Annotated in this window: 104 protein-coding genes and 3 pseudogenes (2 of these 107 cut by a window edge); 46 read left to right on the top strand and 61 right to left on the bottom strand. The window is 60.6% G+C overall.

Annotated features, from left to right (window positions below; all coding sequences use genetic code 11):
• Positions 1-915, bottom strand: the 5' portion of a protein-coding gene (ettA, locus tag ACYZTK_RS19155) for an energy-dependent translational throttle protein EttA (protein WP_150710932.1). 750 nt of this gene lie to the left of the window's left edge; the window shows 915 of its 1,665 coding nt (coding positions 1-915); its start codon is at positions 913-915; the stop codon falls past the left edge of the window.
• 288 nt (positions 916-1,203) lie between these two features.
• Between ettA and ACYZTK_RS19150 the strand changes: the two genes are divergently transcribed.
• The 6 genes from ACYZTK_RS19150 (at position 1,204) to ACYZTK_RS19125 (ending at position 10,470) form a co-directional block, all read left to right on the top strand.
• Complete coding sequence (locus ACYZTK_RS19150) at positions 1,204-5,052, top strand: sensor domain-containing protein (RefSeq protein WP_462011278.1); 3,849 nt, start codon at positions 1,204-1,206, stop codon at positions 5,050-5,052.
• 244 nt (positions 5,053-5,296) lie between these two features.
• Complete coding sequence (glyA, locus tag ACYZTK_RS19145; RefSeq protein ID WP_462011277.1) at positions 5,297-6,550, top strand: serine hydroxymethyltransferase; 1,254 nt, start codon at positions 5,297-5,299, stop codon at positions 6,548-6,550.
• 251 nt (positions 6,551-6,801) lie between these two features.
• Positions 6,802-7,368, top strand: coding sequence for a hypothetical protein (locus ACYZTK_RS19140; RefSeq protein ID WP_462011276.1), 567 nt, complete (start codon positions 6,802-6,804; stop codon positions 7,366-7,368).
• 301 nt (positions 7,369-7,669) lie between these two features.
• Positions 7,670-8,983 carry a C4-dicarboxylate transporter DctA gene (locus tag ACYZTK_RS19135; RefSeq protein ID WP_462011275.1) on the top strand — a complete coding sequence of 438 codons (1,314 nt, stop codon included), beginning with the start codon at positions 7,670-7,672 and terminating at the stop codon, positions 8,981-8,983.
• Positions 8,984-9,051: 68 nt separating this feature from the next.
• Complete coding sequence (locus tag ACYZTK_RS19130; protein WP_462011274.1) at positions 9,052-9,756, top strand: FadR/GntR family transcriptional regulator; 705 nt, start codon at positions 9,052-9,054, stop codon at positions 9,754-9,756.
• A gap of 24 nt (positions 9,757-9,780) precedes the next feature.
• Complete coding sequence (locus tag ACYZTK_RS19125) at positions 9,781-10,470, top strand: GntR family transcriptional regulator (protein ID WP_462011273.1); 690 nt, start codon at positions 9,781-9,783, stop codon at positions 10,468-10,470.
• Positions 10,471-10,603: 133 nt separating this feature from the next.
• On the opposite strand, the gene yjiA is transcribed toward ACYZTK_RS19125, so the two are convergent.
• The 3 genes from yjiA to ACYZTK_RS19110 all read right to left on the bottom strand — a co-directional run bounded on the left by yjiA (position 10,604) and on the right by ACYZTK_RS19110 (position 13,972).
• Positions 10,604-11,575 (bottom strand): GTPase, encoded by a 972-nt coding sequence (yjiA, locus tag ACYZTK_RS19120; protein ID WP_462011272.1) that lies wholly within the window; start codon positions 11,573-11,575, stop codon positions 10,604-10,606.
• A gap of 117 nt (positions 11,576-11,692) precedes the next feature.
• The gene (locus ACYZTK_RS19115; RefSeq protein WP_007895266.1) at positions 11,693-11,890 is read right to left on the bottom strand and encodes a YbdD/YjiX family protein; all 198 of its coding nucleotides are present in this window, start codon (positions 11,888-11,890) and stop codon (positions 11,693-11,695) included.
• 15 nt (positions 11,891-11,905) lie between these two features.
• Positions 11,906-13,972, bottom strand: coding sequence for a carbon starvation CstA family protein (locus ACYZTK_RS19110; RefSeq protein WP_462011271.1), 2,067 nt, complete (start codon positions 13,970-13,972; stop codon positions 11,906-11,908).
• 159 nt (positions 13,973-14,131) lie between these two features.
• Between ACYZTK_RS19110 and ACYZTK_RS19105 the strand changes: the two genes are divergently transcribed.
• On the top strand, positions 14,132-14,500 hold the full coding sequence (locus ACYZTK_RS19105) for a PilZ domain-containing protein (protein WP_462011270.1): 369 nt from the start codon (positions 14,132-14,134) through the stop codon (positions 14,498-14,500).
• Between the two features lie 483 nt (positions 14,501-14,983).
• Here the strand turns inward: ACYZTK_RS19105 and radA are convergent, their stop codons facing one another.
• Positions 14,984-16,351, bottom strand: a complete 1,368-nt coding sequence (gene radA, locus ACYZTK_RS19100; protein WP_462011269.1) for a DNA repair protein RadA — start codon at positions 16,349-16,351, stop codon at positions 14,984-14,986.
• Positions 16,352-16,773: 422 nt separating this feature from the next.
• Between radA and mscL the strand changes: the two genes are divergently transcribed.
• Positions 16,774-17,199 (top strand): large-conductance mechanosensitive channel protein MscL, encoded by a 426-nt coding sequence (mscL, locus tag ACYZTK_RS19095; RefSeq protein WP_462011268.1) that lies wholly within the window; start codon positions 16,774-16,776, stop codon positions 17,197-17,199.
• 33 nt (positions 17,200-17,232) lie between these two features.
• On the opposite strand, the gene ACYZTK_RS19090 is transcribed toward mscL, so the two are convergent.
• Positions 17,233-18,009 (bottom strand): ferredoxin--NADP reductase, encoded by a 777-nt coding sequence (locus ACYZTK_RS19090; RefSeq protein ID WP_462011267.1) that lies wholly within the window; start codon positions 18,007-18,009, stop codon positions 17,233-17,235.
• Between the two features lie 321 nt (positions 18,010-18,330).
• On the opposite strand from ACYZTK_RS19090, the gene ACYZTK_RS19085 reads away from it, so the two are divergent.
• Together ACYZTK_RS19085 and ACYZTK_RS19080 are read left to right on the top strand one after the other, a co-directional pair.
• A complete protein-coding gene (locus tag ACYZTK_RS19085) occupies positions 18,331-19,068 on the top strand; it encodes an autoinducer binding domain-containing protein (protein ID WP_462011266.1) in 738 nt (245 codons plus the stop codon).
• A gap of 157 nt (positions 19,069-19,225) precedes the next feature.
• Positions 19,226-20,350 (top strand): methyltransferase, encoded by a 1,125-nt coding sequence (locus ACYZTK_RS19080; RefSeq protein ID WP_462011265.1) that lies wholly within the window; start codon positions 19,226-19,228, stop codon positions 20,348-20,350.
• Positions 20,351-20,400: 50 nt separating this feature from the next.
• On the opposite strand, the gene ACYZTK_RS19075 is transcribed toward ACYZTK_RS19080, so the two are convergent.
• The 3 genes from ACYZTK_RS19075 to ACYZTK_RS19065 form a co-directional block, all read right to left on the bottom strand.
• The gene (locus tag ACYZTK_RS19075) at positions 20,401-20,568 is read right to left on the bottom strand and encodes a DUF2474 domain-containing protein (protein ID WP_247292717.1); all 168 of its coding nucleotides are present in this window, start codon (positions 20,566-20,568) and stop codon (positions 20,401-20,403) included.
• Between the two features lie 112 nt (positions 20,569-20,680).
• Positions 20,681-21,688, bottom strand: coding sequence for a cytochrome d ubiquinol oxidase subunit II (gene cydB / locus ACYZTK_RS19070; RefSeq protein WP_462011264.1), 1,008 nt, complete (start codon positions 21,686-21,688; stop codon positions 20,681-20,683).
• A gap of 3 nt (positions 21,689-21,691) precedes the next feature.
• Entirely contained in the window at positions 21,692-23,125 is a 1,434-nt protein-coding gene (locus ACYZTK_RS19065) for a cytochrome ubiquinol oxidase subunit I (protein ID WP_462011263.1), read from the bottom strand.
• A gap of 484 nt (positions 23,126-23,609) precedes the next feature.
• Here ACYZTK_RS19065 and ACYZTK_RS19060 point away from each other — a divergent pair.
• Positions 23,610-24,847, top strand: a pseudogene (locus tag ACYZTK_RS19060) (MFS transporter).
• Here ACYZTK_RS19060 and ACYZTK_RS19055 read toward each other — a convergent pair.
• The 5 genes from ACYZTK_RS19055 to ACYZTK_RS19035 all read right to left on the bottom strand — a co-directional run bounded on the left by ACYZTK_RS19055 (position 24,844) and on the right by ACYZTK_RS19035 (position 29,725).
• On the bottom strand, positions 24,844-27,045 hold the full coding sequence (locus tag ACYZTK_RS19055) for a xanthine dehydrogenase family protein molybdopterin-binding subunit (RefSeq protein WP_462011262.1): 2,202 nt from the start codon (positions 27,043-27,045) through the stop codon (positions 24,844-24,846). The pseudogene ACYZTK_RS19060 and the gene ACYZTK_RS19055 overlap by 4 nt on opposite strands.
• Positions 27,045-28,031 (bottom strand): FAD binding domain-containing protein, encoded by a 987-nt coding sequence (locus ACYZTK_RS19050; RefSeq protein WP_462011261.1) that lies wholly within the window; start codon positions 28,029-28,031, stop codon positions 27,045-27,047. Before ACYZTK_RS19050 ends, ACYZTK_RS19055 begins: the two co-directional genes overlap by 1 nt.
• Positions 28,028-28,561 (bottom strand): (2Fe-2S)-binding protein, encoded by a 534-nt coding sequence (locus ACYZTK_RS19045; RefSeq protein ID WP_462011260.1) that lies wholly within the window; start codon positions 28,559-28,561, stop codon positions 28,028-28,030. The genes ACYZTK_RS19050 and ACYZTK_RS19045 overlap by 4 nt, the downstream gene beginning before the upstream one ends.
• A 105-nt stretch (positions 28,562-28,666) precedes the next feature.
• Positions 28,667-29,218 (bottom strand): DJ-1 family glyoxalase III, encoded by a 552-nt coding sequence (locus ACYZTK_RS19040; protein ID WP_462011259.1) that lies wholly within the window; start codon positions 29,216-29,218, stop codon positions 28,667-28,669.
• Between the two features lie 66 nt (positions 29,219-29,284).
• Positions 29,285-29,725, bottom strand: coding sequence for a DUF4879 domain-containing protein (locus tag ACYZTK_RS19035; protein ID WP_462011258.1), 441 nt, complete (start codon positions 29,723-29,725; stop codon positions 29,285-29,287).
• A gap of 224 nt (positions 29,726-29,949) precedes the next feature.
• Here ACYZTK_RS19035 and ACYZTK_RS19030 point away from each other — a divergent pair, with 224 nt between their 5' ends.
• Positions 29,950-31,245: an NCS2 family permease gene (locus ACYZTK_RS19030; RefSeq protein ID WP_462011257.1), complete on the top strand. Its 1,296-nt coding sequence runs from the start codon at positions 29,950-29,952 to the stop codon at positions 31,243-31,245.
• Complete coding sequence (trmA, locus tag ACYZTK_RS19025) at positions 31,242-32,321, top strand: tRNA (uridine(54)-C5)-methyltransferase TrmA (protein ID WP_462011256.1); 1,080 nt, start codon at positions 31,242-31,244, stop codon at positions 32,319-32,321. The genes ACYZTK_RS19030 and trmA overlap by 4 nt, the downstream gene beginning before the upstream one ends.
• A 55-nt stretch (positions 32,322-32,376) precedes the next feature.
• Here trmA and ACYZTK_RS19020 read toward each other — a convergent pair whose 3' ends face one another.
• Both ACYZTK_RS19020 and ACYZTK_RS19015 read right to left on the bottom strand, forming a co-directional pair.
• Positions 32,377-32,823 (bottom strand): DUF2442 domain-containing protein, encoded by a 447-nt coding sequence (locus tag ACYZTK_RS19020; RefSeq protein WP_462011255.1) that lies wholly within the window; start codon positions 32,821-32,823, stop codon positions 32,377-32,379.
• A complete protein-coding gene (locus ACYZTK_RS19015; RefSeq protein ID WP_462011254.1) occupies positions 32,820-33,248 on the bottom strand; it encodes a DUF4160 domain-containing protein in 429 nt (142 codons plus the stop codon). Before ACYZTK_RS19015 ends, ACYZTK_RS19020 begins: the two co-directional genes overlap by 4 nt.
• A 217-nt stretch (positions 33,249-33,465) precedes the next feature.
• Between ACYZTK_RS19015 and ACYZTK_RS19010 the strand changes: the two are divergent.
• Positions 33,466-34,377: pseudogene (locus ACYZTK_RS19010) on the top strand (LysR family transcriptional regulator).
• A gap of 135 nt (positions 34,378-34,512) precedes the next feature.
• Here ACYZTK_RS19010 and ACYZTK_RS19005 read toward each other — a convergent pair.
• Positions 34,513-35,190: a TetR/AcrR family transcriptional regulator gene (locus ACYZTK_RS19005; protein WP_462011253.1), complete on the bottom strand. Its 678-nt coding sequence runs from the start codon at positions 35,188-35,190 to the stop codon at positions 34,513-34,515.
• A gap of 223 nt (positions 35,191-35,413) precedes the next feature.
• Between ACYZTK_RS19005 and ACYZTK_RS19000 the strand changes: the two are divergent.
• Positions 35,414-35,548, top strand: a pseudogene (locus ACYZTK_RS19000) (MFS transporter); the annotation flags it as partial.
• On the opposite strand, the gene ACYZTK_RS18995 reads toward ACYZTK_RS19000, so the two are convergent.
• Both ACYZTK_RS18995 and ACYZTK_RS18990 read right to left on the bottom strand, forming a co-directional pair.
• Positions 35,529-36,431, bottom strand: a complete 903-nt coding sequence (locus ACYZTK_RS18995) for a DMT family transporter (RefSeq protein ID WP_462011252.1) — start codon at positions 36,429-36,431, stop codon at positions 35,529-35,531. The pseudogene ACYZTK_RS19000 and the gene ACYZTK_RS18995 overlap by 20 nt on opposite strands.
• Before the next feature lie 170 nt (positions 36,432-36,601).
• Positions 36,602-37,381 carry an IclR family transcriptional regulator gene (locus ACYZTK_RS18990; RefSeq protein ID WP_462011251.1) on the bottom strand — a complete coding sequence of 260 codons (780 nt, stop codon included), beginning with the start codon at positions 37,379-37,381 and terminating at the stop codon, positions 36,602-36,604.
• 176 nt (positions 37,382-37,557) lie between these two features.
• Here ACYZTK_RS18990 and ypfJ (ACYZTK_RS18985) point away from each other — a divergent pair, with 176 nt between their 5' ends.
• From ypfJ (ACYZTK_RS18985) to ACYZTK_RS18975, 3 genes are all read left to right on the top strand, one after another.
• Positions 37,558-38,400: a KPN_02809 family neutral zinc metallopeptidase gene (gene ypfJ, locus ACYZTK_RS18985; RefSeq protein WP_462011250.1), complete on the top strand. Its 843-nt coding sequence runs from the start codon at positions 37,558-37,560 to the stop codon at positions 38,398-38,400.
• A gap of 150 nt (positions 38,401-38,550) precedes the next feature.
• Positions 38,551-39,444 carry a KPN_02809 family neutral zinc metallopeptidase gene (gene ypfJ, locus ACYZTK_RS18980; RefSeq protein ID WP_462011249.1) on the top strand — a complete coding sequence of 298 codons (894 nt, stop codon included), beginning with the start codon at positions 38,551-38,553 and terminating at the stop codon, positions 39,442-39,444.
• A complete protein-coding gene (locus ACYZTK_RS18975) occupies positions 39,445-40,404 on the top strand; it encodes an alpha/beta hydrolase (RefSeq protein WP_462011248.1) in 960 nt (319 codons plus the stop codon).
• Positions 40,405-40,527: 123 nt separating this feature from the next.
• On the opposite strand, the gene ACYZTK_RS18970 is transcribed toward ACYZTK_RS18975, so the two are convergent.
• The 3 genes from ACYZTK_RS18970 to ACYZTK_RS18960 all read right to left on the bottom strand — a co-directional run bounded on the left by ACYZTK_RS18970 (position 40,528) and on the right by ACYZTK_RS18960 (position 42,663).
• The gene (locus tag ACYZTK_RS18970) at positions 40,528-41,121 is read right to left on the bottom strand and encodes an HAD family hydrolase (RefSeq protein ID WP_462011247.1); all 594 of its coding nucleotides are present in this window, start codon (positions 41,119-41,121) and stop codon (positions 40,528-40,530) included.
• Entirely contained in the window at positions 41,118-41,987 is an 870-nt protein-coding gene (gene tesB / locus ACYZTK_RS18965) for an acyl-CoA thioesterase II (RefSeq protein WP_462011246.1), read from the bottom strand. The genes ACYZTK_RS18970 and tesB overlap by 4 nt, the downstream gene beginning before the upstream one ends.
• Before the next feature lie 106 nt (positions 41,988-42,093).
• Positions 42,094-42,663: a GNAT family N-acetyltransferase gene (locus ACYZTK_RS18960; RefSeq protein WP_462011245.1), complete on the bottom strand. Its 570-nt coding sequence runs from the start codon at positions 42,661-42,663 to the stop codon at positions 42,094-42,096.
• Between the two features lie 85 nt (positions 42,664-42,748).
• On the opposite strand from ACYZTK_RS18960, the gene ACYZTK_RS18955 reads away from it, so the two are divergent.
• Positions 42,749-43,669, top strand: coding sequence for a histone deacetylase family protein (locus ACYZTK_RS18955; RefSeq protein ID WP_462011244.1), 921 nt, complete (start codon positions 42,749-42,751; stop codon positions 43,667-43,669).
• A gap of 280 nt (positions 43,670-43,949) precedes the next feature.
• Positions 43,950-45,191, top strand: a complete 1,242-nt coding sequence (locus tag ACYZTK_RS18950) for a TIGR03862 family flavoprotein (protein WP_462011243.1) — start codon at positions 43,950-43,952, stop codon at positions 45,189-45,191.
• 108 nt (positions 45,192-45,299) lie between these two features.
• Here the strand turns inward: ACYZTK_RS18950 and ACYZTK_RS18945 are convergent, their stop codons facing one another.
• The 5 genes from ACYZTK_RS18945 to ACYZTK_RS18925 form a co-directional block, all read right to left on the bottom strand.
• A complete protein-coding gene (locus tag ACYZTK_RS18945) occupies positions 45,300-46,634 on the bottom strand; it encodes a DEAD/DEAH box helicase (RefSeq protein ID WP_462011242.1) in 1,335 nt (444 codons plus the stop codon).
• A 76-nt stretch (positions 46,635-46,710) separates the two neighbouring features.
• Entirely contained in the window at positions 46,711-47,637 is a 927-nt protein-coding gene (gene yedA, locus ACYZTK_RS18940) for a drug/metabolite exporter YedA (protein ID WP_462011241.1), read from the bottom strand.
• Between the two features lie 236 nt (positions 47,638-47,873).
• The gene (locus ACYZTK_RS18935) at positions 47,874-48,485 is read right to left on the bottom strand and encodes a 3'-5' exonuclease (RefSeq protein WP_462011240.1); all 612 of its coding nucleotides are present in this window, start codon (positions 48,483-48,485) and stop codon (positions 47,874-47,876) included.
• A gap of 22 nt (positions 48,486-48,507) precedes the next feature.
• Positions 48,508-48,987, bottom strand: a complete 480-nt coding sequence (locus ACYZTK_RS18930) for a LabA-like NYN domain-containing protein (protein WP_007946629.1) — start codon at positions 48,985-48,987, stop codon at positions 48,508-48,510.
• Positions 48,988-49,162: 175 nt separating this feature from the next.
• Positions 49,163-49,909 carry a DUF2076 domain-containing protein gene (locus ACYZTK_RS18925; RefSeq protein ID WP_462011239.1) on the bottom strand — a complete coding sequence of 249 codons (747 nt, stop codon included), beginning with the start codon at positions 49,907-49,909 and terminating at the stop codon, positions 49,163-49,165.
• A gap of 178 nt (positions 49,910-50,087) precedes the next feature.
• Between ACYZTK_RS18925 and ACYZTK_RS18920 the strand changes: the two genes are divergently transcribed.
• Together ACYZTK_RS18920 and ACYZTK_RS18915 are read left to right on the top strand one after the other, a co-directional pair.
• Positions 50,088-50,762, top strand: a complete 675-nt coding sequence (locus ACYZTK_RS18920) for a YciC family protein (protein ID WP_462011238.1) — start codon at positions 50,088-50,090, stop codon at positions 50,760-50,762.
• Positions 50,763-50,840: 78 nt separating this feature from the next.
• Positions 50,841-51,917, top strand: a complete 1,077-nt coding sequence (locus ACYZTK_RS18915; RefSeq protein ID WP_462011237.1) for an endonuclease/exonuclease/phosphatase family protein — start codon at positions 50,841-50,843, stop codon at positions 51,915-51,917.
• Between the two features lie 101 nt (positions 51,918-52,018).
• On the opposite strand, the gene ACYZTK_RS18910 is transcribed toward ACYZTK_RS18915, so the two are convergent.
• From ACYZTK_RS18910 to ACYZTK_RS18890, 5 genes are all read right to left on the bottom strand, one after another.
• The gene (locus ACYZTK_RS18910) at positions 52,019-52,855 is read right to left on the bottom strand and encodes an ABC transporter ATP-binding protein (RefSeq protein ID WP_462011236.1); all 837 of its coding nucleotides are present in this window, start codon (positions 52,853-52,855) and stop codon (positions 52,019-52,021) included.
• Positions 52,843-53,646 (bottom strand): ABC transporter permease, encoded by an 804-nt coding sequence (locus ACYZTK_RS18905; protein WP_462011235.1) that lies wholly within the window; start codon positions 53,644-53,646, stop codon positions 52,843-52,845. The genes ACYZTK_RS18910 and ACYZTK_RS18905 overlap by 13 nt, the downstream gene beginning before the upstream one ends.
• Positions 53,647-53,655: 9 nt before the next feature.
• Positions 53,656-54,642 (bottom strand): ABC transporter substrate-binding protein, encoded by a 987-nt coding sequence (locus ACYZTK_RS18900; protein ID WP_462011234.1) that lies wholly within the window; start codon positions 54,640-54,642, stop codon positions 53,656-53,658.
• Between the two features lie 441 nt (positions 54,643-55,083).
• Positions 55,084-56,454, bottom strand: a complete 1,371-nt coding sequence (locus tag ACYZTK_RS18895) for an aspartate aminotransferase family protein (RefSeq protein WP_462011233.1) — start codon at positions 56,452-56,454, stop codon at positions 55,084-55,086.
• 34 nt (positions 56,455-56,488) lie between these two features.
• Positions 56,489-57,979, bottom strand: a complete 1,491-nt coding sequence (locus tag ACYZTK_RS18890; protein ID WP_462014932.1) for an aldehyde dehydrogenase — start codon at positions 57,977-57,979, stop codon at positions 56,489-56,491.
• A gap of 226 nt (positions 57,980-58,205) precedes the next feature.
• Here ACYZTK_RS18890 and ACYZTK_RS18885 point away from each other — a divergent pair, with 226 nt between their 5' ends.
• Positions 58,206-59,120, top strand: coding sequence for a LysR substrate-binding domain-containing protein (locus tag ACYZTK_RS18885; protein WP_462011232.1), 915 nt, complete (start codon positions 58,206-58,208; stop codon positions 59,118-59,120).
• Between the two features lie 87 nt (positions 59,121-59,207).
• On the opposite strand, the gene hrpB is transcribed toward ACYZTK_RS18885, so the two are convergent.
• Entirely contained in the window at positions 59,208-61,727 is a 2,520-nt protein-coding gene (gene hrpB / locus ACYZTK_RS18880) for an ATP-dependent helicase HrpB (protein ID WP_462011231.1), read from the bottom strand.
• 110 nt (positions 61,728-61,837) lie between these two features.
• Between hrpB and ACYZTK_RS18875 the strand changes: the two genes are divergently transcribed.
• Complete coding sequence (locus tag ACYZTK_RS18875; protein WP_462011230.1) at positions 61,838-62,257, top strand: polyribonucleotide nucleotidyltransferase; 420 nt, start codon at positions 61,838-61,840, stop codon at positions 62,255-62,257.
• Between the two features lie 26 nt (positions 62,258-62,283).
• A complete protein-coding gene (locus ACYZTK_RS18870; RefSeq protein ID WP_462011229.1) occupies positions 62,284-63,189 on the top strand; it encodes a cation diffusion facilitator family transporter in 906 nt (301 codons plus the stop codon).
• Here ACYZTK_RS18870 and ACYZTK_RS18865 read toward each other — a convergent pair.
• Entirely contained in the window at positions 63,174-64,280 is a 1,107-nt protein-coding gene (locus ACYZTK_RS18865; RefSeq protein WP_462011228.1) for a DUF6515 family protein, read from the bottom strand. The genes ACYZTK_RS18870 and ACYZTK_RS18865 overlap by 16 nt on opposite strands.
• A 417-nt stretch (positions 64,281-64,697) precedes the next feature.
• Between ACYZTK_RS18865 and ACYZTK_RS18860 the strand changes: the two genes are divergently transcribed.
• Complete coding sequence (locus ACYZTK_RS18860; RefSeq protein WP_045062103.1) at positions 64,698-65,177, top strand: Lrp/AsnC family transcriptional regulator; 480 nt, start codon at positions 64,698-64,700, stop codon at positions 65,175-65,177.
• 236 nt (positions 65,178-65,413) lie between these two features.
• Entirely contained in the window at positions 65,414-65,623 is a 210-nt protein-coding gene (locus tag ACYZTK_RS18855; protein WP_026077819.1) for a DUF2788 domain-containing protein, read from the top strand.
• Here the strand turns inward: ACYZTK_RS18855 and ACYZTK_RS18850 are convergent.
• From ACYZTK_RS18850 to ACYZTK_RS18835, 4 genes are all read right to left on the bottom strand, one after another.
• Complete coding sequence (locus ACYZTK_RS18850) at positions 65,618-66,184, bottom strand: pseudouridine synthase (protein WP_462014931.1); 567 nt, start codon at positions 66,182-66,184, stop codon at positions 65,618-65,620. The two genes, ACYZTK_RS18855 and ACYZTK_RS18850, sit on opposite strands and share 6 nt — an antisense overlap.
• 146 nt (positions 66,185-66,330) lie before the next feature.
• Positions 66,331-67,830, bottom strand: coding sequence for an AMP nucleosidase (amn, locus tag ACYZTK_RS18845; protein WP_462011227.1), 1,500 nt, complete (start codon positions 67,828-67,830; stop codon positions 66,331-66,333).
• Between the two features lie 189 nt (positions 67,831-68,019).
• On the bottom strand, positions 68,020-69,666 hold the full coding sequence (locus tag ACYZTK_RS18840; RefSeq protein ID WP_462011226.1) for an acyl-CoA dehydrogenase family protein: 1,647 nt from the start codon (positions 69,664-69,666) through the stop codon (positions 68,020-68,022).
• Between the two features lie 74 nt (positions 69,667-69,740).
• Positions 69,741-72,119, bottom strand: coding sequence for a 7TM diverse intracellular signaling domain-containing protein (locus tag ACYZTK_RS18835; RefSeq protein WP_462011225.1), 2,379 nt, complete (start codon positions 72,117-72,119; stop codon positions 69,741-69,743).
• 385 nt (positions 72,120-72,504) lie between these two features.
• On the opposite strand from ACYZTK_RS18835, the gene ACYZTK_RS18830 reads away from it, so the two are divergent.
• The 4 genes from ACYZTK_RS18830 (at position 72,505) to ACYZTK_RS18815 (ending at position 76,047) form a co-directional block, all read left to right on the top strand.
• Positions 72,505-73,302: a hydroxymethylpyrimidine/phosphomethylpyrimidine kinase gene (locus ACYZTK_RS18830; RefSeq protein ID WP_462011224.1), complete on the top strand. Its 798-nt coding sequence runs from the start codon at positions 72,505-72,507 to the stop codon at positions 73,300-73,302.
• A gap of 32 nt (positions 73,303-73,334) precedes the next feature.
• Positions 73,335-73,967: a thiamine phosphate synthase gene (thiE, locus tag ACYZTK_RS18825; protein ID WP_462011223.1), complete on the top strand. Its 633-nt coding sequence runs from the start codon at positions 73,335-73,337 to the stop codon at positions 73,965-73,967.
• 22 nt (positions 73,968-73,989) lie between these two features.
• Positions 73,990-75,273: a glutamate-1-semialdehyde 2,1-aminomutase gene (gene hemL / locus ACYZTK_RS18820; protein WP_462011222.1), complete on the top strand. Its 1,284-nt coding sequence runs from the start codon at positions 73,990-73,992 to the stop codon at positions 75,271-75,273.
• 225 nt (positions 75,274-75,498) lie between these two features.
• Positions 75,499-76,047 (top strand): tetratricopeptide repeat protein, encoded by a 549-nt coding sequence (locus tag ACYZTK_RS18815; RefSeq protein WP_462011221.1) that lies wholly within the window; start codon positions 75,499-75,501, stop codon positions 76,045-76,047.
• Between the two features lie 138 nt (positions 76,048-76,185).
• Here ACYZTK_RS18815 and ACYZTK_RS18810 read toward each other — a convergent pair whose 3' ends face one another.
• Entirely contained in the window at positions 76,186-76,515 is a 330-nt protein-coding gene (locus ACYZTK_RS18810; RefSeq protein WP_045062075.1) for a DUF1820 family protein, read from the bottom strand.
• A 135-nt stretch (positions 76,516-76,650) separates the two neighbouring features.
• Between ACYZTK_RS18810 and miaB the strand changes: the two genes are divergently transcribed.
• The 5 genes from miaB (at position 76,651) to lnt (ending at position 82,048) form a co-directional block, all read left to right on the top strand.
• Positions 76,651-77,979, top strand: a complete 1,329-nt coding sequence (gene miaB / locus ACYZTK_RS18805; RefSeq protein ID WP_462014930.1) for a tRNA (N6-isopentenyl adenosine(37)-C2)-methylthiotransferase MiaB — start codon at positions 76,651-76,653, stop codon at positions 77,977-77,979.
• Between the two features lie 206 nt (positions 77,980-78,185).
• Positions 78,186-79,184 carry a PhoH family protein gene (locus ACYZTK_RS18800; protein WP_462011220.1) on the top strand — a complete coding sequence of 333 codons (999 nt, stop codon included), beginning with the start codon at positions 78,186-78,188 and terminating at the stop codon, positions 79,182-79,184.
• Positions 79,177-79,671 carry an rRNA maturation RNase YbeY gene (gene ybeY / locus ACYZTK_RS18795; RefSeq protein ID WP_462011219.1) on the top strand — a complete coding sequence of 165 codons (495 nt, stop codon included), beginning with the start codon at positions 79,177-79,179 and terminating at the stop codon, positions 79,669-79,671. The genes ACYZTK_RS18800 and ybeY overlap by 8 nt, the downstream gene beginning before the upstream one ends.
• Positions 79,672-79,676: 5 nt before the next feature.
• Positions 79,677-80,516: an HlyC/CorC family transporter gene (locus ACYZTK_RS18790; protein WP_045062079.1), complete on the top strand. Its 840-nt coding sequence runs from the start codon at positions 79,677-79,679 to the stop codon at positions 80,514-80,516.
• Positions 80,517-80,524: 8 nt separating this feature from the next.
• Entirely contained in the window at positions 80,525-82,048 is a 1,524-nt protein-coding gene (lnt, locus tag ACYZTK_RS18785; protein ID WP_462011218.1) for an apolipoprotein N-acyltransferase, read from the top strand.
• A 99-nt stretch (positions 82,049-82,147) separates the two neighbouring features.
• Here the strand turns inward: lnt and ACYZTK_RS18780 are convergent, their stop codons facing one another.
• Together ACYZTK_RS18780 and ACYZTK_RS18775 are read right to left on the bottom strand one after the other, a co-directional pair.
• The gene (locus tag ACYZTK_RS18780; RefSeq protein WP_462011217.1) at positions 82,148-82,927 is read right to left on the bottom strand and encodes a YdcF family protein; all 780 of its coding nucleotides are present in this window, start codon (positions 82,925-82,927) and stop codon (positions 82,148-82,150) included.
• 103 nt (positions 82,928-83,030) lie between these two features.
• Positions 83,031-83,351, bottom strand: coding sequence for a hypothetical protein (locus ACYZTK_RS18775; protein ID WP_462011216.1), 321 nt, complete (start codon positions 83,349-83,351; stop codon positions 83,031-83,033).
• A 279-nt stretch (positions 83,352-83,630) separates the two neighbouring features.
• Between ACYZTK_RS18775 and leuS the strand changes: the two genes are divergently transcribed.
• From leuS to ACYZTK_RS18755, 4 genes are all read left to right on the top strand, one after another.
• Positions 83,631-86,237, top strand: a complete 2,607-nt coding sequence (gene leuS / locus ACYZTK_RS18770; protein WP_462011215.1) for a leucine--tRNA ligase — start codon at positions 83,631-83,633, stop codon at positions 86,235-86,237.
• 87 nt (positions 86,238-86,324) lie between these two features.
• On the top strand, positions 86,325-86,930 hold the full coding sequence (locus tag ACYZTK_RS18765; protein WP_462011214.1) for an LPS-assembly lipoprotein LptE: 606 nt from the start codon (positions 86,325-86,327) through the stop codon (positions 86,928-86,930).
• 39 nt (positions 86,931-86,969) lie between these two features.
• Positions 86,970-88,007: a DNA polymerase III subunit delta gene (gene holA, locus ACYZTK_RS18760; RefSeq protein WP_462011213.1), complete on the top strand. Its 1,038-nt coding sequence runs from the start codon at positions 86,970-86,972 to the stop codon at positions 88,005-88,007.
• Between the two features lie 121 nt (positions 88,008-88,128).
• Complete coding sequence (locus ACYZTK_RS18755) at positions 88,129-89,451, top strand: lytic murein transglycosylase (RefSeq protein WP_462011212.1); 1,323 nt, start codon at positions 88,129-88,131, stop codon at positions 89,449-89,451.
• Positions 89,452-89,543: 92 nt separating this feature from the next.
• Here the strand turns inward: ACYZTK_RS18755 and ACYZTK_RS18750 are convergent, their stop codons facing one another.
• The 13 genes from ACYZTK_RS18750 to ACYZTK_RS18690 form a co-directional block, all read right to left on the bottom strand.
• A complete protein-coding gene (locus ACYZTK_RS18750) occupies positions 89,544-90,491 on the bottom strand; it encodes a S66 peptidase family protein (RefSeq protein WP_462011211.1) in 948 nt (315 codons plus the stop codon).
• A gap of 173 nt (positions 90,492-90,664) precedes the next feature.
• On the bottom strand, positions 90,665-91,687 hold the full coding sequence (lipA, locus tag ACYZTK_RS18745) for a lipoyl synthase (RefSeq protein ID WP_090179476.1): 1,023 nt from the start codon (positions 91,685-91,687) through the stop codon (positions 90,665-90,667).
• Between the two features lies 1 nt (position 91,688).
• Positions 91,689-92,336, bottom strand: a complete 648-nt coding sequence (gene lipB / locus ACYZTK_RS18740) for a lipoyl(octanoyl) transferase LipB (protein WP_462011210.1) — start codon at positions 92,334-92,336, stop codon at positions 91,689-91,691.
• Positions 92,336-92,611, bottom strand: a complete 276-nt coding sequence (locus ACYZTK_RS18735) for a DUF493 domain-containing protein (RefSeq protein WP_462011209.1) — start codon at positions 92,609-92,611, stop codon at positions 92,336-92,338. Before ACYZTK_RS18735 ends, lipB begins: the two co-directional genes overlap by 1 nt.
• An 86-nt stretch (positions 92,612-92,697) precedes the next feature.
• On the bottom strand, positions 92,698-93,855 hold the full coding sequence (locus ACYZTK_RS18730) for a D-alanyl-D-alanine carboxypeptidase family protein (protein WP_462011208.1): 1,158 nt from the start codon (positions 93,853-93,855) through the stop codon (positions 92,698-92,700).
• A 182-nt stretch (positions 93,856-94,037) separates the two neighbouring features.
• Positions 94,038-95,051 carry a septal ring lytic transglycosylase RlpA family protein gene (locus tag ACYZTK_RS18725; protein ID WP_462011207.1) on the bottom strand — a complete coding sequence of 338 codons (1,014 nt, stop codon included), beginning with the start codon at positions 95,049-95,051 and terminating at the stop codon, positions 94,038-94,040.
• Entirely contained in the window at positions 95,051-96,061 is a 1,011-nt protein-coding gene (gene mltB, locus ACYZTK_RS18720; RefSeq protein WP_462011206.1) for a lytic murein transglycosylase B, read from the bottom strand. Before mltB ends, ACYZTK_RS18725 begins: the two co-directional genes overlap by 1 nt.
• 17 nt (positions 96,062-96,078) lie before the next feature.
• On the bottom strand, positions 96,079-97,182 hold the full coding sequence (rodA, locus tag ACYZTK_RS18715) for a rod shape-determining protein RodA (RefSeq protein ID WP_462014929.1): 1,104 nt from the start codon (positions 97,180-97,182) through the stop codon (positions 96,079-96,081).
• A gap of 31 nt (positions 97,183-97,213) precedes the next feature.
• Positions 97,214-99,109 (bottom strand): penicillin-binding protein 2, encoded by a 1,896-nt coding sequence (gene mrdA, locus ACYZTK_RS18710; RefSeq protein ID WP_462011205.1) that lies wholly within the window; start codon positions 99,107-99,109, stop codon positions 97,214-97,216.
• A 10-nt stretch (positions 99,110-99,119) separates the two neighbouring features.
• On the bottom strand, positions 99,120-99,587 hold the full coding sequence (rlmH, locus tag ACYZTK_RS18705; protein WP_003185785.1) for a 23S rRNA (pseudouridine(1915)-N(3))-methyltransferase RlmH: 468 nt from the start codon (positions 99,585-99,587) through the stop codon (positions 99,120-99,122).
• Between the two features lie 9 nt (positions 99,588-99,596).
• Positions 99,597-100,091, bottom strand: a complete 495-nt coding sequence (gene rsfS / locus ACYZTK_RS18700) for a ribosome silencing factor (RefSeq protein ID WP_462011204.1) — start codon at positions 100,089-100,091, stop codon at positions 99,597-99,599.
• 72 nt (positions 100,092-100,163) lie between these two features.
• A complete protein-coding gene (gene nadD, locus ACYZTK_RS18695) occupies positions 100,164-100,850 on the bottom strand; it encodes a nicotinate-nucleotide adenylyltransferase (RefSeq protein ID WP_462011203.1) in 687 nt (228 codons plus the stop codon).
• Position 100,851: 1 nt separating this feature from the next.
• On the bottom strand, positions 100,852-102,123 hold the full coding sequence (locus ACYZTK_RS18690; protein WP_462011202.1) for a glutamate-5-semialdehyde dehydrogenase: 1,272 nt from the start codon (positions 102,121-102,123) through the stop codon (positions 100,852-100,854).
• 188 nt (positions 102,124-102,311) lie between these two features.
• Between ACYZTK_RS18690 and ACYZTK_RS18685 the strand changes: the two genes are divergently transcribed.
• A complete protein-coding gene (locus ACYZTK_RS18685) occupies positions 102,312-103,010 on the top strand; it encodes a DNA-3-methyladenine glycosylase (RefSeq protein ID WP_462011201.1) in 699 nt (232 codons plus the stop codon).
• A 182-nt stretch (positions 103,011-103,192) separates the two neighbouring features.
• Positions 103,193-104,509, top strand: coding sequence for a bifunctional DedA family/phosphatase PAP2 family protein (locus tag ACYZTK_RS18680; RefSeq protein WP_462011200.1), 1,317 nt, complete (start codon positions 103,193-103,195; stop codon positions 104,507-104,509).
• Between the two features lie 9 nt (positions 104,510-104,518).
• Here ACYZTK_RS18680 and ACYZTK_RS18675 read toward each other — a convergent pair whose 3' ends face one another.
• Genes ACYZTK_RS18675 through ACYZTK_RS18665 form a run of 3 tightly spaced genes read right to left on the bottom strand, consistent with a single transcriptional unit; the run spans position 104,519 to position 106,196 of the window.
• Positions 104,519-105,109 (bottom strand): LON peptidase substrate-binding domain-containing protein, encoded by a 591-nt coding sequence (locus ACYZTK_RS18675; protein ID WP_462011199.1) that lies wholly within the window; start codon positions 105,107-105,109, stop codon positions 104,519-104,521.
• Positions 105,110-105,120: 11 nt separating this feature from the next.
• Positions 105,121-105,837 carry an LrgB family protein gene (locus ACYZTK_RS18670; RefSeq protein ID WP_462011198.1) on the bottom strand — a complete coding sequence of 239 codons (717 nt, stop codon included), beginning with the start codon at positions 105,835-105,837 and terminating at the stop codon, positions 105,121-105,123.
• Entirely contained in the window at positions 105,834-106,196 is a 363-nt protein-coding gene (locus ACYZTK_RS18665; RefSeq protein ID WP_462011197.1) for a CidA/LrgA family protein, read from the bottom strand. Before ACYZTK_RS18665 ends, ACYZTK_RS18670 begins: the two co-directional genes overlap by 4 nt.
• Positions 106,197-106,396: 200 nt before the next feature.
• Here ACYZTK_RS18665 and ACYZTK_RS18660 point away from each other — a divergent pair, with 200 nt between their 5' ends.
• The 3 genes from ACYZTK_RS18660 (at position 106,397) to ACYZTK_RS18650 (ending at position 109,353) form a co-directional block, all read left to right on the top strand.
• Entirely contained in the window at positions 106,397-106,852 is a 456-nt protein-coding gene (locus ACYZTK_RS18660; protein ID WP_462011196.1) for a MaoC family dehydratase, read from the top strand.
• A 113-nt stretch (positions 106,853-106,965) separates the two neighbouring features.
• Positions 106,966-108,684 carry a C13 family peptidase gene (locus tag ACYZTK_RS18655; protein WP_462011195.1) on the top strand — a complete coding sequence of 573 codons (1,719 nt, stop codon included), beginning with the start codon at positions 106,966-106,968 and terminating at the stop codon, positions 108,682-108,684.
• A gap of 27 nt (positions 108,685-108,711) precedes the next feature.
• Positions 108,712-109,353: an oxidoreductase gene (locus ACYZTK_RS18650; RefSeq protein ID WP_462011194.1), complete on the top strand. Its 642-nt coding sequence runs from the start codon at positions 108,712-108,714 to the stop codon at positions 109,351-109,353.
• 87 nt (positions 109,354-109,440) lie between these two features.
• Here the strand turns inward: ACYZTK_RS18650 and ACYZTK_RS18645 are convergent, their stop codons facing one another.
• The 4 genes from ACYZTK_RS18645 to ACYZTK_RS18630 form a co-directional block, all read right to left on the bottom strand.
• Positions 109,441-109,725: a YceK/YidQ family lipoprotein gene (locus ACYZTK_RS18645; protein ID WP_462011193.1), complete on the bottom strand. Its 285-nt coding sequence runs from the start codon at positions 109,723-109,725 to the stop codon at positions 109,441-109,443.
• Positions 109,718-110,350, bottom strand: coding sequence for a flavin prenyltransferase UbiX (ubiX, locus tag ACYZTK_RS18640; RefSeq protein ID WP_462011192.1), 633 nt, complete (start codon positions 110,348-110,350; stop codon positions 109,718-109,720). Before ubiX ends, ACYZTK_RS18645 begins: the two co-directional genes overlap by 8 nt.
• Entirely contained in the window at positions 110,347-111,696 is a 1,350-nt protein-coding gene (mpl, locus tag ACYZTK_RS18635; protein ID WP_462011191.1) for a UDP-N-acetylmuramate:L-alanyl-gamma-D-glutamyl-meso-diaminopimelate ligase, read from the bottom strand. The genes ubiX and mpl overlap by 4 nt, the downstream gene beginning before the upstream one ends.
• Before the next feature lie 176 nt (positions 111,697-111,872).
• Positions 111,873-113,789 carry a sigma-54-dependent Fis family transcriptional regulator gene (locus tag ACYZTK_RS18630; protein WP_462011190.1) on the bottom strand — a complete coding sequence of 639 codons (1,917 nt, stop codon included), beginning with the start codon at positions 113,787-113,789 and terminating at the stop codon, positions 111,873-111,875.
• Positions 113,790-114,175: 386 nt separating this feature from the next.
• On the opposite strand from ACYZTK_RS18630, the gene exaC reads away from it, so the two are divergent.
• A protein-coding gene (gene exaC / locus ACYZTK_RS18625) for an acetaldehyde dehydrogenase ExaC (protein WP_462011189.1) crosses the window boundary here: on the top strand, positions 114,176-114,410 show its 5' end (the start). 1,286 nt of this gene lie beyond the right edge of the window; only the first 235 of its 1,521 coding nucleotides appear in the window; its start codon is at positions 114,176-114,178; its stop codon lies beyond the right edge, outside the window.

The following is a 114,410-nucleotide window of genomic DNA, read 5'->3' as shown; positions in this document are numbered from 1 at the left end:
GCGCTTCTGGAATTCCTGCGACTGCATTTCTTCGAAGCGTTGCAGACGAGCCTTGGATTTCGACTGGCGGGCCTTGGCGCCTTGGCGCACCCACTCCAGTTCTTCCTTCATGGCTTTTTCATGGGCCGACTGCTGCTTGGATTCGGCAGCCAGACGATTGGACTTGGCTTCAAGCCAGCCCGAATAGTTGCCTTCGTACGGGATACCGGCGCCGCGGTCGAGCTCGAGGATCCAGCCCGCTACGTTGTCCAGGAAGTACCGGTCGTGCGTGATCGCAACCACGGTGCCCGGGAAGTCGTGGAGGAAATGCTCCAGCCAGGCAACGGAATCGGCGTCCAGGTGGTTGGTTGGTTCGTCGAGCAGCAACATGTCCGGAGCGGACAGCAGCAGGCGGCACAGGGCTACACGACGCTTTTCACCACCGGACAGGAATTCGACCTTGGCATCCCAGGCTGGCAGACGCAGCGCATCAGCGGCGACCTCCAGCTGACGCTCCAGGTTGTGACCATCACTGGCCTGCAGGATCGCTTCAAGCTTGGCCTGTTCAGCGGCCAGCTTGTCGAAATCGGCATCTTCCTCGGCGTAGGCGGCGTAGACCTCGTCCAGGCGAGCCTGGGCGTTCTTGATCACGCTGACCGCTTCCTCGACCACTTCACGCACGGTCTTGGTTGGATCGAGGATCGGTTCCTGCGGCAGGTAGCCGATGTTCAGGTCCGGCATCGGACGGGCCTCGCCCTCGAACTCGGTGTCGACGCCGGCCATGATTTTCAGCAGCGTGGACTTACCCGAACCGTTGAGGCCGAGTACGCCAATCTTCGCGCCTGGGAAGAACGACAGCGAAATGTTTTTCAGGATTTCCCGCTTCGGCGGAACAACTTTGCCCAGCCGATGCATGGTGAAGACGTATTGAGCCATGGAGAACCTTGGGTCAGTGACAGATGAATGATTGGTGCGCAGGCGAGGCCCGGCCAGACTGTGTGCGCTAACCGCTTGATAGGGACCAATGCGTGCGCGCTGAAGAAAGTCTGATTTTAGGAGCTGGAACGCTCCCACGTAACCGGCAAAGCTACCTTAATGATGGGTGGCAGTCCAGCCGAGCGGGGCTGGCACTTTGCCACAACACAGGGCATGCTAGCCGCCCTTCGGGCGTCCGGCTTATAGTGCGCGTCGTACCAGTCCAGCCCTGCCGCAGGATTACCCAGCTTGCCTAACGTGCCTCCACCGTCTCCTGTGAGCGCTGCCAAATCTGCGGCCAACTCGCCCCTGCGCGGGACGTTGAAAGGCGCGCTGGCCACGCTCGTGTTGTTGTTGCTCGGCCTGCTGTTCTGGCAGTTGCTCGACCAACTGCGCGAAACCCAGACAAACCAGCGTCAATACACCATCGACTTCACTGCCGACCTGGCTTCGCAGGTCAGCCTGAACATGGCACTGAACGCGCAGATCGCACTTAACCTGCTACCGATCGTCGAGCAACCACAGACTGCCGACGAACAGCTGGCCCTGCTACGCAGAGTTCAGCAGTCATTGCCCGACGTACGCAGCCTGGCGCTGCTCAGTCCATCCGGAAAAATCCTCAGCGACAGCGCCGCAAACAGCACGGATGCCGACTATCTCAGCGAACTGGTGCGCCGCAGCCACGCCCAGGCGCACTATTTCAGCAATGCCGACGACGGCTCGGTGGTCCACCTGTTGTTGCATCAAGCCAGCGGCAGCACTCGCGGTTACTGGGCACTGCGCCTCTCACCGACATTCCTTTCGTCGCTGGCCAAGCCCAATGAAGCCGGGATCCGTCCGCAGTGGGTGGTGGAAAACCGCGTCAATCGGCAGATCATCAGCCGCGACGACGCCGTGCCACTGGCAGAACCGGGCGAGCTGACCCCCGAAGACCTGGCCAACAGCGTGCTGACAGTGCCCCTGAGCAGCAGCGACTGGCAATTGCGCGGGCTGTTCGACCACCAGCGGGTCATCGAACAACTGCTGCCGGCGTTCATCGGCAAATGCCTGCTGGGCCTGGCCTTTTCCCTGCTGCCGTTTCTCGCTTTGCTGAACATGCGCCGCCGCCAGCGCCAGGTGCACGAAGGTCGTCGACGGTATCAGGACATCTTTGAAGGGACCGGCGTCGCCCTGTGTGTTCTGGATCTGTCCGGGCTCAAGAGCGCGTTCGACAAGGCGCGCATCGGCACCATCGATCAGCTGAATAGCTGGCTGGTACTGCCTGCGCAGCGTCAACAGATGCTGCGCGAATTGCGCATCACCGAGGTCAACCTGGTGGCCTTGCAACTGCTGGAGGTCAACACCCCGGAGCAGGCCTGGGAGCGTCTTATCGACGCCGACCCGCTGGACGGCTGCGCCATTGGCGAGCCGATACTCGAAGCCGTGCTACTGCAGCACAAACAGCTGGAACTGGAAATTCGCCTGCAGGACGCCAGTGGCCGTGATCAGCACTTGTGGCTGGTGCTGCGCCTGCCGCAGGATCAGGATGACCACAAAGCGGTGATCCTGAGCATTACCGACATCACCAGCCGCAAGCTCATCGAGCTGTCACTGCTGGAGCGTGAAAGTTTCTGGTCCGACGTAGTACGCACGGTACCGGATCATCTGTACGTGCAAGATGTCATCAGCCAGCGAATGATCTTCAGCAACCACCATCTGGGCCAGACCCTCGGTTACAACCGTACCGAGCTGCACCAGATGGGCGAGTACTTCTGGGAAATCCTGCTGCACCCCGAAGATGCCGACTTCTATCACCGTTCGCGCCAGACCCAGCGCCAGGGCGGCTATAGCCAGTTGATGCAGTGCCAGTTGCGCTTCCGCCACCGGGACGGCAAATGGCGCCGGTTCGAAGTGCGCGAGCAAGCCCTGGCGCGGGACAAGCATGATCAGGTAACCCGCATCATTGGCGTCGCCAAGGACATCACCGAGCAGATCGAAGCCAGTGAATCCCTGCGCGACAGCGAGCAGCGTTACCGCATGCTCGCCGAAAGCATCAGCGACGTGATTTTCTCCACCGACAGCAAGATGTCACTTAACTACGTCAGTCCATCGGTGCAGGCGGTGCTGGGCTATGACGTCGAGTGGATCTTCCAGAACGGCTGGCAATCGACCATCGCCAACCCACAACAACTGACCGGCATCTACAGCTTGATGGACCGGGTCAGCAAGGCATTGAACAAACCTGAAACGCTCGCGTTGCTGCGTGACCAGGTGCAGACCCAGCTTTACCTGTTCGACTGCCTGCGGGCCGACGGCCGCAAGATCCCCATTGAACTGCGCCTGGTACTGGTATGGGATGAACAAGGCGCCTTCGAAGGCGTGCTGGGCGTCGGTCGCGATATCAGCCAGCAACGCCGGGCCGAGAAAGACCTGCGCATGGCCGCAACGGTCTTCGAGCACTCGACCTCGGCGATCCTGATCACTGACCCGGCCGGCTACATCGTCCAAGCCAATGAAGCCTTCAGCCGCGTCAGCGGTTACGCAGTCGAACACGTGCTCGACCAGCTGCCGAATATGCTCACCGTGGATGAGCAACAGGAGGCGCACCTGCGCTACGTGCTCAAACAACTCAACCAGCACAGCACCTGGGAAGGCGAAGTCTGGCTCAAGCGGCGCAATGGCGAACATTACCCGGCCTGGGTCGGCATCACGGCGGTGCTGGATGACGAAGGCGACCTGGCCAGCTATGTGTGTTTCTTCAGCGACATCAGCGAGCGCAAGGCCAGCGAACAGCGCATCCACCGTCTCGCTTACTATGACGCCCTGACGCACTTGCCCAACCGCACGCTGTTCCAGGATCGTCTGCACACCGCGCTGCAGTCGGCCGAGCGGCAGAAAGGCTGGGTGGTGCTGATGTTCCTCGACCTTGACCGGTTCAAGCCGATCAACGATTCCCTGGGCCACGCCGCCGGCGATCGCATGCTCAAGGAAATGGCCACGCGCCTGCTCGGTTGCGTCGACGATGACGACACCGTGGCCCGCATGGGCGGCGACGAGTTCACCTTGCTCCTGCAACCACGGGCCAACCGCGAGATGGCGTTGAACCGGGCCATTCATGTCGCCGAACAGATACTCGGCAGCCTGGTGAAACCCTTCGTGCTCGAAGGCCGGGAGTTTTTCGTCACCGCCAGTATCGGTATCGCCCTGAGCCCGCAAGACGGCAATGAACTCAGCCAGCTGATGAAAAACGCCGACACTGCGATGTATCACGCCAAGGAGCGCGGCAAGAACAATTTCCAGTTCTATCAGGCCGACATGAACGCCAGCGCGTTGGAACGCCTTGAGCTGGAAAGCGATCTGCGCCACGCCCTGGAGCAAAACGAATTCGTGCTGTATTACCAGCCGCAATTCAGCGGCGACGGCAAACGCCTGACCGGAGCGGAAGCCCTGCTGCGCTGGCGTCATCCACGTCGCGGGCTGGTGCCGCCGGGGGATTTCATCCCGGTGCTCGAAGAGCTCGGCCTGGTGGTGGATGTCGGCGACTGGGTAATCAGCGAAGCCTGCCGTCAGCTCAAGACGTGGCACCAGGCCAAGGTTCGCGTGCCGAAAGTGTCGGTAAACATCTCGGCGCGGCAGTTCTCCGATGGGCAATTGGGCACGCGCATCGCCACTATCCTGCGCGACACCGGCTTGCCTCCGGCGTGCCTGGAACTGGAGCTGACCGAAAGCATCCTGATGCGCGAGGTCAGCGAGGCGATGCAGATCCTCGACGGCTTGAAAAATCTCGGTCTGAGCATCGCGGTCGATGACTTCGGCACGGGTTACTCATCCCTCAACTACCTCAAGCAGTTCCCGATCGATGTGCTGAAAATCGATCGCACTTTCGTCGATGGCCTGCCTTCCGGCGAGCAGGATGCGCAGATTGCCCGTGCGATCATTGCGATGGCTCACAGCCTCAACCTGGCGGTGATCGCTGAAGGTGTGGAGACGCAAGAGCAGCTGAATTTCCTGCGTGAGCATGGGTGTGATGAGGTTCAGGGGTATCTGTTCGGTCGACCGATGCCGGCGAGCGGGTTTGAGGCGCAGTTCAGTCATCAGGCATTGTTTGAGTTCGAGTGAAGCTTTGTGGTGAGTATGCGGGCCCTATCGCGGGCAAGCCTTGCTCCCACAGATCTCAGAGCTAGGCCTGCCCTGAAGGAATCACATCTGTGGGAGCAAGGCTTGCCCGCGATGAGGACCGCACTATCACCGCCGATCCCGTCATGAAGCCCACTTGTCTGCGACATGATGTCCTTTCATATGCCATCTAAAACCCATTGGGTTAGAATGCCCCCCTTTTCTGCCCCGATCCCTGAGGACCGCCATGTTCAGCCGTGATTTGACTATTGCCAAGTACGACGCCGATCTCTTCGCCGCCATGGAGCAAGAAGCCGTGCGCCAGGAAGAGCACATTGAGCTGATCGCTTCGGAAAACTACACCAGCCCTGCGGTGATGGAGGCTCAAGGTTCGGTTCTGACCAACAAGTACGCCGAAGGCTACCCTGGCAAGCGCTACTACGGCGGTTGCGAGTACGTCGACGTGGTCGAGCAACTGGCAATCGATCGTGCCAAGGAACTGTTCGGCGCTGATTACGCCAACGTTCAGCCGCACGCCGGCTCGCAAGCCAACAGCGCCGTATACCTGGCTCTGCTGTCGGCTGGCGATACCATCCTGGGCATGAGCCTGGCCCACGGCGGTCACCTGACCCACGGCGCCAGCGTTTCCTCCTCCGGCAAGCTGTACAACGCCGTTCAGTACGGCATCGACGCCAATGGCCTGATCGACTACGACGAAGTCGAGCGCCTGGCGGTTGAGCACAAGCCGAAAATGATCGTGGCCGGTTTCTCTGCCTACTCGCAGATCCTCGATTTCCCGCGCTTCCGCGAAATCGCTGACAAGGTTGGCGCCTACCTGTTCGTTGACATGGCTCACGTGGCCGGTCTGGTCGCCGCTGGCGTCTACCCGAACCCGGTTCCTTACGCCGACGTCGTGACCACCACCACGCACAAGACCCTGCGCGGTCCACGTGGCGGCCTGATCCTGGCTCGCGCCAACGCCGACATCGAGAAGAAGCTGAACTCCGCCGTATTCCCGGGCGCCCAGGGTGGCCCGCTGGAGCACGTGATCGCTGCCAAGGCGATCTGCTTCAAGGAAGCGCTGCAGCCTGAGTTCAAGACTTACCAGCAACAAGTGGTGAAGAATGCCAAGGCCATGGCCGGCGTGTTCATCGAGCGCGGTTTCGACGTGGTATCGGGCGGTACTGAAAACCACCTGTTCCTGCTGTCGCTGATCAAGCAGGAAATTTCCGGTAAAGATGCCGACGCCGCTCTGGGCAAGGCTTTCATCACCGTGAACAAGAACTCCGTGCCTAACGATCCACGGTCTCCGTTCGTCACTTCCGGCCTGCGCTTCGGCACCCCGGCCGTGACCACTCGTGGTTTCAAGGAAGCCGAGTGCAAGGAACTGGCTGGCTGGATCTGCGACATTCTGGCAGACCTGAACAACGAAGCGGTGATCGATGCCGTTCGTGAGAAGGTCAAGGCCATCTGCAAGAAGCTGCCGGTGTACGGCGCTTAATCGAGGACTCACTACCTCGGTGTACCTAAGCCCGATCAGCAATGGTCGGGCTTTTTTTATATTCCAATTACGATCACCAGAGTTTCCACCGTCACGCTTCGCGCGCAATGTCTTTAGGGACATAGTTTGAAAAGCAAGAGACAGCACAATGCACGCTTAATACCCTTATATTCAAAAGCCTTTAGAACACTCATCTCAGAGCAAGAAACACCTGAGGTTGGTTTTAAACAAATGAATACGGAGATTAAGCCATGAGTACCGACCGACAAAAATCATTTACCGCAACCTTGGACACAGCTGGCATAGTTTTACACTTTCTGGAAGCACTGCATGGACAGAAGACTCTAGTGACCTCCTCAATGAGCAGTGGAGGTTTTTATACCGGACGCCCGCAGCAACGAGACCATTCACACCTTGTAGGACTGCTGTCCGGGGCCGCAGTGCAAGCCAAGTCTCGCCTGCAGCTGTACTTTAGATATACTGGCAGCGATTACCAACTGTATATCCGCACGCTAGGCCCTCAATTCGGCAAGTGTCTTAGTATCAGCGACACAGGACTTTTTGGAGCGTTTCCAACGACCGGATCAACGACCTTTAACTTGATCAGCAAACGCCACAAAGTATTAACGCTGGATGACATTCGTGAAGACGACCCTGAAATTTATATTCAGGTTAAGGATTCAGGACTTTTGCACCAACACAGACCTCATGATTCAAATTACACCTATATTGCCGACAAAGGCGAAACACCCTTGGTATTTAGCTTAATGATTGACAAGAGAAACGCTCCCTATCTGGATTCGCCCAACGAAGTTTAAAATGTGTAAAACCGACTCGCACCGGTTTTTTCCTACACCTCCCCGTAGGAGCTGCCGAAGGCTGCGATCTTTTGATCTTAAAAACAACATCAAAAGATCGCAGCCTTCGGCAGCTCCTACAGGGGATCCGGGCAACCGGTCAGACCGGTCATGCCAATTTTCATAAATCCGCTTGTAATCCTGAAAAAACCCAGCGTAGACTGCGCCTGCACTGGACATACCGGTAAGACCACAATAATTAAGTCCTGAATCTGATGCGCCTTGGCGCACGGCAGCCAGGACGCCGACCAGGATTCCTCCCATGCTCAGATGGTGCTCGCGTTCAATCTTCCTCCAAGTGGTTCTCGGACTGGTGCTCGGCATCGTCTGCGGGCTGACCCTCCCCGAATATTCTGCTCAGCTCAAACCGCTGGGTGATGGCTTCATCAAACTGATCAAGATGCTCATTGGCCTGATCGTATTCTGCGTGGTGGTCAGCGGCATCAGCGGTGCCGGCGACTTGAAGAAGGTTGGACGCATCGGTCTGAAATCGGTGATCTACTTTGAAATCCTGACCACCATCGCCTTGGTGATCGGCTTGGTATTCGCCTTCAGCACCGGCATCGGCAGCGGCGCGAACATTCACCTGGACCAGCTCTCCGCCGCCGACATGGGCGACATCGCCCAGCGCGGCCAGCACATGCACACCACCACGCAGTTCCTGATGGACCTGATCCCCACCTCAGTAATCGGTGCCTTTGCCGAGAACAACATCCTCCAGGTCCTGCTGTTCTCAGTGTTGTTTGGCAGTGCGCTCAACCTGGTGGGCGAAGCGGCGTCAGGGATCTCCCGGCTCATCAACGAGCTGAGCCATGTGATCTTTCGCATCATGGGCATGATCGTGCGCCTGGCGCCGATCGGCGTGTTCGGCGCCATCGCGTTTACTACCAGCAAATATGGCCTGGACTCGCTGCAGCATCTGGGCAGCCTGGTGGGCCTGTTCTACCTGACCTGTGTCGCTTTCGTCTCGGTGATTCTCGGCCTGGTCATGCGCCTGTCCGGCCTGCGGATGTGGCCGCTGCTCAAGTACCTGCGTGAAGAACTGCTGATCGTCATGGGCACCGCCTCGTCCGACGCCGTGCTGCCGCAGATCATGCGCAAGCTGGAGCACCTGGGCATCGGCAGTTCGACTGTCGGCCTGGTGATCCCTACCGGTTACTCGTTTAACCTCGATGGTTTTTCCATCTACCTGACACTCGCCATCGTGTTTATCGCCAATGCCACCGGCACACCGCTGGCCATGACTGATCTGCTGACCATCCTGCTGGTATCGCTGATCACCTCCAAGGGCGCGCACGGCATTCCCGGCTCCGCACTGGTAATTCTCGCGGCGACGCTGACGGCCATTCCGGCGATCCCGGTGGTCGGCCTGGTGCTGGTGCTGGCAGTGGACTGGTTCATGGGTATCGGACGCGCGCTGACCAACCTGATCGGCAACTGCGTCGCCACAGTGGCCATCGCCCGCTGGGAAAAGGACATCGACGTCCAGCGCGCGAACAAGGTGCTTTCCGGCCAGGTGGGTTATACCTTCCAGCCGAGAAAACCGGTCGCCCCGGCGCACCAGCAGGAATTCTGAATCAATGCCGTGCCTGCCTGCGGGCAGGCACGGTGATCAAATCGTCTTGAATGCTCATGGAGCGAACAGTGATTACCTCGTCGACCGTTGTGAATTCAGTCGTGGAAAAACTTCGGGCCGCTCTGGCCCGCGGCCAATGGCGCTCCGGCGAAATGTTGCCAGGGCAGCGGGAGCTGGCCGAACAAATGGGCATTAGCCGCCCGAGCTTGCGCGAAGCGGTGATCGTCCTGGAAACCCTCGGGCTGGTGCGTTCCATGCCGGGGAAGGGCGTTGTGGTGCTGGAGGCTAATCTCAGTGACAGCCAGTCCCATGACAGCGCCGTAGCAGGGGCGAGCCTCGAAGATGTGCTGCAACTGCGCTACACCCTGGAGCCGTTCATTGTCGGGCTGGTGGCGCAATCGATCAGCAGCAAGGAAGTCGGGCAACTGCGCCTGACCCTCATGGACATGCGCGAAGCCCTGGAAGCCAATGACAGCGAAGCCGGGGTGAACGCCTACATCGGGTTCCACGAAGAACTGTTCAACCTGACGTCGAATCCGATCTTCCAGAGCGTGGTGCAGCAGACCAGCAATGCGCTAAAGCAGAGCGCCGAGGTGCTACGCAATTCCCCGGAACACCTGGCTGAACGGCTTGAAGAAAACGAAGCCGTAGTACGGGCGATCCGCAGCAAGAACAGCGCCCAGGCCAGCGCCGAGATGCGTCGCCATATTCTTCGCGAAGGCCAGCGCATGGGTATTGAACTGAACATTCCAGACGACAACCTCCGTAGTTGAACCCCCTCGAACTGGAGACAGGCCATGAATAGCTTCGCTTCACCGCAGACTCTTGCTGCCCTGCCCTATTCCCTGCTAACGGATGATCTGTACGCGCGGGTCTTCGACGCTATTCTCGAACAGCGAATCGATGCCAGCAGCCGGTTTACCGAAGACAGCCTGGCGTTGATGTTCAGTGCTCGGCGCAGTGAGATTCGTGGCGTGCTGAGCCGGCTTTCACACCAGCAGATCATTGTCCTCAAGCCCAACCACCGGCCTCGGGTCGCCAGGCTCGATCGCGAGCAGACCCGACAGACGCTGCATGCACGACGGTTGACTGAAACCACGCTGGTGCAGCTCGCCTGTCAGCGAAGTGGCGGCCAGGGTTTGGAACGGCTGCGCGCCCTGATCGAGCAGGAGCGTCACTGTACCGAACAGGGGCCGGCGATTCGGCTGGCTGGGGAGTTTCATTTGCAGCTGGCGGAAATGGCGGGTAATGCACCGTTGGCGCATTTTCTGGGGAGTCTGGTGCCGCTTACATCATTGGCGATTGCGCAGATTGATGGGTATGCAGTGAGTTGTTGCGATTGGCAGACGCATCAGGGATTGCTGGATTCAGTGGAATGCGGGGATGCAGTGATGGCGTTGGCTTTGCTGAATCGGCACCTGGATCATATGGAAGGGATCTTGTTAAATGCGCCACCCTTTACCGGTAAGGAATATGCTGTCGGTTAGGACGCTTTCGCGAGCAAGCCCGCTCCCACATTTTGATTTGTGTCGGCCAAAAAAACCTGGGTAATGCACAGATCCAATGTGGGAGCGGGCTTGCTCGCGAAGGGGCCATCAGAAACACTGAGGATTTCTGCTCCTAATCAGCCGCCACCCGCGCAAACCCCTCACGAATTTTCTCTTCCGGCAGATCATCAGCGATAAATACGATCACACTTTCCCGCGGCTCACCAGCCGCCCATTCGGTGTCCCAGTCGAAACCGTACAACTTCAACACCCCCTGAAACACCATCCGCCGCGCTTCACCAGCGATGCTCAACACGCCCTTGTACCGCAGCAATTGCTTTCCATGGTCCTCCAGCAGTTCATTCATGAACTCGCTGAGCTTGTCGAGATCCAGCGGCTTGTCAGTACGCAGCACCAGGCTGGAAATACGGTCTATGGAGGGCGTGTTGCTGACCGGGCGCAGGCTCAGGCCACTGCCGAGGTCGGCGTTGAGATTAAAACCACGCACATCAAGCAATTCCGCCAGGTCGATCTTGCCGTGCTCCACCACACGGATCGGCGCGCGCCGATTAATGCGGGTCAGGCGCTCGCTCAACGCGGTGAAAGTAGCTTCGTCCACCAGGTCTCGCTTGCTCACCAGCAGACGGTCGGCAAAGCCGATCTGCGCCTGGGCAATAGTCTGGGTCAGATGAGTATCGGCATGGGCCGCATCCACCAGCGTGATGATGCCGTCGAGGATGTAGCGCTCACGCAGCTCTTCATCGATGAAGAAGGTTTGCGCGACGGGGGCCGGATCGGCGAGACCGGTGCATTCGATCACCAGGCGGTCGAAGGCGATTTCGCCACTGTCCAGGCGCTCCAGCAGTAGGTACAGGGCTTTGGTCAGATCCGTATGGATGGTGCAGCAGACGCAGCCATTGGACAGCGTCATCACTTGCACCGGCTCGTCACCCAACAACTGGGTGTCGATGCCGGCGTCGCTGAATTCGTTTTCGATCACGGCGATTTTCAAGCCGTGCTCGGCTTTGAGCAGGTGGCGCAGCAGCGTAGTCTTGCCGGCGCCGAGGAAGCCGCTGAGGATTGTTACTGGGATAGGGACTGACAAAATATGGTCTCCCGAACTCGGAAAAAACTGTGGGAGCAAGGCTTGCCCGCGATGGCGTCCAACAAATCGCCATCGCGGGCAAGCCTTGCTCCCACAATGTGTGAGTGTGTTACCTACTCAACAACACTTCGGCCCACCCTTGCCGCCGTAACGGGCTTCCTGACGCTCCCGGAAGAACATCTCATAGCTCATCACCGGCTTGTCCGGGTGTTTGGTTTGCATATGCTCGACGTAGTTGTCGTAGTCGGGCATGCCGACCATCAGGCGCGCGGCCTGCCCGAGGTATTTACCGAGGCGACTCAGGTCATTGAACATGTTGGCAATCCTCGATTACGCATCCGGCACTGCCTGGAATGGCGCTTCTTTATCCGTACGTTCTTTTTTACCCCAGGCGGCAATACCGACCTTGAGGGCATAGAACAGGATGCTGAAGACCACGAACAGGAACAGCCCCGTCAGCGTTGCGTTGGTGTAGGCGTTGTAGATCACGTGCTGCATCTGGTTGATGTCCTTGGCCGGCGCAAGGATCTGGCCGTTGGCCAGCGCATCGCTGTACTTCTTCGCCAGCGAAAGGAAACCGATCGCAGGGTTGGCGTCGAACAGCTTGATGAAACCCGCGGTCACGGTGCAGATCAGCAGCCATACCGCTGGCAGCATCGTCACCCAGATGTAGCGTTGGCGTTTCATTTTGATCAGCACGACCGTCGCCAGCATCAGCGCGATCCCGGCCAGCATCTGGTTGGAGATACCGAACAGCGGCCACAGGGTGTTGATCCCACCCAGCGGATCGATCACGCCCTGATACAGCAGATAACCCCACATCGCCACACAGCCAGCCGTAGCAATCAGGTTGGCGGTCCAGGACTCGGTGCGTTTCAGCGCCGGCACGAAAGAACCGAGCAAATCCTGCAACATGAAACGTCCGGCACGGGTACCGGCATCCACGGCGGTCAGGATGAACAGCGCTTCAAACAGGATCGCAAAGTGATACCAGAACGCCATGGTGTTTTCACCCGGCAGGACGCTGTGCAGAATCTGCGCAATACCCACCGCGAGGGTCGGCGCACCGCCGGCTCGTGCCAGGATCGTGGTCTCACCGATGTCTTTGGCGACTGCCTGCAACGCTTCAGGCGTGATTGCAAAGCCCCAGCTGCTGACGGTTTGCGCGACGGTCACGACATCACTGCCGACAATCGCCGCCGGGCTGTTCATGGCGAAGTACACACCCGGCTCGATCACCGAGGCGGCAACCATTGCCATGATGGCCACGAACGATTCCATCAACATGCCGCCGTAACCGATGTAGCGGGCGTGGCCTTCATTGGCCAGCAGCTTCGGCGTGGTGCCGGAAGAGATCAGCGCATGGAAACCCGAGACCGCGCCACAGGCGATGGTGATGAACAGGAACGGGAACAGACCGCCCTTCCACACCGGGCCAGTGCCATCGATGAACTGGGTCAGGGCGGGCATTTTCAGGTCTGGCATGGTGACCAGAATGCCGATTGCCAGGGCAATGATGGTGCCGATTTTCAGGAAGGTCGACAGGTAGTCACGGGGTGCCAGGATCAGCCACACCGGCAGTACCGCAGCCACGAAACCGTAGCCGATCAGCATCCAGGTAATCTGAATCCCGGTGAAGGTGAAAGACTTGGCCCACACCGGATCTGCGGCAATCTGCCCGCCGAGCCAGATCGAGCCCAGCAGCAGCAGCACGCCAATGATGGAAATTTCACCGATTCGCCCCGGGCGGATGTAGCGCATGTAGATGCCCATGAACATCGCGATCGGGATAGTCGCCATCACCGTGAAAATGCCCCACGGGCTCTCGGCCAGAGCCTTGACCACGATCAGTGCCAGCACCGCGAGGATGATGATCATGATCAGGAAGCAGCCGAACAGGGCGATGGTCCCCGGGATACGGCCCATTTCTTCGCGGACCATGTCGCCGAGTGAGCGGCCGTTGCGCCGGGTGGACAGGAACAGGATCATGAAGTCCTGCACCGCACCCGCGAGCACCACACCGGCGATCAGCCACAGCGTACCGGGCAGGTAGCCCATCTGGGCAGCCAACACCGGACCGACCAGAGGTCCCGCGCCGGCGATGGCCGCGAAGTGGTGACCGAACAGGATGTGTTTGTTGGTCGGGACGTAGTCCAGACCGTCATTATTGACGACGGCGGGGGTGGCCCGTCGCGGGTCGAGCTGCATCACATTGTTAGCGATAAACAGGCTGTAGTAACGGTATGCAACCAGATAAATGGCCACTGCCGCGACCACAATCCACAAGGCGTTGATCGCCTCGCCTCGGCGCAATGCCACTACGCCCAGGGCGCACGCTCCTACGATCGCCAGCAGCAGCCAGGGTATGTGGCGTAGCAGGCTATTATTATTTTTCATTTTATGATTCCAGCCAGGGTGGACAAGAAAGACAGCCACCCCGAGTTTAGCTGTCCTGACGGCAAAGACCATACCCCGACATTGGTCTAGAGGCAGGTTCTGGCTGGCGGGCGTTCACAATTGCGGTCTATAGTCAGCGAACATTTCGAGGATTGCATCATGAGCGAGCACCCAGCCGATCGCCGTCGCTTCAAACGTATCGAGTTCGATGCCAGAACCGAGTTGGGCCAAGGGCAATCCATTTGGCCGGTGAAGCTGATTGATCTGTCGCTCAAGGGGCTGTTGATCGAACAGCCGAAGCCATGGCTGGGGGATCCGGAACAGGATTTCTTCGTTGACATTCATCTGAGCGATGACGTCGATATCAGGATGGATGTGCAGCTGACTCACGCAGAACACGGTCAACTGGGTTTCGTCTGCCGGCACATCAGCCTGGAATCCATCGAGCGCCTGCGGCGGTTGATCGAGTTCAACCTGGGGGATCCGCAGGAGCTGGAGCGCGAGCTGGGTGCGTTGATCGAGGTTTGATGCCGTCCATCCCCCTACTCGCGATGGCGGTGTGACGGTCGTGTTCATATCCATTGTCTTACGAGTCACACCGTTCCCTGTAGGAGCCCTGTAGGAGCTGTCGAGAGAAACGAGGCTGCGATCTTTTGATCTTGCTGTGTACATATCCGTTGCTGCGGTAACGGCTTCTAATGGTTCCGCCCTTACGGCGGGTCACTTGGAAAGCGCAAAGTAACCAAACGCTTTTTGCCCCACCACTCGGCACCTCGCCCAGGCTCGGTGCCGAGTGGTGGGGCAGGAAGCCCTTGGTTACTTGGGGCTTTTCCAAGTGACCCGCTGTAAAAGCGGAACCATTAGAAGCCGTTGCCGCAGGAATGGATATGTACGGAGAAAACGAAGCAAGATCAAAAGATCGCAGCCTCGTTACACTCGACAGCTCCTACACAGCTTCTACACAGTGCATCGCCATCGCGCTCTGGCAGGGGCCGCGCCGAGGCTCGAAAACTACTCGAACAACGCATCCAACGCCTGCTCCAGCCGAGTCACCGCAATGATCTGCAAACCCGCAGGAGCCTCCTTGGGCGCATTGCCCTTGGGCACGATAGCGCGTTTAAAACCGTGCTTGGCGGCCTCCTTCAAACGCTCCTGACCGCTGGGCACCGGCCGCACCTCGCCAGACAGACCCACCTCACCAAACACCAGCAGATCATGCGGCAACGGCCGATTGCGCAAACTGGACATCACCGCAGCCATCAACGCCAGGTCAGAAGCTGTCTCCAGTACCTTCACCCCACCGACCACATTGAGGAACACATCCTGATCATGGGTCGGAATACCGCCATGGCGGTGCAGCACCGCGAGCAACATCGCCAGTCGATTCTGATCCAGACCGAGGGTCACCCGGCGTGGATTGGCCAGATGGCTGTCATCCACCAGCGCCTGGACTTCCACCAGCATCGGCCGGGTCCCTTCCCACGTCGCCATCACCACGCTGCCCGGTACTTCTTCCTGGGCGCGCGTGAGAAAAATCGCTGAAGGATTAGAGACTTCCTTCAGGCCCTTGTCAGTCATGCCGAACACACCCAGCTCATTGACCGCGCCAAAGCGATTCTTCACCGCCCGCAGCAAACGCAGGCGCCCATCGGATTCACCCTCGAAATACAGCACGGTGTCGACCATATGCTCCAGCACTCGGGGACCAGCCAGTGCGCCTTCCTTGGTAACGTGACCCACCAGGAAAATCGCCGTGCCGCTCTGCTTGGCATACCGCACCAGCAATGCCGCACTCTCCCGCACCTGGGACACACCACCCGGCGCCGACTGCAATTGCTCGGTGAAAATGGTCTGGATCGAGTCAATCACCATGACCTTGGGTTTTTCCACCCGCGCCGTGGCGATGATGGTTTCGATGCAGGTCTCGGTCATAACCCGCAGCTGGTCCTGGGGCAGCCCCAGGCGGCGGGCACGCATTGCCACTTGCTGCTGAGATTCCTCACCGGTGACGTACAGCGCCGGCATGCTCTTGGCCAGATTGCACAAGGTTTGCAGAAGAATGGTCGACTTGCCGATCCCTGGGTCTCCGCCGATCAGCACTACCGAACCGTCCACCAGGCCACCGCCCAGTACCCGATCAAGCTCGCTGGAAGCCGTAGAGAAACGCGGAATTTCTTCGACGCTGACTTCAGCGAGCGTCCTGATTTGCGCCTGCTGGCCGGTCCAACCGGTGCGCCCGCTGGGAGGCGCTGCGCCACCGCTCTCGACCATTGTTTCGGTCAGAGTGTTCCACGCACCACATTCGCCACACTGCCCGGCCCATTTTGGGAAAGTTGAGCCGCACTCGGTGCAGCCGTACATGCGCTTCGCCTTGGCCATCTTGACTCCCGGGAAAAATTGCGATGATAGCGCAGCCGGGACGGATAAGCGCGCTGCGGTTATTGGGGAGATAACAGGAAAGTTACAGACAGTGAGACAGAGGCATTGCCACCTGAATACAGCTCAACAACTTGTACAAGACCTCTTATATAGTAAACGCCAAGTACAACTTAACTTGCAAAACAACACCCCCACACTAAGGCCAATTGCCATCAAGCACTACAACATACTTTAGAGCAGATGCTCACACAGCTATAACTCCAATTAAACTGGCTATTCACTCAGCGATTTGGGCTACGTTTTAAACTTTTTGCAAGCGTCCCGGTCGACTACTGGCAAGCTCTAAAGCAGCCGTTTCGAGCAAAAAGCGTATTGCTGAATTACACTGCGGCTACCAACCAATCTGTACAAGGAATCAACCAATGGGCGTGATCAGTGAGTTCAAGGCCTTCGCGGTCAAGGGAAATGTGGTCGACATGGCGGTCGGCATCATCATCGGCGCAGCGTTCGGCAAAATCGTTTCGTCATTCGTTGGCGATGTCGTCATGCCCCCGATTGGCATGTTGATCGGGGGTGTTGATTTCAGTGACCTGGCCATCACCCTCAAGGCCGGCGAGGGCACTGCCCCCGCAGTGATGCTGGCCTACGGCAAATTTATCCAGAGCGTGATCGACTTCATCATCGTCGCCTTTGCGATCTTCATGGGCGTAAAAGCCATCAACCGCCTGAAGCGCGAAGAAGCTGTGGCCCCTACTCTGCCGCCGGTTCCGACCAAGGAAGAACTGCTGCTAGGCGAGATCCGCGACCTGCTGAAGGTGCAGAACGAGCGCCCCCGCACCCTGGAATGAATTTGACAACGGCGCCTTGAGGGCGCCGTTTGTTTACCAGTAGGTTTCCACTGCAACTTGCCCGGGACGCCGACTCAAGCTCAGATTCATGTCCTTCTGCTTCAATAACTTGCGAGTGTCATCGATCATCTGTGGGTTGCCGCAGAGCATCACCCGCGAGTACTCAGGGGTGAGCATCACTGCCGCTGCGCGCTCCAGCTCGCCAGTCTCTATCAGCGTGGTGATTCGCCCATTCAATGCCCCGGGATGTGGCTCTCGAGTGACAATCGGGATGAACTGCAGCTTATGCGCGTATCCCGCCAGGTAATCGCGCTGGGCAAGATCGGCGATCAGCGACTGATAGGCCAGCTCCGCAGCCTCCCGCACGCTGTAGACCAGGATGATCCGTTCAAATCTTTCCCAGACCTCGAAGTCCTGCAGGATCGACAAGAATGGCGCCACGCCGGTGCCGGTAGCCAATAACCACAGATCGCGCCCGTCAGCAAAGCGATCCAGTGTCAGGTAACCGAATGCCTGGCGCTCGACCAGCAGGGTGTCGCCCACAACAAGCCGGCTCAGTTCGCTGGTGAACTCGCCATTCGGCACCACGATGGAAAAGAACTCGAGAAACTCATCGTGCGGCGAAGAGACCATGGAATATGCCCGCCACACGGTACTGCCGTCCGCCTTGGTAACACCCAGACGGGCGAATTGCCCCGCCCGAAAACGAAATCCTGGATCCCTGGAGGTGCGCAGGGTGAACAGATTCGGGGTCAGGGGCTGAACGTCGAGCAAGGCCTGACGAGTAAATTTTTCGGCACTGGCGGTCATGGGGTGCTCCAATCAACAGACCGTTACAGTGTCTCGCAAAGCGAGCGGGTTAAACACCGACGGTTTGTATTGGCTTTGACCAGGTCACGTGACTGCAGCAATTAACTCACTAGTTAATGCATCTGAACACTGATCAGATTAAACATGCCATTTAAACACGCCACATTAACTCCAAATTGTATTAGAACTAAACGGCTCGCCGTGAAGTCCTATAACGCCGAAATATTATTCAGTGTTTCTGAAGGAAATATCCTACACTCGATGCGTGCCGGATCTCGGATCCAGAACGCACCCCTTTGCTGTAGGTATTGGAGCTTCATTATGGAACAGTGGAAAGAATCCCAACTGACCAGGCTGTCCGTGACGACTGAAATCAGTTCTGCCTATCAAGCTTCTTTGATGTTCGTGAGGAACATCGGTTTCAAATTTTGTTCTTTTTCAACCAGTTATTTAAGTAATACGAGCGCACCGTCATTAGCCAGCTTTGACAATTATCCGGCTGAGTGGAACTTCAGGCGGGAGCAGGAAACCATTGAAAATCGCGACCCGATAGTGGCCCATTGCAATCATTCAATGTTTCCTGTCGTCTGGACCGAGGGACTTTTCTCAAAGGCGCCCTGGATGTGGGAAGCCCTCGAGCAACACGGCTTGCAGCACGGCTGGTCGCAGTCGTTCATCGATGAGGACAATGGCTTGTGCAGCACCCTAAGCCTGGCCCGCAGCCACTGCCCCATCACTGCGTTCGAGCTGTACGAAAAACTCGGTTACGCGGTGTTCATTGGCCACCACCTGCATACCCTGGTTACGCAAACCCTCCCAAAGCCGTCTAAAACGTCCGAACCGACGCAGCCACACCTGTCCGACCGTGAGATCGAGGTACTGAAACTCGCGGCAGCAGGCAAGACCGCAGGGGAAAGCGCGAAAATCCTCAACGTTACCGCTCGCACGATCAATTTTCATATACAAAGCGCGATAGCAAAGTTTGGCGTCAGCAACAAGATTTCCGCAGTCATTGCCGCAACCAGAAACGGGCTTCTCACGGGCTCCCCGGCCCGTTGAAAATGCCACGAGTAATCCATTAGAAAAAAACGTACCATTTGCGGTCCCATCCTGAGTGATGACGTGCAGGCTTGCGCGACGCAGTGCACTCGGCCGGATCCGTCCGCAACAAGTCCTTGGCGGCGGGACACCCGTTGATTACCAAGAGCCACACCCCATGCCTTTGCTCGAAACACCCTTTGCCAGCCTCGACCTGATCCGCCAGCCCGAACAGTCCAACGAACCCCTGCAGGCGTTTGATGCTGCGGACGAGTACCTGCTCAATCACCTGGCCGAAATGCAACCGACAGCGCAGACCCGTGTCCTGGTGCTTAACGACAGTTTCGGGGCGCTGTCGGCGAGTCTGGTGGGTAAAGCTCAGGTCACCAGCAGCGGTGATTCGTTCCTGGCCTTCCAAGGCCTGGAGAAAAATCTGGTGCGCAATGGTCAGGCCTTCGATGCGGTGCCAAAAGTGCCTGCCCATCTGCCATTTGTCGGTCCATTCGATCAGGTATTGATCCGTGTGCCAAAGACCCTGGCCCTGCTTGAAGAACAACTGATCCGGCTGCAGGGGCAATTGGCGCCGGGCGCGCAGGTGGTGGCCGCCGCCATGGTCAAGCACCTGCCCCGCGCGGCTGGAGATCTGCTCGACCGTTACATCGGCCCGGTGCAGGCTTCGCTGGCGGTCAAGAAGGCCCGACTGCTGATCGCAACTGCCGAGCCCAAGCCCCAGGCGGTGTCGCCCTACCCGACGCGTTATCTACTGGATGCCCCGGCCATCGAGCTGCTCAATCACGCCAACGTTTTCTGCCGCGAAGGCCTCGACATCGGCACTCGGGCTTTTCTTCCGCACTTGCCGAAGAACCTGGGGACAGCACGGGTAGCTGACTTGGGTTGTGGCAACGGGGTGCTGGCCATTGCCAGTGCTCTGCAGAACCCGGAGGCGCATTACACGCTGGTCGACGAGTCATTCATGGCAGTCCAATCGGCGAGCGAAAACTGGCACGCGGCGCTGGGTGAACGGGATGTGATCGTACGGCCCGGCGATGGCCTGGCCGAACAGGCTCCGCAGTCGCTGGACGTGGTGCTGTGCAACCCACCCTTCCACCAGCAACAAGTGGTCGGCGACTTTCTGGCCTGGCGCATGTTCCAGCAGGCCCGGGAAGCATTGGTGGTGGGAGGTGCGCTGTATATCGTGGGCAACCGCCACCTGGGTTATCACAGCAAGCTGGCGCGGCTATTCCGCGGAGTCGAACAGGTGGCGGCGACACCCAAGTTCGTGATTCTCAAAGCTCGTAAGTAAACCGGGCAAAAAAACCCTCCGCGTCAGGAGGGTTTTTTATTGGCACTATTTCAGTGGGTACTCAGGCCCGCTGCGTTCATGAACATGCGCATCAGGCTTGCGACGATGAACAGCGCACCCACGCTACCGACCCAGATCATTGCCAGCCAGCCGAGGCGCTGCCATAGCGGCTTCTTTTCTGCGGCTTCGATTTCCTGCAATGAATGTTTACCGGTCATGATTTTCTACCCTCCTCTTCAAGGTTGATGGCGCCTGTCATGACGCCATCGCGAGCAAGCTTTGCTCCCACAGGTTCTGCCATAGCTACCCCCCATAGGTTTTCCACAGGCTCTAGTGGTAGCCATCTTCGTGGGTGACCTTGCCGCGGAACACGTAGTAGCTCCAGAAGGTGTAGCCCAGGATGAACGGGATGATGAACAGCGTACCTACCAGCATGAAGCCCTGGCTTTGCGGCGGTGCAGCAGCATCCCAGATCGAGATCGACGGAGGCACGATGTTCGGCCACAGGCTGATCCCAAGACCGCTGTAGCCGAGGAAGATCAGCACCAGCGTCAGCAGGAACGGCATGTAGTTGGCATTGCGCGCCACGGCACGGATCAATCCGTACATCGTCACCAGTACCAGGATCGGCACTGGCATGAACCAGAACAGGTTCGGCAGGGTGAACCAGCGCGAGGCGATCTCAGGATGCGCCAGCGGAGTCCAGATGCTGACGATACCAATCACTGCCAGCAATACGAAAGCCAGGGGCCGCGCGAGGTTGTGCATCTGCTCCTGCAACTTGCCCTCGGTTTTCATGATCAGCCACGTGCAACCGAGCAAGGCATACGCCACCACCAGCGCTGCGCCGCAGAACAGGGTGAATGGTGTCAGCCAGTCCAGCGAGCCCCCGGCAAATTGCCGGTTGACTACTGGCAGGCCGTCAATGAACGCACCCAGCGCTACGCCTTGGAAGAACGTCGCGACAAGCGAGCCGCCAATGAACGCCTTGTCCCACAGGTGACGCTTGTGATCCTTGGCCTTGAAGCGGAATTCGAACGCCACTCCGCGAAAGATCAGCCCCATCAACATGAAGATCAGCGGCAGGTACAACGCCGATAGCACTACCGAATAAGCCAGCGGGAACGCGCCAAACAGCGCCGCCCCGCCCAGCACCAGCCAGGTTTCGTTACCATCCCAGACTGGCGCGACGGTGTTCATCATCACGTCGCGGTCGGTTTTGCCCGGGATGAACGGGAAGAGGATGCCGATGCCCAGATCGAAGCCGTCCATGACCACGTACATCATGATGCCGAAGATGATGATCACGGCCCAGATCAGCGGAAGATCAATACCCATGACTCAAATCTCCTTGGTCAGGCTGTGGTCGTTGTCAGCACCGTCATCGGCTGCGGACAGCGGACGGGCCGGCGTGCGTTTTTTGCCCGGACCACCGTCATTGGTTTCCTTGCCTTCGTCGATCTTCGGTCCTTTGCGTACCAGGCGCATCATGTAACCAAGACCGGCACCGAACAGGGCGAAATACACCACGACGAACATGATCAGGGTAATGCTCATCTGCATGACGCTGTGGTTGGAGGACGCATCTGCCGTGCGCATCAGGCCATAGACCACCCACGGCTGGCGGCCGATTTCAGTGGTGAACCAGCCCGCCAGGATCGCGATTAGGCCAGATGGCCCCATCCACAGTGCCAGGTAGAGGAACGGACGCGAGGTATACAGCCTGTCGCGTTTGCGCAGCCACAGGCTCCACAGTCCGGTGAAGATCATCAGGAAACCCAGGCCGACCATGATCCGGAACGACCAGAAGACGATGGTCGAGTTCGGCCGGTCTTCCGGTGGGAAGTCCTTGAGTGCCGGGACCTGCTTGTCCAGCGAGTGCGTGAGGATCAGGCTGCCCAGGTACGGAATCTCCACCGCATACTTGGTCTTCTCTTCTTTCATGTCCGGCCAGCCGAACAGGATCAACGGAGTCGGTTCATCGCCGACATTTTCCCAATGGCCTTCGATCGCGGCGATTTTCGCCGGCTGATGTTCAAGCGTGTTGAGACCGTGGAAGTCACCGATGACGGCCTGGATCGGCGCAACAATCAAGGCCATCCACATGGCCATCGACAGCATGGTGCGAATGGCCGGGTTGTCCTTGCCGCGCAGCAAATGCCAGGCCGCGGACGAGCCGACGAAAAATGCCGTGGCGACGAACGCTGCCGTGGCCATGTGCGCCAGGCGGTACGGGAATGATGGGTTGAAGATGATCGCAAACCAGTCGGTTGGAATCACCTGCCCGTTGACGATCTCAAAGCCTTGCGGAGTCTGCATCCAGCTATTGGAGGCGAGAATCCAGAAAGTCGAGATCAGCGTGCCGATGGCTACCATCACGGTCGAGAAGAAGTGCAGGTTGCGCCCGACCTTGTTCCAGCCGAACAGCATCACACCCAGGAAACCGGCTTCGAGGAAGAAAGCTGTAAGCACTTCATAGGTCAGCAGCGGCCCGGTGACGGAACCGGCGAAGTCCGAGAAGCGGCTCCAGTTGGTGCCGAACTGATAGGCCATGACCAGCCCGGAAACCACGCCCATGCCGAAGTTGACGGCAAAAATCTTTGACCAGAAGTGGTACAGATCGCGATAGGTGTCGTTGTTGGTTTTCAGCCACAAGCCTTCGAGCACCGCAAGGTAACTTGCCAGGCCGATGGTGATGGCCGGGAACAGGATGTGGAATGAGATGGTGAACGCGAACTGAATTCGGGCGAGATCAAGCGCCTCCAAACCGAACATAAGTCTTCCTCTGTCAGGTAATTCCGGCTGAAGGCCTGCGGCCTGCACCCACTGCCCCCACGGATATGGAGTGTGGCGAATTCAAATTCGTTCTTTTTTTACCTGCACCACAGCGTAGGGAGTCTGGCCATCTGGCCGCCGGATCATTTCCACGGAGGGTTTTGATCTGGATCAAGCATAAGGGAAAGAGTAGTCCCATTTCTGGCGATGGCCGGTGTGGTCTTTTGCCGCGTGACAGGTTGCCTCATAGATCTCGCAACCAGCCGTAACATATTCCCTGTGGGAGCGGGCTTGCTCGCGAAAGCGGTCTGCCTGATACATTTTTGCTGGATGTGCCGACGCCTTCGCGAGCAAGCCCGCTCCCACAGGGGGACGGCGGCATTCTTGAGATCGGTGTTTAGCTAACTAAAATTTCCCGGCTTGTAACTTCTGGTTACAGCTTGGTGATAATCTCGGACTTCCCTCGCTCAAGATCTGTCTCCAGATGCCCAGCCAAGCGCCTTTGCTGTTACGTCACCATCGCCCCTTCATCGCGTTCTGGCTGGCTCGGGTATTTACCGCCAGTGGCTTCCAGATGCTCACCGTAGCCATCGGCTGGAATCTGTACCAACTGACCGGGAACGTGCTGGACCTGGGTCTGGTGGGGCTGGTGGAATTTGCCCCGCGTGTGCTGTTCATGCTGCACACCGGACACGTAGCTGACCGCTATGACCGGCGCAAGGTCGCGGCCATTTGCCAGTCGCTGCAGGCATTGATTGCCCTGGCCCTGGCCATCGGCAGCGCGACCGAGCATGTCACCCGGGAAATGATCTTCATCCTCGCGTTCCTGCTGGGGGCTGCGCGTTCCTTCGAGATGCCCACCACCCAAGCCTTGCTGCCTGGCATCGTGCCCAGCGCGCTGTTTCCCCGCGCGGTGGCCGCCGCCCAGTCGGCGCAACAATCGGCGACCATCGTCGCCCCTGCGTTGGGCGGTCTGCTGTATGCCTTCGGCAGTGTGTGGGTTTATGGCCCCACGGTCATTCTGTACATCATTGCCTGCTGCCTCATGCTCAACCTGCCGGCCCGGCAGACTCCTCTGAACAAAGGCAAGGCCACGTTGGACTCGTTGCTGGCGGGCATTCGTTTCATTCGCAGCCGACCGGACATCCTCGGGGCGATTTCCTTGGACCTGTTTGCCGTGCTGCTCGGCGGCGCGACCGCCCTGCTGCCGGTGTTTGCCAAGGACATTCTGTTGACCGGCTCCTGGGGCCTGGGGCTGTTGCGATCGGCCCCGGCGGTGGGCGCCTTACTCATGTCCCTGTGGCTCGCGCGGTTTTCCGTGGATCGCCAGGTCGGCCGGGTCATGTTCACGGCGGTGGGCGTGTTCGGCGTCGCAACCATTGCCTTCGGCCTGTCGACCTCATTCTGGTTTTCCCTCGCCGTACTGGTGGTGCTGGGCGCCGCGGACATGATCAGCATGGTCATCCGGGCCTCCTTCGTGCAGCTGGAAACTCCGGATGAAATGCGCGGCCGGGTCAGCGCCGTGAACGGCTTGTTCATCGGCGCTTCGAACCAACTGGGCGAGTTCGAATCCGGCCTGACCGCTCACTGGTTCGGCACCTTCCGGCGGTGGTCATGGGCGGTATCGGCACGCTAGTCGTGACCGGGGTCTGGATCAAACTGTTCCCGACCCTGGCCAACCGCGACCGCATGCATGTCCCGGCGGAAGAAGCCAAGGCTTAAAGCAGCTTGTCGAGAGTGATGGGAAAGTCCCGCACCCTTTTACCCGTGGCGTGATAAATCGCATTGGCCACTGCGGCCGCGACACCCACGATGCCGATCTCACCCACGCCTTTCGAACCCAGGGCGTTGACGATCTCGTCGTGTTCTTCCACGAACAGCACGTCGATGTCGCCGATGTCGGCGTTCACCGGGATGTGATACTCGGCGAGGCTGTGGTTCATGTGCCGACCGAGTGCATGATCGGTTTGGGTTTCCTCGTGCAGCGCCATGCCGATGCCCCAGACCACGCCGCCGAGAATCTGGCTGCGGGCCATTTTCGGGTTCACGACACGCCCAGCTGCGATGGCACTGACTACACGATTGACCTTCACCGTGCCCAGATCTTCATCGACCAACACCTCGACAAACACTGCCGAGTGCGTGGCGGTGGCGTAGGCATCACGTTTCTTGTCGGGCTCGGCGTCCACCTGAATCTCCAGGTTCACTTCACCGCTGCCACGGACCAGCTCAGCCAGGGACACCCGCGACTCGGCAAAACTCAGCTGTCCGTCTTCGAAAATCGCTTGCTCCGAGGTGACGGCGGCGAATCCCGGATGAGTCTGCCGCGCCACCGCCAACAGTTTTTCTTTCAATGCTTCGCAGGCCTGCTGAACAGCGGTGCCGACCGAGGACACGGTAAACGAACCGCCCTGCAGCGGCGCGGTGGGCAGCGAAGAATCGCCGAGGACAAAAGTGACGTCCTGCACGCACACGCCTGACGCCTGGGCGGCAATCTGCGTCATCACCGTGTAGGTGCCGGTGCCGATATCGGTCGTTGCGCTGCTGACCGTCAGCTTGCCCTCATGGTCGAGACTGGCCTTGGCACTGGCCTTCATCTGCAGGGCCTCCCAGACACCCCCCGCCATGCCCCAGCCGACCAATTGCCGATCATGGCGCATGCTGCGCGGTTCAGGGTTGCGCCTGCTCCATCCAAAACGTTCGGCGCCCTGCTGGTAACAAGCCCGCAGCTCTTTGCTGGAGTACGGCTTGTCTTCATTCTGGTTGCGCTCTGAATAATTGATCAGGCGCAGCTGCACCGGGTCGATCGCCAGCGCGCAGGCCAGTTCGTCCATGGCGCACTCCAGGCCGATCAAGCCAAGCGCGGCGCCCGGGGCGCGCATGTCCAGCGGCGTGAACACGTCCAGCGGCACCAGCTTGTAGGTGAGTTGCACGTTATCGCAGTGGTACAACATACCGCTCCATTCCACGACATGTTCGGTGAAGTCTTCAAAGCGCGAGGTCTGGCCGATCGCAGTGTGGCCCAGCGCCAGCAAACGACCGTTGGCCGCCGCACCCAGCTGCAGACGTTGCAGGGTGCGAGGTCGGTAACCAAAGGTGAACATCTGCTGACGGGTCAGGGTTACGCGCACCGAACGCTTGAGCTTGAGTGCAGCCATCACCGCAAGTGGCAATTGATACTGCGGACGCAGTCCCGAACCAAACGCGCCGCCGACAAAGGCCGCGAAAATTCTGACCTGCTCTTTCTCCAGGCCAAAGACTTTCTGCACGTAGGACTGACAGTTCTGCGGCCCCTGGGTTTTGTCATGAATGTGCAAGCTGCCATCGGGCTGGTAGAGCACCGTGCTGGCGTGTGGCTCCATCGGATTGTGATGTTCAATCGGGGTGCTGTAGTTCAAATCGAGGCTCAGCGCCGCTCCAGCGAGCTCCGCCTGAAAATTCCCACGGGGTTTAGGCAGTTCGGCGGGCGCCGGATGAGCTTCGTCCTGCATCGACAGGAGATCGGTCTGATGCGCGTCGCTTGCATATTCGATGCGCACCAGCGATCCAGCATGCCGCGCCAGCTCCAGATTGTCGGCCACCACCAGCGCCAGCGGTTGGCCGCTGTACAGCACGCGATCATTGTAAAGCGGACGAAACGGCGAGCCCTCGGCTGAGTCGGCGTCGTCGTAATCCTTGTCGTAGCTGGCGATCTGCGGCCGATTCGTATGATCGATTACCGCGACAACACCCGGCAGTGCCAGCGCCGCCGAGGCATCCATGCTGAGCACTCGTCCGCTGGCGATGGTGCTGGACACTACGCTGCCATGCAGCAGGCCCTGCTCGGGAAACTCGCCGGCGTAGCGCGCCTGCCCGGTCACCTTGAGGTGGCCGTCAACACGATCCAGCGGCTGGCCCATGGGTTGGGTGAAGGTATTCATCAGGCTTGCCCTCCCAGCGCGGCATCACTCAACGCACGGATGATTGCCCGGCGCGCCAGTTTGACTTTGAATGCGTTGTGTTGAAGCGGTTCGGCGTTTTGCAGCAACGCATCGGCGGCAGCGGTGAAGGTTTCGCGGCTGACGGTCTTGCCCACCAGGGCGTTTTCCACTGCCTTGTCGCGCCACGGCTTGTGCGCCACACCGCCCAGCACCAGGCGTGCGTCACGAATGAGCGGCCCGTCCATGTCGAGCGCCGCGGCCACCGATACCAGCGCGAAGGCATAAGAGGCGCGGTCGCGGATCTTCAGGTAATGGCTGGATTCGGCGAAACCATTGGCGGGCAATTCGATGGCTGTGATCAACTCATCGTCGGCCAATTGATTGTCACGCTCCGGCGCATCACCGGGCAGTCGGTGAAAATCGGCAAACTCAATGGTTCGCGCGCCACCACGACCTTGCACGTGAACCACCGCTTCGAGTGCTGCCAAAGCCACGCACATGTCCGAGGGATGGGTGGCGACGCACTGCGCGCTGGCGCCGAAGATCGCATGGATACGGTTCAAGCCGTCCCGCGCCGGACAGCCGCTGCCTGGTTCGCGCTTGTTGCAAGGCACGCTGGCATCGTAGAAGTAATAACAGCGGGTACGTTGCAGCAGGTTGCCACCGGTACTGGCCATGTTGCGCAGCTGCGGCGATGCTCCGGCCAGGATTGCCTGGGATAACAGCGGGTAACGCTGCTCGATCAATGGGTGCCAGGCCAGGTCGGCATTGCTGACCAGCGCGCCGATCAGCAGGCCGCCGCTGTCCGTCTCGCGAACTTCACGCAGTGGCAAGCCGGTGATGTCGATCAGGTGCTCGGGGCGCGTGAGGTTTTCCTTCATCAGGTCCAGCAGGTTAGTGCCACCGGCGATGAAGCGTGATGCGGGGCCTGCAAGATGAACAGCGTCCTGCACAGACGCGGGTTTGCTGTAATGAAAGGGATTCATTGAACACCGCCTTGCGCGACTTTATCGCCGCAGGCAGGCAAGGCATCTTCGATCGCATCGCAGATATTGCTGTAGGCGCCGCAACGACACAGGTTGCCGCTCATCAGCTCCTTGATCTCGGCGGTTGTGCTGGCCCGACCCTCGTTGGCCAGGCCCACTGCCGAGCAGATCTGCCCCGGCGTGCAGTAGCCGCACTGGAAAGCATCGTGCTTGATAAAGGCCTGCTGCATCGGATGCAATTGATTGCCGTCGGCCAGGCCCTCGATGGTGATGAGCTCGGCTCCATCGCACATCACTGCAAGGGTCAGACAGGCATTCACCCGCTTGCCGTTGAGCAATACCGTACAGGCACCGCACTGACCGTGGTCACAGCCTTTTTTTGTACCGATCAGGTCCAGTTGTTCCCGCAGCAGATCCAGCAAGGTGGTCCAGGGCAGGACGCCCAGTTGCCGCGCCTGACCATTGAGCGTCAGGCTCAGTGGATGGCGGACGAATGACGCTGGCGCAGCGTCGTTGATGATCGCGCTCATGTACACCTCACGGTTGGTCGACTATTGCGGCGTTTTCGCAAACCGCCGTCATAAGGGGTACGACTTCGCAGGGTGTGCAGCGTTCAAGGGGATTGATCTGTGGTATCAGACCAGCATTTCTGAGGCCAACGCCGTGCGCGTGGCCTTGCCGCAGAGCTGCTCCACCAGGGCCAGGGCAAATGCCAGCGCAGCCCCGGAACCTTGAGCGGTGATGCAATTGCCGTCGACCACCACCGGCTGATCGACGAAATTGCAGCCCGAGAGCTGCTGGCTGACCGTGGGCAGGCAAGTCATGCGCCGCTGACGCAAAACGCCAAAGGCCTGCAGCGCCAGCGCCGGAGACTCGGCAATGGCGGCAAACAGTTGACCGGCTGCAGCCTGATCCTTGATCAATTGTTGCAGAGGTTGATGGGCCGCCAGGTGTAGCGCCCCGACCGCACCACCGGGCAGGACGATCAGGTCGAACGGCTGGGCGAGCAGGTCCACCAGCATTGCATCGGCGGTCAGTCGAGTACCGCGGGCGCAAGTGAGCATGCGCCGGCCTTCAATGCTCGCCACGACCACTTCAACCTGGGCGCGGCGCAGCACATCGATCAGGGTCACGGTTTGCAGGTCATCGATGCCCTCGGCGAGGGTAATCAGGGCTCTAAAGGTCATGGGTGCGTTCCGTGGAATGATCTTTAGAGCGTAGTCAGCTTTGCCGGCTCTTGTTCGAGCGGGCAGTTACTTGATGTAAAGCTGGGTCGACAGTGTGTTGCCCGGCGCGTTGATCGAGGTGTTGCTGAAGGTAAAGGTGCCCTCCTGCTTGCCTGCCAGGTCGAAGACATAGAGGTAGCCGACGGTTTTTTTGCCGACCGAGCACTCCGTCAGGTTGCCATTATCAAAGGCGCAGATCGGGGTCCGGGTGCCGTTGACCTCAAAACCGTCCAGACCAACACGCGCACTGCGGCCGTAGCCGACTTCCAGTACATACACCTTGATATTCGGGCCTGCGTGATTACAGCGAGTCTGTTCCTGGCCCGCAGCAATGTCCTCGAAGCCGCACGCCGGCGATTCGACCTTGAGCACCTTGACCTGGCTCAGCGCTGGCGCCGACGCCGCTGACGCCAGCCCCGCCAGCAGTGCGATACCCATCGCCAACCCTCCAGCCAGAAGCTTCTTCATGCAAGTCCCATGTCACCCCAAAAACCAGCGCGCAGTATGGCGCACTTGGCTTTAACGCAAAACATCGACGACGATCTCAGCCATAAGCAGCCACAGCCCCACGCTGCTGGTATGATGCGCGGCTTTTTCCGACCCACAGAAAATTGCCGGGCCCGTTTCGCGGTCTGTGCTTTGCTGTTGAGGTCGATACATTCACGGCGCCGGGCGCGCCACGGGGAGCAGACATGCTGGAAAGGCTGTTTCAACTCAAGGCACACAACACCAACGTATGGACCGAGATTCTTGCGGGCATCACGACCTTCCTGGCCATGGCCTACATTCTGTTCGTCAACCCGAGCATTCTCGGCGAGACCGGCATGGACAAAGGCGCGGTGTTCGTCGCCACCTGTCTGGCAGCAGCCATTGGCTCGACGGTGATGGGCCTGATCGCCAACTACCCGATCGCTCTGGCACCGGGCATGGGCCTGAACGCCTTCTTCACCTACACCGTCGTCCTGCACATGGGCCATACCTGGCAGGTAGCGCTGGGTGCGGTATTCATCTCGGCTGTGCTGTTCTTCCTGCTGTCGATCTTCCGCATCCGCGAATGGATCATCAACAGCATCCCGCTGCCACTGCGCTCAGCGATTGCAGCCGGTATCGGCCTGTTCCTGGCATTGATTGCCCTGCACAACGCCGGCATCGTGGTCAGCAACCCGGCGACCATGGTCGGCCTTGGGGACCTGAAGCAACCGGCACCGATTCTCGCGACCCTCGGCTTCGCGCTGATCGTCGCCCTTGAAGCCATGAAAATACGCGGTGCGGTGCTGATCGGCATTCTTGTAGTGACCATCGCCTCCATCGCCCTGGGCTTCACTCCGTTCGGTGGCGTGATGTCGATGCCGCCATCCCTGGCGCCGACTTTCCTGCAGCTGGACATCAAAGGCGCGCTGGACATCGGCCTGGTCAGCGTTATCTTTGCTTTCCTGTTCGTCGACCTGTTCGACAACTCCGGCACCCTGATCGGTGTCGCCAAGCGTGCCGGCCTGATGGGCAAAGACGGCCACATGCCGAAAATGGGCCGTGCGCTCATTGCCGACAGCACCGCAGCCATGGCCGGTTCGCTGCTGGGTACTTCGACCACTACCAGCTACATCGAGTCCGCAGCCGGCGTGAGCGCCGGTGGCCGCACGGGACTGACCGCAGTAGTAGTGGCGATCCTGTTCCTTCTGGCGCTGTTCTTCTCGCCACTGGCCGCCAGCGTTCCGGCGTTCGCGACCGCCCCTGCACTGCTGTTCGTCGCAGTGTTGATGACTTCCGGCCTGGCCGAAATAGACTGGGATGACATCACCGTAGCGGCACCGGTAGTGGTCACCGCCCTGGCCATGCCGTTCACTTATTCCATCGCCAACGGCATCGCCTTCGGTTTCATCTCCTGGACCGCGATCAAGTTGCTGTCCGGCCGCGCCCGTGAGCTGAACCCGGCGCTGGTGATTCTGTCGATTCTGTTCGTGATCAAGTTGGGTTGGTTTAACGCATGACTTTTGATTCCCAGGCCTACGCCGCTCAGCTCGAAGACAAGGTCACGCGCCTGCGTGACCTGCTGGCCCCATTCGATGCGCCGGAGCCGACCGTGTTCGACTCGCCGCTGCAGAATTTCCGCCTGCGTGCCGAATTCCGCTTGTGGCGCGAAGGCGGCGAGCGTCATTACGCAATGTTTTCCCAGGAAGACAAACGCACGCCGATCCTGATTGAGCAATTCCCGATCGCCAGCCTGCGCATCAATCAGCTGATGCCGCAGCTCAAGGCCGCCTGGCAAGCAAGCGCGGCGCTGAGCAACAAGCTGTTCCAGGTGGAATTTCTGACCACCCTGGCCGGCGACGCGATGATCACCCTGTGTTATCACCGCCCGCTGGACGAGCACTGGCACGCGGCCGCGTCGGAGCTGGCAGCGGACCTGAATGTCAGCGTGATTGGCCGCTCAAAGGGCAAACGCGAAGTCATCGGTCAGGATTACGTGGTGGAGAAGCTTGAAGTGGGCGGTCGCACCTTCAGCTACCGGCAACCGGAAGGCGCCTTCACTCAGCCCAATGGCACCGTGAACCAGAAGATGCTCAACTGGGCGTATGAATCCCTGGGGGATCGCCCGGATGATTTGCTCGAGCTGTATTGCGGCAACGGCAACTTCACCCTGCCGCTCGCGACCCGGGTGCGCAAGGCACTTGCCACCGAGATCAGCAAGTCCTCGGTTAATGCCGCGCTGAGCAACCTCAGCGAAAACGCTGTGGATAACGTCACTCTGGTGCGCCTGTCTGCCGAAGAGTTGACCGAAGCCCTGAACGAGGTCCGTCCGTTCCGCCGCCTGCAAGGCATCGACCTCAAGAGCTATGAATTCGGTAGCGTATTCGTCGACCCGCCCCGCGCCGGCATGGACCCGGACACTTGCGAGCTGACCCGGCGCTTCGACAACATCCTGTACATTTCCTGCAACCCGGAAACCCTGGCCGCCAACATCGCCCAGCTGCACGACACGCACCGCATCACCCGCTGTGCAATGTTCGACCAGTTCCCGTGGACTCACCACATGGAATCCGGCGTAATGCTGACCCGGCGCTGAGTGCTGTAGCCAGAAACAAGCAAAGCCGTCGTCATGACGGCTTTTTTGTGGGTGCTTACAACGCCACATCAACCTTGCGCGGACGCCCGCCCTTCTTGCCATTGGCCCGGGCTGCGGCGGATTTCGCCACGCTGCTTTGGCGACCATTGCGCGAAGCGACAACCGAAGAAGCCATGGCCATCAACGGCTTGCTGGCTGAAATCATTCCGGCAATCGACACCTGCAGATCCTTGCCCTCATGACACAGGGCAGTCCCCGAGAAACCGACAGTCAAGCCAACGAAATCGTCGACACTGAAATCATCGAATTCCGGGTAGTGCTTCACCGGCAGCAACACGCCGCTGCCGTCTTCGAAACTGACGGTCAGGCACGGCGCGTCAAAAGTCACCGCAGTCGCCTGTAGACAGTTTTTCAGGCGCAGTTGACCACGTTCGATAGCGTCGTCCAGCATCGCTTCGGTGACTGGTTGATCTACCAGTATTTTTGCCTTAATTGTTCTCATAGTTCGATCTCCACGCCCTCCGGTGCTCCGATCAGGGACAGCAGGGTCTTGTCATTCTGGGGCTCATACCGAGCCGATCCAATCATGTAGGTCGTGCTGGCGATGCTCTTCATCACCACGACTTCGCTGCTGTGCCAATCCCATAACTGATGATCAAGACAGGCAGTCTGCAATTTATTCCACCATATGCCACGTGCCCGGCGCAGGTGGGCGGGCTGCTTGAGCGCTTGGCGCAACCCTTCCAGTACTCCAACCGGCGGGCGACGTGAATGAGGGACTACCTCCCACAGCTCGACACTGTTATGCCAGAAGCTGAATCTGAATCGAGCGCTCCAGATCCCGGCGTTCACGTGGGCGTGCGGGGGACAGTGTTCGTCTCGCAGCATGATCACCAGCGAAAGCCCCTTGTAGCGACATACATTCATGTTAACCCATCCGTTAGGTTGCTGGGTCAGTTACTGACCCCATCCACAAAAATTTCGACGACCGGCGTTCTCAGCCGAATCGGGCGCCTGCGCTTTAGCCTAGCGCCTGCGTGCGCCATGAGCCCGTCAGCAAGCCTGCCAATAAGTAAGCAAACCTTTCGCCTCACGCCTTGATCGGTACAGAATCACCCTCACTTGATCCACGGTGTAATCAACCATGCAGCGACTCTTCGACGATCTTCAGCTTGGTAGCATCGAGCTGTTTTGCCTGGCTGCCGAGGCTGGAAGCTTTACTGCTGCGGCCCTGGTGGCTGGGGTGACGCCGGCGGCGGTGAGTCGCTCGGTGTCGCGCATGGAAGAGCGCCTTGGGGTGCGGTTGTTTGCGCGCACCACCCGCAGCGTCAAGCTGACTGATAGCGGTCGCAGGTATTACGAAGAATGCCGCCAGGCGCTGGCGCAATTGGCCGAGGCCCAGCGCGAGGTCATGGGCCAGCAGCAACAACCATAAGGCACGTTGCGCATCAGTATTCCGACCACCTATGCCCACCACCGCATCCTGCCGTTGCTGCCAGCTTTCAGGACGCGCTTTCCCCAGGTCAAAGTCGAGGTGCACATCAGCAACCGCAACATCGATTTCGTCGGCGAAGGTTATGACATGGCCATACGCGTGCGGGCGATCCCGGATTCAGGCCTGATCGCCCGCCAACTCGAAGACGCGCCCCTGGTGCTGATCGCCAGTCCCGACTACCTCAAGCGGGCAGGCGAGCCGCAGACCCTCGATGAACTCACTCGGCACGAATGCATTCAGTACGAATTGCCCAGCAGCGGCAGACGGATCGCCTGGCTGTTCAATGACGACGGCGTGCCAGTCGAAATCCTGGCCGAAGGCAGCCTCAGTTGCTCGGACGATGTGCTGGGCGGCGTGACTCTGGCAAAACACGCCGCGGGGTTGTTTCAGACCTATCGCTTTATCGTGGAAAAAGAGCTGGCCGACGGGTCGCTGGTGGAAGTGCTCAAGCCCTACGGCGGACGATCACGGCCCTTCACCCTGCTTTATCCGCAGAGTCGCCACGTGCCGCTTCGGTTGCGGGCATTTATCGATTTCCTGGTGGAACAGTTGCCGCGCTAAAAAACGTCCGATCACCGCACACAAAAGCCCGAATTGCCACCGCGTCAATTGACCAAGTTAATTTCGCCGAGGCCTGCAGGGTGTTCGCGTGGAACGCGTGATGCAGATGGGCGCTGGATGGCTGCGATCTTTTTATTATGGCTGGAGGTAGCGCAGAACCGACTCGCAGATCATCTCTCGATGACGTTGCTTGATCTTTTCATCCGGCAGGTCGATCTGGAAGATCTCGCCAAAGGTGTGGCGGTTCGACACTCGATAGAAGCAGAACGAACTCATCAGCAGATGCACGTCCAGCGGGTCCAGCCCCGCACGGAACACGCCCCCCTCGGCACCACGACGCAGAATGACACCCAGTGAGTCGAGCACGGTGGTGTTCATGGTCTTGATCGCATCGGAGCGCTTCACATACTCGGCGTTGTGAATGTTCTCGATGCAGACGATGCGCACGAAGTCGACGTTGCGGTCATGGTGGTCGAAGGTGAACTCCACCAGGCGCCGGATCGCTTCCACCGGTGGCAGTTCGGTCAGGTGCAGGCGGTTTTCAGTGGAGCGGATATCGCCGTACAACTTCTCCAGTACCTCGACGTAGAGCTGTTCCTTACTGCCGAAGTAGTAATAAATCATGCGCTTGGAGGTGTGGATGCGCTCGGCGATTGCATCGACCCGAGCGCCGGAAAGTCCCTGCTGGACGAACTCGACAATGGCTTCCTGAAGGATATTCTCGCGAGTCTTTTCCGGGTTGTTCTTGCGGCTCTTGCGCGGCTCGGCAACAGATTCGTCGGGCACTGCGGAGAGTTCTGAAGTTATCGTCATTGCGGGCTCACGGCCATCACTGCACAGGCGGCGATTATGGGCCGCGCCGCACAGCGAAGGAAGCCGCGCGGCAACGGATTGGCCTCGTGCTTACCAATTTCCTACAACTTCGCCTGACGGACCGCGCCGCTGCGTGATTTGGCCAGGGTTGCCGGCTGCAGGTTGAAGTCGGTGCCATGGACGTCGGCCTCCTGGTCCACCAGGTAAATCAGGCTGCCATCCGGCGCACCAGGCCTGGACCGCCAACATCTGGAGCCTGGTGATGGACTACACGCCCAAGCACATGATGAGTACGGTGTTTGGCTTTGGCGGCATGTGCGCCGCAATTGGCGGGATGTTCATGACCCAGTTGGTAGGCCACGCCGGCTCTGCTGCCACACGGCGGCCAGTCCGCTGCAGCAAATCACCGCAATCCCGACAATCGTGGTCAGGGTCGGGGTGTGGGAAAACAGCAGCCAGCCCAGCAACCCTGCAAAGACAATCTGGCAGTAACTGAACGGCGCCAGCAATGCCGGGGCCGCGTAGCGGAACGCCTGGGTCAGGAACAAGTGCGCGGTCATCCCGCAAGCCCCGAGCGCCACCATGAGCAAGCCATGGTTCAACGTGGGCATCTGCCAGAAGAACGGCACCAGCGCGCTCATCACCAGGGTGTTGCACAAACCGGCGAAGAAATTGCTCGTTGTCGGGCTGTCGATCTCGCTCAGTTTGCGGGTCAGCAATTGGTAGAAACAGAAAAACAGCGCCGAACATAAAGGCAGCAGCACTGCGGGGGTGAACAGTTCACCGCCGGGGTGAACGATGATCAACACGCCGATAAACCCGCAAATCACCGCGATCCATTGCCCGCGGGTCACGTGCTCGCGCAACAGCGGCACCGACAGCGCAGTCACCAGCACCGGGGCGAGGAAGTTGACCGCCGTGGCTTCAGCCAAGGGGATGTACTGCAGGCCGGTGGTGAAAAACAGACTGGTGCCCAACAAGCACAGGGCCCTGACCAGCTGGAGCATTGGCCGCTTGGTGCGCAGCACCCGCAGGCCCGACTGCGGCAGGAATATCCCCGCCATCAACAGGGTGTGCACCACGTAACGAGCCCACACCACCATGATGATTGGATAGAAACCCGACAGGTATTTCGACAAGGCGTCGTGACTGGAGAACAGAAAAGTCGCGACAACGATCAGCAAGATACCCTTGAAGGGATGGTTGACGCCGGAGAGCGGAGTGCTGATACGTGACGGCAAGGCGATGTTCTCTGAAAGGAATAACCAGCCAATTGATCAATATTTTAGAACCTTGTTCCATTTTTTCAAACAAGCAGGTCAAGAAAACGTGCGAATAGCGTACAGTTTTTCCATCCAGGCCATTGCACTCGTCTCGGACAATCAACCGTTGAACCATCAACAATTGACTCTCAACCATTAAAGAATTCCGAGGCCTGGCTGGCAGCCGAGAGTTCTTCGGTAAATTGCAACAGCAGTGACGCCAGCTCATGCAAGCGTGCCCCCGGCAATCGCGCGCTGGGACCGGCAATACTGAGCACGCCGATTACCCGCGAATCCAGCGGATGGCGCACCACTGCGGCAATGGCCGAAGTGCCCACCGCCGAACTCTCCTCGACCCAGGCGTAGCCCTGTTCGCGGCCCTCGCGCAATCGTTCCAATAGTTCAATGTTCGAGCGCGGCGCATTCGGCCCCGGGGCCGGTAGTGCCTCGCTGGACTGGCGCTCGACCAGGGCCAGGGCTTCGGCATCGGACAGGCTGGCTAGCCAGGCATGTCCCGAGGCGGTGTAGAACAGCGGTGCATCGCGTCCCATGTCAGGGTCGTAACGCAGGCCGGATCGCGCGCCCTGGGACTTGGCGATCCAGGTCAATCTCTCCCCGGAGATCACCCCCAGCCGCACCAGTTCGCCGGTTTCATGCGCCAGGCGATCGAGGACGGGCTGGACGATGTCACTGCCGCTGCAGGCCAGATAGTGAAAGCCCATAGCCACCAGCTTGGTCGACAGGTGATAGCGCAGGGTGTCCGGGTTCTGCCGGACGTAACCCAGGCGGATCAGCTCGGCGAGTAGGCGGTGCGTGGCGCTTTTGGGGATGCCCAACTGCTCGGCCAGCACCTGCATCGGCACACCTTGAGACTCACTGGTGAGACTTTCCAGCACGCTGAAGACACGTTCGATTTGACTGCCGGCCATTAGAGGTTCCACGTGAAAGGTTTTAGTAATTCTAAAAGACAATCGTCGAAATAAGAAATCTGGAACTGACTACCGTCTTACTTGGGCTTACATATTCACCGCACAAGTTTCTGCCGCTGGCGTTATTCATAGAAGCGGCGATTCCCGCCTTCATCAATCCATGTGAGAGCACCACTATGTTATGGAACAAGGCAAGACCCAGTGACAACGTCAACGACATACGCGAGGGCAAGGACGCCCGTAAATCCACAGGGGTAATACTCGGTGCCGGCCTGGCACTTTCGCTTGCAGGTGCCGGGGCTTATACAGTCCTGGGACCATCAACCGACGCACCCGCAGTGCAACCCGGCGCGGAGATACCGGCACCGGCCATCGACACCCCACTGCTATTCGTGAAGGCCATCCTGGGGGACACCGAAGACACCTGGAAACCACTCTTCGCCGAAACCGGCCGGGTCTATCCCGAACCCACATTGACCCTGTTCGGCAATGGGGTGAGTTCCGGTTGCGGTTACGTCGGCACCGGCGGCGGTCCGTTCTATTGCCCCGCGAACAAGCAGGTTTATCTTGATCTCGGGTTTTTTCAGGCCATGGCCGAACGCTACTCGGTGGAGGGTGATTTCGCCCAGGCCTACATCATTGCCCATGAAGTGGGACATCACGTGCAGATCGAGCTGGGACTCTCGCAGCCATTGGAAGACGCCTTGGCCCAGCGGCAGAAAGTCACTGGCAACAATGGCCTGGAAGTCCGCGGCGAACTGCAGGCTGACTGCCTGGCAGGGGTCTGGGCCCATCACGCGCAGCAACGCCTCGACTGGCTTGAGCCTGGAGATGTGGACGAGGCCCTGAATGCTGCCGCGACCTTTGGCGATGACTATTTGCAGCAGGCACAAAAAGGCCGCGTCGTCCCCGAGACGTTCAGTCATGGCACCTCCGAGCAACGCAAGCACTGGTTCAATCGGGGTTTTGAACAGGGCACAATCGGTAGCTGTGACACCTTCAGCGTCGACTTGCCCTGATACGCTTCGACCCGCGAATTCACTGATCTCTCCTCCCCCGTAGAACCGTCGCGCCACAAGGCTGTCAGACGACCGGACTGGCGCGGCTCCTGCACACCAGCAACACTCTTCACCACGCATCTTCATCAAGTAAGGAAAGAGGGCTCACCCATGCTATGGAAAAAAGGCCGACGCAGCGACAACGTAGTCGATGCCCGTGGAGATGATGTCGGCGGCGGTGGCGGCGGGATGCGCTTCGGCGGCGGCAAAGGGTTGAGCCTGACGGCGATTATCCTGATCGTCGGCATCGGCTGGATCACCGGCCAGGACCCCATGCAGATTCTCGGACAACTGACCGGGCAGATGAGCGAGCAGTCCGCACCGGCTACTACCCAGAGCCGCAAGGCGCCACCGGCCAACGACGAAGGCGCCGAGTTCGTGCGCTCGATCCTCGGTGATACCGAGGACACCTGGGGGCAGATTTTCCAGCAGGCCGGCAGGCAGTATAAAAACCCGACCCTGATACTGTTCAGCGGTCGGGTCAACTCTGCTTGCGGCATGGCCAGCTCGGCCACCGGGCCTTTCTATTGCCCGGCCGATCAGAAGGTCTACCTGGACACCAGTTTCTTCCAGGAGATGTCCCAACGCTTTTCCGCCGCCGGTGACTTCGCCCAAGCCTACGTGATCGCTCACGAAGTAGGCCATCACGTACAGACGCTGCTCGGTGTCTCGGCAAAAATCCAGGCCGCGCGCCAGCAAGGTCGGCAGATGGAAGGTGATGGCGGCTTGCTGGTTCGTCAGGAGCTGCAAGCCGATTGCCTGGCCGGTGTCTGGGCCAACAACGCGCAGCAGCGCCTGAACTGGCTCGAACCCGGTGACATCGAGGAAGCGCTGAATGCCGCCAATGCTATCGGCGATGACCGTCTGCAGCAGCGCGGGCAGGGTCGTGTGGTGCCAGACTCGTTCACTCACGGCACTTCGGCGCAACGGGTGCGCTGGTTCAAGACCGGGTTCGCCCAGGGCCAGATCAGCCAGTGCGACACCTTCGCCGCGAAAAGCCTGTAGATGAACAAGGGGTGGCTGGTCCTGTTGCTCATCTGCACCGGCACCCAGGCGGCCGAGCACGGTGTCCGGGAGGTCAGCCCCGGGCGCCTGCTGTTGCAAGAAGGCGAGATGGCAGTCGGCATCGGCTCGGCACCGGTCACCATCGAACGGGTCCTGATCATCCTCCACGGCCGCTTGCGCAATGCCGAGACCTATCGCGAAACCGCTGAGCGCGCGGCCGAGCAAGCGGGACAGGCCGCGACCACGCTGGTGATCGCACCGCAGTTCCTCAATGAAATCGATCTCGCGCTGCATCCGCAGCCCGACACGGTCTTGCGCTGGCAGGGTAATGAGTGGATGGCCGGTGGTTTATCCACAGCGCCATTTGCCCTGAGCTCGTACGGTGCGCTGGACGAGATCATCGGCCGGTTTGCTGATCGCCAGCAGTTTCCTGCGCTGAAGGAAGTGGTGGTTGCCGGACATTCTGGCGGTGCTCAGGTGGTTCAGCGGTATGCGCTGCTGAGTCACGATCAACCCGACCTCGCAGCCGCTGGAGTGCGGGTGCGCTACGTGGTTGCCAACCCGTCTTCCTATGCGTTTTTCGACGAGCGTCGGCCGGTAGCGTTCAGCCACGCCGGCTGCCCCGGATTTAATCGCTGGAAGTACGGGCTGGCGGATTTGCCTGCGTATGCGCAGGGACAGACGCCAGCGACTCTGGAGGCCAGCTACGTCAAACGTGACATCGTTTATCTGCTTGGCCAGCAGGACACCGATCCGAATCATCCGGCACTGGACAAGAGTTGCGAAGCGAAAGCCCAGGGAGCAAATCGCTTGGCGCGCGGGCGTAATTATTTCGAGTATCTGAAGCGCGACCATCCCCAGGGGCTGAATCAGCAACTGCTCGAGGTGCCCGGAGTTGGGCACGATGGCGACGGGATGTTCATGTCGCCCGAGGGGCGCACAGTGTTGTTTGGGCAGTAGGCCCTTTGGTGCTTGGGATAAGCCATCGCGGGCAAGCCTTGCTCCCACAGGGCAAGCCGGGGTCCCGCCAAGATGGGAATAAACATTACCTGTGGGAGCAAGGCTTGCCCGCGATGGGGCCCGTCAAGCCGAAAGCATTCCCCGCAGCGCGACACAGTCCACCGCATGCCAGTCGGTTAACTCCGGCCACGGATTATCCGGCAGGTTCACCAGCACCGTCCGCGCGCCAGCGGCTCTCCCGCAATCCAGGTCAAAACGATAATCCCCGACCATCACCATCTCTCTGGTCGGCACCTGCCAGGCGTTTGCCAGCTTCAACAAGCCACCCGGATGAGGTTTGGGCGGCGCTTCGTCGCGCCCCAGCACATCCTCGACGGCGAAGCAGTCCGCCAGGCCGATAGCCTCCAGCGTGACGTGCGCCAGTTCGCGGGCATTACGCGTCAGAATACCCAGGCGATAGCCGCGCCCGGCCAGGTCTCGCACCAGCTCCACGGCGCCCGGTGCCGGTTGCGAACCCAGCGCCAGGTCGCGTTCGTGTTCCAGCAACCACGCGTGCTTGGCAGCGGCTTCGGCGGCAGGCAGCGCGGCGAGCTGGGTCAGGATGTCCTCCTCGGCGGGGATGGCCAAGGCCACGCGAATCGCCGCGAAGTCATGCACGGCCACCGTCAGTGTACCGTCCATGTCGAACACCCAGTGCTTGATCGCTGTCAGGCTCATGCCCAGTCCTTGCGGTGACGGATCAGGCCTTCCTGGGTCACCGACGCCACCAGTTGCCCGGCACGATTGAACACGCTGCCGCGGGTGAAACCACGGGAATTGCCCGCCCACGGGCTGTCCATTGCGTACAGCAGCCAGTCATCAGCACGCAGATCGGCGTGGAACCACAGTGCGTGGTCGAGGCTGGCAACCTGCATATCCTTTTGCCACACCGACTTGCCATGGGGCTGCATTGAGGTGGTCAGCAAGCCGAAATCCGAGGCGTAGGCCAGCAGGTATTTATGCAGCGCCGGGGTATCGGCCAAGGTACCGTCGGCGCGAAACCAGACGTACTTGATCGGGTCGGACGGTTGCGGGTTGTAGGGATCTTGCGTGGTAATCGGGCGGAACTCGATCGGCTTGGGGCACAGCAGCTTTTCGCGCATGTGTTCCGGGATCAGGTGGGCGCGCTGCTGTGCGAGTTCGAGCTCCGACGGCAGGTTTTCCGGGCCGACCACGACTGGCATTTGCGCCTGATGCTCAAAACCCTTTTCGTCGTACTGGAACGACGCGCTGCAGGTGAAAATCGGGTTGCCCTTCTGGATCGCCGTTACCCGCCGGGTGCTGAAGCTGCCGCCATCTCGGACCCGATCCACCTGGTAGACCACCGGCAACGCAGAGTCGCCCGGACGCAGGAAATACCCGTGCATCGAATGCACATGCCGCGCCTCTTCCACCGTCTGACTGGCTGCCGAAAGGGACTGACCGATCACCTGGCCACCGAACAGCTGACGGAAACCCAGATCCTGGCTGCGGCCGCGAAACAGGTTTTCTTCGATCGGTTCCAGGGTCAACAAGTCGACCAGATCATCCAACACTTGGCTCATTCAGACTCTCCTCACACAATACAATGTCGCGCAGTCTTGGCTGCGACGATCAATTCAGTTTCAGGCCAGCGCCATCATGGGAGCCATTGTAAACGTCCGCGCCGGCTTAGCCATGCAGGGTTTGCAACCATTGTTCACGGCTGATGCGATACAGCACATGGTGACGCAGGGGATGATCGGCGGCGAGCCGGGGATGATCAAAGTCATCGGCTGAATCATGGTGCATTCCGATGGCCTGCATGACTTTCTCCGACGGCAGATTGGCCTGTGCGGTAAACGCTACGATCTCATTCAGCGACAAGCGGTCAAAGCCGCAGCGCAGAGCGGTCCAGGCCGCTTCACTGGCGTAACCCAGGCCCCAATGCTCGCGGGACAGGCGCCAGCCGATCTCGACCGCCGGGGTAAAAGCCGCGTCGAATCCCACCACGCCCAGCCCGGTAAATCCGATAAACGCACCGCTGTCCTTGCGCTCCAGCGCCCACAGGCCGAATCCATGCTCGGCAAAGTGACCACGAATGCGCCCGATCAGCGAGGCGCTCTCCAGCCGGCTGAGCGGCGTCGGAAAATAGCGCATCACCTGCGGGTCGGCGCACATGGCCGCAAACTCAGGCAAATCGGCGTCGCTCCACTGTCGCAACAACAGTCGCGCGCTCTCGAGTTCCAGTATCGGCTCCATCGTGCTCCCCCCTTTCCATGTCGCAAGTCTAGATCGCTGGTAGGATCCTTGATTCTTTCCTGCGTTCCTTACAGATAAATCCGTCATGCCACTGCCGTTGATCTACCACGAAGACTACAGTCCCGAATTCCCGGCGGAACATCGCTTCCCCATGGACAAGTTTCGCCTGCTGCGCGATCACCTGGTGGACAGCGGCCTGACCCGGAACGCCGATCTGTTGCGCCCGCAACTGTGCCCGCCAGAAATTCTCGCCCTGGCCCATGACCCCGGGTACATCGCTCGCTACATGGGCGGTGAATTGTCCCGCGAGGACCAGCGCCGCCTCGGCCTGCCCTGGAGCGAAGCGCTGGCCCGGCGCACGGTGCGGGCGGTGGGCGGTTCGCTGCTGGCGGCCGAGCAGGCGCTGGAACATGGCCTGGCCTGTCACCTGGCGGGCGGCACGCACCATGCGCATTACGATTATCCGGCCGGATTCTGCATCTTTAATGACCTGGCGGTAATCAGCCGGTATTTGCTGGAGAGCGGCCGGGTGAATCGGGTGCTGATCTTCGATTGTGATGTGCACCAAGGCGACGGGACTGCACGCATCCTGCACAACACGCCTGACGCGGTGACTGTTTCCCTGCACTGCGAAAAGAATTTTCCCGCACGCAAGGCTGAAAGTGACTGGGACATTCCGTTGCCGATGGGCATGGGCGATGCGGCCTACCTGAAGGTGGTGGACGATGCGCTCAACTATTTGCTGCCGCTCTACCAGCCAGACCTGGTGCTGTACGACGCCGGCGTCGACGTGCACAAGGATGATGCGCTCGGCTACCTGAAGCTGACGGACGAAGGCGTCGCCGCCCGCGATGAAAGCGTGATGCGACACTGCCTGGGCCGGGATATTCCAGTAGTGGGGGTGATTGGCGGCGGCTACAGCAAGGACCGCAAGGCCCTGGCGCGACGCCATGGGATTCTGCATCACAGCGCGCAGCGGGTCTGGCAGTCATCAGGTTGTCACTGAGGTGTGAGCCTTTACCCACAATGCCTGTGGAACTGCCTGTGGATAACCTGAGTGAAAGGCTCTGCAGGCCATGCGGGCTATGGCCTGCAAAGCGCTGGTTGTTTTTTGATCAACGTTAAGACCGGCAGAAACCCCTGTAGGAGTGAGCCTGCTCGCGATAGCGGTAGAACAGCCAATATCCATGCTGGCAGTTAAACCGCTATCGCGAGCAGGCTCACTCCTACAGGGATCCGGGCTGGTAGAATGCCCAGCTTCAATCCGCCAGACCGCAGCGCACGCCATGACCCAGCCTTCCACCGCCCTCCCCCCTCAAGTCGCCATCATCGGTGGCGGCCCCGCAGGCCTGATGGCCGCCGAGGTGCTGAGCCAGGCAGGAATCAAGGTCGAGCTGTACGACGGCATGCCATCGGTGGGTCGCAAGTTTCTGCTCGCAGGAGTCGGTGGCATGAACATCACTCATTCCGAAGCCTACCCGGCATTTCTCTCGCGCTACGCCGAACGCGCACCGCAGATCGCCCCACTGCTGCGCTCATTTGGCGCCGACGCGCTGTGCCAATGGATACATGACCTGGGCATCGAAACCTTTGTCGGCAGTTCCGGCCGGGTGTTCCCTACCGACATGAAGGCCGCCCCACTGCTGCGAGCCTGGCTCAAGCGCTTGCGCGAGGCCGGCGTAGTTATCCACACCCGCCACCGCTGGCTCGGTTGGGATGCGGATGGCGGTTTGCGCATCGACAGTCCCGAAGGCGAAAAAACCATCGAGCCTGATGCGACCTTGCTGGCCCTGGGCGGTGGCAGCTGGTCGCGCCTGGGTTCGGACGGCGCCTGGATGCTGCCCCTGGAGCAGCGCGGAGTAGGCCTGGCGCCGCTGCAACCAAGCAATTGCGGCTTCGAGGTGCAGGCCTGGAGCGAATTGATGGTCAGCAAATTCGCCGGCGCCCCGCTGAAAAACATCGCGATCGGCCTGAATGACGACGTGCCGCGCCTTGGCGAATGCGTGATCACTGCGACCGGGATTGAAGGCAGTCTGATCTACGCCCTGTCGGCACCGATTCGCGAGGCTATCAACCGGCATGGCGCTGCAACTGTGCATATCGACCTGTTGCCGGGCCGGCCTGTGGATAAAGTTCAGGCGGCACTGGATAAACCTCGCGGCTCGCGCTCGATGTCCAAGCACCTGCACAGTCAGTTGGGGATTGATGGGGTGAAAGCGGCGTTGCTGCGCGAGCTGGTGGCGGCCGAACATTTCGCCGATAACGCACAGCTGGCCAAGGCGATCAAGGCGCTGCCGCTCAAGCTGGTGAAAACCCGGCCACTGGACGAAGCCATCAGCACCGCCGGGGGCGTGATGTTCGAAGCGGTGGATGAACGGCTGATGCTCAAGCAAATGCCTGGGGTGTTTTGCGCGGGGGAGATGCTGGACTGGGAAGCGCCGACTGGCGGGTATTTGCTGACGGCGTGTTTTGCCAGTGGACGGGCGGCGGGGTTGGGGATGGTGGAGTGGTTGCGGCGTAAGGATTGAGACCCAGGCGCGCCCATCGCGAGCAGGCTCACTCCTACATTCGACCGCGTATGCGATGACTGTAGGAGTGAGCCTGCTCGCGATGGCGGCTTAACTATCGCCGCCCCCTTAAGGCTTCTTCTTGCGCGGCCCAGTGTTAAAAACCGGCACCTTGCGCACAGGCTTGATCGAAGGCTCCGGCGCCGACGCCTCTGCGCTCTCTACCCACTTGCCCAGGTTGCGTTTGCCGCCACCGGAAGTCTTCGGCTTCTTCGGTTTTTTCGGCTTCTTCACCACCTGACCGCTGGCATCGGTATCCGGCACCCGGTGCTCAGGCTCGAAATCATGCTCCATCTGCCGAGGCAACGTCTGACGCGTCAACGTCTCGATGGCCGACAACAGATTCACCTCATCGGCGCACACCAGGGAAATAGCCTGCCCGGTCGCGCCCGCACGCCCGGTGCGACCAATGCGGTGGATGTAGTCTTCAGCCACGATGGGCAGGTCGAAGTTCACCACCAGTGGCAGGTCTTCAATATCCAGGCCACGGGCTGCGACGTCAGTGGCCACCAGGATCTGCACTTCGCTGGCCTTGAACCGGTCCAGCGCCCGCTGGCGGGTCGCCTGCGGTTTGTCGCCGTGGATGCCATCGGCGTTAACGCCCAGGCCCTGGAGTTTTTCCACCAATGCGTCCACGCCGTTACGGGTCTTGGCGAACACCAGCACCTGTTTCCACTTGCCCTTGCGCAGCAAATGAATGAACAGCTCCGGCTTGCGCTTCTTGTCGACCACCACAACCCATTGCTTGACGGTGCTGGCGGCGACGTTGCGTGGGCTGACTTCGATGCTCAGCGGATCGTTGAGCATTTGCCCGGCCAGCAAGCGGATGGCGTCGGAGAAGGTCGCGGAGAACAACAGCGTCTGACGCTGCTTGGGCAGCACGCGATAAATGTTGCCCAGTTCTTCGGAAAAGCCCAGGTCGAGCATGCGATCGGCTTCGTCAAGAATGAGGGTTTGCAGCTGATTGAACTTGAGCGCCTTCTGGCGATACAGGTCGAGCAAACGACCCGGGGTCGCCACCAGTACATCGACACCTTTGCGCAACTTCATCATTTGCGGGTTGATGCTGACGCCGCCATACACCGCGTAAGTGCTCAATGGCAGGTTCTCGGCATACTGGCGCACGGCTTCGTGAACCTGCTCGGCCAATTCGCGGGTCGGCACCAGGATCAGGGCGCGCACTGAGTTGGAGGCAACTTTCGGCCCTTCCATGGCCAGCAACTGCAGCAGCGGCAGCGCGAAACCGGCAGTCTTGCCAGTGCCGGTCTGGGCGGCGGCCATCAGGTCGCGACCGGCCAGCACCGCCGGAATGGCTTGCGCCTGAACCGGCGTCGGGGTCTGGTAGCCGAGCGTCTCGAGAGAGCGCAGCAAGGGTTCGATCAGGCCAAGGGTGGCGAAAGTCATGGGATTACCGTAGGAAAATTCAGCGCGGGTTTTTCAGAACAAGTGTGCAACAACATGCAATGCCGCGCAGTTTACCCTAATTCACACGAGATTCTGTCGGCACCACTGCAGCGGGTTTGACCGGGGCGCGCCGCCACTGCGGCAAACCAATCAACACCACGGCACTGATGATCACGGCCATGGCCAGCGCTTCTTCAATGCCAATGGTCTCGCCGACAAACACAATCCCCAGCAACACCGCGACCGCCGGGTTGACGTAGGCGTAGCTGGTGGCCGCGGCCGGGCGGACATTTTTCAGCAGGTACATGTAGGCGTTGAAGGCGATGATCGAACCGAAGAATGTCAGGTAGGCCAACGCCGCCCAGCCTTCGACGGGCGGCAGGCTTTCCAGGCGTTCGCCGCTGAGCGCGCTGACGATCAACAAGGCCACGCCGCCGACCAGCATCTCCACTGCGCTGGCCATCGCCCCCTGGGGCAGCGGCAGATGTTTGCTCCACACCGAACCAAACGCCCAGGCCGCCGCCGCGAAGATCAGCAAAGCCGCGCCCAGCGGACTCGATTGCAGGTTGGAGCCCAGATTCAACATGCCGATGCCGATCAGCCCGAGCGCGATCCCCGCCCATTCCAGACGAGTGTTACGCGCGCCCCAGAAATAACCGCACAGCAGGGTAAACAACGGCACCGTCGCCACCGCCAGTGCAGCCACGCCCGAGGCGACTCCCATGTGCTCGGCGACACTGACTGCGCCGTTGCCGCAGGTCAGCAGCAGAATCCCGATGATCCCAGCCGCTTTCCACTGCGCCCAGGTCGGCGCAGGGGCTCCGCGCCAGCGCAGGAAGGCGTACATCAGCGTCCCGGCAAGCACAAAGCGAATCCCCGCGAGCAGCAGGGGCGGCCAATATTCAACGCCGATGCGAATCACCAGGTAAGTCGAGCCCCAGATCACGTACAACGCGAAGAAGGCAGCGATCAACGGCAAGGGGAAGCGACGTAGGCCAGACATGGGGAAGCTCGCGGGCAGGACAGGAGAACAGCCATTCTAGAAAGGCGAGCAGGTAAACATAAGTTACAAAAGCGGATTTTAGCGGCGGTACACTTTGAAAAATTTGGTACGTTTCTAGAGCCCCGTAGGAGCTGTCGAGTGACACGAGGCTGCGATCTTTTGATTTTGAAATTCAAGATCAAAAGATCGCAGCCTCGTTTCTCTCGGCAGCTCCTACAGGGGAATCCGCTGTGTACTTAGAACCCGCGATGGCGCTTCAGGTGTTCGGTGATCTTCGCCGCCGGCACCTTCTGCAAACTCACCAGCAAATCATGGGACAGTTCCCGCAGCCCATGCTTCTGGCGCAGCTCCTGCGCCAGATGCGCCGTCAGGTTGGCCGCCATCTCGGCATCGGCCATGGCCCGGTGAGCCTTGCCGGTGTGGGGCAGTTGGGCGAAGGTGGTCAGCGTACCGAGCTTATGATTGGGCGCGGCGGGCATCAGGCGGCGGGCGAGCAGCAGCGAGCAGGCGAAGTTCTGCAGGCGGGTGCGCTTGATGCGACCCAGCTCGAAGTCCCAGAACTTCTGGTCGAACGCGGCGTTATGCGCCAGCAAGGGGGTGATGCCGACGAACTCGTTCACCTCGTTCATCACCTGCTCGGCCGACGGCGCGGTACGCAGCATGGCGTTGCTGATGCCAGTCAGCTGTTCAATGAACGCTGGCACTCGCACGCCGGCATTCATCAGGCTCTGGTAACGCTCGACGATGCGCCCCTGTTCAAGGATCACCACGGCAATTTCCGTGGCCCGGCAGCTGCTGCTCGGGGAGATTCCGGTGGTTTCAAAGTCGATGACTGCTATGCGTTCCAAACCTGTTTCAACTCCGTAAAAATCAATTCTTGAGCAGCAGCGCGCCTTCGATCGGCACGTAGCGGCTGGCGGCGCGGATCAGCGAGTTGGCAGTCAGCCCCGGTACGCCGTAAGCCACGGCCTGCACGCCATGCTTGCTGATGATGCGCTCCAGCAGCATGTCGAAATCGCCGTCGCCGGACGCCAGCACCACTTCATCGACATGATCGGCGGCGTCCATGATATCCAGGGTAATGCCCACGTCCCAGTCACCCTTGGCCGAGCCGTCGCTGCGCTGGATGTAGGGCTTGAGCTTCACCGTGAAACCAAGGTTGCGCAGGATCTGCTGGAACTGCTGTTGTTTGCTGTCGCCACGGTCGATGGCGTAGGCGTAGGCTTCGACGATCTCGCCCTGCTTGCTGATATCAGCCCACAGCGCGGCGTAGTTGAAGTGACAACCATAGGCCTGGCGCACGGTGTAATAGAGGTTCTGGACATCGGCGAACACTGCGATTTTTTTCACCGGGCATCCTCTTTCGCGCAGACGCGCGGGCTGGATCGGGCAGCAGGCCCGAAAAGTGGCCCAGTATGCCAGTCCAGAGGCGGGTTCCGCGAATAATCGGCCATGTGGCGAAGGAGTGGGCTGACCTGAGGCCTGCGCGCCGTCCAGAAGGAGCAAGCTCCCTCGCCACGGGGCGTTAGACGAAGGAGTCGTCGTCGCCGAAGAGCGACGAGCTGTCGTCACTGTAGTCCGCGTCGCTGAAGCCGCCCTGGTCGTTGTTGTCAGCCACACGCTGGTCGTCGCCCCAGCCATTGCCGCTGTCGTTCTGGTCGTTGACCTGGGCCGGTTCTTCCTTGATCACTTCAACCACTTCAGGTTGCTGGTTGTGCTGAAACAGGCTGCTGATGCCTTGTGCCAGCATCACGCCGCCCGCCACGCCCGCCGCCGTTTTCAGCGCGCCGCCGAGGAAGCTGTTGCCCGCCGGTTGCTGCGCGCCATAGTTCTGCTGGGGCGGTGCGGCACCGAAGTTCTGCTGCGACGGCTGCGCATTGAACGATGGCCGTGCCGGCTCGCGCCAGCCGCCACTATTTGCAGGCGGCGCGGATTGGCTCGGCGCTGGCTGCGGATCACGGGAACTGCCGCCAAAGATGCTCGACAGGAAACCACCACTGGCCGGCGCCGCTGGCTGCGCCTTGGCCGACTGTAGTTCAGCCTGCAGTTGCTGGACTTGCTGGGTGAGTTGCTTGTTCTGCTGGTCGAGGCTCTTCAGGGCAGCCTCCTGCACCAGAATCGCCTGGGTCATGTAGTAACCCGCTGCGGGCTGGCGAACCAGATGCTCCTTGATCCGCGCTTCGGCCTGGGCGTCACGCGGGGCTGATTCCGCTTCGGCCTGTTGCAGCCGGGAAAACAGTCCATCGATCAGGGTTTGTTCTTCGCTGTTCATGGCGACCTCGTAGATTGCCGGGAATTTCGTCGTCCTCATCCGCGATGGATGAGGTGCCTCCTGGTAATGGAGGCTGATACAGGATGTTTCAATGGCCTTTACCGAACGTTTACGTTTGCGCCCCAAAGGGCTTCATCGGTTAAAGTGGGCCATTGCTTCCAACCTGCGATACCGACTGATGAATTCCTTCGATGTGCTGCGTGACTCTCTGTACTTCTTCAAGCGCAATCTGGGCCAGATCGTGCAGCTGTGCTTGCCGCTGGTGATTTTCGAGGCGCTGTTGCAGCTGGTCGTCGACCACTCCACCGAGCCGGACAGTTTCCCAGGCATCAGCGTGATCGTCGGCCTGCTGATCTACCCGCTGTACACCGCCGCGCTGATCCTGTTTCTCGACGCCCGTAGTCGCGGCGAATCGCCCCGCACCCGCGACCTGCTGGCCATGTCCGCCACCCTGTGGCCACGCTTTGCCCTGCTCACTGCGCTCAACACTTTGTTGATCCTGCTCGGGCTGTCGCTGTACTTCCTGCCGGGCATCTGGCTGATGGTGACCCTGGCGTTCGGCGAGTACCTGCTGGTGTTGCGTGGCCTGGCGCCGCTGGCCGCGATGAAGGAAAGCCTGCGCCTGACCCGCGGCCATTTCCTGCGCATCCTGATCTGCATCCTGTGCGTGATGGGCCCGTTGTGGGTGCTCAAGGGCGCGACGCTGGCGGTCTATCCCGAGCCGCAAAACCCGGTGATCTCGCTGCTGATCGACAGCGCCCACAGCTTCCTGCAACTGTTCACCAGCGTGGTGCTGTTCCGGTTGTTCATGCTGATTGGCGATACCCCGGAAAAAATCGATGGGCCGCGCTGACCGTCACAGCCCTTGGGCTTAAGTCGTGCGCTCGGTTATGCTCGGCTGCAACTCTTGTAACGCGATAAAAGTCGAGCCATGACCCGTCTACTGCGCTACACCCTGCTGGGCCTGCTGCTGTTGATCGGGCTGGTTGCCCTGATCTACAACCTGACCTGGCGTCCCGATGCCAAGGAAGTGTTGCCGGTCAGCTGCAATGCCCAGGCCCCCACGCTGGTGCCCGGCCAGGCGCTGAAGGTGATGACCTGGAACGTCCAGTATCTGGCGGGTAAGCGGTACGTGTTCTGGAACGACCTGGCTCAGGGCGACGATGAAAATCCGACGCCCGAAGACATGGCCTTCAGCCTCGACGAAGTGGCACGAGTGATTCGCGACGAGCTTCCGGATGTCGTGCTGCTGCAAGAGCTCGACGACGGTGCAAAAGCCAGCGACTACCAGAACCAGCTCAAACTGCTTCAGGAACGGCTGGCGGATTTGTACCCTTGCAGCGCCCACGCGTTTGACTGGAAAGCTGAATTCGTCCCCGAACCGCACATCTTCGGCAGCGTTGGCCGCCAGCTTGCGACCCTGAGTCGATACAAGATCGACCACGCCGAACGCCTGCAACTACCCATCGCCCCAGGCAATTTCATCAGCCGCCAGTTCAAGCCGAAAAACGCCTTGCTGGTGAGCTATCTGCCGCTAAGTGACGGCGGGCAAATCGCCGCGCTTAACACGCATCTGGACCGAGCCACCCAGCCGGATGAAACCCTGCAAGACCAGGTGTCGGCCGTGGGCAAGGTGCTCGACCGCTACGAAAGCCGAGGCACGCCGTGGCTGGTGGGCGGAGATTTCAACCTGCTGCCGCTGGGACAATTCCAGCGCCTGCCCACCGAGCAACGCACTCCCTACTCCGCCGACAGCGCGCTGCATGTGCTGTGGGACAAATACCCGATGATCCCTACCAACAATGAAGCCAGTGGGGCCGACCGGGCACTGTGGCTGACCCACTATCCGAATGATCCGGGCCTGAACGGTCCGGATCGCACGGTCGATTACCTGTTCTACAGTCCGCGGATCAAACGGGTCGAGGCGATGGTGAGGCAGGACGATACGCTGCGAATCTCCGATCACCTGCCGGTGATTGCGCGGTTTCTGCTGCCGGCTGCGCCGTAACCTGTAGGAGTGAGCCTGCTCGTGATAGCGGTATGTCAGGCAAAAAATATATTGCCCAGCAGAAAGCCATCGCGAGCAGGCTCGCTCCTACAGGGTGATTATCAATGCGCTTCTTCCAGCTCATCATGCAACAGCCCGAATATCTCGCGCTTCATCTCGATAAACGACCGCTCCATGACCATGTCCAGGTGACGTGGCCGTTCGATCGGCACGTCCAGGATCTGCTTGATTCGCCCAGGCCGCGCGCCCATCACATACACCCGGTCACCCAACAAAATCGCTTCGTCGATATCGTGGGTCACGAACAGCACGGTCTTTTTGCTGTTGCCCCAGACCCGCAGCAACAGTTGCTGCATCTGCAGGCGAGTCTGGCTGTCCAGGGCGCCGAAGGGTTCGTCCATCAGCAGGATCTGCGGATCGTTGGCCAGTGCGCGGGCGATCGCCACCCGCTGCATCATGCCGCCGGACAGCTGCTTGGCGTAGTTGTCGGCGAAGCCGGTCAGCCCGACTTCATTGACGTAGTAGTCGACGATTTCCTTGCGTTGCGCCGCCGCCATGCCGCGCCGCTTGAGACCGAACTCGACGTTCTGGCGCACGGTCAGCCACGGGAACAGGGTGTAGCTCTGGAACACCATCCCGCGGTCCGCTCCTGGGCCCTGCACTTGCTGGCCGCCGACGTAGATCTCGCCTGCGGTGGGTTCATTGAGGCCAGCTGTGAGATACAGCAAGCTCGACTTGCCACACCCTGACGGTCCGACCAGCACGGCGAATTGCTGATCAGGAACGTCGAAAGACACCTTGTCCAAAGCCGTAAATACGCCGCCATCCGGCTTCTGGTAACGCAGGCTGACCTTGTCCACTTGCAGACGCGGCGCCGCTTGCACCGGGGCGGACTGGGACGTGGCAAAACGATGGTTGACTGCGGTTACTGAGCCCATGCGGCGATCCTCAGGCGTAGGAAACGGAACAGTTGATCGGTGATCAGGCCCAGCAGGCCGATGATCGCGATGGCCAGGAAAATCACGTCGACCTGGAAGCCGCGCATGGCTTTCAGGCTCAGGTAGCCCAGGCCACTGGAGGCCGCGACCAGTTCGGCCACCACCAGGTAAGTCCAGGCCCAGCCCATGGTCACGCGCAAGGTATCGAGCACCCCTGGCAACGACGCCGGGGCGATCACATGCAGGACCGCATCGCGACGGTTTGAACCCAGAGTGTACGACGCGTTGATCAGGTCCTTGGAGATGCCTTTGGAGACATCCGCGATCATCACCAGCTGCTGGAAAAACACGCCGAAGATGATCACTGACACCCGCTGCTCCAGGCCGATGCCGATCCACAAAATGAACAGCGGTACGAAGGAGGTCACCGGCAGGTAGCGGATGAAGTTGACCATCGGTTCGAGGAACGCCTGGACAATCCGAAAGCTGCCCATCAGCAACCCCAGCGGCACCGCCACCAGCGACGAGATCACAAAACCGACCACGACCACTTCGAGGCTGGCCCACACATGCAGGCCCAGTGAGCCATCGCGGCTGAGGCGCACCGCAGCCTCGACCACCGCTCCCGGTGTCGGCAAAAACATCCCCGGCACGACCCCGCCGTAGGACAACCCGGCCCACAAGCCAATCAACAACACCCAGGCCAGGCCGCTGGCGCTCCAGATTACCGAGACGGGCAAGCCGGTCTTGGGCGTGATGCAGCGGCTCAGCCATGAATTGCGCTTGAACATGCAAACCTCCTAGAGCGGGCTGACGAAGCGATTGTCGATCAGGTCGGCATTGCTGACGTTGTAGGGTTTGCCCTGCAGTTCGCTGGCGGTTTCGTTGGCCAATTTGATCAGCGTTTCGCTGTCCCCCGGCTTGCCCGGCGCGCCGAGCAGTTTTTCGCTCATGGCCTGGTCGTAGAAGCGCACGCCTTGTGCGGCGGCGGCCAGCTCCTTGGGATCGGCCAGATAACCGCCGACGCCCTTGGCCATGATCTTGTAGGCTTCTTCCGGGTGATCCTTGGTGTACTGCACCGCCTTGTACAGACCGGCCACCAGGGCCTTGACGTCTTCCGGCTGTTTTTCGATGACCGAGCAGTTGAGCGCGACCACATCGACGATCACCCCCGGCGTGCTGCTGCTGTCGATCAGCACCTTGCCCTGCTGCTTGTCGCGCACCATCGACAGATGCGGCTCCCAGGTCACGGCGGCGGGCACGCGGCCGGCGATGAAGGCGGTGGCCGCATCGTCAGCCGTCATGTTCTGCACGGTGATGTCGCTCATGCTCATGCCGTGCTTTTTCAGCAGGTAGGACAGCCAGAATTGCGAAGTCGAGCCTTCGTTCACCGCCACTGCCTTGCCCTTGAGCTCTTGCAGGCTCTTGACGTCCTTGCCCACCAGCACGCCATCGCCGCCATGGCTGTCATCCAGCGCCGCCACCGCCTTGAAGCAGAATTGCGGACGGTACTTGAGGACTTCGTCGATAGTCGAAGCCGAGCCGGACAACTCTCCGGATGCCTGCGCGGCCATGTACATCGACGCTTCTTCGACGACTGGCAGTTCCACCGTCAGGCCGTTTTCCTTGAAGTAACCCAGGTCCCGGGCGAGGTAGAGCGTGCCGTATCCCACCCAGGTGGTGTGACCGATGGATAAAGTGCCGGCCTGGGCGCTGGTGGCGACCGTCGCGGCGATGGCGGTGATTGCCAGGGGATGGGCGAGATGCGTAAGCAAGGACTTGATCATGGAGCACTCCCAAAAGCTGTTGATTTAGTTTTGTGATGGGCAGTACGTCGAAGCGGGTGCAGCGTTGAGCTCTGTCGGCTCTTTGAATGTCAGCGCGGAGCTGACTGACGAAGTTGATGTTGAGCCAAGGTGGGGATTAGGAAAATCAGGAAATATGTGGGTGGGAGCGAAGAAAAAACTGGGTAGAGCGCACTGTTGGGGGGCGATCTTTTTGCGGGTGCGCGAGGACGGTGCAATACATCAGAATCGCAAAAAGATCGCAGCCTTCGGCAGCTCCTACAGGGGCGGCATTTCAAGGTAGGAGCTGCCGAAGGCTGCGATTTTTTCCAGGCAAAAAACAATCGCGAGCAGGCTCACTCCTACAGGGAATGTGTATTGAACACAGCCCCCCTGTAGGAGTGAGCCTGCTCGCGATAAGGTCCGCAGGACCTTCCTGAGATATCAGAGCCGACCATATTCCTGAGCCGTACGATCGATGGCTTTCAGGGTTTTACCCACCAGCTCATCCACCTCCTCCCGACTGGCAATCAACGCCGGTGCCATGATCATCCGCCCCAAAGTCGAGCGAATGATCACCCCCTCCTCAAACCCGATCGTGCGGCAGCGCCAGGCAATGTCGTTCTCGTTGGCAAAGCGCTTGCGACTGGTCCTGTCCTCGGCCAGTTGCAACGCCGCCACCATGCCCACGCCCTGGATATCGCCCACCAGCGGATGCTGACCAAACACCTCGCGCAAGCACTGCTGCAAATACGGTCCGATGTCATCCCTGACCCGCGTCACCACGCCTTCATCGCGCAGCGCCTTGAGGTTGGCAATCGCCACCGCCGCCGCCACCGGATGTCCGGAATAGGTCAGGCCGTGGGCAAATACCCCGCCCTGCTCCACCAGTACCTGGGCCATTTTCTTCGACAGGATCAGGCCACCCATGGGGATGTAGCCGGAAGTCAGACCCTTGGCGATCGACAGCGTGTCCGGCTCGAAACCGAAGTACTCGTGAGCGAACCATTCGCCGGTGCGACCAAAGCCGCCGATCACTTCATCGGCGCACAGCAGCACGTCGTATTTACGGCAAATCCGCTGGATCTCCGGCCAGTAGCTTTCCGGCGGGAAGATCATTCCGCCGGCGCCCTGAAACGGCTCGGCGATAAACCCTGCGACCTTGTCCGCGCCAAGTTCGAGGATCTTCGCTTCCAGTTGCTGCGCCGCCCGCAGACCGAATTCCGCCGGGGTCAGGTTGCCTTCATGGGCAAAGAAATACGGCTCATCGATGTGCTCGATGTCCGGAAGCATACCGCCCATTTCATGCATGAATTTCATCCCACCCAGTGCCGTCGCGGCCAGGGTCGAACCGTGATAACCGTTCCAGCGGCCGATCATGATTTTCTTCTCGGGCTTGCCGAGCACCTGCCAATAACGGCGCACGGTGCGGATCAGCACCTCGTTGGCTTCGGAGCCGGAGTTGGTGTAGATCGCGTGGCTGTAGTGCCCCGGCAGCAAGCTGAACAGCAGCTCGGAGAGTTCGATCACCTGCGGGTGAGTGGTGTGGAAAAACATGTTGTAGTACGGCAATTGCTCAAGCTGCCGAGTGGCAGCCGCAGCCAAGTCCTTACGCCCGTAACCGAGGTTGGTGCACCACAAACCGGACATGCCATCGAGGTAACGCCGACCATCATTGTCCCACAGGTGCAGGCGTTCGCCGCGAACCATCACCCGCGGACCTTCGTCGTTGAGCGCCTTCTGATCGACGAATGCATGGATGTGGTGCGCAGCGTCGGCGGCCTGGTAGTCGCGGGTTTCACGTGGGGTGGTCATCGCCAGTTCTCCGTTTTGTTATGAGCGGCTGTTATCAGCGCAGCTGAAACCAGGTGGTCTTCAACTGGGTGTATTTGTCGAATGAGTGCAGCGACAGGTCGCGACCGAATCCGGACTGTTTGCCGCCGCCGAATGGCACGGTCACGTCCAGCGCATCGACGCAATTGACCGACACTGTGCCCGCTCGCAATTGTCGCGCCACTCGGTGGGCGCGGTTGAGGTCGTCGGTCCACAGCGAGGCGGCCAGGCCGTAGACGCTGGCGTTGGCCAGTTGCAAGGCGTGTGCCTCGTCGTCGAACGGGGTGACCGCCAGCACCGGGCCAAACACTTCGTCGCGAAACAACGCCATGTCCGGGCTGACGTGGGTAAAAATCGTCGGCTGGATGAAGTTGTCACTGCCGTTGAAGCTTAACCGCCGGCCACCACATATCCGGGTCGCGCCCTGGCCCTCGGCCTGTTCGATGAACTGCATGATGCGCGCGCTCTGGCGACTGTCAACGATGGCGCCGGCAGCGCTCGACGGGTCCAGCGGATCATCCGGTAGCCATCGCTCGGCGTGGGCCTGCAGACGCTCGACAAACTCGTCATGAATCGAGCGTTGCACCAGCAGCCGCGAGTTGGCCGAGCAGACTTCGCCCTGGTTGAAGAAGATTCCAAACGCCGCTTTTTCGGCCGCCAGGTCGAGGTCCTGGCAATCGGCGAACACCAGGTTGGCGCTCTTGCCGCCGCACTCCAGCCACACCTGTTTGAGGTTCGATTGCGCGGAATACTGCATGAAATATTTGCCGACTTCAGTGGAACCGGTGAACACCAGGCAGTCGACATCCGGGTGCAAACCCAGGGCTTTGCCTGTCTGTTCACCGAGGCCCGGCAGCACGTTCAGCACGCCTGCGGGAAGGCCGGCTTCCAGTGCGAGCTCGGCCAGGCGCAACGCGGAAAACGGCGATTGTTCGGCGGGTTTGAGGATTACCGAATTGCCAGTGGCCAGGGCTGGAGCGAGTTTCCACGCGGCCATGTCCAGCGGGAAATTCCACGGCACCACGGCGGCGACCACACCCAGCGCTTCGCGGGTGATGGTTGCCAGTACGTTCTGCGCGCTGGGGGCGATCTGGTCGTAGAGTTTGTCGAGGCTTTCGGCGTACCAGCGAAACACCCCCGCCGCACCCGGCACGTCGATGTTCCAGGCGTCCATCACCGGTTTGCCCATGTTCAGCGAATCCAGCAGCGCCAGTTCGTCGCGGTGAGTCATGATCAGGTCGGCCAAGCGCAGCAGCACCTGCTTGCGCTCGCCCGGTGAGCGGCTTGACCAAATGCCAGCCTCGAACACCTGCCGCGCGTTGCGCACCGCCGCATCTACATCCGCTGCGCCGCACGCGGCAACGTCGGCCAAATGCTGGCCGGTGGCGGGATTGATTGCGGCAAAGGTCTGGCCGGACTGCGCCGAACAGCGTTTGCCGTCGATCAGCGCCTGGTGGGGAAACGCCAGCGCGGCGGCTTTTTTTTGCCAATCTGCAAGCTCGAACACGTTCAGATGCTCCATGGGCTTTTCTTGTGCTTTGGATGGTGGCCCAGGCCCGTGTCGAGGAAAAATAGTAAAAATATCTTCGCAGACCATGAAAAAACTGGGCAGCCCATCTCCCGGCTCGCGCGCTATGTGGTTATTGTTCAGGCACAACAACACCGTCGTCGGAACGGAAGCAGTCGGCGCAAAAATTGCCTGGACGTCGAGATCATCCAATCCGAGGTTTGCCGTGGCTGCCTACAATCTGCGTCAACTGAAATACTTCATCACCACCGTCGAGTGCGGCAGCGTCGCCGAGGCTTCGCGCAAGCTGTACATCGCCCAGCCTGCCATTTCCACGGCGATCAAAGGCCTGGAAGACAGCTTCGGTGTACAGCTGCTGATTCGCCATCACGCCCAGGGCGTGTCGTTGACCCCCAGCGGTGCACGCTTCTACCGCAAGGCGCAGGAATTGCTGCGCATGGCCAAGGAGTTCGAACAGAACGCCCTGGCCGACAACGACATCGTGTCCGGGCAAATCGATATCGGCTGCTTTGAAACGGTTGCGCCGCTGTACTTGCCGCAGCTGATTGCCGGCTTCTCGGCGCTGTATCCCGGGGTGAAAATCCGCATCCGCGACGGCGAGCAACAAGAGCTGGTGCAGGGGCTGACCTCGGGCGCGTTCGACCTGGCGATCCTGTATGAACACGACCTCGACGCGACCATCCAGACTGAACCACTGATGCCGGCGCAGCGACCCTATGCGTTGCTGCCGGCAGATCATCGCTTTGCTCAACTCAAGCAAGTGTCACTGCGGGATCTGTGCCTGGAGCCGATGATTCTGCTGGACGTGCAGCCGAGCCGGACTTACTTCGTCAGCCTGTTTGAAGAGCTGGGCCTGACGCCGCATATAGCCTTCAGCTCGCCGTCGATCGAAATGGTCCGGGGCATGGTCGGGCAAGGGTTTGGCTTTTCGATTTTGGTCACCCGGCCACATTCGGAATGCACCTACGACGGCAAGAAAGTGGTGTGCGTGGACATTGTCGAGGATGTCACCGGGTCGGGCCTGGTCGCAGCGTGGCTCAAGCGCGGGCAGTTGACCAAGCCGGCGCAGTTGTTTGCTGATTATTGCCGGGAGCAGCTCACTGGTAATGCCGTTTCTTGAAGATCAAAAGATCGCAGCCTTCGGCAGCTCCTACAGGGTGAAGGCGCGCTACTGTAGGAGCTGGCGCAGCCTGCGATCTTTTGATCTTCAGCTTTTGCGAGGTTTTATCCGCGCCGTAGCCTCCGCCACCAACGGATCATCCGGCCAGTAATGCTTGGGATAGCGCCCCTTCAAATCCTTCTTCACCTCGGCATACGTACTGCGCCAGAAGTTCGCCAGGTCCTGGGTCACCTGCACCGGCCGGCGCGCCGGGGATAACAGATGCAATTTCACCACTTGCCGGCCACCGGCGATGCGCGGGGTGTCCGACAGGCCGAACAGTTCCTGCAGGCGCACCGCGAGGATCGGTGGGTGCTCGCTGTAATCCAGGCGGATCGACGAGCCCGACGGCACGCTCAGGTGATGCGGCGCCTGTTCGTCGAGCCTCTGCGGCAGTGGCCACGGCAGCAGGTTATGGACGATGCTCGACAGGTCGAGGTTGGCGAAGTGACTGAGCCGCGAGACCTTGCCCAGGTATGGCATCAGCCAGTGTTCGAGGCTTTTGAGTAACACGGCGTCGCTGACATCCGGCCATTCGCTCTCGCCCTTTCCTGCCAGATCCAGCTGGCGCAGCAGCGCGACCCGCGCCTGCCACTGACGCAACTCCGGGGTCCAAGGCAACAGCTCCAGGCCCTTGCGCCGCACCAGGTTGACCAGCGCCTGACTGCGCGCGCTTTCATCCAGGCCGGTCAGCGGCTCACGGCTGAGCACCAGCTCGCCAACCTTGCGCTGGCGCTCGGCGCGCAACACCCCTTCGCGCTCGTCCCAATCCAGCTGGTCGACCACCCGCACTTGCTCGGACAGCACCGAGTCGAACAGCGCCGGATCAAAATCCGCCGCCAGGTAAATCCGTTCCTCACGCTGGCCCTGGCGACTGCCCAGGTCGGCGATCACCAGCCACGCCTGCTTCATCAGGCTGTCGGCTTCGGCGAACAGCGCCGCACGGCCGTTGGCCAGGCGATACTCGGCGCCGCCGGCACGCCGTTGCTGCGCCACCCGGTCGGGATACGCCAACGCCAGCAAGGCACCCAGCCAGCGCGGATGCTCGGGGTCACTGACCGGCTGCGCCGCCTTGCCCCGCAGATAACCTCGATACTGGCGCGCCAGCTGCCGGGCGCGCTGAACGCCGCCCTGGGCCCCACGAGCGGCACGTTCTGCGCCGGACAACAGCACTAGCCGGCTGTGCAAATCAGCGCCGGCGCCGCGCAGGATATCGCGCTCGCCGAGCAATGCGGCGACGTCGCAGGCCATGTCGGCCAGGCCCAGCGTCTGGCCGCGCAACAATAAATGACCAATGCACGGATGCGCCGGCAGTTCGGCCATGGCCTGGCCGTGACGGGTCAGCGTCTCACCGTCCAGAGCGCCCAGGCGTTGCAGCAGATCCTGCGCCTGCGCATACGCCGCTGCCGGCGGAATATCCAGCCACACCAGTTGCCCTGGCGTCACGCCCCAGCGCCCGAGTTGCAGCGCGAGGCCGGCCAGGTCCGCCGAAAGAATTTCCGCACTGGCGTAGGCCGCCAGTTGTTCGTGCTGGTCCTGGGACCACAGGCGATAACACACCCCCGGCTCCAGACGCCCCGCCCGGCCCGCACGCTGGGTGGCGCTGGCGCGGGAGATCCGCTGAGTGTCGAGGCGGGTCATGCCGCTGCCGGGGTCGAAACGCGGCACCCGCGCCAGCCCGGCATCGATCACCACGCGCACGCCATCGATCGTCAGGCTGGTCTCGGCAATGTTGGTGGCCAGCACCACTTTGCGTTTGCCCGCAGGCGCCGGATCGATGGCCGCACGCTGGGCGGCGAGGTCCAGTTCACCGTGCAGCGGGCAGAGCAGCACCTGGGTGCTGTCGCCCAGCGCGTCGGCCAGCTGTTGATGCACTCGACGAATTTCTGCCTGCCCGGGCAGGAACACCAGGACGCTGCCGGTTTCATCGTTCAGGGCCTCAAGGATGGTCTGCACCAGCCGCGGCTCGATGAATTCACCGGGCTGGAACGGCCGACCCCAGCGCATCGCCACCGGATACATGCGGCCTTCGCTGCGCAGGATCGGTGCGTCATCGAGCAACCCGGCCAGGCGCTCGCCTTCCAGGGTGGCCGACATCAGCAGGATCTTCAGCGGCTGGTCTTCGCGGAACAATTCCCGGCCATTGAGGCTCAGGGCCAGGGCGAGGTCTGCATCCAGGCTGCGCTCGTGGAATTCGTCGAAGATCAATAGACCCACGCCTTCCAGCGCCGGGTCATCCTGCAGGCGTCGCGTGAGGATGCCCTCGGTCACCACTTCGATGCGGGTGTTGGGCCCAACCTTGCTGTCCAGGCGAATGCGATAACCCACGGTTTCCCCGACCTTCTCGCCCAGCTCACTGGCCAGGCGTTCTGCCGCAGCCCGCGCGGCCAGGCGGCGGGGTTCGAGCATCAGGATGGTCTGCCCCTCCAGCCACGGCTCATTGAGCAGGGCCAAGGGCACCCGAGTGGTCTTGCCCGCGCCGGGCGGTGCTTCGAGCACGGCTTCGTGACGTGCAGCCAGGGCTACACGCAGGGCGGGTAAAACTTCATCGATCGGTAAAGAAATCATGCTGGCTCCCAAACAGAGGCGCGAGTATAACGGCGAACTGCCTGGCGTTTATCACGGTCCTAATTCATAGCGACGACGCTTCGTTTTCCAGATGACTCAAGGAGATTCATATGCGTGCTCCCTTTCGCCTGATTGGTGGTGTTCTAGTGGCAACCCTGCTGACTCAAGTGACCGCCTGCGGCTCGATTTTCTACCCTGATCGCCGCGGCCAGATCGACGGCAAAATCGACCCGGCCATTGCCGTACTTGATGCCGTGGGCCTGCTGTTTTATATCGTTCCGGGCCTGATCGCCTTCGCGGTGGACTTCGCCACCGGCGCGATCTACTTCGAACCGGGCAAGACTGCTCAGGTGGCCCCGGAAAAACTCCAGGAAGCGGTCGGTGCAGACGGCAAGATCGACAACCACAAGCTGCAGACCATCCTCGAGACCGAACTGGGCCGCAGCTTCCCGCTGGACGATCCACGCCTGATCCAGCACAAGGGCAGCACCCAACAGCTGGCCATGTTCGGCCTGCAACCCGCTGCATAACCTGACTTGAAGGAACCGCCGCACTCATGATCTCAAGCGTTGAACACGCCCGCCTCCTGCGGTTGGCGACCCGTGCCTCGGTGGCCGTGGCCTGTACGCTGATCGTCGCCAAGGCCATCGCCTGGTGGTTGAGTGGCTCGGTGAGCATGCTCGCCGGCCTCACCGATTCGGCGCTCGACGGCGTCACGTCGATGCTCAACCTGCTGGCGGTGCATTACGCCCTGCGCCCGGCGGATGACGATCACCGTTATGGCCATGGCAAAGCCGAGTCGCTGGCCGGCATGGCCCAGGCGCTGTTTATCGGCGCGAGTGCGGTGCTGATTGCCTGGCAGGCATTCGATCGGTTGCAGCATCCGCAGCCGATCGGGGCGCCCTGGTTGAGTATCGGGGTGATTCTGTTTTCGCTGGCGCTGACACTGGCGCTGCTGATGCTTCAGCATCGGGTGGTCAAGGCCACGGGTTCTACCGCAGTGCGCGCCGACTCGCTGCACTATCGCTCGGACATGCTGTTGAACGGCAGCATCCTGATCGCGTTGGTGCTGGCAGGATTTGGCTGGCATCAGCTGGATGCGTGGTTCGGCCTGGGCATCGCCATCTACATTCTGTGGAGCGCCATCCAGATCGCCCGGGAGAGTTTCACCGTATTGATGGATGAAGAACTGCCCTTGGATGTCAGCCAGCACATGCTCGAACTGGCCTGCAGCGTACCTGGGGTGCTAGGCGCACATGACTTGCGCACGCGAGTCTCGGGCAACCAGTGGTTCGTGCAGTTACACCTGGAATTGCCCGGTGACCTGAGCCTTTCGGTCGCCCACGGCATCAGCGATCAGGCCGCCGATGCGATCCACGCAGCCTACCCGCGGGCCGAGGTGCTGGTCCACGCCGACCCGCAGGAAGTGGTGCAAGCAGCCCGGCCTCAGAACTTGACCTGATAACCGCGGCTGCCGAGGCAGTTGCCCTGGGCCTGACGGTAGATTTGTACTACCGAGGGGTCCGGCTGGTAGGTATCGGCGCGCGGATCAAAACCGCTCTGCTCCACGGCATATCGGTAGCAATCGTAGCCATCCTGATTGACCTGCTGCGGCGTCTGCCCGTTGGCCGGATAGGCTTCCACGTCGTAGCCATTACTGGCTGATTGCGGCAGCGGTTGTCCCGGTGGCTCGACGACCACGTAATCCTGGGTGCTCTCCTGATAGGCGTAGTACGAACCTGCCGCCAGGAACAACAGCGAACCGCCGATCCACACTTCGCGCGCGTAGTCCGGCAAGTAGCCGACCCGAATCCCGCGCGGCGGTTGCACCACCACATAACGCGGGCCCTGCGGACGATACCAATAGCCGCCAGAGTAGAAATAGTCGCGGCCACCGTAAGGCACACGATAGTCGCGGTCAGGGAAGCGGTCGATCACATGTCCGGGACGATATTGCGGCCCTGGGCCCCAGCCGTTGCCGTGCCCTGGCGGACGGCCGGGCCAGCGATTGTCATCCTGATGGTCATCGGCGCGCGAACCGGGGCCCCCGACTTGCCACTGCTGGTTGCCATTGTTGCGCCGCGGCACGTCCTGGTAGTAACCGCGCTGCGGTTGCTGGGTCTGGCGCACGCTGTCGGGCCGGCCCTGGATCGGCAGGTCGTTGGCCGGTAGCTGAGGTGGCGGCGGTGGTGGCCGCACCGGGCTGTTGTAATCGGGTGGCGGGCGGCTCTGGCCATTGCGATCCTGGTCGTTGCGATCCTGGTCGTTGCGGTTCTGCCCGTTTCGATCCTGTCCGCTGCGCTCGAACTGCCGGCTGTTATCGCCGCGAATGATGTCGTTGTTCTGCCCGCGGGGCTGGTTGTTCTGCTGAGGATTGTTCTGCGGGCGCTGCTGATTGTTATTGCCGCCGTGGCCCTGGTCGTTGCCCTGGCGCCCATCACCCTGCTGCCCGCTGTTGGGCCCACCATTCTGCGGCTCATCAGCCAGCGCCTGCGTGGTGACACTGATGCACAGCAAACCAACACCGGCCAAACGCCAGATGCGCGACTTCATGCTTTTCCTCACAGGGGATCAGGGCTTGTACGTAAGACTGGGAAAGCACAGGCCGGTTCTGCAACAGGTTATCAGTCGCGCGGTATTTTTCGCAGGCAATAAAAAAGGGAGACCCGTCGGCCTCCCTTTGAGAACTTCGTCCGTGCTCGACGCTTATGACGTCGGCTCACCTCACGCCGTCTTCTGGACAGTGTGCAGCTCGGAGGCCGGCACATCCCCCGGTGGAGGGTGGCGGCCGCGACTGGCCTGATTGGGCGAGCCGCAGTGGACTGTTTGTCCGAGCAGTGATTCTGGTAATAAGAATAGGCTTGAGGTGGCAGCAGAGGATTGCGAAGATTGCTCAATTAAACATCACTTGCGCAATTTTTAACCCTGGATAGATAATCTGCCGCAATAGTTACGATAAAGGCCTGAATGATGAGCAAACTCGACCGATACGACTTGAGCATTTTGGCGGAATTGCAGCGTGATGCGCGCATCTCCAACCAGGAGCTGGCCGAACGCATTGGCCTGTCGCCTTCCCCCTGCTCTCGTCGGGTCAAGCAACTGGAGGACGACGGCTACATTACTCGCCAGGTGGCCCTGCTGGATCGCAAGATGCTCGGCCTGAGCCTGACGGCGTACGTATTGATCGGCATGGACCGCCACACGCCGGAGCGCTTCGAGAACTTCGAAGCGGCCATTCGTACCTTGCCGCAGGTGCTGGAATGCAGCCTGGTGACGGGGATGGACGCCGATTATCAGCTCAAGGTGGTGGTACCGGATATGGATCACTACCAGAAATTGCTGCTGGGGCACCTGACCCGAATTGACGGGGTGACGAGTGTGCGCTCGAGTTTTGTGTTGAATCAGGTGTTGAACAGTACTGAGTTGCCGCTTACACATCTGCGTAGCTGAGACCGAGCTGTGTAGGAGCTGTCGAGTGAAACGAGGCTGCGATCTTTTGATCTTGATTACATCCCCAGACAATCAAGATCAAAAGATCGCAGCCTCGTTTCACTCGTCAGCTCCTACAGTAGTGGGTCGAGACAGGAATGACTACAGCCCCCGACATAGGTCAATACCCCGCCATTCCCCATGACGTATAATCGCCCCCCCCGCACTTTCAGCCCCGCCCACGCCGGAGATGTTCGATGGATCCTGCAGTATTCGAAGAGTGGATGATGACCGGACTGGTCAGCATCCTGATCATATTCATGGGTTTCATCGTCTGGGATCTGGCGAAGAAGTCCAAGGCCGGGCGCTTTGGCTCGATGATTCTGTTCTTCGTACTGGGCCTGGGCGTCGCCGCGTTCATCATCAAGAGCGTGGTGATCGGCCTGATCGAATCCGGCGCCTTATAAACGCGCCGGCACTTCCTTCCACTGGCCTTGATCGAGCCCTTCGATCGTCCAGTCGCCGATTCTGACCCGCACCAGGCGCAAGGTCGGTAACCCGACCGCAGCGGTCATGCGCCGCACCTGGCGGTTGCGCCCTTCGCGAATCACCAGTTCCAGCCAGCTGGTCGGCACGCTTTTGCGAAAGCGCACCGGCGGGTTGCGTGGCCAAAGCTCTGGTTCTTCCAGCTGCCGCGCCTCGGCGGGCAAGGTCATGCCATCATTGAGCTCGACGCCATCGCGCAGGCGTTGCAGCTGCTCGGCACTCGGCTCACCTTCCACCTGCACCCAATAAGTCTTGGCCAGCTTGTGTCTGGGGTCGGCGATCCGTGCCTGCAGCTGCCCGTCATTGGTCAGCAACAGCAGGCCCTCGCTGTCGCGGTCCAGCCGTCCGGCCGGGTAGATCCCAGGAATCTCGATGTAATCCTTGAGTGTCGCCCGCCCTTCGCCGTCGCTGAATTGAGTCAGCACATCAAACGGTTTGTTGAACAGGATCAACTTGGGTTCAGCCGGAGGCGCCTTGGCCACCCGGCGCGGAGCCGCAGCGGATGGCGCGGGTTTTGTACCCGGATGGCGAGAAGCAGGACGTGGAGGACGAGACATGGCGAAGAGAACATCTAACGGTCAGGGCTGCTAATGCTAGTGCCCTGACCGCCAAATGACCATGAGAACTGTCAGCGGAACGGCGGCTCGTCAAAGCTGCGCAGTTTGCGCGAGTGCAACGAGTTGAGTTCGGTGCGCAACAGGTCCACCGCCTCGATGCCGATTTTCAAGTGCTGGCTGACCGCGCGCTCGTAGAAGGCGTTGGCCGAACCCGGCAGCTTGATTTCGCTGTGCAGCGGTTTGTCCGAGACGCACAGCAATGTGCCGTACGGCACCCGCAAACGATAACCCTGTGCGGCGATAGTGCCGCTTTCCATGTCCACCGCCACGGCGCGGGACAGGTTGATCAGCGGACGCTCCTGGGCCCAGCGCAATTCCCAGTTACGGTCGTCGTAGGTCAGCACGGTGCCGGTGCGCAGACGCTTCTTCAGCTCGTCGCCCTTCTCGCCGGTGATGTTCGCCGCCGCTTGCTGCAAGGCCATTTGTACTTCAGCCAGGGCCGGAATCGGGATATTCGGTGGCACAACCCGGTCGAGAATGCCGTCGCGACGCATGTAGGCGTGGGCCAGCACGTAGTCGCCAATGGTCTGGGACTGACGTAGGCCACCACAGTGGCCGATCATCAGCCAGCAATGCGGGCGCAATACCGCCAGGTGATCGGTGATGTTCTTGGCGTTGGACGGGCCGACGCCAATGTTCACCAGGGTCACGCCATGGCCATCGCTGGCGATCAGGTGATAGGCCGGCATCTGGTAGCGGTGCCACACCACGCCTGCGGCAATCGCCGACGCCTCGCCGTGATCCATGCTCTTTTCGATGATCACGTTGCCCGGCAGCACCATGCGCACGAAACGCGGGTCACTGCGCAATTGCTCCAGGCCATGCACGATGAACTGGTCGACGTAACGGTGGTAGTTGGTCAGCAGGATCCATGGCTGCACATGACGCCAGTCGCTGCCGGTGTAGTGCACCAGGCGCCGCAGGGAGAAATCCACCCGCGCGGCGTCGAACAGGGCCAGGGGTAAGGGATCGGTGTTTTCCCAATCGTACAGGCCATCGGCGATGCCGTCGGTGGCGGCGGACAGGTCGGTACTCGGGAACACCCGCGCCAGCACCGCAGCCGTCACCCCGGAACCGGCCAGCTCATCGCCCTGCTCGACCACATAGGGATACGGGATATTCTGCTGGCTGACGCCGACTTCCACGGTCACGGTGAAGTCATGCATCAACGGCACGAGTTGTTCCAGCAGATACTTGCGAAAGGCCGCAGGGTGGGTGACGGTGACGCTGTAGGTCCCCGGCAACTGCACCTTGGCGTAGGCGCGGGTGGTCTGCGGGACTTCGCCCTGGCATTGATAGGTCAGACGCAGCTCAGGATAACGAAACATCGCACGCTGTTCGGCGTCCGGTTCGATACGATCCTTGAGGTAACGCTTGAGCGCCTGGTTCAGCGCAGTGGTTGCACGTTCGTGCAAGAGCGCAAGCCGGTCCACGGCTTGCTCGGCGGTTTGAACGACAATAAAAGCTTCGGTCACGATCAGCATCCTGTGTTCTGACTTGCAGACCTTCATCTTGCCTGCATCGTCGCTTCACGGGAACAGTGGCCAGTACACAATTGCTGGAAGAACACCGGATTCCCTGTAGGAGTGAGCCTGCTCGCGATTGCGGTGCGTCAGGCTCAAATAATGTACATGGATAGATTGCTATCGCGAGCAGGCTCACTCCTACAGGAATTTGTCCGACAGTGGTATCGGTGGTATTCAAACATTCGGGGTTGAGCGGGCAACAATCGCTTGCACATCTAGCCCACGCGGCAACGCGCCATATACTCGACCGGCCGAACCCAGGCGGCTGGCGATGAATGCATCGCTGACTGCGCTGTTCCCCGCCTCCAGCAACAGCTTGGCCTGCAAGCCCAGAGCGATGTCCTCGGTGAGCTGCCGGGCGCGGTATTGAATGTCGCCCGTATCCTTGAACGCCGCCTGCAACTGCCGGATATGTGTAGCCAGACGCCTGTCGCCGTGGCCATCGCCCAATTCGCTGAACAGCACATCGAGCACACCCGGTTCCTTCGACAACGCCCGCAGCACGTCCAGGCACTGCACGTTGCCGGAGCCTTCCCAGGTCGAGTTCACCGGTGCCTCACGGTACAAACGCGGCAGGATGCTGTCCTCGACATACCCCGCGCCACCCATGCACTCGGCAGCTTCGTTGATCATCGCCGGCGCGCGCTTGCAGATCCAGTATTTGCCCACAGCGGTCACCAGCCGGGCGTACTTCGCCTCATGGTCGTCGTCCAGCTGATCCAGCGCGCGGCCCATGCGCAGGCTCAAGGCTAGGGCCGCTTCGCTCTCCAGGGCCAGGTCGGCCAGGACGTTCTGCATCAAGGGTTGCTCGCCCAACAGCCTGCCGCCAACGCTGCGGTGTGCGCAGTGGTGACTGGCTTGAGTGAGGGCCTGGCGCATCAGCGAACTGGAGCCGACCATGCAATCAAAGCGCGTCATGGCGACCATTTCGATGATGGTCGGCACGCCGCGCCCCTCTTCGCCAACCATCCACGCCAGCGCTCCGCGAAACTCGACTTCGCTGGAGGCGTTGGAGCAGTTGCCCAACTTGTTCTTCAGACGCTGAATGTAGAATTGGTTGCGCGTGTCGTCGGGGCGGTGACGCGGCAGCAGGAAACAGGTCAGACCCTTGTCAGTCTGGGCCAGGGTCAGGAAGGCATCGCACATCGGCGCCGAGCAGAACCATTTGTGTCCCACCAATTCGTAGGCCTGGCCCGGCCCGCTGGCGCCGACCGGATAAGCCCTGGTGGTATTGGCCCGGACATCGGTGCCGCCCTGTTTCTCGGTCATGGCCATGCCAATCGTGACCCCGGCCTTGTGCGCCATGCCGATGTTGCGTGGGTCATATTCAGTGGCGAGAATCTTCGGCAGCCAGGCCTCGGCCAGGTCCGGTTGCAGGCGCAAGGCGGGCACGCTGGCGAAAGTCATGGTCAACGGGCAGCCGCTACCGGCTTCGGCCTGGCTGTGCAGATAGGTCATCGAGGCACGGGCGACGTGCGCACCTGGCTGCGGATGCGCCCAGGGCAAAGAAGTCAGGCCGTGCTCGACCGCCGTGCGCATCAGCTCATGATAGGCCGGGTGGAATTCCACCAGGTCGATGCGATGACCGTAGCGATCGTGGCTGGAAAATACCGGTTTGTTCTCGTTGGCAAGGAACCCGGCTGCCATCAGCGGCCCACCGGCCAATGCACCGTAGGCGTCGATGCGCGATTCGGCCCAGCCGGCACCAAAACGCCGGGACCATTCCTGCAGCGGCAGATCGAGACGGTACAGGTTGGCGCCATCCAGCGACGGTGGCTGGTTGGTCACTTCGTGGGTTTCGGCGAACTGATGCAGGTTCATGACGGGCTCCTTTGGTCGGCCAAGGGTTTTTCAGTTAAGCACCGCCCCGCGAGCTAAAGAAGCGTCATATCTGCCTAATTGGCGGCGCTTTCGCCCTGCTCGAAACCCAGCACACGACGCTGCAGGGCCGCCTGCAAATCCTCGAATCTAACCGGTTTACTTAAGTAATCGATGAAGGTAACGCCGCTGCAGTGCTCCCGATCAATGTTCAAGGCGATAATGAACACCGGCAACTCGTCGCACCCCGCCAATGTGCGGATCTGGCTGCTGAGCGAGTCGCCGTTGAGTGGCGGCAACTGGCAATCGATCAATACCGCATCAAACGCTTCACGCTGCAGGTAATCGAACGCCGCCGCACCACTGTCGGCCGTGCGCACCTGATACCCGAGCTTAAGCAACATGCCACGAATGACCAACTGGTTGACGGTGTTTTCATCCACCAGGAGCACCATGCAATCTCGCGGCTGACGCAGTCGCGAGTATTGCCGCGCAGTTCTTGGCGCCGATTCCAGCAGCGGCAAGGCAAACTCGACATCGAGCTGGAAGCGACTGCCGCGACCTGGCTCGGAGCGGTGGGTCAGGCGCCCGCCCAGCAGCTCGACCAGCTGTCGGCATATCGCCAGGCCCACACCCAGCCCGCCGTATTCGCGGGTCATGGAGCCATCCAGCTGGAAGAAGCGCTGATACATCGTCGCCTCACCCAAGTCGGTGAAACCGATTCCGGTATCGATCACCGCAAAGCACAGCGCCATTCGTCCGGGTTGCGCGGGTTTGCCGGTGACCCGCAGCGCCAGTCCGCCCACCCGGGTGAACTTGATCGCATTGTCCAGCAGGCATTCCAGGCACTGCGCCAGCTTGGCGCTATCACCGTGCAGGCGATCAGGCAGCCCAGGCGTTATGTCGACCTTGAAGTCCAGCGACTTGCTCAGTGCATTGACCTCGAACTGCACGCGCAAGGCCTCGATCACGCTGCGCAAACTGAACGAGGTCGCGTTGACCGTGAGCTTGCCGGCCTGCAACTCGGTCAGGGTAAGGATGCCGTTGACCATACGCATCATGTCCCGGGCCGAACCCGCCGCCGTTTGCTGGTATTGCTCCAGCTCCGGATCCATGTCGACGGTTTGCATCAGTTCCAGCGAACCAATGACGCCGTTCATCGGCGTGCGCAGCTCGTGGGTCAGGGTGGCGAGGAACTCGTCCTTGAGCTGGTTGCTATGGGCCAGTTGCTGGTTCAGCACTTCGAGCTTCTGCCCGGCATCGAACAGGGTTTGCGCCTGCTGCTCGCGCATGGCGTTAATACGGTCGGCCAGGGCCAGGGACAGCAGCGCCACTTCGATGGCCGAACCGATCTGGCTGGAATACATGGTCAGGAACACGTTCGGCAGGTAACCCAGGACCATCAGCGTGTTGATGATGCCGCCGAGCAAAAAGGCCGACCAGGCAATGATGAAGTAGCGCGCCACGCGCAAGCCGCGCATCCAGGCAAAGATCCCTGCGGCAAAGATCACCACGGTGAAGGTCAGCGCCAGCGCCGTTGCCAAGCGCAATGCCAGGGCGTAGCTGGCCATCAATGACAGGCCGATGACCACGGCGCCAAACGCCACCAGTGCCAGCAGCAAGCGATCGAGCCAGCGACTGAGGGTGGCCGTCTGCAGGAAACTGCGGGCGAACTGACTGCCAAACAATCCGGCACAGCCAATGAAGAATGGAGTAGCGGCGTTGGCCCACCAGGGATTGTTCGGCCAGAAATACTGTACGGCCGCACCGTTCACCGACAGTTGGTACAAGCCAAACGAGGCGATATAGACGATGTAATAGAGGTAGCTGGTGTCGCGCACGCTGAGGTAGATGAACAGGTTGTAAACCAGCATCCCCAGCAACACGCCATAGATCAGCCCCAGCACGTAAAGGCGCAGCGGTTGCTCTTCGAGGAACGCGGTACTCGACCACAACGTCACCGGGGCCTGGATCGACCCCTCGCTTTGCAGGCGCAGGTACAGGGTTTGCGCCTGGTTTGGAGTGAAATTCAGGTCGAACAGGTAGTTGTTCTGGCGAATTTCCCGGGTGGCGAAAGGCAAGGCATCGCCGGTCTGGCGCACCAGCTCGTAGTCTCCGCCGGAATCAGGCAGGTATAGATCAAGATGGTCGAGGGGCGGATAGGCCAGTTCCAGCAGCCAGGTGCGTTGCGCCGCAGGATTCTTCGGGACGTAATGAAGGTCGATCTTCAGCCAGAACGCTGATCGCGAATAACCGGCGTTGAGGGTGGTTTTATCGTGAGGTTTGAATTTTCCGGCAGCGGCCTGCGCCTGGACATCGGCGATGGTCGCCCGTCCACTCGCATCTTCGAACACTTGCAGGGCTCGGCCCAACGGCAGGCTTTGCGTGGACTCATCGAACTCGATTGCGCTCGCCAAAAGGGGCAAGCAGAGCAGCAACATCAGCAAATAGCGCATCTAAGCCCCAGCGTGGCCGGTCCGGTTATCTCAGGAAGCCCCTCATTCCTTTTGAGTAGACGTAAAACCGGTATTACCTGTTATTGGTTTGGATCCACTCTAGCATAGCCGTTGATGGCCAATGAACACCATTGAAAATTTTCATCCGAAGGCTCTATTACGGGCGTTCCAGCGCTATGCATTGAGATAGAGCGGTTGGGCCCCATCGACCCACTTGTCACGACTGGCCCACTGTAGGAGTGAGCCTGCTCGCGATGAACGATAACGCGGTTCACCTGGCATCCATCGGCGCCTGCATCGCGAGCAGGCTCACTCCTACAGCGGGCGTCAGCGACTCCACAGTCCACTGTCATGAATCGAGGCACTGGTGGTAAGCTCGCGCACCATGAATATCTACAGCTCTCGCCCCGTTGTCCTCTGTCTCTCCGGCCACGACCCCAGTGGTGGCGCCGGCTTGCAGGCAGATATCGAAGCCCTGCTCGCCCAGGGTTGTCATGCGGCTCCGGCCGTCACCGCGCTGACTGTGCAGGACACGGTCAACGTCACTGATTTCCGCGTGCTCGACCGTGAGTGGGTGCTGGCCCAAGCCAATGCCGTGCTCAACGATTCCGAAGTTGCCGCCGTCAAGCTGGGCATGCTCGGCTCGCTGGAAATGGTCGACACCGTGGTCGAACTGCTGAAGGCGCATCCGCATTTGCCGATGGTCTGCGACCCGGTACTGCGCGCCGGCGGCGGCGGACGACTGGGCAAGGACGAAGTCGGCTACGCCATGCGCGAACGCCTGCTGCCCCTGGCGATCATTGCCACCCCCAACCTGCCAGAAGCGCGCATCCTCGCCGAACTGCCCGAAGGCACCGCCGACCAGTGCGCGGAAAAACTCCTGCCCTACGTCAAGCACCTGTTGATCACTGGCGGTCACGGCGACGAGCTGGAAATTCACAATCGTCTGTACACCCGCGACGGTCGCCGCGAAACCTTCACCTGCCAGCGTTTGCCCGGCAGCTATCACGGTTCCGGTTGCACGCTGGCAAGCGCCCTGGCCGGTCGTCTGGCCCTGGGGGAAAACCTCGTCAGCGCCGTACAGACCGCGCTTAACTATACGTGGCGCACCCTGCGTGATGCGGAGCAGCTGGGTAAAGGTCAATTTGTGCCACGCCGCCTGCCGCTGGATTTCTGTTCGTAACCTCCCATTAGTGATGCGCCGAGGCTTGTCCGATGAAACTACGTGGCCTTTACGCCATTACCGACAGTCAGTTGCTGGCCGGTAAATTCCTGTCGTACGTAGAGGCGGCGCTGGAAGGCGGCGTTACCCTGCTGCAATACCGCGACAAGAGCAGCGATGAGGCCCGCCGCCTGCGCGAGGCCGAGGCCCTGCGCGATCTTTGCGCGCGCTACAACACCCGGCTGATCATCAATGATGATGCCGAGCTGGCGGCGCGCCTGAACGTTGGCGTACACCTCGGCCAGACCGACGGCCCGCTGACCCCGGCCCGCGCCTTGCTGGGCCGCCAGGCAATCATCGGCTCGACCTGCCACGCCCAACTCGACCTGGCCGAACAGGCCGCCAAAGAGGGCGCCAGTTACGTGGCCTTTGGCCGCTTCTTCAACTCCAGCACCAAACCAGGCGCCCCGACCTGCGGCCTCGAACTGCTGGACCAGGCACGCAGCAAATTGCACCTGCCGATCTGTGCGATCGGCGGCATCACGTTGGAAAACGCCGCACCACTGGTGGCCCACGGGGTCGACCTGCTGGCAGTGATTCACGGCCTGTTCGGCGCCGAAAGCACGGCTGAAGTGACACGCCGCGCCCGCGCATTCAACGAACTGCTGTCTATTAAAGTTGCTTAAAATCTGATTTGAGAGTCCGATCATGTCTCGTTCCGAAACCCTGTTTGCCAATGCCCAGAAACACATTCCCGGTGGCGTGAACTCGCCAGTGCGCGCGTTCAAGAGCGTTGGCGGTACACCGCTGTTTTTCAAACATGCTGCCGGCGCCTACGTCACTGACGAAGACGACAAGCGCTACGTGGATTACGTCGGTTCCTGGGGCCCGATGATCCTCGGCCACAGCCATCCCGACGTGCTGGACGCGGTACGCAAGCAGCTGGAGCACGGTTTGTCCTACGGCGCGCCGACCGAGATGGAAACGCAGATGGCAGACCTGGTCTGCTCGCTCGTGCCGTCGATGGAGATGGTGCGCATGGTCAGTTCCGGCACCGAAGCGACCATGAGCGCCATTCGCCTGGCCCGTGGGTTCACCGGTCGCGACAGCATCATCAAGTTTGAAGGCTGCTACCACGGTCACTCCGACAGCCTGCTGGTCAAGGCCGGTTCCGGCGCCCTGACCCAGGGCGTCCCGAGTTCGGCGGGTGTGCCGGCGGCGTTCGCCAAACACACGCTGACCCTGCCGTTCAACGACATCGAAGCGGTAGAAACCATGCTCGCCGAAGTTGGCGGGGAAGTGGCATGCATCATTGTCGAGCCAGTCGCCGGCAACATGAACTGCGTCCCTCCGGCTCCGGGCTTCCTCGAAGGCCTGCGGACCTTGTGCGACAAGCATGGCGTGGTGCTGATTTTCGACGAAGTGATGACCGGTTTCCGGGTTGCTCTGGGCGGCGCACAAGCTCACTACGGCGTCACCCCGGACCTGACCACCTTCGGCAAGATCATCGGTGGCGGCATGCCGGTTGGCTGCTTCGGCGGCAAGCGCGAAATCATGTCGCACATCGCGCCACTGGGTCCGGTCTACCAGGCCGGTACGCTGTCGGGTAACCCGCTGGCAATGGCTGCAGGCCTGACTACGCTGCGCCTGATCAGCCGTCCCGGCTTCCACGACGAGCTGACTGACTACACCAGCCGCCTGCTCGACGGCCTGCAACAGCGCGCCGATGCCGCTGGCATCCCGTTCGTTACTACCCAGGCGGGCGGCATGTTCGGCCTGTACTTCAGTGGTGCCGACGACATCGTGACCTTCGACGATGTGATGGCCAGCGATGCCAAGCTGTTCGGGCGCTTCTTCCACCTGATGCTCGAAGGTGGCGTGTACCTGGCACCGAGCGCATTCGAGGCCGGCTTCACCTCGATCGCCCATGGCGACGCCGAGTTGCAACTGACGCTGGACGCCGCCGAGCGTGCGTTCGCCGCCTTGAAATAAAGCTGTGCCGCTGACGTTGGCGATTGCCAGCGTCAGCTTTCTCCTACATCCGCGCCCTTTTCCCTGTTCAGCTGCCAGGAATTTCCCGCAAAGTGGGTTATATATTTCCCTCGCAGCAGAAAAACGAGTAAAGACTTTGTAAGGATGGCCCTGCTTATTTCATAATGCGCGCTTATTGGATCCCCTCGATGGGTCCGCGCGCCCTTCAGAGGTAAGTCGATTCCCATGAACCGCACCGGCCGCGCCCTTGCACTGGGCTGCCTGTTGCTCCTTCAGCCCTTGCTTGTACAAGCAGGCGGCAACTCGTTGTTAATCCCAGCGATGGGTCGCTGCACCCTCAATACTCAGCCGCAGGACCTGGCCCAGGCGCTCGCTGCCTGCCAGAAAGCCTCGGATGAAGGGGATGCACAGGCGCAATACGAGTTGGGTGAGTTCTACTACGACGGCAAGAATGCTCCGCGCGACCTCAATCAAGCCCTGGGCTATTTCGAAAAAGCTTCGCTGCAAGGCCATGCCCAGGCGCAATTCAAACTCGGCACCATGTTCTTCCACGGCGAAGGTGTGCCGGCCAACAATGTTCAGGCGTATATCGTGCTGAAGATGGCAGCGGTCAATGGCGCAGAAGATGCGCTGGATACCGCTGACGAAGTGGCTGAGAAGATGCCGCGTGAAGAGCTGGAAGTGGCTACCCAGGTGCTGGGGCAGATATTCCGTAAATATTTGATGGAATTGCAAAGCGCGGATGGGCGTACGCCTTTCTCACCGCTACCCTGATTATTGCGCTGCCCTTCTTGGCCCCTTCGCGAGCAAGCCCGCTCCCACAGTTATCTCTGGTGTTCACAAATCGTGTGTTCACAGAGATCATTGTGGGAGCGGGCTTGCTCGCGAATGGAGCGACTCGGTTTCAGAGTCCTACTTGTCAGGCATCGGCATCGGGAACGGCATCACATTGCCGACCGCGCCGCGGGCTTCGCTGATTTTCGGGGTGCCCAGGCGTTCGACTTCATCGATGCGCACGATCGAATGCATCGGCACAAAACTGCGCACCACGCCCTCGAACTGAGCCTTCAGCTTCTCTTCGCTCGGATCGACGACCACTTGCGTGCGCTCGCCAAAGACGAATTCTTCCACTTCCAGGAAGCCCCACAGATCACTTTGATAGATCTGCTTGGCATACATTTCGTACACCTGGCCCTGGTTGAGGAAAATCACCTTGTAGATTGGAGCTTCACGTTTGGTCATGGTGGGCGAGCAACACATCGGGGGATAAAAATGAGGGCGCGAACTATAGCATAGCCACCGGACGCACAGCGGTAGGAACCTGGGGACATGTTCCCTATAATGCGCGGTTCTTTGAATCACGTGATGACTCTGTCCATGGCCAAGAAGCTTTACATCGAAACCCACGGTTGCCAGATGAACGAGTACGACAGCTCGCGCATGGTCGACTTGCTGGGTGAACATCAGGCCCTGGAAGTCACCGCTCGCGCTGAAGACGCCGACGTGATCCTGCTCAACACCTGCTCCATCCGCGAGCGCGCCCAGGACCGGGTGTACTCGCAGCTCGGCCGCTGGCGCGAACTGAAACTGGCCAACCCGGACATGGTGATCGCCGTCGGCGGTTGCGTGGCCAGCCAGGAAGGCGCGGCCATCCGTGATCGCGCGCCCTATGTCGACGTGGTGTTCGGCCCGCAGACCCTGCACCGCCTGCCGGAAATGATCGACGCCGCGCGCGCCACCAAGCTGCCGCAGGTCGACGTCTCGTTCCCGGAAATCGAAAAATTCGACCACCTGCCCGAGCCGCGCATCGACGGCCCGAGCGCCTATGTGTCGGTCATGGAAGGCTGCAGCAAGTACTGCACCTTCTGCGTGGTGCCCTACACCCGTGGCGAAGAAGTCAGCCGCCCGTTCGACGACGTGCTTGCCGAAATCATCCACCTTGCCGAAAACGGCGTGCGTGAAGTGACGCTGCTGGGTCAGAACGTCAACGGTTATCGCGGGACCACCCACGACGGGCGCCTCGCCGACCTGGCCGAGCTGATCCGGGTGGTCGCCGCAGTCGATGGCATCGACCGGATTCGCTACACCACCTCGCACCCGCTGGAGTTTTCCGACAGTCTGATCCAGGCCCACGCCGATGTGCCGCAACTGGTGAAACACCTGCACCTGCCGGTGCAATCGGGCTCGGACCGGATTCTTTCGGCGATGAAGCGTAATCACACTGCACTTGAATACAAATCCAAGCTGCGCAAGTTGCGCGCGGCCGTCCCGGGGATCTGCATCAGTTCGGACTTCATCGTCGGTTTCCCCGGCGAAACCGAGAAAGATTTCGAGCAGACCATGAAGCTGATCGAGGACGTCGGTTTCGACTTCTCCTACTCCTTCGTCTATAGCCAACGCCCGGGTACACCGGCAGCTGACCTGGCCGACGAAACGCCTGAAGCATTGAAGAAGGAACGCCTGAACGCCCTGCAACATCGTCTGAATCAGCAGGGTTTCGAGATCAGCCGACAAATGGTCGGCTCGACCCAGCGGATCCTGGTGACCGATTATTCGAAAAAAGACCCTGGCGAGCTGCAAGGCCGGACCGAAAATAATCGTATCGTCAACTTCCGCTGCGACAATCCGAACTTGATCGGGCAGTTCGCCGACGTGCACATCGACGCGGCGCAACCGCACTCGCTGCGCGGCTCGTTGATCCAGTAACACCGCATCCCCCCTGTAGGAGTGAGCCTGCTCGCGATTACGGTCTGACATTCAACCTATCAGTCGTCTGTCATGCCGCCATCGCGAGCAGGCTCACTCCTACAGTGACCGTGATTGACCTTGGGATATTTAAGAGCTTTCGCCCCCGCGCCTCTGGCGTTATCCTTGATTTCACCTTAATTGCCCCAGGGCGGCTAAATACGACCTTGAACGCACCCATCGAACCACATCGTTTTATCCTCGAGCCCTTTGAGGCTCGGCGCTTCGCCAATCTGTGCGGGCAATTCGACGAGCATCTGCGCTTGATCGAACAGCGCCTGACCATCGAGATCCGCAATCGCGGAAACCAGTTCGAGCTGATCGGCGACCCCAAACACACCACCTCCGCGGAAAACCTCCTGCGCCGCCTGTACCGCGAAACCAAGGGTACCGAGCTGTCGCCGGATACGGTTCACCTGTTCCTGCAGGAATCTGCCGTGGAAGAGATGGACAACGTATCCGAGCCGTCCGTCGCCCTGCGCACCAAGAAAGGCATGATTCGCCCTCGCGGCTTGAATCAGTTGCGCTATGTGAAGGAAATCCTCGGTAACGATATCAATTTCGGCATCGGCCCTGCCGGCACCGGCAAGACCTATCTGGCCGTTGCCTGCGCGGTAGATGCGCTGGAACGCGAGCAGATTCGCCGCATCCTGCTGGTCCGCCCGGCGGTTGAAGCGGGTGAAAAACTCGGCTTCCTGCCTGGCGACCTGTCGCAGAAGATCGACCCGTACCTGCGCCCGCTTTACGACGCGCTCTACGAAATGCTCGGCTTCGAGTACGTGGCCAAGCTGATCGAACGCCAGGTTATTGAAGTGGCACCGCTGGCCTACATGCGCGGTCGCACGCTGAACAACAGCTTCATCATCCTCGACGAAAGCCAGAACACCACCGTCGAGCAGATGAAAATGTTCCTGACCCGGATCGGCTTCGGCTCCACAGCAGTCATCACCGGTGACATCACCCAGGTCGACCTGCCCAAAGGCACCAAGTCCGGGCTGCACCACGTGATCGAAGTGCTCAAGGACGTGCCGGGCATCAGCTTCACTCACTTCAAGCCCAAGGACGTTGTGCGCCACCCGCTGGTGCAGCGCATCGTCGAAGCCTACGAGCGCTTCGAAAACCGTGTGGCCGACGAAGCACCGAAGGACAGCCGCCGCGATGCTTGAGCTTGATCTGCAACTGGCTACCCAAGCGTCCGTCCCCAGCGAAGCCGAGTTTCGCCAATGGTGCGAGCTCGCCTTGCGCCAGCGTACCGCCGATTCCGAGATGACCATTCGCCTGGTCGACCTGGAAGAGGCGCGCGAGCTCAACCACACCTGGCGGCACAAAGACTATGCCACCAACGTGCTGTCGTTCCCGGCGGACGTGCCGGACGAGTTCCTCGACATCCCGCTGCTCGGCGACCTGGTGATCTGCGCCGCCGTGGTCGAGCGCGAGGCCGCTGAACAAGGCAAGGAACTAAACGCCCATTGGGCGCATCTGGTGATTCATGGCTGCTTGCATCTGCTGGGTTACGACCATATAGATGACGACGAAGCCGAAGAGATGGAAGCGCTGGAACGAACGTTGCTTGCTGAGTTGGGTCATCCGGACCCTTATGCGGACGACGAGTCAGAAACATCCCCTATCGTTACAACAAAGGATTCAGAGTAATCGCTATGAGCGAAGATCGATCGAGCAACGGGCAGAAGTCATGGCTGGGTAAGCTCACCCAGGCTTTTGCCCACGAGCCGAAAAACCGCCAGGAGCTGCTTGAGCTCCTGCGTGATGCACACCAGAACAAGTTGCTGGACAGCGAAGCGCTGGCCATTGTCGAAGGCGCCATCCAGGTCGCTGACCTGCAAGTACGGGACATCATGGTCCCGCGCTCGCAGATGATCAGCATCAAGGCGACCCAGACACCCCGCGAGTTCCTGCCCGCCGTGGTCGACTCGGCTCACTCCCGTTATCCGGTGATCGGCGAAAGCCACGATGACGTGATGGGCGTGTTGCTGGCCAAGGACTTGCTGCCGTTGATCCTCAAGGAAAACGGCGACAGCTTCAACATCAAGGACCTGCTGCGCCCGGCCACTTTCGTGCCGGAGTCCAAGCGCCTCAATGTGCTGCTGCGCGAGTTCCGCGCCAATCACAACCACATGGCCATCGTGATTGACGAATATGGCGGCGTCGCCGGCCTGGTCACCATCGAAGACGTGCTGGAACAAATCGTTGGCGATATCGAGGACGAGCACGACGTCGAGGAAGACAGCTATATCAAGCCGCTGCCCAGCGGCGACTTCCTGATCAAGGCCCTGACGCCGATCGAGAACTTCAACGAGTTCTTCGACAGCGAATTTTCCGACGACGAGTTCGACACCGTCGGTGGCCTGGTGATGAGCGCGTTCGGGCACTTGCCTAAACGCAACGAAATCACGGAAATCGGCCCCTATCGCTTCCGCATCCTGAACGCCGACAGCCGTCGGATTCACTTGCTGCGCCTGACACCTATTGCCCGTTAAGGACTGACATGCTCCGCGTAACCCGCCCCGGCTGGCCCGGTAACCTGCTGGCCGTGGCGGCCGGTGCACTCACCACCCTGGCGCTGGCGCCCTACGATATCTGGCCGCTGGCGTTACTGGCGGTCGGATTCTTCTACGCCGGCTTGCGTGAACTGAGCCCCCGTCAGGCCCTGGGCCGTGGCTGGTGTTTCGGTTTCGGCCTGTTCGGTGCCGGTACCAGCTGGATCTATTACAGCATCCACCACTTCGGCGGCGCTTCGGTGCTGCTGGCCGGTTTCCTGATGCTGATCTTTACCGCGGCCATAGCCTGGTTCTTCGCCCTGCCGGCGTGGATCTGGGCGCGCTGGCTGCGCCGCAATGAGGCGCCGCTGGCTGATGCCTTGGCTTTCGCCGCATTGTGGGTCGGCCAGGAAGCCTTCCGTGGCTGGTTTCTCACCGGCTTCCCTTGGCTTTACTCCGGTTACAGCCAGCTCGACGGGCCTCTGGCCGGGCTCGCGCCCGTGGGCGGCATGTGGCTGATTTCCTTCACCCTGGCCCTCACCGCCGCGCTGATATACAACGGCTTACGCCTGGTGCACACAAAGCGCAAAGGTTTCATCGCTGCCGGTGCATTGCTGCTGCTCGGCCCGTGGGTGGCCGCCATCGCGCTCAAGGAGCACGCCTGGACCAGCCCGTCAGGTGCGCCGCTGACTGTCGCGGCGATCCAGGGCAACATCGAACAAAGCATGAAGTGGGACCCGGCGCAGCTCAACGCACAGCTCGCCCTCTATCGCGACATGAGCCTGAGCTCCAAGCGGGTCGATCTGCTGATCTGGCCGGAAACCGCCGTGCCGGTGCTCAAGGAATCCGCCGAAGGTTACCTGAGCATGATGGGCAAGTTCGCCGCCGATCGTGATTCCGCGCTGATCACCGGCGTACCGATTCGTCAGGAAGTCCACCACCAGAAACGCTTTTACAACGGCATCACCGTGGTTGGCGAAGGCGACGGCACCTACCTTAAGCAAAAACTGGTGCCGTTTGGCGAATACGTGCCGCTGCAGGACATCCTGCGCGGCCTGATCGCATTTTTCGACCTGCCGATGTCCGACTTTGCCCGTGGTCCGGCCGATCAGCCGCTGCTGCAAGCCAAGGGCTATCAGATCGCACCGTTCATCTGCTACGAAGTGGTCTATCCAGACTTCGCCGCCGACCTGTCGGCGCGCAGCGACCTGTTGCTGACGATCAGCAACGACACCTGGTTCGGTACGTCCATCGGCCCGCTGCAACACTTGCAGATGGCGCAGATGCGCGCGCTGGAGGCTGGGCGCTGGATGATTCGTGCCACCAACAATGGCGTTACTGGCCTGATCAACCCGTTCGGCAAAATCACTGCGCAGATCCCGCAGTTTGAGCGCGGCATCCTGTACGGCGAGGTGGTGCCGATGCATAACCTGACCCCGTATCTGCAATGGCGTTCGTGGCCGCTGATCATGGTTTGCGTGCTGTTGTTTGGTTGGGCGCTGGTGGCGAACCGGATGGCCAAGACCGTTTAAAGCATCGCGAGCAGGCTCACTCCCACATTGGATCTTTGTTGTACATCCGATCCTTGTAGGAGCGAGCCTGCTCGCGATGAGGGCATGACGAACAACAAATCAATCCGCTGCTGCACCGCCTCGGTAAAACAACCAATACCCCACCTGCCCCACCGCCTCATTCATCAACTGCCCGCTCTGCCAGATCGACTTGAACTCCGGCATCCAGCCACCCAACGGGCGCGCATTATCCCCACCGAGAAACCCGACCGGCGCAGGCACCACTTCGAACCCGGCTTTCTGGAAGCTCCACACCGAGCGGGGCATGTGCGCAGCCTGGGTCACGACCACCACGCGCTTGATCCCCTGTGGCAGCAACATATCCGCGCTCATTTGTGCGTTCTCCCAGGTCGTGCGGCTAAGCCCTTCCTGCCAGCGCACAGCCACGCCGAAATCGTCGAGCAACGAATCCGCCATCAACTTGGCTTCGGAGGGCGGCGTACCGTAGTGCAACCCGCCGCTGGTCAGCACCGGCAATCCCGACGCCTTCGCCAGCCGCGCCGCATAACGTTCGCGCTCCAGACCGATGCCCGTCGGCTGATCCGCCCCCCAGGCCGAGTCCCCGCGCTCGCGCCCAGACCCCAGCACCACAATGGCATCGGCCCGCTGGCCGAGTGTCGCCCACTCTTCACGGCCCAGCGGCGGCACACGCTCCAGCGCGTTGGCACTCCACTGCACGACGATCGGCAGGCTCATCAGCCAGAAGCCCCCCAGGCCCAGCGCAAAGCACAGCCCGGCCAGTCGCGGGCGGGTGCGCCGCAGCCACCAGCCAAGGGCCAGCAGGAGCAGAAGGATGCCGGGAGGCAGTAGAAGTTGTTTCATAAAATAACGAAAAGGCATCGAGCATCTCCAAAGATGCCCGAAGCCTAAGAGGGTTGACGCAATGCGACAACTAAAACGAAAGGACTAAACTCCAACCAAAGCCTGAAATTCGCCTGGGCCTTTATTTGAATTGCAGTGACCGGACCTTTACCGCGTCCCTGCCAGGTGCCTTGTCCCTGAGCCAGATGATTTTGGCCGAACGTGGTGCGTCGAGCTGCTTCACTGCCTCTGACAAGCATCCGTGTGTTTCACGTTCACTGCGGTCCAGGTACGCTTTTACCAGCGCAAACTCTGCGGGACTGAGGCCACGCAGTTCCAACTCGAGGGGGCGCTCATCGCGCAGCCGGTCAGCGGTTTTTGCGGCGTCCAGAGCCATCCCCAGACGGTCGATCAGTCGTTCATACAGCTGCGGTTTTGTGACTTTTTGCTGTGACTCAACCATCCCTCACCTCATTGAAGATAAGTCTTGCTCCCCATTTAGAGCTTAGCTTCCATCAACAAACCGGCTGAGCGCCGCGACCAACGGCCCTCGCGGGGCAAATCGGGCGGCGCCAGCGTGCAATCAGGGTTTCCCTCGGTAGAGCGCGGTCATGTATGCTACGGCGCTTCCTGTAACTCCACTTCCAGCTCGCCTGGACAACGAAACGCCGATTTGGCGTGCTCACTGTCCAGCATTGCAGAGAAGAGGATTAGGCCACCCCTATTCAGTTCAAAAGTAGCCATGCACGAACAATATCAGCCCCGTGAAATCGAAGCCGCCGCCCAGTCGTTCTGGGACGAGCAAAAGTCCTTTGAAGTCAGTGAACAGCCAGGCAAGGAGACGTTCTATTGCCTGTCGATGTTCCCTTACCCTAGCGGCAAGCTACACATGGGGCACGTGCGCAACTACACCATCGGCGACGTGATCTCCCGCTACCAGCGCATGCAAGGCAAGAATGTCCTGCAACCCATGGGTTGGGACGCCTTCGGCATGCCGGCGGAAAACGCCGCGATGAAGAACAACGTAGCGCCCGCCAAGTGGACCTACGAAAACATCGCCTACATGAAGACCCAGCTGCGCAGCCTGGGCCTGGCGGTGGACTGGTCCCGCGAAGTGACCACCTGCAAGCCGGATTACTACCGCTGGGAACAATGGCTGTTCACTCGCCTGTTCGAAAAAGGCGTGATCTACAAGAAAAGCGGCACCGTGAACTGGGACCCGGTCGACCAGACCGTCCTGGCCAACGAGCAGGTGATCGACGGCCGCGGCTGGCGCTCCGGTGCGCTGATCGAAAAGCGCGAAATCCCGATGTACTACTTCAAGATCACCGCCTACGCGGATGAGCTGCTGGAGAGCCTCGACGAGTTGACTGGCTGGCCTGAACAGGTCAAGACCATGCAACGCAACTGGATCGGCAAATCCCGCGGCATGGAAGTGCAGTTCCCGTACAACGTCGATTCGATCGGCGAGAGCGGCGCACTGAAGGTTTTCACGACCCGCCCGGACACCCTGATGGGCGCAACCTACGTTGCCGTGGCCGCCGAACACCCGTTGGCGACCCTGGCCGCACAGAACAACCCTGAGCTACAGGCGTTCATCGCTGAATGCAAAGGCGGCAGCGTCGCCGAAGCTGACGTCGCCACCCAGGAGAAAAAAGGCCTGCCGACCTCACTGTTCGTCGAGCACCCGCTTACCGGTGAGAAACTCCCGGTATGGGTAGCCAACTACGTGCTGATGCACTACGGCGACGGCGCGGTAATGGCTGTTCCGGCCCATGACGAGCGCGATTTCGAATTCGCCACCAAGTACAACCTGCCGATCAAGTCCGTGGTGCGCACCAGTTCAGGTGACACCAACCCGGCGCCTTGGCAGGACGCGTACGGCGAGCACGGCTCGCTGATCAACTCCGGCGAGTTCGACGGCCTGGACTTCGTGGGTGCTTTCGACGCGATCGAAGTCGCGCTGATCAAGAAGAACCTCGGTGCCTCGCGCACCCAGTTCCGCCTGCGCGACTGGGGCATCAGCCGTCAGCGCTACTGGGGCTGCCCGATCCCGATCGTCCACTGCACTGCCTGCGGTGACGTGCCGGTGCCGGAAGACCAATTGCCGGTGGTACTGCCGGAAGACGTGGTGCCGGACGGTGCAGGTTCGCCTTTGGCGCGCATGCCCGAGTTCTACGAGTGCAGCTGCCCGAAATGCGGCCAACCTGCCAAGCGTGAAACCGACACCATGGACACCTTTGTCGAGTCGTCCTGGTACTACGCTCGCTACGCCTCGCCACACTATGAAGGCGGCCTGGTAGAAAAGTCCGCGGCTGACCACTGGTTGCCGGTGGATCAGTACATCGGCGGCATCGAACACGCGATTCTTCACCTGCTGTATGCGCGCTTCTTCCACAAGCTGATGCGCGACGAAGGCCTGGTGAGCTCCAACGAGCCGTTCAAGAACCTGCTGACCCAGGGCATGGTGATCGCCGAGACTTACTATCGCCGCGAAGCCAACGGTGCCTACACCTGGTTCAACCCGGCAGACGTCGAACTCGAACGCGACAGCAAAGCCAAGGTCATCAGCGCCAAACTGATCTCCGACGGCTTGCCGGTAGAGATCGGCGGCACCGAGAAGATGGCCAAGTCGAAGAACAACGGCGTCGACCCACAGTCGATGATTGACCAGTTCGGCGCAGATACCTGCCGCCTGTTCATGATGTTCGCCTCGCCACCTGACATGAGCGCGGAATGGTCTGACTCCGGCGTTGAAGGTTCGCACCGCTTCCTCAAGCGCGTCTGGCGCCTGGCGCAAGCCCACGTCACTCAGGGCCTGCCGGGCACACTGGACGTCGCCAGCCTGAACGACGAGCAGAAAACCATTCGCCGTTCGATCCACCTGGCCATCAAGCAAGCGAGCCACGACGTCGGCCAAAACCACAAATTCAACACCGCCATCGCCCAGGTGATGACACTGATGAACGTGCTGGAAAAAGCCCCGCAAGCGTCCGCACAGGATCGCGCGCTGGTACACGAAGGTCTGGAAGCCGTGACGCTGTTGCTGGCGCCGATCACCCCGCACATCAGCCACGAGTTGTGGAATCAACTGGGTCACGCGGATCCCGTGATCGACGCCGCCTGGCCGGTGCTGGACGAGACCGCACTGGTGCAGGACAGTCTGACGCTGGTCATCCAGGTCAACGGCAAGCTGCGCGGCCAGATCGAAATGCCCGCCAGCGCGACTCGCGAAGAAGTCGAAGCGGCTGCCCGTACCAACGAGAACGTGCTGCGCTTCGTCGATGGCCTGACTATTCGTAAAGTGATCGTAGTGCCCGGGAAACTGGTCAATATCGTCGCCAGCTAATTGGACCAGGCGCCAGGTCAGCCTGGCGCCGAGTAAAACCTTTCGGGCCGCACAGTCGGCCCACCTGGTTTCAAGGGGAACAACAAGATGATCAAACGCAATTTGCTGGTGATGGGCCTGGCGGTCCTGTTGAGCGCCTGCGGTTTCCAGCTGCGTGGCACCGGCACCACTGAACTGGCGATCAAGGAACTTGACCTGAGCGCCCGCAACGCCTACGGCCCGACCGTGACTCAGATGCGCCAGGTGCTTGAAAGCAGCGGCGTGAAGGTTGTCGCCGGCGCTCCGTACAAGCTGGTGTTGACCAACGAACAGGAAAGCCAGCGAACCCTCAGCTACGCAGGTGCCGGCCGCACTGGCGAATACCAGCTGAGCACCGTGCTGGAGTACGATATCCGAGGTCAGCGTGACCGCGGACTGCTGAGCGACAAGCTCGAAGTACAGAAAGTGTTCATGCACGACGGCAACAACATCATGGGTTCCGAGCTGGAAGCCGAAGATGCCCGCAAGCAAATCCGTCGTGAACTGGTGCAACGCATGATGCTGCGCTTGCAACAGCTCACCCCTGCCCAGCTGGACCAGCTGCAGCAGACTGCTGACGCCAAGGCCCAGGCTGAGGCCGCAGCACTGGAAGCGGCACAGAAAGCCGAGGCGGAAACGCCGCGCCAGTCGCCTATTGAACTGCCGCAGCAGTAAGACCTGCGGGGCGCCCAGGCGCCCCGCTCGCCCTCACCGATGAAACTCGCCCCCGCCCAACTCGCCAAACACCTGCAAGGTGCGCTCGCGCCTGTTTATATTATCAGCGGCGACGACCCGTTGCTGTGCCAGGAAGCCGCCGACGCCATCCGTGCCGCCGCCCGCCAACAGGGTTTCGACGAACGCCAGGTATTCGCTGCCGACGCCACTTTCGACTGGGGCACTTTGCTGCAAGCCGGGGCCAGCATGTCGTTGTTCGCGCAAAAGCGCTTGCTGGAGCTGCGCTTGCCGTCCGGCAAACCTGGTGACAAGGGTGCTGCCGCGTTTATCGAATATTGCTCGCGCCCCGCCGAAGACACTGTGTTGCTGATCAGCTTGCCCAAGCTCGATGGCAGCGCGCAGAAAACCAAGTGGGGTAAGGCGCTGGTCGAAGGCCAGCAGACTCAATTCGTGCAGATCTGGCCAGTGGATGCCAACCAGCTACCGAGCTGGATTCGTCAGCGTCTGTCTCAGGCCGGGCTCTCCGCCAGCCAGGACGCAGTCGAACTGATTGCCGCACGAGTCGAAGGCAACCTGCTGGCTGCAGCCCAGGAAATCGAAAAACTCAAGCTGATGGCCGAGGGTGGCCAGATCACCGTCGAGACGGTACAAGCTGCGGTGGCCGACAGCGCGCGTTTTGACGTGTTCGGCCTGACCGATGCGATTCTCAACGGCGAGGCCGCCCACGCTCTGCGGATGCTCGAAGGGCTGCGCGGGGAAGGCGTCGAACCGCCGGTGATTCTCTGGGCCCTGGCCCGGGAACTGCGCCTGCTGGCCAACCTGTCGCTGCAGTACAGCCAGGGCGTGCCACTGGACAAGGCGTTCAGCTCGGCCCGACCACCGGTCTGGGACAAGCGCAAACCGCTGATGAGCAAAGCCCTGCAACGCTACTCAGCGCAACGCTGGGCGCAGTTGTTGCTGGAAGCGCAACGCATCGACGCCCAGATCAAAGGCCAGGCTGCGGGCTCGCCGTGGATGAGTCTTAGTCGGTTGTCGTTGTTGATGGCTGGGCAGAGATTGTCGTTGCCTGCGGAGTAAGATCAAAAGATCGCAGCCTTCGGCAGCTCCTACGGGTCCTTACTTTCTGGCGGCCTGAAAGGCAACCGACCGCTCAACATGTTAAGGTCTGCACCTGATTCGTTTTTCCCTGGACCTGTGCATGCCCCTTAGTCTTTCCCGTCGTTGGCCGCTGCGCCAGCTGCTAGCTGCCTCCAGCCTCGTTCTGCTTGTCGCCTGCGCGGAAAAACCTACCGCCGCCGACGCTCAACCGCTCCAGACCCTCCCTGTCGCTACAGCCCCCGCGGTGATTCCGCCGGTGGTTCCGACCGGCGAAAATCTTGATCTGCAGCCGACCCAGACGTTCGCCGAATGGCAGGCTGGTTTCCGTAAGGAAGCCCTGGCCGCCGGTATCCGTGCCGACCTGTTTGATCGCGCCTTCGCCAATGTCAGCCTGGACCCCAGCGTCATTCGTGCCGATCGCAGCCAGCCGGAATTTTCCCGCCCGGTATGGGAATACCTCGATGGCGCCCTGTCGCCACTGCGGGTGCGCAAAGGCCAGGCATTGGTCAACGAGTACGCCGACATCCTGCAAAGCATCGAGCAACGCTACGGGGTTGACCGTCAGGTACTGGTGTCTGTCTGGGGCATGGAAAGCAACTTCGGGCAGTTCCAGGGCAGCAAGTCGGTGATTAATTCCCTGGCGACCCTGGCCTACGAAGGTCGCCGCCCGGGTTTTGCTCAGGCGCAGCTGATCGCCGCGCTGCAGATCCTGCAACAGGGTGATATCGAGCCCGAGAAAATGCTGGGTTCCTGGGCTGGCGCCATGGGCCAGACCCAGTTCATTCCGACTACCTACAATACCCACGCCGTGGACTTCGACGGCGACGGGCGCCGTGACATCTGGGGCAGCTCCGCCGATGCGCTGGCTTCCACCGCGCATTACCTGCAAAGCTCCGGCTGGCAGAAAGGCCAGCCTTGGGGCTTTGAGGCGCAGTTGCCAAGCGGTTTCAATTACGTCCTGGCGGATGGCACGATTCGCAAGACTGTCGCCGAGTGGCAGCAGTTGGGCGTAACGCTACCTAATGGCGCCCAGGTTCCGCCAGGTTCGGAGCATCTGTCCGCGGCCCTTCTGTTGCCGGCCGGCTACCGTGGCCCGGCATTCCTGGTGCTGGACAACTTCCGCGCGATTCTCAAATACAACAATTCGTCGTCCTACGCCTTGGCGGTAGGCCTGTTGTCGGAGCGTTTCAGCGGTGGCGGCCTGATCAGTGGTGCCTGGCCGAAAGATGACATGCCGCTCAGTCGTACCGAGCGTATGGAACTGCAAAGCCTGCTGAGTGCGCAGAACTATGACGCGGGCACGGCCGACGGCATCATCGGCGCCAATACCCGCAAGGCGATTCGCAGCGCGCAGCAGTCGTTCGGCTGGCCGGCGGATGGGTATCCGACGCACAAGTTGCTGGAAGGCCTGAGAAACCGCTGAAAGCAAAAGATCGCAGCCTTCGGCAGCTCCTACGGGTGTACACAAAACCCTGTAGGAGCTGCCGAAGGCTGCGATCTTTTCGCATCACCCGGTTATTTGATTACCACATCCTGCTCCAACACCAACGCCTTGCCCCCCGCATCCAGCCGCACCAACGCCCCCATCGGCAAGGTCAGGTTCGGATCACAATGCCCGCTGCGCCACCCGGCCAGTACCGGGATCCGCAACGGCTCGAAAGTCTGCTTGAGCAGCCGCTCCAACGCAGCAGTCTCGACTCCGGCCACATCCCCCACCAGAACCCCGCGCAGCTTGCCCAGCGTGCCCGCCAGGCGCAGGTGAGTCAGCAGCCGGTCAATCCGGTACAACGGCTCGTTAATGTCCTCGATAAACAGGATGACTCCTTCGGCATCGATTTCAAAAGGCGTGCCCATGGTCGCCGCGATCATCGACAGATTGCCGCCCAGCAAGCGCCCGTGGGCAATGCCGGGTTCGATCGTGGTCAACGGGTAGGCCACCGGATGAGTCAGCACGCTGCCTGCCTTCACCTGCCCTCTGAGCATGTTGAAAAACGACGACTCGGTCGGTCTTTTCTTGTCCCCCAGCAGGTCAGCATTGAGCAACGGCCCATGAAAGGTCACGAACCCGGCATATCGACTGATCGCCAGGTGCAGCGCGGTGATGTCGCTGTAGCCAATGAACGGCTTCGCGTTGTTGCGCAACAACCCGAAATCGATGCGATCGAGTAGCCGCGGAGTGCCGTAACCACCGCGCAGGCAAATGATCGCCTCGACCTGCGGATCGGCAAATGCTCCGTGCAGATCATCCAGGCGCCGCTGGTCGCTGCCGGCGAGGTAGCCATCTTTTTCATAAACTCCCGGAAAAATCCGCAGTGCATAACCACGGGCGCGCATCCAGGCGACGGCCTTGTCGGTGTCCAGCGGCGCCGGCCCGGCAGGCGCAATGACGCCGATCAGCCCTTGCGACGGCAACGCCGGAACAGCAGCGTGTGGACTGAGGGTGTGTATCGGTCGAACGGTCATCCATGAATCTCCCTGCGTGAAAACATCAAACACACAGTAGTCAGGAACTGCGACAAACAGAAGAAGAACAGTTGCCCTCAGTCTGCAGGAAAAAGCCGTGTTTGCCGTAGGCCAGGCAAAAAACCGCCCGCAAGCTGGAGTAGCCTTGCGGGCGCTTTTTCACCAGCGATCGATCAGGACGACATCAGCTCGGCCTTGACCAGCTTGGCCTGCTCGTCGGCGTGATACGACGAACGTACCAGCGGGCCGGAGGCGACGTTCTTGAAGCCCATCTTGTAACCTTCCTCGGCGAACCAGGCGAAGGTGTCCGGGTGCACGAAACGCTGGACCGGCAAGTGGCTGCGGGATGGCTGCAGGTACTGGCCCAGGGTCAGCATGTCGATGTCATGCTCGCGCATGCGCTTCATCACTTCGATGACTTCTTCATCGGTTTCGCCCAGGCCCAGCATCAGGCCGGACTTGGTCGGAATGTGCGGCATCATCTGCTTGAAGCGTTGCAGCAGGGTCAGCGACCACTGGTAGTCCGAGCCCGGACGCGCGGCCTTGTACAGGCGAGGCACGGTTTCCAGGTTGTGGTTGAACACATCAGGCGGCTCGGCAGCAGTAATTTCCAGCGCTACGTCCATACGTCCACGGTAGTCCGGGACCAGGGTTTCGAGCTGGACGTTCGGCGACAGCTTGCGAATTTCGCGGATACAGTCGGCAAAGTGCTGGGCACCGCCGTCACGCAGGTCGTCGCGGTCGACGGAGGTAATCACCACGTATTTCAGTTTCAGGTCGGCAATGGCGATAGCCAGGCTTTCTGGCTCATTGACGTCCAGTGGCTTCGGACGACCGTGGCCCACGTCGCAGAACGGGCAACGACGGGTGCAGATGTCACCCATGATCATGAAGGTAGCGGTGCCGCCGGAGAAGCACTCGCCCAGGTTCGGGCAGGAGGCTTCTTCGCAGACGCTGTGCAGCTTGTGTTTGCGCAGCAGGGCCTTGATGCGGTCGACTTCCGGGGAAATCGGGATGCGCACGCGGATCCAGTCGGGCTTCTTCGGCAGCTCGGTGGTCGGAATGATCTTTACCGGGATGCGTGCAACCTTCTCGGCGCCGCGCAGCTTGACGCCGGCTTCTACCTTGGCACGCGGGGCCGGACGCTCGGTAACATCCAGCGTCGGGATCATGGTTTGCACTGCATCAGTAGTCATATCAGTCGATTCCGCCCGTTAGGGTCGTCTGCTCAGCATAGTCGAGGTGTTTGACGAGCTGCGCGCGCAGCCGGGCACTTACCTCGGCAAATTCAATCGATCCTGCGTGGTCGCTCAGCTGGGTCATCGCCAGCCCGGCGTAGCCGCAGGGATTAATCCGTCGGAACGGTTCCAGGTTCATGTCCACGTTCAGGGCCAGGCCATGAAAGGAACAGCCGTGGCGAATGCGCAAACCCAGGGAGGCGATTTTCGCCCCGTCGACGTACACACCCGGTGCATCCGGCTTGGCTGCCGCGCTGACGCCGTAACTCGCCAGCAATTCGATCAGGCAATGCTCCATGCGGGTGACCAGGTCACGCACACCAAAACCGAGCTTGCGTACATCGAGCAGCAGGTAGGCGACCAACTGGCCGGGGCCGTGGTAGGTCACCTGGCCACCGCGATCGACTTGTACCACCGGGATATCACCCGGCAGCAGCAGATGTTCGGCCTTGCCGGCCTGGCCCTGGGTGAACACCGGAGGGTGCTCGACCAGCCAGATCTCGTCCGCGGCATCGGTGCCACGTTCGTTGGTAAAGCGTTGCATGGCATGCCAGACCGGCTCGTAAGCCATCTGGCCCAGCTCGCGAAAGCCCAGCGTGCCAGACATCACAGCACCATGTGCACAAAACCGGTAGCGCGCAACTCGCTGTTGATGTCGTACAGCTGCTCTTGACCGGTAGCGATGATGTGCAACTGGATAGTGGTGTACTTGCCGTTGGTGCTCTGGCGCTCGGCGAACGTCTTGAGGTCAACGGTGGCGTGCTTCTCAAGGATCTCGATGATCTTGTCCTTGAAGCCTACGCCGGTGTCGCCGATTACTTTAATCGGGTAATCCGCGCAGGGGAATTCGATCTTTGGCGCCTTTACTTCGGTATCGGTCATGGCGTAACGGCCTCGTGAGCGTAAGCCGTGGTAACGAACATGGCCCCGCTCCGATTTGGAACGGGGCCATGCAGGTCCACACTAAATCAGTTGAACAAGCCGTAGAAGAATAGACGGATGCTATCCCACATGCGACGGAAGATACCACCCTCGTCAACCGCGTCCAGAGCGATCAGGTCGGCGCTGTGCACCACCTTGTCGTCCAGTTTCACTTCGACTTTACCGATTACGTCGCCCTTGGCAATTGGCGCAATCAGCTGTGGGTTCATGGTCATGCTGGCGGCGAGCTTTTTCAGCTGGCCTTTTGGCAGGGTCATGGTCAGGTCTTCAGCCAGGCCGGCCTTGACTTGATTGGTGGTGCCTTTCCAGACAGGAGCCTGAGCCAGCTCGGCGCCTTTCTGATAGAAGGTCTGGGTTTCGAAGAAGCGGAAGCCGTAAGTCAGCAGCTTCTGGGTCTCGGAAGCGCGAGCCACTTCGCTGTTGGTGCCGAACACCACGGCGATCAGGCGCATGCCATCACGTACAGCCGACGACACCATGCAGTAGCCCGCTTCATCGGTGTGGCCGGTTTTCAGGCCATCAACGGTCTTGTCGCGCCACAGCAGCAGGTTGCGGTTAGGTTGCTTGATGCCGTTCCAGAAGAACTCTTTCTGCGAGTAGATCGCATAGTGAGCCGGGTCTTCGTGGATGATCGCGCGAGCCAGCACGGCCATGTCGTGAGCCGAAGAGTAGTGCTCAGGGTTCGGCAGGCCGGTCGGGTTCATGAAGTGGCTATTGGTCATGCCAAGGTCGGCCACGGTTTTGTTCATCATGTCGGCGAACGCGTCTTCGCTGCCGGCGATGTGCTCGGAGAGCGCAACACTGGCGTCGTTACCCGACTGGATGATGATGCCGTGCAGCAGGTCGCTGACAGTGACCTGGGAGCCGACCTTGATGAACATCCGCGAACCGCCGGTGCGCCAGGCGTTTTCGCTGACGGTCACCGGATCGTTCTCGCCAATCTGGCCACGACGGATTTCCAGGGTCGCGATGTACGCGGTCATCAGCTTGGTCAGGCTGGCCGGAGGCAGACGCTGGTCGCCGTTGTTTTCTACCAGCACGTTGCCGCTGCTGGCGTCCATGAGCACATAGGATTTAGCCGCCAGTTGTGGTGGCGACGGCATCATCTCGACCGCGAAAGCGGCAGGCGAGATGAGCAGCGGGACTAGCAGGCAAAGTCGTTTGGCAAAGGTGGTGATGTTCATCCGTCTCTCGAAATCGCTAATGGAAACTGCCCAGGGGCAAAACTAATCAGACAGCTTTCTAACGAGCTGTCGCGTGTTTGGTCGTTCACTCTGTAGCCCTTGCCGGGCTTTTGTTCTTCATCGAGCCAACAACCAGGCCCACCCCCCAAATCGCAAGTGAACCCTCAATCAAGTACTACGTATTACTCGGCGGTGACCAGGCTCGGCGAACCGAGATTGGCCAGGCGCACGCTGTTCTGCACCTGCTGGATTTCACCCGGAGAGCCCATCGGCCCCAGGCGTACCCGATGCAGGGTCTGTTGATTGCGCACGATCGAACTGATGAACACCGGAGCGCTCACCATTCCGCTCAGCTTCGATCTCAGGAGCTCTGCAGCGTCCGGGTTGGCGAACGCGCCCACCTGCAGATACTGGCCAGAGGCTGGTACAGAAGCGTTTTTTTTTGCATCGATCTGCACGGGCACTACGGCCGCCGCGTGTTGCTGCGGCGGTGGCGTCCATTGCTCGACGGTGCCGGCCGAAGCCGTGATCATCGGTGCCTTGTTCTGTGCGACCTGCGGTTCGTTGAGCATCAACGGCGCCGGACGGCCTTTGGCGGCCCACCATTGCTGTGGATCGATGCCCTCGACCTTGACTCGCGCGGTACCGGTTTCGGCATAACCGAGCTTTTTGGCCGCCGCGTACGACAGATCGATGATGCGGTCGGAGTAGAACGGCCCACGATCGTTGACCCGCAGCACTACCGACTTGTTATTGTCCAGGTTGGTCACCCGAACGTAACTTGGCAGTGGCAAGGTCTTGTGGGCGGCACTCATGCCGTACAGGTCATAGACTTCGCCGTTGGCGGTGTTCTGACCGTGGAACTTGGTGCCGTACCAGGACGCCGTGCCCGAAGCCACGTAGGTTTTGGATTCCTGGATCGGGAAGTAGGTCTTGCCCAGCACGGTGTAGGGGTTGGCTTTATAAGGGCCGGTGTGCAGGGTCGGGGTGGCGTCCGGGATGCGCGACACGTCGACATCCCACCAGGGCGCGCCGTCTTTGTGGGCGCGGTTGATATCCAGCCCCGGCATGGTGCGCACGGCGGTAGTTGCCGGCTTTTGCGTCGGCGCGCGGCTGGTCGAACAACTGGCGACCAGCACCGCCAAGGCACCGAATGCCATCAGCTTCAGGGGTTTATTCATAGGCAATGCCCGCATTACTTGACGCCCCGTGCTTGGACCAGCTGTTCAGACAGTTGATGTACGGCCATGGCGTACATCACGCTGCGGTTATAACGCGTGATCGCGTAAAAATTCTTCAGGCCCATCCAGTATTCAGGGCCTTGGTCACCTTCCAGGCGGAAAGCCGTGACCGGCATATCATCGCGCAGCGCATCATGACTCGACCACCCCAACGCTCGCAACTCCCCGACGGTTTTAGTCGGTTCGATGCCAGTGGTCAAACCTTCGTCCACCTGATCGCCCCGCACGTCGGCGCGACTGACCACCGGCTCCCCGGCTACCCAGCCGTGACGCTTGAAGTAACTGGCAACGCTGCCGATGGCATCGTCCGGGTTGTTCCAGATATTGATGTGGCCGTCACCGTCGAAATCGACTGCGTAGGCGCGAAAACTGCTGGGCATGAACTGCGGCAGACCCATGGCCCCGGCGTACGAGCCCTTGAGGGTCAATGGGTCGACCTGCTCTTCGCGGGCCAGCAGCAGGAACTCACGCAGCTCCTTGCGGAAAAATTCGGCACGAGGAGGATAGTCGAAACCCAGGGTCGACAAGGCATCGATCACCCGGAAATTTCCGGTATTTCGGCCAAAAAAGGTTTCAACGCCGATGATCGAGACAATTACCTGGGCCGGCACCCCGTATTCCTGTTCGGCACGGGCCAGCACCGCTTCGTGCTGCCGCCAGAAATCCACGCCCCGGGCGATGCGCGCATCGGAGATGAACATCGGGCGGTATTCGTTCCACTGCTTGACCCGCTCGGCAGGTTTCGAGATGGCGTCCAGAATCGACTGCTTGCGCTCGGCTTCGCGGAACACGCTCATCAACTGCTCACCGGCAAAACCATAGTCGCGGGTCATTTCACCGACGAATTCGGCCACCTGCGGTGTGCCCTCGTAATCGCCGGCCAACGCGTACTGCGTTGTGCCAAGGATGCTTACCAGGCCGACCCATGGCGCGTATCGAGTCGCCCAGCCACGCATTACTTGCATTGAAATCTTCACCTTATTCAAACTTGCGCGATCCACTTACGATGGGTATGGATCGACATCAAAACCCCAAACGCTGACAGCAACGTCACCAGCGAAGTTCCTCCGTAGCTAATGAACGGCAACGGCACCCCCACAACTGGCAACAGGCCACTGACCATACCGATGTTGACGAAAACGTAAACAAAAAACGTCATGGTCAGGGAGCCGGCGAGCAATTTCCCGAACAATGTCTGGGCCTGGGCGGTAATCACCAGGCCCCGGCCAATCAATAGCAAATAAATCAACAGCAGTGCGCAGATGCCCACCAGGCCGAACTCTTCGCCCATTACCGCGATGATGAAGTCGGTGTGGCTTTCCGGCAGGAAGTCCAGGTGCGACTGGGTACCCAGCAGCCAGCCCTTGCCGAACACGCCGCCGGAACCGATCGCTGCTTTCGACTGAATGATGTTCCAGCCAGTGCCGAGAGGATCGCTTTCAGGGTCGAGGAAGGTCAGCACGCGCTGCTTCTGGTAGTCGTGCATCACGAAGTACCACATGGCCACGGACACCGGCACGGCGGCTGCGAGCACGCTGAGGATCCAGCGCCAGCGCAGGCCGCCCATGAACAGTACGAAGGCGCCCCCCGCCAGAATCAGCAACGAAGTACCGAGGTCAGGCTGACGCACGATCAGGATGAACGGCAAGCCGATCAGGAACAGGCTGACCCCCACGTGCTTGAGCTGCGGCGGCAAAGTACGTTTTGACAGGTACCAGGCAATGGTCGCCGGCATCAGAATCTTCATGAACTCCGAGGGCTGGAAGCGGATGACCCCGGGAATGTTGATCCAGCGCGTGGCACCCATGGCGTTGTGGCCCATGATGTCGACCACCACCAGCAACAGCACGCCGAGCACATAACCCACCGGCACCCAACGCGCCATGAAGCGCGGTTCGAACTGGGCGATGACTACCATCGAGACCAGGCCGATGCCGAACGAAGTTGCCTGCTTGGCCAGCAAGTCCCAGCTCTTGCCACTCGCCGAATACAGAACGAACAGGCTGCCGGCAGCGAGCGTCAGCAGCAGGATCAGCAATGGGCCGTCGATATGCATGCGTTGCAACAACGTCGCACGGCGACGCATCACATCTTCACTGGAGAGGATGCGATCGAAATTACTCTTCACGGGCCGTAGCCTCCGCACTGATAGGGCTGGCGTATTCGGCTTTCAGTCGGCCGTCCTGACCCAGGAGCCAGGCGTCCATGATCTGACGGACCACTGGAGCGGCAACGCCGGAACCGGACTCGCCGTTCTCGACCATGACCGACACGACGATTTTCGGGTTGTCGGCCGGCGCGAAGCCGACGAACAAGGCGTGGTCGCGGTGACGCTCCTGAACCTTGGAACGGTCGTACTTCTCGCCCTGCTTGATCGCAACCACCTGCGCCGTACCACTTTTGCCGGCAATCCGGTATTGCGCGCCGATCGCGGCCTTGCGCGCGGTGCCTCGTGCACCATGCATGACCTGCTGCATACCGTGATTGACCTTGGCCCAGTCCGACGGATCGCGCAGGACGATATTCGGCATCGGGTCTTCATCCTTGGGCTTCTCACCCTCGACCGTCTTGGCCAGGTGCGGACGATTCCAGATGCCCTTGTTCGCGACCAAAGCAGTAGCTTGCGCCAGCTGCAGCGGCGTCGACTGCATGTAGCCCTGGCCGATCCCCAGAATCAGAGTCTCGCCCGGGAACCAGGCCTGACGGCGGGTCGCGCGCTTCCACTCGCGGGACGGCATAAGCCCCGGCGATTCCTCGAACATGTCCAGCGAGACCTTCTGGCCGATGCCGAACTTGCCCATGTAGGCGGACAGCCGATCGATCCCCAGCTTGTGCGCCAGGTCGTAGAAATAGGTGTCGTTGGACCGCATGATCGCGGTATCCAGGTCGACAAAACCGTCACCGGTCCGGTTCCAGTTGCGGTATTTGTGATCGTAGTTGGGCAGCTGGTAGTAGCCCGGATCGAAGACCCGGGTGGATGCAGTCACCACGCCCGAGTCCAGGCCGGCAATGGCCACCGCCGGCTTGATGGTCGAGCCCGGCGGGTACAGGCCGCGCAGCACCCGGTTGAACAGCGGCCGGTCGATGGAATCACGCAGCTCGGCGTAAGCCTTGAAGCTGATGCCGGTGACGAACAGGTTGGGATCGAAACTCGGCTGGCTGACCATCGCCAGCACTTCACCGGTGGCCGGGTCCAGCGCCACGACGGCACCACGCCGACCGCCGAGTGCCGCTTCGGCCGCTTCCTGCAATTTGATGTCCAGGCTCAGGACAATGTCTTTGCCGGGAATCGGATCGGTACGCTTGAGTACCCGCAGTACGCGGCCTCGAGCGTTGGTTTCGACTTCTTCGTAACCGACCTGGCCATGCAGTTCGGGCTCGTAGAAGCGTTCAATACCGGTCTTGCCAATATGATGGGTGCCGCTGTAATTCACCGGATCGAGGGTCTTCAGCTCTTTCTCGTTGATCCGCCCCATGTAGCCCACCGAGTGCGCAAAATGCGCACCCTGCGGGTAATGACGCACCAACTGCGCGACAACTTCCACGCCCGGAAGGCGGAACTGGTTCACCGCGATCCGGGCGATCTGTTCTTCCGAGAGCTCGAACAGGATCGGCACCGGCTCGAAAGGCCGGCGCCCCTGCTTCATGCGTTTCTCGAAGATCACCCGGTCTTCCGGCGTCAGCTCCAGTACTTCGACGATCACATCGAGTATCTGTTGCCAGTCACCGGAGCGCTCGCGCGTCATGCTCAGGCTGAAGCTGGGCCGGTTGTCGGCCACCACTACGCCATTGCGGTCGAAGATCAACCCGCGAGTCGGCGGAATCGGCTGCACATGGACGCGATTGTTTTCCGACAGGGTCGAGTGATACTCGTATTGAATCACCTGCAGGAAATACAGCCGCGCGATCAGCACACAAATCAGCACCACTACCGCAATTGCCCCGAACACGACGCGGCCACGCACCAGACGGGCGTCTTTTTCGTGGTCCTTGATGCGGATCGGCTGGGGCATGAGGGCAGAATTACTTGTGGTAAGGGTGGCCGGACAATACTGTCCAGGCACGATACAGCTGTTCGCCGATCAGGATCCGCACCAACGGGTGCGGCAGGGTCAACGGCGAGAGCGACCAGCGCTGATCCGCCCGCGCACAGACTTCCGGCGCCAGCCCTTCCGGGCCACCGACCATGAAATTCACCGTGCGCGAGTCCAGCCGCCAGCGATCCAGTTCGACCGCCAACTGCTCGGTGCTCCAGGGCTTGCCGTGGACTTCGAGGGTGACAATCCGCTCGTTCGGGCCGACCTTGGCGAGCATGGCTTCACCTTCCTGACGGATAAAGCGAGCCACGTCGGCGTTCTTGCCACGAGTGTTGAGCGGTATTTCCACCAGTTCCAGCGCCAGCTCGGACGGAAGACGCTTGGCATATTCATGCCAGCCTTCTTCCACCCATTTGGGCATGCGTGAACCGACGGCGATCAGTCGCAGTCGCACAGCAGTCCCTTACAGCTGGTCTTTGTTGAGCTTGGTGAAGTGCTCATGGGTGTTCTCTGGGCTGTGGTGTGCAGCGCTGGCCGAACGGCTTTGCTCGGCACCGGCCCACAGGCGTTCCAGGTCATAGAACTGACGTGCCGAGGCAGTCATCATGTGCACGATGACGTCGTCCATATCCAGCAATACCCAGTCGCTGTCGCCCTTGCCTTCTTCACCCAGTGGCTTGACGCCCAGGGCTTTAACGGCTTCGCGGACCTTGTCCAGCATCGCGCCAATCTGGCGGTTCGAAGTACCGGTAGCGATGATCATGAAGTCAGTGATGCTCTGCTTTTCACGAACGTCGATGACCTGGATATCCTGGCCCTTCACGTCTTCCAGGGCTGCAACGGCAACCTTGACCAGCTCTTCACCCTTCAGGGGCTCGTTGCTGAAAACCGCCTCAGGCAATGGAGCGCTCTTGAATGTGCCTTTGCGCTTTACTTTAGCTACGTCTTTGTTCGTCATATAAAACTCGTTTTGCTCGTATGTTCGGGCGCTTCGGTACACGCGTTCACGTGCTCTAAAGCGCTCCCTTTTTCAGTTCGACGCACGGTAGAGTCCGTGCGCATCGATGTAGGCCAGGACCGCGTCGGGCACCAGGAAACGTACCGACTTACCGCTGGCCAGCAGTTGACGGATCTGGGTGGCGGATACCGCGAGCGGAGTCTGCCAGACGAATGCAATCTGTCCGCTCGGCCCCTTGAGGGCCAGCGGGTCGCTCACCGAGCGCGCTGCCAGCAGGTTGCGCAAGGCATCCGGCGGTTCGCTGTCGGCATCCGGGCGTTGCAGCACCAGGATGTGGCAATGCTGGAGCAACTCTTCCCAGCGGTGCCAAGTGGGCAGGCCGCAAAATGCGTCCCAGCCCAGAAGTAGAAAAACCTGGTCCTGAGCGGCCAATTCGGCGCGCATCAACTCCAGGGTATCGATAGTGTAGGACGGTTTGTCCCGCTGCAATTCGCGAGCATCCACCACCAACGGCGCCACACCGGCCACCGCGCACTCGACCATCGCCAGACGGTCCTTCGCCGACACCTGCGGCGTACCGCGATGAGGCGGACGGGCGCTGGGCGTCAAGCGCAATTCATCCAGCGCCAGGGATTCCGCGACTTCCAGGCCACCGCGCAAGTGGCCGATGTGCACCGGATCGAACGTTCCGCCCAGCACGCCAATGCGGCGCGGGGCAGGCTCGTCGGGGACCGGCGCTGTCAGGTCGAGGTCGCCCAAGTCAGACCGACGCCTGGCCGCGCAACTGGCCATCGCCGACCACGATGTACTTCTCGCAGGTCAGGCCTTCGAGACCGACCGGTCCGCGGGCGTGCAGCTTATCAGTAGAAATGCCGATCTCGGCACCCAATCCGTATTCAAATCCGTCGGCAAAGCAGGTCGGTGTGTTGATCATCACCGATGCCGAATCGACTTCGGCGACGAAACGCCGGGTGTCAGCCAGGCTTTCGCTGCAGATCGAGTCAGTGTGATGGGAGCCGTACTGGTTGATATGCTCGATGGCCTGGTCCAGCCCGTCCACTACGCGGATCGAAAGAATCGGCGCCAGGTACTCGGTGTTCCAGTCGTCTTCAGTTGCCGCCACTGCATCGATAATCGCCCGGGTACGCGTGCAGCCGCGCAGTTCGACGCCTTTTTCGCGGAACTGGGCAGCCATCGACGGCAGGAAATCCCTGGCAACGATTTCGTCGACCAGCAATGTTTCCATCGCGCCGCAGATGCCATACCGATAGGTCTTGGCGTTGAAAGCGATGCGCTGGGCTTTCGCCAGGTCGGCGTGGGCACTGACGTAAACGTGGCAAATGCCATCCAGGTGCTTGATCACTGGCACGCGAGCATCGCGGCTGACTCGTTCGATCAAGCCACGACCGCCACGGGGCACGATGACGTCAACGTATTCGGGCATGGTGATCAGCGCGCCAACGGCGGCTCGGTCGGTGGTTTCGACCACTTGCACCACGGCAGCAGGCAACTCCGCTTCGGCCAGGCCGCGCTGGATGCAAGCCGCGATGGCGCGATTGGAGTGAATGGCCTCGGAACCGCCACGCAGGATGGTCGCATTACCTGATTTGAGGCACAGGCTGGCGGCATCGATGGTCACGTTGGGGCGGGATTCGTAGATGATTCCGATCACACCCAACGGCACGCGCATCTTGCCGACCTGGATACCTGAAGGTCGAAAGCTCATGTCGCGGATCGCCCCGACCGGGTCCGGCAAGGCTGCGACCTGGCGCAGGCCGACGATCATCCCGTCAATACGCTCCGGCGTCAGCGCCAGGCGCTCCAGCAGCGCAGGCTCCAGACCATTGGCCCGACCGGCCGCCAGATCCAGCTCATTGGCAGCAGCAAGCTCGACGCGCGCCGCGTCCAGCGCGTTGGCAGCAGCCTGCAGGGCGCGGTTTTTTTGCGCGGTGCTGGCACGGCCGATGACGCGGGAAGCTTCGCGGGCAGCGCGACCCAGGCGGGTCATGTAGTCAAGAACGGACTCAGTCATGGTCTGGAGTGGTCTTTGCTAAGGTCTTGGTAAAGAGTAAAGCGGCAGATTATAGCTGCCGCGCCCCGGGACTAACAGCGGTGACGGGCGGATGGTCGAAATGGAGTTCAATTAGCCGACGTTCAGCCGTAATTAAGGTGCTTATTGTTATCATCACCGCTCGATCAGCCTTGATAAACGCTGTGCATATGACCGACCTGACTGCCTCACACGCCGCCAGCCTCAAGCCCCACGCGCTGCCGGACGCTTTTTTCGACCGCGATGCGCAGACCCTGGCGCAGGAACTGCTGGGTAAAGTGATCCGTCATCGGGTAGGCGATTTATGGCTCAGCGCCAGAATCATCGAGACCGAAGCCTATTATTTCGACGAAAAAGGCAGTCATGCCTCGCTCGGCTATACAGAAAAGCGTAAGGCTTTGTTTCTGGATGGCGGTCACATTTACATGTATTACGCCCGCGGTGGCGACTCGTTGAACTTCAGCGCTCACGGTCCCGAGAATGCGGTATTGATCAAATCAGCCTATCCATGGCTCGATGAATTGAGTGGCCCGGCCAGCCTGGCGCAGATGCTGCTGAACAATCCAGATGCCCAGGGCCGCCCTCGGGCCTCGCAAAAGCTGTGTGCCGGGCAGACTTTGCTGTGCAAGGCGCTGGGTTTGAAAGTGCCCGTGTGGGACGCCCGACGGTTCGACCATGAGGCGCTGCTGGTGGAAGACGTCGGCGCTACACCTGGCCATGTGATCCAGACTACCCGCCTGGGAATCCCTCAGGGGCGCGATGAGCACCTGATGTATCGCTTTGTCGATTCGGCTTATGCGCCGTATTGCACACGGAACCCGCTGCGACGGGGGCAGGTCGAAGGGCGGGATTATTTTTTGCTGTCATGAGCCCGGATTCATTGCCCTCCCCTTGTAGGAGTGAGCCTGCTCGCGATAGCGGTGTATCAGGCGACATCTGTTTTGAATGACAGACCGCTATCGCGAGCAGGCTCACTCCTACAGGATTTGTGTAGTTTGGAAAATCAGGTCGGGTCCCTGGGGCCAATTTATTATTCAATGGAGTTGTTTTTATGGGCCCATGGCTCGATAGCGTGACCGGATGGCTCGCGGCAAACCCGCAGTGGTTGGCCGCAGCCGTATTCATCGTGGCTTTCGTAGAATGCCTGGCGATTGCCGGGCTGATCGTACCCGGCACGGTGCTGCTGTTTGCCGTCGCCGTGATGGCCGGCAGTGGCGCGTTGTCGTTGAGCGAGACGTTGCTGCTGGGATTTGTAGCCGGGATATCAGGCGATATCGTGTCCTACTTCATCGGGCGACACTTTCACCAGAACATCCGCCGCCTGCCCGGCTTGCGCCATCATCCGGAATGGATCGCCGGCGCGGAGTCGTATTTCCATCGTTATGGCATCGCCAGCCTGTTGGTCGGCCGCTTCATCGGCCCGCTGCGACCCATGCTGCCAATGGTCGCCGGGATGTTCGACATGCCCTTCCCGCGTTTTGCCGCTGTCAGCCTGCTGGCCGCCGCCGGGTGGAGCGTCGCCTACCTGCTCCCCGGTTGGGCCACAGGCGCGGCGATGCGCCTGCCTTTGCCGGATGGTTTCTGGCCGGAAGCAGGCATCGTTGCGGGCAGCATTGCGGTGATGGTCGGCCTGAGCATCACCAGCAGCATGCGCCGCCATCGCAAGGCGACGGTACTGATTGCCAGCATGAGCCTGCTGATCCTGGCCGGGCTGTTTATCGGCTATCCGCACCTTACAGCCCTGGACCAGGGAGTAATGACACTGGTGCAGGAACACCGCAGCGCGACTCTGGATGAAGTCATGGTGACGCTGACGATCATTGGCGAGTTCCGCAACATGCTGCTGTTCAGCGCCCTGCTCGTGGTCCTGCTGCTGGTGATGCGGCAATGGCGCCAGGCAATTTTCGCTTGCGCGACGCTGCTGCTGACCGCGCTGGCCAACACCGGGCTCAAAGTGTTTTTTGCCCGGGTGCGCCCGGAAGTACTGAGCGACCCACTAACCAGCTACAGCATGCCCAGCGGCCATGCCTCCGGGGCGTTTGCGCTGTTCCTGACCCTGGCGGTACTGGCGGGTCGCGGTCAACCCCCGCGCATGCGCCTGACCTGGCTTCTGGTGGGTTGCCTGCCGGCGCTGGCAATTGCAGTATCGCGGGTCTACCTGGGAGCGCACTGGCCTACCGACATCACCGCAGGGGCTATGCTCGCGGCCTGTGTCTGCGCAGCGTGCCTGTGGCTGATCCAGCGCAGCGAAGAACTCAAGGCCATGCAGCCCAAAGTCTGGTGGCTGGTGCTGCCGGCGATGGTGGTGCTGTTCGGCTTCTTCGCTTTGCGCCACCTGCCGCACGCCATGTTGCGCTACGCCTACTAAGCCTGCTGCTCAGGCAAACAACTCGCCTTGCAGCTCATCAAGCAGCGCCTGGATCGCATCCAGTCGCTGCTGCGGATCATCCAGCTGCAGCAGGTCGATCTTGTCCACTTCGGCAAACGGCAACAGATACGCCAGCTGATTGGCCAACGACTGTTGCCCGGCTGCATCGGTGCCCATGTTCAATGCTTCAACCATCGGGTGCTCGGCGAGCGCCTTGAGCAAGGCGACCAGATCAGCATCTTCATCCTGCAGCGGCTGCTCCGGCTCGTCTTCCAGCCACTCGACCTCGGCAACCGTCAGTTGATCGCGCTGCACTTCGGTGCTCAGGACATTAAAACGCCGGCCGCCCTGCACCCGGATGCCCAGCAAGCCATTGGCCTGCTGTTTGAAGTCGGTGATCAGTGCTTCACAGCCGACCAGCGCATAACCCTCAGGGGCAAGCCCCACCTCCTCGCCATCGAGAATGCACACCACACCAAACCCGCCGCCCTGCTTCATGCAACGGCCGATCATGTCCAGGTAGCGCGCCTCGAAAATCTGCAAGTCGAGAATGCAGCCAGGAAACAGCACTGTGTTTAGCGGAAACAGCGGCAAGCTCATAGACATTTTCCTTACACCACCATCGACACCGCCAACGGCAGGAAGACCGCCGTGGCCACGCCCATCAGACTCATTGCCAGCGCCGCGAAGGCGCCGCACTCTTCACTCTCCTGCAGGGCCACCGAAGTGCCCACCGCATGCGCCGTCATGCCCAGCGCCATGCCGCGCGCTTCCGGGCTGTGGACGCCAAGCCAGGTCAACAGGCCAGGCCCGAAAATCGCCCCGATCACCCCGGTGATCAGCACAAATACCGCCGCCAGGGCCGCTACACCACCAATCTGTTCCGCAACCAGCATGGCAATCGGCGAAGTAACGGACTTCGGTGCCATGGTCATCAGGATCATGTGCTCAGCGCCGAACGACCAGCCCAGCAACACGCCAAGACCGGTGGCGACCACGCCGCCTATCACCAGCGTAGTAAATATCGGCCAGAACAACTGCCGAATCCTTCGCAGGTTCAGGTACAGCGGTACGGCCAAGGCCACCGTTGCCGGCCCGAGCAGGATACTCAGGATCTCGGTGCTCTCGCGGTACTCAGCATAGGTAATGCCACAGCCAATCAGCACACCGATCACCAACAGCATGGAGACCAGCACCGGTTGCAAAAAGATCCAGCGGGTTTTCTCGAACGCCGCCAGCATCAGCTGATAAGCACCCAGGGTGATGCCGATGCCGAATAATGGATGGTGAATCACTGACGTCCAGGCGCCCTGCCAGTCGAAGGTCATTGGCTGTCCTCAGGCGCCGCATGGCGCTTGACCATGCGTTGCATCAGCACCCCGGCGAACGCCATGGACAGCAATAGCGACAGCACCAGGGCGCCGACGATGGCCCAGAAGTCAGCGGCAATATCCTTGGCATACACCATCACCCCAACTGCCGGCGGTACCAGCAACAGGGGCAGGTAACGCAACAGGCTGCTGGCCGCCAGGCTCAGCGGCTCGCCCACCTGGCCGCGGCTGATCAGATATACCAGCAGCAATAGCAGGCCGACAATCGGCCCCGGCAGCACGGGCAAAAACAGGTGATTGATCGCCGTTCCAAGCAATTGGAACAGCACCAGCCAGGTCAAACCTCGTAACAACATCCTTTATCTCCTGCCAAACCCGTCAAGCTCCCGCAATGGCGGGGCCGAGCATTATAAGCACGCCCACGCTATGGACCGGCATTCGCCATAAGCATGGTCGGTTGACCGCAGTACGCCGCCATGTTGATCTAAAGTGGTAATTCGGGAGGGCTGCCCTCCATCTAAAAACTATAAAACCGATGAACCCAAGGAGAGTCTCAATGCCCTACGTTCCAGTTGCAGAGCTCAAAGATTATGTCGGCAAGGAACTTGGAAGTTCCGATTGGCTCACCATCGACCAGGAGCGCATCAACCTGTTCGCCGAAGCCACTGGGGATTATCAGTTCATCCACGTTGACCCGGTCAAAGCCGCGCAAACGCCATTTGGCGGCACCATTGCACACGGTTTCCTGTCGCTATCGCTGATTCCAAAACTGATGGAAGACATCCTCGTCCTGCCTGAAGGCCTGAAGATGGTGGTCAATTATGGCCTCGACAGCGTGCGGTTCATTCAGCCGGTGAAGGTCAACTCGAAGGTCCGCCTCAAGGTCGACCTGACCGAAGTCACCGAGAAAAAACCCGGCCAATGGCTGCTCAAGGCCACCGCCACGCTGGAGATCGAAGGCTCGGACAAACCCGCCTACATCGCCGAACCACTGTCGCTCTGCTTCGTGTAAATGATCCTGGATGCGAAGCAGCTCATGCTGTTTCGCACCTTCTGCTGTTTTCCTGGCTATATAAGGTCAAGGAGCTGCGGCATACTCGGTCGCCTAATTGCCCGGATCCCGCTATGCGCTCGATTGCCCTCCTCGCGTTGACCCTGTTGCTGACCGCTTGCGGTGACGGCGAATCGCTGCTGCCCCCGGACGCCCGCCTGCCGGATGGCGGACGTTATCGCGGCGACGTGGTCGATGGATTGCTGCAAGGCCAGGGGCGGGTCGATTACCCGAATGGCAGCTGGTACGCCGGCCAGTTCGACAAGGGCCAGTGGCATGGCCAGGGCGAATGGCACGGCAGCAACGGCGAAGTCTATCGCGGACAATTCAACCAGGGCCTGTTCGACGGCCAGGGCACGCTGACCACCAACGGCAGCAGCTATACCGGCGGCTTCAAGGCCGGTCGACGGGATGGCGAAGGCACCCTCAAAGAGAACGGCATGACCTACCGCGGCGAGTTCAAGGCCGATCAGTACTCGGGACTGGGTCGCCTCGAACTTGAGGACGGCAGCTCCTATCAGGGTCAGTTTGCTCATGGCAAACCCAACGGTGAAGGCCAGCGCGGCGATGCCAGTGGCAACCAGTTCACCGGCCATTTCGTCGATGGCCAGCTGGAAGGCAACGGGACTTTCAACAGCGCCGATGGTGATATCTACGTCGGCAGCTTCAAGAACAATCAACTGCACGGCAAGGGCCGCTACGAAAACGCCGATGGCGACGTCTGGCTCGGGCAATTCAAGGAAGGCTCGCTGAATGGCAAGGGCGAGCTGATCGGCGCCGACGGCAGCCATTACGTCGGCCAGTTCAGCGATTGGCGCTTCAGCGGGCCAGGTCGCTTGAACCTTGCGGACGGCAGTTTCTACATCGGCCAGTTCGACAATGACAGCTACTCGGGCCGCGGCACGCTGGTAATGACGGATGGCACGGTGCAAAGCGGCACCTGGATCGCCGGCCAGCGAGTTCGCGACGCCGAAGGCAAGTTGTTGCCTGACAGTCTTGAGCTTGGCCTGCTGGCCCAGGGTCGGCTGCTGGAAGAGGCACTGGCAGGCGTGCCGGCCTCGACTCCGGCGGTCGAGCTCTACACCCTGACCCTCGGTGGAGATGGCAAGCAGAGCGTATTCCTGCGCGAGTCCGATTATGTCAGCAACATGCTCAGCAGCCGATTTGGTGCCTTTGGCCAGATCCGCCTGGTCAACCATCGCGACCATCTGATGGATCGGCCGATGGCCACCCGGGAAAACCTGCGCCGCGCCGCCGCCACCCTGGCCGAGCGCAGCGGGCCGGAAGACCTGATCTTCATCTACCTGACCAGCCACGGCACCAGCGAACACGAACTGGTACTCGACCAGCCGCGCATGGAGCTGTCAGACCTGCCCGCCGATGAGCTGGCCGCAGTCCTGGCGCCCCTGAAAAACCGCGACAAGATCATTGTGATTTCCGCGTGTTACTCAGGCGGTTTCATTCCGACTTTGAAAGACGAACGCACCCTGATCATGACCGCCTCCCGAGCCGATCGCGTGTCGTTCGGCTGCTCCGAGGAAGCCAACTTTACCTATTTCGGCGATGCCCTGTTCGCCCAGGCGCTGAACCAGACCGACGACCTGGAACAAGCCTTCAAGCTCGCGAAGGCGACCGTGGCCGAGCGCGAGCTCGCCGACAACTTCGAAGCATCCGAACCGCAGATCTGGGCGCCGAAAACCGTCCTGTCGCACTGGCAGTTATTGCGCAAGCAGCAGGCCCGTAAAGCGCTGCAAAGTGTGTCGATCGACAGCAAGGATGCAAAGAGCAACTAAGCTGAACAGTATCAAGGGAGAAACACTATGTACTTGACGCCTCAGCACGTATTGCTTGCCGGAGCTACCGGTTTGACCGGTGAACACTTGCTTGACCGCCTGCTCAATGAGCCCACGATTACCCGGGTGTTGGCGCCTTCACGCCGGCCTTTGGCCGAACATCCACATCTGGAAAACCCCGTCGGCGACCCGGCGGTGTTTCTGCCCCAACTCAATGGCCGCGTAGACATCGCCTACTGCTGCCTCGGCACCACGATCAAGCAAGCCGGCTCGGAACAGGCGTTCCGCGCGGTAGACCTGGACATGGTCGTGGCCTTTGCCAAACGTGCGCGGGAAATGGGCGCGCGGCACTTGATTGTGATCAGTGCGCTGGGCGCCGATGCGAAATCCTCGGTGTTCTATAACCGGGTCAAAGGGGAGATGGAACAGGCCTTGCGTGCACAGGACTGGCCGCAATTGACCATCTGCCGTCCTTCTCTGCTGCTGGGTGACCGGGCTGAACCGCGCCTGGCCGAAAAAGTCGCCGGGCCGTTGTCACGATTGATTCCGGGCAAGTATCACGGGATCGAGGCGTGTCAACTGGCGCGGGCGATGTGGCGGTTGGCGCTGGAAGAGCAGGATGGGGTTCGGGTGGTTGAATCGGATGAGTTGCGCAAATTAGGCAAATAAGATCAAAAGATCGCAGCCTTCGGCAGCTCCTACGGTAGAAATGCGTTTACCCCGTAGGAGCTGCCGAAGGCTGCGATCTTTTGACTTTCACAATCCCCCAGTCGCCTGAAAACCCACGCCAATCACCGTCAACAACGACAACGGCAACAACAGCGTATCCAGCAACGCACTCGCCGGCAGGTCAACACCCGGGTAGCTCGGAGCCTCAGCCCCAAAGCGATCCATGGCACAGCACCCTCCGTTCAACGCATACAAATCCAGCCGAGTCCCCGAATAAACCACTGGCGCCCCCGGCTTGGCCGCATCCAGCGTGCGCGCCGTGGCACAACCGGCCAACTGCAGCGCGAGGACTACCATCAACAGCTTATTCATCGCTGGTCAGGTGGTGCTCACCCCAGCGCGGCAGCATGTCCTGGGGAATGTTCAGCAGGTTGAGAATCCGCGCCACCACAAAATCGATCAGATCATCAATGGTCTGCGGCTGATGATAGAAGCCCGGCGATGCCGGCAGAATCGTCACGCCCATGTTCGACAGCTTGAGCATGTGCTCCAGATGAATGCTCGAATATGGCGCTTCGCGGGGCACCAGGATCAACTGGCGGCGCTCCTTCAGCGTCACGTCGGCAGCGCGTTCAATCAGATTGTTGCAGGCCCCCGTGGCGATGGACGACAAGGTCCCGGTCGAACAGGGCACTACCACCATCGCCGCCGGAGCACCGGACCCCGAGGCCACCGGCGACATCCAGTCTTCCTTGCCGTAGACACGAATCTGCCCGGCGGCTGCGCCGGTGTACTCGGTGAGGAACGCCTGCATCGTCTGGGTTTTCGGTGGCAGCGTAACGTCGGTCTCGGTGGCCATTACCAATTGCGCCGCCTTCGAGATCAGGAAGTGCACCTCGCGGTCTTCGCGCACCAGGCAGTCCAGCAGGCGCAAGCCATACTGGGCGCCCGAAGCGCCGGTCATCGCCAGCGTGATACGTTCCGGGCCGTTGTTCATTGCAGCGCCTCGGCGAGTTTGCCGTGCAGGCCGCCGAAGCCGCCATTGCTCATGATCACTACGTGAGTGCCGGGCTGCGCCTGGCTCTTCACTCGTTCGATGATGCCTTCCAGGGAATCACTGACGATCGACGGTACCGTGCACAGCGCGGCAGTCGCGCCCAGGTCCCAGCCGAGGTTGGCCGGGGCGTACCAGATCACCTGGTCGGCATCGACCACGCTTTCCGGCAGGCCATCACGGTGCGCACCGAGTTTCATGGAGTTGGAGCGCGGCTCGATGATCGCGATCAACGGCGCATCGCCGATGCGCTTGCGCAGGCCGTCGAGGGTCGTGGCGATGGCTGTCGGGTGGTGGGCGAAGTCGTCATAGATGGTGATGCCATGAACTTCGGCGACTTTTTCCATGCGCCGCTTCACGCTCTTGAACGCGCTCAGAGCTGCGATGCCCATGGATGGCACGACGCCGACATGCCGCGCCGCCGCCAGGGTCGCCAGGGCGTTGGCAACGTTGTGCTGACCGGTCATGTCCCACTCGACCACGCCTTGGGCCGCACCTTCGAACATTACTTCAAATTTCGAGCCGTCTTCGCTCAACAACTTGACCTGCCACTGACCGCCGGCACCGGTGGTCTGCACAGGCGTCCAGCAACCCATCTCGATCACGCGAAGTAGCGCAGGTTCGGTCGTCGGGTGAATCACCAGCCCTTCGCTAGGAATGGTGCGCACCAAATGGTGGAACTGCCGCTCGATGGCCGGCAGATCGGGAAAGATGTCCGCATGATCGAACTCAAGATTGTTCAAAATCGCGGTGCGCGGCCGGTAGTGAACGAACTTTGACCGTTTGTCGAAGAAAGCGCTGTCGTATTCGTCCGCTTCGATAACGAAGAACGGCGTATCCCCCAGACGCGCCGACACCGAAAAATTCTGCGGTACGCCGCCGATCAGGAAACCCGGGCTCATGCCCGCATGCTCCAGCACCCAGGCGAGCATGCTGCTGGTGGTGGTCTTGCCATGGGTGCCGGCAACGGCCAGCACCCAGCGACCTTGCAGTACATGGTCGGCCAGCCACTGTGGGCCGGAGACGTAGGGCAGGCCTTTGTTAAGGACGTATTCGACGGCCGGGTTGCCGCGGGACATGGCGTTGCCGATCACCACCAGATCCGGAGCCGGGTCCAGTTGTGCGGGATCGTAACCTTGAGTCAGCTCGATGCCCTGAGCTTCAAGCTGGGTGCTCATCGGCGGGTAGACGTTGGCATCGGAGCCGGTCACGCGGTGGCCCAACTCTTTGGCCAGAACCGCCATCGAACCCATGAAAGTGCCGCAGATACCAAGAATATGAATGTGCATAGTCGACCTCGTAAAACATGGCCGCAGGTTAGCCTAGGGAGGCAAAATTCGCACCCTGTGTTTAAACACCACCGCTTACCCTGTAGGAGCGAGCCTGCTCGCGAAAAACGTCAACGATGGCGCGGGTTTTCTGAAGGAACTCATTGCGCTCAGGTTTTTTGCGAGCAGGCTCGCTCCTACAGGGATCGGTTTATGCCGTGCTTGCGCATCTTGCGATACAGGGTGTTACGACTCACACCCAATTGCTCCGCCGTATGGGTCATATGCCACCGCGTCTGCTCCAGCGCACCCAGCAATGCCAGCCGCTCCGCGTCTTCCAGCGGATGCTCCGAGGCCAGCGGCACAACCACAATGTCCGGCCGCGCCTGACGAATCATCGCCGGCAAATCCTCCAGGCCGATCCTGGCGTTGTCACACAGCGCTGCCAACGTGCGCAGCACATTGCGCAGCTGCCGCACATTGCCCGGCCAGGCAAAACCCAACAACGCCTGGCGCGCGGACTCTTCGATCAAAAAAGTTTCTCCGCCCGCCTCCTCCGCCAGCAGGAAGTCCAGCAGTTGCGATTTATCCGTGCGATCACGCAACGCAGGTAAAGCCACTTCCAGCCCATTGAGCCGGTAGTACAAGTCTTCACGAAAACTGCCGTCCTGCACCCGCTCCAGCAAGTTGCGGTGAGTGGCGCTGATGATCCGCACATCGACCGCCTCCGGCTCGCCGCCGATCGGCACTACCTGACGATCCTCCAGCACTCTTAACAGTCGGGTCTGCATGGTCAGGGGCATGTCACCGATTTCATCGAGGAACAAAGTGCCGCCATCGGCCTGCTGCAACTTGCCGCGCATGCCTTCCTTGCGCGCGCCAGTGAAGCTGCCACCGCGATAACCGAACAACTCACTCTCGATCAGGCTTTCGGGAATGGCCGCACAATTAAGCGCGACAAAGGCTCTATCACAGCGCTGGCTGGCGTTGTGCACCGCTTTGGCAAACGCTTCCTTGCCCGAGCCCGTCTCGCCGTTGATTAGCAACGGCACGTCACGCTCGAAGACTCGCAGGGATTTGCGGAAATCCTCCTGCAACGAAGCATCACCCAGGCAGATCCCGGACAATCGCGCACGCTCCGGCACCACAGGACTCTGCACCACCGGTGCCGGAATGCTGCGCGATTGCCCGCGCAGCAGCGCAAACAGATTACGTCCGTCGCGGGTACGCAGGGGCCAACTGGCGCTGACATTGATACTGGCGCGACCGAGCAGCTCATCCAGCGAACAATCGAAAAACGCCTCCACCGGCTTGCCCAGCAGCCCGCCACGAATGTGCCCCAGCAGATTCAACGCGCTCTGATTGACGGCACTGATCCGCCCTTCCCCGTCAAACGCCAGCAAGCCTTCACTGAACAGCCCAACGGATTCGGCTTGCAGGTGAAAGCGCAGCAGCCATTGGTTATCGAAGTAGCGCAGGAAATAACAGCTTTCGATCATCTTCGCCGAGAGGTTGACCAGGGCCATGGTGTGGAACTGGCTCTGGCGCGAGACATCGTGACGCGCCGAGGACACATCCAGCACGGCCAGCAGCTCGCCGTGCGGGTCGAAGACGGGGCTCGCCGAACACGTCAGGCCGGTGTGACGCCCGCGAAAATGCTCGTCCTGGTGAATAGTCAGGGACTGGCGCTCCACCAGGCAGGTGCCAATGCCATTGGTACCTTCGCAGGCTTCGCTCCAGTCGGCACCCAGCCAGAGGCCAGCGCGCTCGAAAATCTTCCGTTCGGTGGGCGCGGTAACACAGTTGAGGATCACCCCACGCGCATCGGTCAGCAGCACGGCGTGCCCGGCACCGGACAATTGCTGGTGCAGGCTGGTCATTTCAGTGCCGGCGATCTGCAGTACCTGTTGCAAACGCTCACGGCTTTCCAGCACACGACCGTGCTCCAGCACCGTGGGGGCCATCATCAGGGAGGGGTCGAGGTGGTAATCCTCAAGACAACGCAACCACGAACGGGCAATGGACGGATCGCTGCCAGGGCCGCGCAGGTGGGATCTGCCCTGGGTGACGGTCAAGACCTGCTGGGCATGGCGACTCAAATGGTTGTCGTGCATTTCTTATTTTTCTCCCGAAGGGTACACCCCGTAGGAGCTGCCGCAGGCTGCGATCTTTTGATCTTGATTTACCAAGTTCAAAAGATCAAAAGATCGCAGCTTCGGCAGCTCCTAAAGGGTCCATCATGTTCACCGAGCATCCCCCACCCTCCAGCGCATTGCAATGCTGGCAAGACTACCCAGTCACAAGCTGTGACACATACGGTACAAACTGTCACCCACCCTGTACCAATACCGTCACAGCACCCGCCCACCCGTCCGACAAAAACCACGCAAGCCCTTGATTCCCCTGCCCTGCAAGGCAGTGGCCCAACCTTTGCTCTACGCTTATAACAAGCGCACAAGCGCGCCTCCCCTATAAGTACAAAAGCCAAAGGAGAAACATCATGCGTTACGCTCACCCCGGTACTGAAGGCGCTATCGTTTCGTTCAAGAGCAAATACGGTAATTACATCGGCGGCGAGTTCGTCGCGCCTGTCAAAGGTCAGTACTTCACCAACACTTCGCCAGTCAATGGCCAACCCATCGCCGAATTCCCGCGCTCCACTGCCGAAGATATCGATAAGGCGCTGGATGCTGCCCACGCCGCTGCAGACGCCTGGGGCAGCACTTCTGCCCAGG

The organism is Pseudomonas sp. LB3P31, assembly GCF_054897945.1.
This window is presented reverse-complemented; position numbering and strand designations above follow the sequence as displayed.

Coding starts and splice junctions, on each gene's coding strand:
- ACYZTK_RS18870 (WP_462011229.1), top strand. CDS start 62,284: ATGATCTCAAGCGTTGAACACGCCCGCCTCCTGCGGTTGGCGACCCGT.
- lnt (WP_462011218.1), top strand. CDS start 80,525: ATGCTCCGCGTAACCCGCCCCGGCTGGCCCGGTAACCTGCTGGCCGTG.
- ACYZTK_RS18990 (WP_462011251.1), bottom strand. CDS start 37,381: ATGGCCGGCAGTCAAATCGAACGTGTCTTCAGCGTGCTGGAAAGTCTC.
- rsfS (WP_462011204.1), bottom strand. CDS start 100,091: ATGACGAACAAAGACGTAGCTAAAGTAAAGCGCAAAGGCACATTCAAG.
- ACYZTK_RS18920 (WP_462011238.1), top strand. CDS start 50,088: ATGAATTCCTTCGATGTGCTGCGTGACTCTCTGTACTTCTTCAAGCGC.
- ACYZTK_RS18945 (WP_462011242.1), bottom strand. CDS start 46,634: ATGACTTTCGCCACCCTTGGCCTGATCGAACCCTTGCTGCGCTCTCTC.
- ACYZTK_RS19055 (WP_462011262.1), bottom strand. CDS start 27,045: ATGAATACCTTCACCCAACCCATGGGCCAGCCGCTGGATCGTGTTGAC.
- mltB (WP_462011206.1), bottom strand. CDS start 96,061: ATGCAAGTAATGCGTGGCTGGGCGACTCGATACGCGCCATGGGTCGGC.
- ACYZTK_RS18655 (WP_462011195.1), top strand. CDS start 106,966: ATGCGCTCGATTGCCCTCCTCGCGTTGACCCTGTTGCTGACCGCTTGC.
- ACYZTK_RS18650 (WP_462011194.1), top strand. CDS start 108,712: ATGTACTTGACGCCTCAGCACGTATTGCTTGCCGGAGCTACCGGTTTG.
- miaB (WP_462014930.1), top strand. CDS start 76,651: ATGGCCAAGAAGCTTTACATCGAAACCCACGGTTGCCAGATGAACGAG.
- yedA (WP_462011241.1), bottom strand. CDS start 47,637: ATGTCTGGCCTACGTCGCTTCCCCTTGCCGTTGATCGCTGCCTTCTTC.
- ACYZTK_RS19050 (WP_462011261.1), bottom strand. CDS start 28,031: ATGAATCCCTTTCATTACAGCAAACCCGCGTCTGTGCAGGACGCTGTT.
- rodA (WP_462014929.1), bottom strand. CDS start 97,182: ATGCGTCGCCGTGCGACGTTGTTGCAACGCATGCATATCGACGGCCCA.
- ACYZTK_RS19040 (WP_462011259.1), bottom strand. CDS start 29,218: ATGACCTTTAGAGCCCTGATTACCCTCGCCGAGGGCATCGATGACCTG.
- ypfJ (WP_462011249.1), top strand. CDS start 38,551: ATGCTATGGAAAAAAGGCCGACGCAGCGACAACGTAGTCGATGCCCGT.
- ACYZTK_RS18835 (WP_462011225.1), bottom strand. CDS start 72,119: ATGCGCTATTTGCTGATGTTGCTGCTCTGCTTGCCCCTTTTGGCGAGC.
- ACYZTK_RS18675 (WP_462011199.1), bottom strand. CDS start 105,109: ATGAGCTTGCCGCTGTTTCCGCTAAACACAGTGCTGTTTCCTGGCTGC.
- ACYZTK_RS18810 (WP_045062075.1), bottom strand. CDS start 76,515: ATGACCAAACGTGAAGCTCCAATCTACAAGGTGATTTTCCTCAACCAG.
- glyA (WP_462011277.1), top strand. CDS start 5,297: ATGTTCAGCCGTGATTTGACTATTGCCAAGTACGACGCCGATCTCTTC.
- ACYZTK_RS19105 (WP_462011270.1), top strand. CDS start 14,132: ATGAGCGAGCACCCAGCCGATCGCCGTCGCTTCAAACGTATCGAGTTC.
- ACYZTK_RS18725 (WP_462011207.1), bottom strand. CDS start 95,051: ATGCGGGCATTGCCTATGAATAAACCCCTGAAGCTGATGGCATTCGGT.
- ACYZTK_RS18975 (WP_462011248.1), top strand. CDS start 39,445: ATGAACAAGGGGTGGCTGGTCCTGTTGCTCATCTGCACCGGCACCCAG.
- leuS (WP_462011215.1), top strand. CDS start 83,631: ATGCACGAACAATATCAGCCCCGTGAAATCGAAGCCGCCGCCCAGTCG.
- mscL (WP_462011268.1), top strand. CDS start 16,774: ATGGGCGTGATCAGTGAGTTCAAGGCCTTCGCGGTCAAGGGAAATGTG.
- ACYZTK_RS18875 (WP_462011230.1), top strand. CDS start 61,838: ATGCGTGCTCCCTTTCGCCTGATTGGTGGTGTTCTAGTGGCAACCCTG.
- ACYZTK_RS18950 (WP_462011243.1), top strand. CDS start 43,950: ATGACCCAGCCTTCCACCGCCCTCCCCCCTCAAGTCGCCATCATCGGT.
- ACYZTK_RS18780 (WP_462011217.1), bottom strand. CDS start 82,927: ATGCCTTTTCGTTATTTTATGAAACAACTTCTACTGCCTCCCGGCATC.
- ACYZTK_RS19135 (WP_462011275.1), top strand. CDS start 7,670: ATGCTCAGATGGTGCTCGCGTTCAATCTTCCTCCAAGTGGTTCTCGGA.
- hemL (WP_462011222.1), top strand. CDS start 73,990: ATGTCTCGTTCCGAAACCCTGTTTGCCAATGCCCAGAAACACATTCCC.
- ACYZTK_RS18645 (WP_462011193.1), bottom strand. CDS start 109,725: ATGAATAAGCTGTTGATGGTAGTCCTCGCGCTGCAGTTGGCCGGTTGT.
- ypfJ (WP_462011250.1), top strand. CDS start 37,558: ATGTTATGGAACAAGGCAAGACCCAGTGACAACGTCAACGACATACGC.
- ACYZTK_RS18865 (WP_462011228.1), bottom strand. CDS start 64,280: ATGAAGTCGCGCATCTGGCGTTTGGCCGGTGTTGGTTTGCTGTGCATC.
- ACYZTK_RS19045 (WP_462011260.1), bottom strand. CDS start 28,561: ATGAGCGCGATCATCAACGACGCTGCGCCAGCGTCATTCGTCCGCCAT.
- ACYZTK_RS18670 (WP_462011198.1), bottom strand. CDS start 105,837: ATGACCTTCGACTGGCAGGGCGCCTGGACGTCAGTGATTCACCATCCA.
- ACYZTK_RS18830 (WP_462011224.1), top strand. CDS start 72,505: ATGAATATCTACAGCTCTCGCCCCGTTGTCCTCTGTCTCTCCGGCCAC.
- mrdA (WP_462011205.1), bottom strand. CDS start 99,109: ATGCCCCAGCCGATCCGCATCAAGGACCACGAAAAAGACGCCCGTCTG.
- ACYZTK_RS18685 (WP_462011201.1), top strand. CDS start 102,312: ATGACCGACCTGACTGCCTCACACGCCGCCAGCCTCAAGCCCCACGCG.
- ACYZTK_RS18895 (WP_462011233.1), bottom strand. CDS start 56,454: ATGACCACCCCACGTGAAACCCGCGACTACCAGGCCGCCGACGCTGCG.
- ACYZTK_RS18955 (WP_462011244.1), top strand. CDS start 42,749: ATGCCACTGCCGTTGATCTACCACGAAGACTACAGTCCCGAATTCCCG.
- ACYZTK_RS19015 (WP_462011254.1), bottom strand. CDS start 33,248: ATGAATGTATGTCGCTACAAGGGGCTTTCGCTGGTGATCATGCTGCGA.
- ACYZTK_RS18910 (WP_462011236.1), bottom strand. CDS start 52,855: ATGGGCTCAGTAACCGCAGTCAACCATCGTTTTGCCACGTCCCAGTCC.
- tesB (WP_462011246.1), bottom strand. CDS start 41,987: ATGAGCCAAGTGTTGGATGATCTGGTCGACTTGTTGACCCTGGAACCG.
- ACYZTK_RS18815 (WP_462011221.1), top strand. CDS start 75,499: ATGAACCGCACCGGCCGCGCCCTTGCACTGGGCTGCCTGTTGCTCCTT.
- ACYZTK_RS18790 (WP_045062079.1), top strand. CDS start 79,677: ATGAGCGAAGATCGATCGAGCAACGGGCAGAAGTCATGGCTGGGTAAG.
- ACYZTK_RS18860 (WP_045062103.1), top strand. CDS start 64,698: ATGAGCAAACTCGACCGATACGACTTGAGCATTTTGGCGGAATTGCAG.
- amn (WP_462011227.1), bottom strand. CDS start 67,830: ATGAAGGTCTGCAAGTCAGAACACAGGATGCTGATCGTGACCGAAGCT.
- ACYZTK_RS18925 (WP_462011239.1), bottom strand. CDS start 49,909: ATGAACAGCGAAGAACAAACCCTGATCGATGGACTGTTTTCCCGGCTG.
- ACYZTK_RS19090 (WP_462011267.1), bottom strand. CDS start 18,009: ATGACCGCCAGTGCCGAAAAATTTACTCGTCAGGCCTTGCTCGACGTT.
- ACYZTK_RS18900 (WP_462011234.1), bottom strand. CDS start 54,642: ATGATCAAGTCCTTGCTTACGCATCTCGCCCATCCCCTGGCAATCACC.
- ACYZTK_RS18630 (WP_462011190.1), bottom strand. CDS start 113,789: ATGCACGACAACCATTTGAGTCGCCATGCCCAGCAGGTCTTGACCGTC.
- ACYZTK_RS19065 (WP_462011263.1), bottom strand. CDS start 23,125: ATGTTCGGTTTGGAGGCGCTTGATCTCGCCCGAATTCAGTTCGCGTTC.
- ACYZTK_RS19085 (WP_462011266.1), top strand. CDS start 18,331: ATGGAACAGTGGAAAGAATCCCAACTGACCAGGCTGTCCGTGACGACT.
- ubiX (WP_462011192.1), bottom strand. CDS start 110,350: ATGAACAACGGCCCGGAACGTATCACGCTGGCGATGACCGGCGCTTCG.
- ACYZTK_RS19140 (WP_462011276.1), top strand. CDS start 6,802: ATGAGTACCGACCGACAAAAATCATTTACCGCAACCTTGGACACAGCT.
- ACYZTK_RS19005 (WP_462011253.1), bottom strand. CDS start 35,190: ATGACGATAACTTCAGAACTCTCCGCAGTGCCCGACGAATCTGTTGCC.
- ACYZTK_RS19020 (WP_462011255.1), bottom strand. CDS start 32,823: ATGAGAACAATTAAGGCAAAAATACTGGTAGATCAACCAGTCACCGAA.
- ACYZTK_RS18775 (WP_462011216.1), bottom strand. CDS start 83,351: ATGGTTGAGTCACAGCAAAAAGTCACAAAACCGCAGCTGTATGAACGA.
- radA (WP_462011269.1), bottom strand. CDS start 16,351: ATGGCCAAGGCGAAGCGCATGTACGGCTGCACCGAGTGCGGCTCAACT.
- ACYZTK_RS18690 (WP_462011202.1), bottom strand. CDS start 102,123: ATGACTGAGTCCGTTCTTGACTACATGACCCGCCTGGGTCGCGCTGCC.
- ACYZTK_RS18730 (WP_462011208.1), bottom strand. CDS start 93,855: ATGAACATCACCACCTTTGCCAAACGACTTTGCCTGCTAGTCCCGCTG.
- hrpB (WP_462011231.1), bottom strand. CDS start 61,727: ATGATTTCTTTACCGATCGATGAAGTTTTACCCGCCCTGCGTGTAGCC.
- ACYZTK_RS19030 (WP_462011257.1), top strand. CDS start 29,950: ATGCTGGAAAGGCTGTTTCAACTCAAGGCACACAACACCAACGTATGG.
- thiE (WP_462011223.1), top strand. CDS start 73,335: ATGAAACTACGTGGCCTTTACGCCATTACCGACAGTCAGTTGCTGGCC.
- ACYZTK_RS18750 (WP_462011211.1), bottom strand. CDS start 90,491: ATGACCGTTCGACCGATACACACCCTCAGTCCACACGCTGCTGTTCCG.
- lipB (WP_462011210.1), bottom strand. CDS start 92,336: ATGTCTGGCACGCTGGGCTTTCGCGAGCTGGGCCAGATGGCTTACGAG.
- ACYZTK_RS18855 (WP_026077819.1), top strand. CDS start 65,414: ATGGATCCTGCAGTATTCGAAGAGTGGATGATGACCGGACTGGTCAGC.
- ACYZTK_RS19075 (WP_247292717.1), bottom strand. CDS start 20,568: ATGACCGGTAAACATTCATTGCAGGAAATCGAAGCCGCAGAAAAGAAG.
- ACYZTK_RS18660 (WP_462011196.1), top strand. CDS start 106,397: ATGCCCTACGTTCCAGTTGCAGAGCTCAAAGATTATGTCGGCAAGGAA.
- ACYZTK_RS18970 (WP_462011247.1), bottom strand. CDS start 41,121: ATGAGCCTGACAGCGATCAAGCACTGGGTGTTCGACATGGACGGTACA.
- ACYZTK_RS19080 (WP_462011265.1), top strand. CDS start 19,226: ATGCCTTTGCTCGAAACACCCTTTGCCAGCCTCGACCTGATCCGCCAG.
- lipA (WP_090179476.1), bottom strand. CDS start 91,687: ATGACTACTGATGCAGTGCAAACCATGATCCCGACGCTGGATGTTACC.
- ACYZTK_RS18840 (WP_462011226.1), bottom strand. CDS start 69,666: ATGAACCTGCATCAGTTCGCCGAAACCCACGAAGTGACCAACCAGCCA.
- trmA (WP_462011256.1), top strand. CDS start 31,242: ATGACTTTTGATTCCCAGGCCTACGCCGCTCAGCTCGAAGACAAGGTC.
- ACYZTK_RS18915 (WP_462011237.1), top strand. CDS start 50,841: ATGACCCGTCTACTGCGCTACACCCTGCTGGGCCTGCTGCTGTTGATC.
- holA (WP_462011213.1), top strand. CDS start 86,970: ATGAAACTCGCCCCCGCCCAACTCGCCAAACACCTGCAAGGTGCGCTC.
- ACYZTK_RS18960 (WP_462011245.1), bottom strand. CDS start 42,663: ATGGAGCCGATACTGGAACTCGAGAGCGCGCGACTGTTGTTGCGACAG.
- ybeY (WP_462011219.1), top strand. CDS start 79,177: ATGCTTGAGCTTGATCTGCAACTGGCTACCCAAGCGTCCGTCCCCAGC.
- ACYZTK_RS18755 (WP_462011212.1), top strand. CDS start 88,129: ATGCCCCTTAGTCTTTCCCGTCGTTGGCCGCTGCGCCAGCTGCTAGCT.
- ACYZTK_RS19110 (WP_462011271.1), bottom strand. CDS start 13,972: ATGAAAAATAATAATAGCCTGCTACGCCACATACCCTGGCTGCTGCTG.
- ACYZTK_RS18765 (WP_462011214.1), top strand. CDS start 86,325: ATGATCAAACGCAATTTGCTGGTGATGGGCCTGGCGGTCCTGTTGAGC.
- ACYZTK_RS18905 (WP_462011235.1), bottom strand. CDS start 53,646: ATGTTCAAGCGCAATTCATGGCTGAGCCGCTGCATCACGCCCAAGACC.
- mpl (WP_462011191.1), bottom strand. CDS start 111,696: ATGCACATTCATATTCTTGGTATCTGCGGCACTTTCATGGGTTCGATG.
- ACYZTK_RS18680 (WP_462011200.1), top strand. CDS start 103,193: ATGGGCCCATGGCTCGATAGCGTGACCGGATGGCTCGCGGCAAACCCG.
- ACYZTK_RS18735 (WP_462011209.1), bottom strand. CDS start 92,611: ATGACCGATACCGAAGTAAAGGCGCCAAAGATCGAATTCCCCTGCGCG.
- ACYZTK_RS18665 (WP_462011197.1), bottom strand. CDS start 106,196: ATGTTGTTACGAGGTTTGACCTGGCTGGTGCTGTTCCAATTGCTTGGA.
- ACYZTK_RS19035 (WP_462011258.1), bottom strand. CDS start 29,725: ATGAAGAAGCTTCTGGCTGGAGGGTTGGCGATGGGTATCGCACTGCTG.
- ACYZTK_RS19125 (WP_462011273.1), top strand. CDS start 9,781: ATGAATAGCTTCGCTTCACCGCAGACTCTTGCTGCCCTGCCCTATTCC.
- cydB (WP_462011264.1), bottom strand. CDS start 21,688: ATGGGTATTGATCTTCCGCTGATCTGGGCCGTGATCATCATCTTCGGC.
- ACYZTK_RS19115 (WP_007895266.1), bottom strand. CDS start 11,890: ATGTTCAATGACCTGAGTCGCCTCGGTAAATACCTCGGGCAGGCCGCG.